This is a genomic window from Streptomyces sp. NPDC047841 (assembly GCF_040704085.1).
GTDB classification, from domain to species: Bacteria; Actinomycetota; Actinomycetes; order Streptomycetales; family Streptomycetaceae; genus Streptomyces; species Streptomyces argyrophylli.
Genome location: NZ_JBEYRP010000009.1, coordinates 113,994 through 227,802 on the forward strand (window position 1 = coordinate 113,994; position 113,809 = coordinate 227,802).

Below are 113,809 nucleotides of genomic sequence, written 5' to 3' on the forward strand. Positions count from 1 at the left end.
CCTGCTGGTGCCGAGGACGGCGTGGCCGCGGCTGAACCCGTCGAGCGCCGAGCAGCCCGTGCCCGGATCGCGCTTGTTGCACGGTGACCGCGCGTCCCGGTAGTACGAACACCGCACCCGCTGCAACAGGTTGCCGCCCATCGACGCCATGTGGCGCAGCTGTGCCGAGGCGCCCAGCTCCAGGGCCTGGCAGATCAGCGGGAAGCGCTCGCGCACCACGGGTGACGCGGCGACCTCGCTCATCCGGGCGAGGGCTCCGATGCGCAGGCCGCCCTCCGGGGTCGGCTCGATGCCGGTCAGCGGAAGGTGATTGATGTCCACGAGCCGCCGGGGATGGAGGACGTTCTGGCGGAGCAGATCGATCTCGGTGGTGCCGCCGGCGAGGAAGTCACTGGTGGGATCGGCGCTGACGGCGGCCACCGCGGTCGCGGGATCGGTGACCCGGGCGTAGGTGATCGGCTGCACGGCGGGGCTCCTAGGTTCCGTCGCGGGCGTCGGGGGTGTCGCGAGCGTCGCGGACGGCGCGGATCGCCGCGCGGATGTGCGGATACGCGGCGCACCGGCAGATGTTGCCGCTCATCCACTCCTTGATCTCGGCGTCGTCGCCGGCGTGGCCCTCCTTGAGCAGTGCCACGGCCGACATGATCTGGCCCGGCGTGCAGTAGCCGCACTGGAAGGCGTCCTCGGTGATGAACGCCTGCTGCATGGCGTGCAGTTCGTCGCCCTCCGCGAGCCCCTCGATCGTGGTGACCGCACGTCCCTCGCACGTCAGGGCGAGCGTCAGGCACGCCAGTACGCGGGTGCCGTCCACCCAGACGGTGCAGGCCCCGCAGGTTCCCTGGTCGCAGCCCTTCTTGGCGCCGGTGAGGGAAAGGTGCTCGCGCAGGGCGTCGAGAAGGCTGACGCGGGGCTCGATCTCCAGGGAACGCTCCACGCCGTTCACCGACAGGGTGACCCTGACCGGTCCCGGGCCCCGCTCCGCGAGCGTCTGCCCACGGTGGGTGAGGGATGGACCGTGTACGGACATCGGTCACCTCCAACAAGAGGGCGACTCCATTTTCATACCGCCTCAAAAGTGCCGCAACCGTACGGCAACGCGGGGAGGTGGAACCGGGTGGTAGAGCCACTACCCCTCTCGGCGCTTGCCCCTCCCTTCCGGCCGACGCACGGTTGAAAGGGCAATAAAGGGGCGAAACGGACAGGGTCGGTGATCTGACGGCCTCTCGCGTCCGTCCCGTCTGACAGAACATCAGAAACTCTGTAGAGGAGACTGGTTATGCGTTTTGCGAAGTGGCCTCTGGCTGCCGTTGCGGGTCTCGCCCTCGCGCTGGGCGGCGCCGCGGCGTCGGCCTCCGCCGCTCCGGCGGCAGCCCACCACACCGTGAGCGACCACGGTGACCACCGAGGCTACGGACGGGGTTACGACAACGTCCGGTACGACGTCGAGGACTACGGCTGGTACGGCGATCACGGCTACGGCGGTTATGACCACGGCGGCTATGGCCATGGGGATTACGGCTACGGCGGCTATGGCTACGGTCACGGTGGCTACGGCCACGGTGGTCACGGCGGTGGCGGTCACGGCCGGTAGGTCTTCCGTCGCCGAAGGGGGCCGGCGCCGTGCCGGTCCCCCTCGGCTCGCTCGTCGCGACAGGCCGGGGGAGGGACCCGGAGCCGTCGAAGGACCACGCCGTCAGTCACGGGAACCCGCACCCGTGGCCGTCCGTCCCAACCGCGCGGCGGCCTGCTCGGCGCGGCGCCCGGCCTCCCGGACCGCGCGGCCGGCCTGCCGTTCCCGGTCCCGCGCGTCCCGCTCCGCGGCCCGCGCCCGCTGCTGCTCCGCCTCGGCGTCCCGGAGCCGGTCCCGCAGCTCACGGACCCGCTGCTGCGCGTCGGCCAGCCGCGCGCCGGCCTCCTCCGCCGCCCGTGCGGCGGCGTCGGCCTCCTCCTCGTGGGCGCGCAGCTCCCGCTCGGCCTGACGGGCGTCGGCGACACGTCGGCGTTGCTCCTCGGCCTCACGTCGGCGTTGCTCCTCGGCCTCCCGCTCCTCGTCCAGCCCGGCCTTGACCTCTTCCCCGGCCTTGTCCTCTTTTTGAGCCTTGCCCGCTTCCCGGCCCCTGGTCTCGCGGGCCTCGCCCCCCGGCCGGCCCCCGCCGTCCCCGCGGCCCTCGCCCCGGGCGGGCTTCCCCGGTCCGGGCGCGGGCCGGCCGCCGAGCAGGGCCTCGTCCGCCGCCGGGAACCCGATCGCCGAGCCGAGCGGCTTCGCCAGCCGCCCCGCCGCCCATTCCCGCGCGGCGTCCGGGTCGGCGAGCGCGGCGTGCAGGGTCTCCTCGACCTCGCGCTGGACGCCCTCGCCCACCGGATGCCCGGCCTGCGCGGCCAGCTGCCGGGCCTGCCGTCCCAGCGCGCCGATCACCTCGTTCTGCCGACGGGCCAGTCTGCGCAGCTCTGCCCCGTTCAGCGTGCGGTGCGCGCGGCGCAGCTCCTCGCCGAGGCCGAGCAGCGGCTGGACCTCTTCCGGTTGCCGGCGCACCAGCAGATTGCTGACCCAGGCGGCCAGGCTCGGCCGTCGCAAGGCGCCGATCTCCTGGGCGAGGGCCTGGTCACCGGCCTTGCGGGCGTCCCGGGCGCGGCGGTCGCGGGCGGCCACGAACTCCTCCGGCCGCAGCCCGTACAGCTCGTCGGCGACGGCGTCCAGGTCCATGAGCGTCCCTCTCGACGGCCACCTCGATGACGGGCTCCGGGTTTCTCGCTCGGGCGGGTTCATGTGCCGCGCGGGCTCATCCCCCGCGCGGCGCGCACCGGGGGTGTGCGTGGCACGCACCGAGTCACCGGTTAGGGGGACCGTTCGGCTCGCCGCGCGGATCGCGCCCAGCCGGGGCACGATGATGCGGGAATGCCCTGAACCGGCCCTCGATCGGCCGAAATGGGTGTATGCGCTTGCAAATGCGCGGCGAGTGGTGCGGCGGGCGGAAGGGGGGCGCGGAAGTGGGCGGGGGGCGACGGCACTCGGCCAAAATTGCACCGTTCGTTTTATTGAATCCCTCGTGTTTATGAGGATAGGTTCGGGGCATGACCGCCTCCCCGACCCCGACCATCGCCGAGGAGCTCCGCGGTGCCGGCCTGCGCGTGACGGCAGCCCGCGTCGCGCTGCTGGAGACCGTCCGGGACGGCGACCACCTCGGCGTCGAGGCGATCGCCTCCGGGGTCCGCGATCGCGTAGGTCACATCTCCCTGCAAGCCGTCTACGAGGCCCTTCACGCGCTGACCGCGGCGGGTCTGGTACGCCGTATCGAGCCGGCCGGCCACCCGGCCCGGTACGAGGGACGCGTGGGCGACAACCACCACCACGTCGTGTGCCGGTCCTGCGGCGCCGTCGCCGACGTCGACTGCGCCGTCGGCGACGCGCCCTGCCTGACCGCCGCCGACGACCACGGCTTCGCCATCGACGAGGCCGAGGTCGTGTACTGGGGCCTGTGCCCCGGCTGTTCCACCGGCCGCCGTTCCTGAGCACCGAGTTCCGCACAGTTCGGAAGGATTGCCATGACTGAGAACCACGACGCGATCGTCACAGACGCGAAGTCGGAGGAGGGGAGCGGCGGTTGCCCCGTCGCGCACGACCGGGCCCTGTACCCGGCCCAGGGTGGTGGCAACCGCCAGTGGTGGCCGGAGCGGCTCAACCTGAAGATCCTGGCGAAGAACCCGGCGGTGGCCAACCCGCTCGGCGAGGACTTCGACTACGCCGAGGCCTTCAAGTCGCTCGACCTCGCGGCCGTGAAACGGGACATCGCCGAGGTGCTCACGACGTCGCAGGACTGGTGGCCCGCCGACTTCGGCAACTACGGCCCGCTGATGATCCGTATGGCCTGGCACAGCGCGGGGACCTACCGCATCAGTGACGGCCGCGGTGGCGCCGGGGCCGGCCAGCAGCGCTTCGCCCCGCTCAACAGCTGGCCGGACAACGGCAACCTCGACAAGGCCCGCCGTCTGCTGTGGCCGGTCAAGAAGAAGTACGGCCAGAGCATCTCCTGGGCCGACCTGCTGATCCTCACCGGCAACGTCGCCCTGGAGACCATGGGCTTCGAGACCTTCGGCTTCGCCGGCGGCCGCGCGGACGTCTGGGAGGCGGAGGAGGACGTCTACTGGGGTCCCGAGACCACCTGGCTGGACGACAGGCGCTACACCGGCGACCGCGAGCTGGAGAACCCGCTCGCCGCCGTGCAGATGGGCCTGATCTACGTCAACCCCGAGGGCCCGAACGGCAACCCGGACCCGATCGCCGCCGCCCGCGACATCCGTGAGACGTTCCGCCGCATGGCGATGAACGACGAGGAGACCGTCGCCCTGATCGCCGGCGGCCACACCTTCGGCAAGACCCACGGAGCCGGCCCCGCCGACAACGTCGGCCCCGACCCCGAGGCCGCCTCGCTGGAGGACCAGGGCCTGGGCTGGAAGAGCACCTACGGGACCGGCAAGGGCGGGGACGCCATCACCTCCGGCCTGGAGGTCACCTGGACCAGCACCCCGACCCAGTGGAGCAACGGGTTCTTCAAGAACCTGTTCGAGTTCGAGTACGAGCTGGAGCAGAGCCCGGCCGGCGCCAACCAGTGGGTCGCCAAGAACGCCCCCGAGATCATCCCGGACGCGCACGACCCGTCGAAGAAGCACCGCCCGCGGATGCTGACCACCGACCTCGCGCTGCGCTTCGACCCGGTCTACGAGCCGATCTCGCGCCGGTTCTACGAGAACCCGGAGGAGTTCGCGGACGCCTTCGCCCGCGCCTGGTTCAAGCTCACCCACCGCGACATGGGCCCGAAGTCGCTGTACCTCGGCCCGGAGGTCCCGCAGGAGACGCTGCTGTGGCAGGACCCGCTGCCGGAGCGCGAGGGCGAGCTGATCGACGACGCGGACATCGCCACCCTGAAGACCAAGCTGCTCGAATCCGGCCTGTCCGTGTCCCAGCTCGTCACCACCGCGTGGGCGTCCGCCTCGACGTTCCGCGCCAGCGACAAGCGCGGCGGCGCCAACGGCGCCCGCATCCGCCTCGCCCCGCAGCGCGGCTGGGAGGTCAACGACCCCGACCAGCTGGCCCAGGTGCTGCGCACCCTGGAGAACGTCCAGCAGGAGTTCAACGCCTCCTCCGGCGCCAAGAAGGTCTCCCTCGCCGACCTCATCGTCCTCGGCGGTGCCGCCGCCGTGGAGAAGGCCGCCAAGGAGGCCGGCCACGAGATCCGGGTGCCCTTCACGCCGGGCCGCGTCGACGCGACCGAGGAGCAGACCGACGTCGAGTCCTTCGAGGCGCTGGAGCCGGCCGCGGACGGCTTCCGCAACTACCTCGGCAAGGGCAACCGCCTGCCGGCCGAGTACCTGCTCCTCGACAAGGCGAACCTGCTGGACCTGAGCGCCCCGGAGATGACCGTCCTCGTCGGCGGCCTGCGCGTCCTCGGCGCCAACCACCAGCAGTCGCAGCTCGGCGTCCTCACCACGACGCCCGGCGTCCTCACCAACGACTTCTTCGTCAACCTGCTCGACATGGGTACGACGTGGAAGGCGACCTCCGAGGACCAGACCACCTTCGAGGGCCGCGACGCCGCCACCGGCGAGGTGAAGTGGGCCGGCAGCCGCGCCGACCTCGTCTTCGGTTCCAACTCCGAGCTGCGCGCGCTCGCCGAGGTCTACGCCAGCGACGACGCGAAGGAGAAGTTCGTCGAGGACTTCGTCGCCGCCTGGACCAAGGTCATGGACGCGGACCGCTTCGACCTCGTCTGACCGACCGGTTCCCACGCCCGACCCGATGAACTAGACGTCCGGGTCCGCCCTGCTGGGCGGACCCGGACGTCCCGCGTTCAGGCGGGACCGGGCGCGTCAGCGGCCCAGCACCGCCGCGCCCGCGCGCGCGTAGCGCTCGTCCAGGTCGCCCGACGGGGCGCCCGCGACGCCGATGCCCGCGACCGGGGCGCCCTTGGCGGTCACCGGCGTACCACCCGCGAGGAACAGCGTGCCCGGGATGTCCTTCAGCGTCGGCGCCTGGGCCAGCCGCCCGGCCAGCTCCGAGGTCGGCGCGTTCCAGGACACCGCGGTGAACGCCTTGCGCTCGGCGGACACGTACGACTGCGGGCCCGCCCCGTCCCCGCGCAGGGTGACCAGTGTGTTGCCGTTGCGGTCGACGACGGCCACGGACACGTGCCGGCCGTCCTTCTCGGCCGCCTCGACCGCGGCACGCGCCGCCTTCGTCGCGGCGTCCAGGGTGAGGTGCGTGCTCTGGGTCAGCTCGCCGTTCCGGGCCGCGACGGGAGCGGCGGCGGGCGTGGCGTCCGTGGAGTCTGCGGCGCTGGCGGCGACCGTGCCGGCGACACCGGCACCGACGACGGCCAGGGCGGCGCCGCCGACGAGGACGCGGGTACGCAGGGACGGCTTCTTGCGGCTGGGCATGCTGGGGAACCTTCCGGTAGAGGCGAGGCCGGGGGCGGGGTCGCTCCCGGAACCGATCCTCCGCCCGGTGCGGGCCGGCTTCCGTCGCCGGACCGGATGCCCCGGGTGTCATCCGATCGGATGACACCGAAGAGTCGGGGCGTGGGCACAATGGAGCGTGTTTGCCCAGTTCAGCGCGGAGAGGGAGGTGCCTGCGGTGGCCGTGCCCGAGCGCGACGACACCCGTGCACTCACCGTCGTCATGCACACGGCTTTCTTCGTGCTGCTGTCCGCGTCCGCCGCCCGCTACCTGGCCCGGCACACCGGCGGACCGCACACCCCCTGGGTGATCGCCCTGTCCGCGCTGCTGGCCGCGCTCTACGTCCTCGGGCCCGCCCTCGGCACCCGGCCGACCCCGCGCCGCCTCACCTGGCTCGGCCTGGTCGTCGCCGCCTGGGCGCTCCTCGTCGTCCTCGCCCCGAGCTTCGCCTGGTGCGCGGTCCCGCTCTTCTACACCGGTCTGCGCACCCTCCCGCCGCGCGCCGCGATCCCGCTCGTCGCGCTCCTCACCGCGCTGGCGGTGGCCACCCAGCTGCGGCTCGCCGGCTGGCCCGACCCGAACGTGCTGCTCGCACCGCCCGCGGTGGCCGCCGTGGCCACCACCGTGTTCGTCGTCATGCAGCGCCAGGCGGCCCGCCAGGAGGCCCTGATCGACGACCTGGTCCGCACCCGGCGCGAACTCGCCGCCACCGGGCGCCGCGAGGGCACCCTCGCCGAACGCGAACGGCTCGCCCGGGAGATCCACGACACCCTCGCCCAGGGCCTGTCCAGCCAGCGCATGCTGCTCCAGGCGGCCGACCGCCTCTGGGACACGGCGCCCGGCACCGCCCACGACCACGTCCGCACGGCCGCGGCCATCGCCGAGCGCAGTCTCGCCGAGGCCCGCCGCTTCGTCCACGACCTGACCCCGGCCGACCTGGCCGAGGGCGGCGGCCTGCTCCAGGCCCTGCGTGCCGTCGCCGAGCGGGAGACGACACCGGCGCTCACCGTCCGCGTCCACACCGAGGGCAGCCCGCCCGTCCCGCTGCCCGCCCCCGTGGAGTCGGCCCTGCTGCGCATCGCCCAGGGCGCCCTCGCCAACGTCCGCGAGCACGCGGCGGCCACCACCGCGACCCTCACCCTGACCTGCCTGGACGACCAGATCGTCCTCGACGTCACGGACGACGGCCGCGGCTTCGACCCGCGGGCCCCGCGCATCCCGCCCGCCACCGCGGCCGCCCCGGCCGGGGTACGCGGCCACGGCCTGCCCGCCATCCGTGCCCGCCTGCGCCAGCTGGGCGGCACCCTCACGATCGAGTCGGCGCCCGGCGAGGGCACCGCGCTGTCCGCGGCGATCCCGCTGGAGCCGAGATGACCCACACCCCCGGCACGACCGCACCGGCACCGGTGCGCATCCTCGTCTGCGACGACCACGCCGTCGTACGCGCCGGACTGCTGGCGCTGCTGCACAGCGCCCCGGACATCGAGGTCGTCGGCGAGGCCGGCAGCGGCGAGGAGGCGCTCGCCCTCGCCCGCAAGACCGCACCGGACGTCGTCCTCATGGACCTCCAACTGGGCGAGGGCATCGACGGCGTCGAGACCACCCGCCGGCTGCGCGCCGAGCCGTCCGCCCCGCACGTCCTGGTCCTCACCACGTACGACACCGACGCCGACGTGACCCGGGCCGTCGACGCGGGCGCCACCGGCTATCTGCTGAAGGCCGAGCGCGCCGAGGACCTGTTCACGGCGATCCACGCCGCCGCCCAGGGCCGCCCGGCCCTCTCGCCCCCGGTCGCCGACCGCGTCATGTCCCGCCTCCGCAACCCGCGCCCCACCCTCACACCCCGCGAACGGGACATCCTGACCCACCTCTCACGGGGCCTGTCCAACCACGCCATCGCCCGCGCCCTCTACATCAGCGAGGCCACGGTGAAGACCCACCTGCGGCGCGTCTACGACAAGCTCGGTGTGGACACGAGGGCGGGCGCGGTGGCGGTGGCGAAGGAACAACGACTGCTGCCCTGACCGGTGTCCCAGGACACCGGTCCGGACCACGCCCGCCGGCGGCGCGGGACCATGTCCGGTACGGCCCCCCCGGGGGCGCGACAGCCACGGCGGCGCCGACGCGCAACCGCCGCCTACTTCCGCAACGCCTCGAACGCCTCCCGCCCCGCCACGCCGATCGCGAGGTCGATGTCCGGAGCCAGCCCCGCCCGCCGCCCCGCCCGGGTCAGCGCGGCGATCGCCACCCGCTCCCCGGACTCCGCCTCGACGACCCCGATCTCGTGCCGGAGGTGCAGGAACGTGCCCGTCTTCCCGCTCCACCGCAGCGTGTCCGTCCGCAGCTCGCTCGCCAGCCGCTGCGTGAACACCTGGAGCCCCATCAGCCGCCGCAGCTCCGCCGTCGCCCCGGGACCGGCGATCCCGTCGCACCACACGCGCTCCAGCAGGCCGATGAGCGCGGCGGCCGAGCCCGCGTTGGCCTGCGCCGGATCCAGGGTCTCGATGGTGTGGCGGCCCGTCCCCTCGTCCCGGACGGCCAGCTCCAGCGCGAGGGAGAAGTCGTTGCCGGCGGCACCGGCGGCGCACTCGTACAGGTGGTTCATCCGGTGGCGCATCCGGATCCCGTCGCAGCCCCAGGCCCGCAGCCGCGCGTCGACGTCCGCCACCGGCACCAGGTCGAGCAGCGCGTCCGCGGCGGCGTTGTCGCTCACCGACAGCATGAGTGCGAGCAGGTCGCCGACGGCCACGGTGGCCGGGTACCGGAACGCGGCGAGCCCGGTGGGGCCGACGCTGCTGGTGCCGGGATCCACCGTGACCGGGTGCGCCGGGTCGAGGCCGCCCTTCTCGATCCGGTCCAGCACGACCAGAGCGAGCGGGACCTTCACCACCGACGCCAGGGGAGTCGACTCCTCGACGTCGAAGCCGAGCTGCTCGCCGGTGTCGAGGTGACGGGCGAGGAAGGAGCCACGGACGCCGAGCGCCGCCCACTGCGCGGCGATGGCCTCGGCGACATCGAGAAGGGCCCGGTCGTCGCCGACGTACGCCGGCGGGTGCGCAGGTGCCGTGCCGATCGGTGAGAAGCGTGGGGCGTTCATCGGCGCCCCGCCCGTGGTGCCGTCACCTGAACCGCACGGCACGACGCCTGCCGGGTCCGCCGGGGAGCGGTCGGTCGTGTCTCTTCCGGTGAGGAGCCTGCCCCGTGCACCGGCGAGCCGTCTGCTGTGTTCATGCGCGAGCTTCCCGCCCCGTCCATCCGCAAGCCCCCGCCCTGCTCGCGGGCGAGCCGCCAGTCGCTCATCCGCGAGCCGCCAGCCGCGCGCGAACGTCCTCGTCACCGGGTCCCGGTCCAGGCCCGGGCCCCCCGCGCCGGACAGGAGCCGCGCCCACGGCCGCCGCCAGCAGCGTGGCCAGCCAGTCCGGGACGGCCCCCGCGCGGTCGCGGACGGGGGCGGCGCTCACGTCGTAGCCCCGGTGCAGGGCGGGGTCGGCGAGGGGGCGCCAACGGGCCCCGTGCTGCCGTGCGAACGGCTCGGCGCACAGCAGCAGCGCGCTCCCGGCCAGTGTCTCGGCGAGCGCGGTGGCCCCCGGTCCGGCCGGCCGTATCCGGCTCTCGGGCAGTCCGGCGCGCGCGGCGGCGCGATACAACCGGTCGTCGAAGCACGGCACCTGGTCCTCCGCCAGGAGCAGCACGGGCGGCGGTGCCCCGGGTCCGGCGGCGCGGCCACGGCGCGGCCGCAGCTCTTCCAGATGGACCGTACGCCGTGCCGCCCCGCTCTCGCCGCCCTCCGGCACCGGCGCGGACGCCAGCCCCAACGGCACCCGGTACGCGGCGCCTTCCGGAGGGACCCGTACCAGCGCGTACCCGAGCGCACCGTCGGCCAGTCCGGAGACCCGCTCCAGGGGCGGCAGTTCCCGCATGCCGAGGGTGATCCCGTGCTCGGCGCCGGCGCGGAGGGCCCGGGCCAGCGCGGCGGGGGAGCAGTCCGCGGGGACACCGACGGCGCACACCCGGGACCGCCGGGCCGAGCGGGCGACCTGCCGCAGCCGCTGCGCCCGGTCCAGCACGTCACGGGCGTACGGCAGCAGCAGCACGCCCAGCTCGGTGGTCGCGATCTGCCGCCGGGACCGGTCGAAGAGCGAGCCACCGAAGTGGTCCTCCAGCGTCTTGATCCGACGGCTCAGCAGCGGCTGGGCTATCCCGAGCCGGTCGGCGGCCCGGGAGAAGCTCGACTCGTCGGCCGTCGCCACGTACGCCTCTAGGTGTGCCAGGAGATCCACCCCGCACTCATATCAATAAGGTATGGGACCTTCAAAGTTCTCTCTTGGACATGAGTGGCCTCCCGCTGTTTCGCTGTACCCGCCGACAACGGCCGGCGCGGACCGGTGCCGGAGCGGACGCCGCCGCGAGCCCGCTGACCGGCTGCGCCGGCCGAGCCGGCTGACCGGCCCCGATGACGGGCCCTGCCTGGAAGGACCTCACCCCATGACCGACCTCGACCGCCCCACCCGGCTGCCGCGCCGCCGCCTGATCCGGGCCGGCCTCGCGCTCCCCGGCGCCGCCATGGCCGCCACCTCGCTTCCCGCACCCGCAGCCTCCGCGAGTCCGGACGCCGGATCACGCACCGCGCAGGCCGAACTGGCCGAGCTGGAGCGGCGCTACGGCGCCCGGCTCGGCGTGTACGCGCGCAACGTGCGTACCGGGCGGACCCTGTCCCACCGGGCGGGGGAGCGGTTCGCGACGTGCTCGACGTTCAAGGCGTTCGCCGCGGCGGCGGTCCTGCGCGACCGGCCCGGACGCGCGCCGCTGGACCGGGTGGTGCACTACCCGCCGCACGACCTCCTGCCCAACTCCCCGCGCACGGAGGAGAACCTGGCGACCGGCATGACCGTGGCCGGCCTCTGCGCGGCGGCGATCCAGTACAGCGACAACGCGGCCGGCAACCTGCTGCTCCGGGAGCTGGGCGGTCCGGCCGGTCTCACCCGCTTCCACCGCTCGCTCGGCGACGAGGTGAGCCGGTTCGACCGGTGGGAGCCGGAGCTGAACACCGCGGTCCCCGGGGACCCGCGCGACACCTCGACCCCGGAGGCGATCGCCGCGATCCTGGAGCGCCTCACCCTGGGCCGGGCGCTGGTCCGCGCCGACCGCGAGCGGTTCGTCGGCTGGTTGAAGGGCAACACCACCAGTTCGGCACGGTTCCGCAAGGGGCTGCCGAAGGAGTGGGTCGTGGCGGACAAGACCGGTACCGGCGACTACGCGACCGCCAACGACATCGGCGTGGCCTGGACGACCCGGCGGACCCCCGTCGTGCTCGCGGTCCTGTCCGGCAGGAGCACACCGGACGCCGCCGTGGACGAGGCGCTGATCGCCGACGCGGCGGCCGTGGTGGCCCGCACGCTGGCCCCTGGCGAGTAACTATCGGCAGCAGCCCATGAGTTCAGTCATCTGAATATGAATCATGTACGCGACCGTTGACGCGTGCATGGCATTTCCCTACCGTCGGGAAGGTCCAAGGGAAAGCGCTTTCCGTCAGCGTTCACCCTACAGCCGGGCCAACCCGCAGGGAGACACACCGATGCACCAGAGACCAGCCCTCGCATGCGCCGGTCTGCTCGCCGGCGCGCTCGTCGCGCTGTCCGGCACCACGGCCGGGGCCGCCACGACCGTCCCCGGCTCCCCACTTCGACCGAGCGCGGGCACCCTCGTCGAAGCCGAGAGTTCCGCCGCGGTCTGCACCGGCACCATCGACTCCGACTGGACCGGCTACTCCGGCAGCGGGTTCTGCAACGGCACCAACGCCTCGGGCGCCTACGCCCAGTTCACCGTGAACGCCGCCAGTGCGGGCACCGCGACCCTGGGCATCCGCTTCGCCAACGGGACGACCGCCGCGCGGCCCGCCACCGTCGCGGTCAACGGCACGACGGCGGCCACCGCGTCGTTCGAGACCACCGGTGCCTGGTCCGCCTGGACGACCAAGACGCTCACCGTGCCGGTCAAGGCGGGCAGCAACACCGTCCGCCTCACCCCGACCACCGCCGGCGGCCTGCCCAACCTCGACTACGTCGAAGCCGACGTGACCACGGCCGCCACCGGCACCGTCCTGTACGTGTCACCGAGCGGCACCGACGGCGCGGCCGGCACGGAGTCCGCCCCCACCACCCTGACCTCGGCCATCGGCCGGATCACCCCGGGCGGCACCATCTACCTGCGCGGCGGGACGTACGACTACTCCTCCACGATCACCATCCCGGCGGGCAGCAACGGCACCTCAGGCGCCCGCACCACGCTGTCCGCCTACCCGGGCGAGAAGCCCGTGCTGAACTTCTCGGCGCAGAGCGAGAGTCCCGCCAACCGGGGCATCCAGCTCTTCGCCGACTACTGGCGGCTGTACGGCCTGACGGTCCAGCACGCCGGTGACAACGGGATCTACGTCGGCGGCAGCAACAACGTCGTGGAGCGGGTGGTGACCGCCTACAACCGCGACACCGGCCTCCAGCTCGGCCGCATCGCCTCCACCACCCCCAGCTCCCAGTGGCCGTCGAACAACCTGATCGTCAGCTCCGAGTCGCACGACAACGCCGACTCGGACGGCGAGGACGCCGACGGCTTCGCCGCGAAGCTCACCACGGGCACCGGGAACGTCTTCCGCTACGACGTCTCCCACCACAACATCGACGACGGCTGGGACCTGTACACCAAGACCGGGACCGGCGCCATCGGCCCGGTGACCATCGAGTACTCCCTGTCGTACGGCAACGGCACGCTCAGCGACGGCACCGTCAACTCCAACGGCGACCGCAACGGCTACAAGCTCGGCGGCGACGACATCGCGGTGAACCACGTCGTCCAGCACAGCATCGCGTACAAGAACGGGCACCACGGGTTCACCTACAACAGCAACCCCGGCAGCATGACGATCTCCCACAACGTCGGCATCGACAACGCCCAGCGCAACTTCTCGTTCGACGCGGGGACCTCGGTGTTCCGGACGGACACCTCCTGCCGCTTCGCCGGCGGCGGTTCCAACGACAAGACCGTCGGGAACGCGGACAGCTCCAACCAGTTCTGGACCGGCACCAACGGCTCCCGCTGCTCCTCGTACGCGGGCGCCCTCGGCTGGTCCTTCGCCTCCGACGGCCGCCTGGCCGTGACCTTCGGCGGCAGCGTCGTGACGCCGTAGCCACCGCTCCACGGCGAGGGAACGCGGGAGGCCGCCGCCGGCGGCCTCCCGCTTCCGGCGTCAGCAGGCGGAGCCGGCCGGCGCGGCGGTGCCGCTCAGCCGACCGGGCCGCCGGGTGACACCGGATGGACCTCCAGGCCGGACGCGGCCAGCAGGCCGGCGATCAGCTCCGGTGAACCGCCGACGTACGTGCTGACCAGATCCACGTCCCCGCCCACGATCCAGGCGCGGTCCTGCGGCCACCACAGGTCGGGAAGCTCGGCGAACTCGTCCAGCGTCACCGGGGAGACGGCGTCGGCCAGCCGTCCCGCCAGCAGGACCTCGTCCCGGCCCGGCGTCGCGAACGTACCGAACCGGCCCCAGTCCCAGCGGCCGTAGCCGCACCACAGCCCGAACCAGCACCGGTCCGGGGTGCCCGTGTGCCGGGCCAGGACGGGCAGCAGCGCCCGTGCGACGTCCGGCGGGGTCGGACCCTCCCCGGGATGCTCGTCCCACACACCGGGCAGACCGTCGCAGCGGTGGGCGTGGTCCTGCTCCGCCCCGATCACCTCGTGCCAGCGGGTGACCGGTGTGACGCGCGTGCCGTGGGCGGCGGCCACCGCCGACCAGCGCACCGGCCGCTCGTCCAGCCGGGCCGGGTGCAGGATCCGCGCGTAGGCGGCGAAGCCCGGCGCGGCGACGCCCGCCACCGTGCCGAGCGCGCCCGGTCCCGACCGGCTCAGCCAGTCGGCGGGGGAGAGGTCGTCGGCCCGCACCCGCAGCCGGCCGTACCACTGCGGAGCGGGGTCCTGGTCGACCAGGGGGTAGTCGTGCACCCCCACAGTGTGCCGTGCCGCCACCCGGGGCGGCCGGTCCGGGCGGGCCGGGACGCCGGTCCCGGCCCCCCAGTCCGCTCAGGACCCGGCCGGCTGCGCGTGGCTGCCGTAGGGGCGGGTGATGAGTTCCATGCCGTGTCCGGCCGGATCCATGAAGTACACGCCCCGGCCGCCGTGGTGGTGGTTGATCTCGCCCGGCTGCTTCCGCTGCGGGTCGGCGTAGTACGTGATCCCGGCCTGCCGGATGCGGGCGAAGGCCGCGTCGAACTCCTCGTCGGAGACGAGGAAGGCGTAGTGCTGCATGACGATCGACTCCGCCGGGACGGTGGCGAAGTCCAGGGTCACCCCGTTGCTCGTGGCGACCGGGACGAACGGGCCCCACGCGGGCCCGGTCTCCAGCCCGAGGACGTGGGCCAGGAACGCGGCGGACTCCCGGTTGTCCCGGGCGTGGACGATGGTGTGGTTCAACTCGACTGACATGAGTGGAATGCCTCCGAGGGCAATCTCACGGGCACCTCCATGCCTCACCCGGCCGGTGACCGACACGCGATGCCGTACGACGATCCTACCGAGTCGGTGCCGACGGGTCCCGGTGCGCCACCTGCCCCCCGGTCACCGTCAACACCACCGGCGCGTCGGTGAGTTCGTCGACGGACGCCCGCACGGGGTCCACGGACAGCGCGGTGAGGTCGGCGCGGCGGCCGGGCGCGATCCGGCCCGCGACATCCGCCTCGCCGGCGGCGGCCGCCGCATGGCTGGTGCAGCCCTCCAGCGCCTGCACCGCCGTCAGGCCCGGCCGGTGCGCCGCCGCGCCCTTGGGCCGGCGGGCCGTCGCCAGTACGGCCCGCACGTCGTAGTGCGCGATGGGCCAGTCCGAGCCGAGGGCGACCGTGGCCCCGGCCTCCCGCAGGTCCCGCAGCCGCCAGGCGCGGACGGCCCGGTCACCGCCCAGCCGGCGCGACCACTCGTCGGTGCCGTCGGCACGGGTGTAGCCGGTGTGCGGCGGCTGCAACGAGGCCGCGACCCCCAACTCCGCGAAGCGGGGCAGGAGTTCGTCGGGCGCCGTCTCGATGTGCTCGATCCGGTGTGCGCCGTGCCCGCTCGGGCCCAGGGAGGCCACGGTGTCCAGGACGTGCCGGACGGCGGCGTCCCCGATGGCGTGCGTGGCCGTGCGGACACCGGCGGCGTGCAGGGTGCGCACCGCCTCGGCGTACGCCCGCGGGTCCGGCCAGAACGCGTCGGTGCCCTGGCCGTGGCAGTCGGGGTGGTCCAGCCAGGCGGTGCCGCCCTCGACGGTGCCGTCCATGAAGAACTTCACCCCGCCGACCACCCAGTGCCGGCCGCCCCTGCCCTGCGCCTCGATCAGGTCCCGCAGGGCGTCCGCGTCCGCGCCCGGCATGCACCAGGGTGCGAACCGCAGCCGCACCGGCAGCACCGTCTCCCGCGCCACCGCCGCCACCAGGTCCAGGTCGCCGCCGTCCATCACGTGCGCGCCGGTCAGCCCGGTTGCGGCCATGGCGGACAGCAACTCCAGCAGCCGCGCCCGCCGTTCGGCGTACGAGGGCCGGGGGACGACGTCCGCCACCAGGTCCATCGCCGCGTGCTCCACCAGGTGCCCGGTGGGCCGGCCGGCCGCGTCGCACACCACCTGGGCGCGCTGGTCGAAGGCGCGCGGCCCGGTCACCCCGGCGGCGGCCAGCGCGGCCTCGTTGGCGAGGGCGGAGTGGCCGTCGTACAGGCGCAGGAAGGCCGGGGTGCCCCCCAGGACGTCCGCCACCAGTTCGCGGTGGACCGGGCGGCCCTCGAACGCGTTGTGGTCCAGGCCGTGGCCCACCACCCAGCCGTCCACCCGCTCGGCCCCGGCGAGCGCCGCGCGCAGTCCGGCCAGGTCCGTCACCCCCGACAGGTCGGTGCCGGCCGCCATGTCGAGCCCCCACACGGGGTGGCTGTGGGCGTCGACGAGGCCCGGCACGAGGTGCGCGCCGTGCAGGTCGACGACCTCCGTGCCGGGTCCGCGCCAGTCCCGCACGTCGTCCGCCGTCCCCACCGCGGTGATCACACCGTCGCGCAGGGCGACGGCCGTGGCGGCGGGGCGGGCCGGGTCGAGCGTGCGGACCTCGGCACCGGCGAGGATCAGATCGGCAGCGGGCATGCGTTGAACTCCCTTGTTCCAGAGGTTACTTGGTGGTTCCGGTACCGAACGTGGCGTAGACGTCCGGGCGGCTGCGGCGCAGCCACCACGCCAGCGGCAGGCCGAGGGCGAAGACGGCGGGCGCCACGGCGACGAGCAGCACGTTCACGGCCGGGGACGCGGCGGTGAACAGGTCGATGTGGCTCACCACCAGCGCGATCGCGGCCGTCAGCAGGACGGTCGCGAGGACCGGCGCCGCCACCGTGCGCACGGCGCCCTCCGAGTGGCCGACCCGCCGGAAATAGCAGGGCACGGCGATCGCGGCGAGCAGCTGGAGCAGCAACAGGCCGATCATCCCCGGAGTGTTCACCCACAGCAGCAGCTGCTGGTAGGGGTCGGCTCCGGCGGCCCAGAAGGCGAGGACGACCAGCGCGCCGAGCACGGTCTGGGCGACGCCGGCGAGGTACGGGGAGCGGTGCCGGGGGTGGACGCGGCCGAGCCGGCGGGGCAGCACGCCCTCCTCGGCCAGGGCGAGGGCGTAGCGGTTGATCGCGTTGTGGAAGGCGAGCAGCGACGCGATGACGCTGGTGACGATGAAGACGTGCATCAGATCCGCGGCCCAGCCGCCCACGTAGGTGGTGATCGCGGTGAAGAAGAGCCCCGCCGGGTCCTCGCCCGCCGCCTGCACGACCCGCTCGTCGCCGAACGCCTGGACGGCGATCCAGACGACGAACGCGTAGAACAGGCCGAGGAATCCGACGGCCGCGTACGTGGCGCGCGGGATCGTGCGCTCGGGGTCGCGGGCCTCGCGGCGGTAGATGACCGTCGACTCGAAGCCGGTGAACGCCGCGAAGGCGAAGGCGAGGACGGCCGCCGTGCCGGGCACGAACACGTGCGCCGGGGCCAGCGAGGCGAGGGACAGCCCGTGGGCGCCGCCCTTGAGCAGGACCCCGCCGGCGAGCAGGACGAGTATGCCGGTCTCGGCGACGAGCAGCACGCCCAGCACCTTGGCGCCGAAGTCGATCGAACGGAATCCGCCGTAGCCGATCAGCAGCAGGCCGGCCAGCGACACCGGCAGCCAGGGCACGTCGGAGCCGAACAGGGAGTGCACGGTGTCGCGGGTGGTGGTGGCGAGGAGGCCGTAGACGCCGATCTCCATGCCGTTGTAGCCGACCAGGGCCAGCAGGGCGGCGCCGATGCCGACCGGCCGGCCGAGGCCCCGGGTGATGAAGGCGTAGAAGGCGCCGCCGCCGGTGACATGGCGGCTCATGGTGGTGAAGCCGACGGCGAAGACGGCGAGGGTCAGCCCGGCCAGGAGGTAGCCGACGGGTGCGCCGATGCCGCCCAGCAGGATGGCGAGCGGGGCGACCCCGGCCATGACCGTCAGGGGCGCGGCGGCGGAGATGACGAAGAAGGCGATGTCGGCGGTGCCGAGGGAGCCGGACCGGAGGCCGGGCGCGTCGGGCGACGCGTCCTCCTCCGGGAGGTCGGCGGTGGTCACGGACATGCGGGGGTGCCCTTCTGGCGGCGGACGGGAGGGGTTCGGCGGTGGCGGGGCAGCCGGGTGCGCGGGCACCGGCGGGCGGGGCCGGGGTGGGCCGTCCGGGCCGGTGTGTCCCGGGAGCCCGGGGGAGGGCGGGCGCCCGGAGCGGGAGCCCTGGGGGGTGGCGGGCGCCCGGAGCCGTAAACCTAAAGGCTTTCGGTTTCGGCAATGTAACCTGCCGTTGGGCATCCGGGAAGACCTCGGCACGACATCAGGGGGATCGCTGACCATGGGACGGCCGCGCACACCGCTCCTCGACCGCGAGCGCATCACCACCACCGCGCTCCAGCTGATCGACGAGACGGGTGACTTCGGCGTCCCGGCCATCGCCCGCCGGCTCGGCGTGCAGACCGGGTCGGTGTACCACCACGTGGACGGCCGGGACGGCATCGTGGAACTGCTGCGCGAACGCGTCTGCGAGGCGATCGACCCGGCCACGCTGGAGCTGACCCCGTGGGACGCGGCCGTCGAGGCCTGGGCCCGCTCCTACCGGGCCGCGTTCGCCGCCCACCCCCGGGTGATCCCGCTGCTGATGACCTCGCCCGTCCGCGCGCCCCGGGTCCTGGCGCAGTACGAGCGCGCCGTGGGCGTGCTGCTCGCCGCCGGCTTCGAGCGGGCCGAGATCATGCCGCTGGTCATCGCCCTGGAGAACCTGGTGCTGGGCTCGGCCCTCGACCTGGCCGCCCCCGAGGCGATGTGGGAGCTGACGGACCGCGTGCCGACGCCCCGCCTCGCGGAGGCGCTCGCGGCGGTCGGCGACGGGCGCGCGGACCGCGCGTTCGAGGTGGGCCTGACGGCGTTCCTGAACCACGCGCGGGCGCTTCGCGCGGAGCGGGAGCGGTAGGAGCGGGCCGCGTTCCGGCGACGCCGGGGTGGAAGGCCTCGGCGCGGGTTTCCCAGTACCGGCAGTAACATGATCACCTGGTTCCGGGTGTACCAGTCAGTCAACTCGGCGCCGTCCCCGTGACGCGCCCTGCCCGGAGAAGTCCATGTCATCTGTCAACGACGCGTTGGACGACGCGCGCCTCACCTACGAGCAGCACATGCGGACCTGCCGCCAGTGCCACGCCGACGCCGCGCACTGCGCCGTGGCGAAACACCTCCTGCGGATGTACAACCTCGTCCGCAGGGACCGGCTGCGGGCCGGCGGCCCGGCCACGCCCCCGGCCTGACCGGCGCGGACCGCTTTTCGCCCGCTGCGGAGGGGGAACCCGCTGGTCTGTCCCGTCCCCGAGACACAGGAGGCCACTGTGACGGATCAGCAAGGCGACCGCCCGAACCCGGTCACCCAGCACGCCCGCCCCGACTTCCCCTCCCAGGACCAGCCGCATCCGGGCTGGACCGGCCCGATGGACCCGCCGCCCGACCACGGCGAGGAGTCCTACCGAGGCTCGGGCCGTCTCGACGGCCGCAAGGCCGTGATCACGGGAGGGGACTCCGGCATCGGCCGCGCGGTGGCGATCGCCTTCGCCCGCGAGGGCGCCGACGTGCTCTTCACGTATCTCGCCGACGAGGAGGAGGACGCCCGCGAGACGTCCCGGCTGGTGGAGGACGCCGGACGCAAGGCGGTCGCCGTGTCCTGCGACATCCGCGACGAGGACAACTGCCGGTCGCTGATCGACCGGGCGGTCTCCGAGTTCGGCCACATCGACGTCCTCGTGAACAACGCCGCCTACCAGATGTCCCAGCCCGAGGGCATCGAGGCGATCAGCACGGAGCAGTTCGACCGGGTGATGCGGACGAACCTCTACGGGATGTTCTGGCTGACCAAGTTCGCCCTGCCGCACATCCCGGCCGGCGGCTGCGTCATCAACTCCACGTCGGTCCAGGCGTACAAGCCCAGTCCGCACCTGCTGGACTACGCGATGACCAAGGGTGCGATCGTCACCTTCACCCAGGGCCTGGCCCAGATGCTCGCCGAACGCGGCATCCGCGTCAACGCCGTCGCGCCGGGACCCGTCTGGACCCCGCTCATCCCGTCGACCATGCCCGACACGTCGGAGTTCGGCAAGCAGAGCCCGCTCGGCCGCCCGGCCCAGCCCGCCGAACTGGCCCCCGCCTACGTGTACCTGGCCTCGCCGCAGGCCGGCTTCATCACCGCCGAAATCCTCAACGCGACCGGCGGCACACCGCTGCCCTGACCCGCGGAAGCGCGGCCGCGGGGCCCGTCCCGGCCCTCAGTACTCCCGCGTGCGGCGCACCTCGCCCGTGCCGAGGCGGATCACGGCCCGGGGCCGCATGGGACCGTCGTCGCGCCGGGAGAGCAGGACCACCTCCTCGACCGGCGCCGACAGCGTGCCGAGGCGCACGGCGCACTCGGCGGCCAGGCGATGCGGGTCCCGGGTACGGCCGAGGGACAGGTGCGGGGTGTAACGCTCACCGCGTCCCCCGCACAGCGGGAACCGCAGCCTCAGCTCCCGGTGCAGACGGGCCCAGGGCGCCGGGTCGACCGCGGCCGGGTCGAGCCACACCGTGGCGTAGTGCCGGTGCCGGAAGGAGCGCACCCCGGCCAGGCGCGCCTGGAACGCCGTGCTCCGTGCCGCTCCCGCGGAGAGCAGCGGTACCGCCCGCTCGAACTCCTCCTCCGGTACGAAGCCGAACAGCAGGTTCACGTGCGGCGGCCACCGGCGCACCTGCGGATCGTGCTCCCAGCGGATCTCCTGGATCGCCGGCCAGAGCTCCGGCGGCGGCAGCCACGCCACCGCGGCCCGCGGCGTCGGCGCCACCCTGAGCGCGTCCGCCGGCCCGGCCCCGCCGGAAGCCGCGTACCCGTTCACCCGGCCACCGTCCTGGACGGCGCGGTGCCGCGGTGACGCGGGCGTCCCAGGGCGAGGAGGGCCGCGTCGTCCTCGAGTCCCTCGCCGAAGCTGACGAGCAGGCGGATCAGGGCGTCGACCACGGTGCGCGGGTCCGCGGGGGCGAGCTCGGTGGCGAACGACTGCAGCGCGTCGTAGCCGTACAGGCCGGTCCTCTCTCCCGTGTGCGCCTCGGTCAGGCCGTCGGTGTACAGCAACAGCGTGTCTCCGTGGTGGAGGACGGTGCCGACCGTCGTGAAGGAGGCGTCGGGGAAGGCCCCGACCAGCAGCCCACCCGGCGTCGGCAGGTACTCGGCCCGGCCGTCCGCCCGCAGCAGCAGCGCGGGCGGGTGGCCCCCGGAGGCCAGGAGGACGCGGATGCCGTGCCCCTCCGCCTGAAGGGTGCCGAAGACGGCGGTGCAGTACCGGGGTTCCCCACCGCCGTAGCGTTCGAGCAGTGCGGAGTTCAGGGCGGACAGGACGGCTTCGGGAGCGAGCCCGTGCAGGGCGGCGGTGCGCAGGGTGTAGCGGACGAGGGAGGTCGCCGCCGCGGCCCTCGGGCCCTTTCCGCAGATGTCCCCGAGGAAGAACGCGAAGCGGTCGTCGCCGAGGGGGAACAGGTCGTAGAAGTCGCCACCCAGCTGTATCGGGGAGGCCGTGTGGTAGTAGGCGGCGGCCTGTAGGCCGGGCACCGCCGGGAGGCCGGCCGGGAGCAGGCTCTGCTGCAGTACGGCCAGTGCCTCGCGCAGCTGCTCGCGGTCGGCCTCCGCCTGGCGGCGGGCGTCCTCGGCCGCGCGGCGCGCGCGCAGCAGCTCGGTCTCGTAGGCACGCCGGTCGGTGGCGTCGAAGACGGTGGTGCGGATCAGCAGGGGACGGCCGTCGGCGCCCCGCTTCACGGCCGAGGTGATCAGTACCGGAAGGCGGGACCCGTCCGCGACCTTCATCTCCAGCGCGATGCCCCCCACGTGCCCCTGCATGCGCAGCAGCGGGGCGTAGTGGGTCTCGTGGTACAGCTTGCCGCCCACGGTCAGCAGGTCGGCGAACCGCCGGCGGTGGACGACCTCCTCCCGGGAGAGCCCCAGCCAGCCCAGCAGCGTCTTGTTGACCTTGACGATGGTGCCGTCCATGAGGGTGGACAGGTAACCGCACGGGGCGGACTCGTACAGCTCCTCCGTACTGTCCTCCAGCAGGGCGGTGAGGTCCGCCCCGGCCAGTGGCCACGCCTCCCCGGGAGGCGGAGGAGCCGGGCCGGAGCCGGACATCAGCCCAGCTCTTCCACGAAGGTGGTGATCGCCCGGGCGGTGGCCCGGGGAGCGCTCAGCTGCGGGCAGTGGCCCGTGGCGGCCAGCGTGATCAGGCGGCTGCCGGGAACGGCGGCGTGGACGTACGCCCCGACCTCCCGGGGCGCTATGACGTCCTGCTCGCATTCGAGGACGAGGGTGGGGACGGTCACCGTTCCCAGGTCCTGGCGGCTGTCGGACAGGAACGTGGTGCGGGCGAAGACGCGCGCGATGTCCGGGTCGGTGGCGCAGAAGCTGTTGGTCAGCTCCGCGCCCAGTTCCGGCCGGTCGGGGTTGCCCATGATGACCGGGGCCATGGCCGCGGACCAGCCGAGGTAATTGGCTTCCAGCGAGTCCAGCAGCTCGTGGATGTCGGCCGCGCTGAAGCCGCCGCGGTAGTCCTCCTCGTCGATGTAGGAGGGGGAGGGGCACACCATGACCAGGGAGCCGAGGCGGTCCGGTACCGCCGCGGCAGCCAGGACGCCGACCATGGCGCTGACCGAGTGGCCCACGAACACGGCGTCGCGCAGGTCCAGCTCCTCGCACACGTCGACCACGTCCTGGGCGTAGCCGTCCAGGGTCGTGTAGCGCTCCTCCTGCCAGGCGGCCAGCTCGGAGCGGCCGGAGCCGACGTAGTCGAACAGCACCAGGCGGAAGTGCCGCGCCAGGCCGGGTGTCACGAGGCGCCACAGGTTCTGGTCACAGCCGAAGCCGTGGGCGAGGACCACGGTCCGGCCGGACTCCTGCCCGATGACCCGGACGTTGTTCCTGCGGAGGATGCCCATGTCCCCATCCTCGCACGTCAGCGGCTTGGACGCGGTGCCCGCCGGGGGCGCGCCCCCGCCCTCGGACGCGGGCGCGGGGACGGGGGCAGCGCCGCCCCGCTGTGGCGGCGCTGTCGCCGGCGCGTTCAGACGGCCTTCTGCCGTTCGCGGAGCTCGTGCACGTTGCTCGCCGTGAGGGTGCCGTCCTGCTGTTCGTAGTGGGAGAGGGCGAGGCCCAGGCCGAAGAAGGTGGGTGCCCATTCGCCGACGAAGATGCCCCAGCGGTCGGCGCGGTCCACGCCGGTGCCGGGTTCCATCTTCAGCGAGCCTATCCACGCGGCGAGCGTGAGGCCGATGGAGGCCATGCCGGCCATGTAGGCGTGCTCGCTGCGGATGCCCATCTCGTGCATTTTCTTGATGATCATGGCGTGCTCCAGATCCGTGCGGATGGTGCGAAGGGTTGCGGTCGCTCCGACACCCACCCGATTGCCCGATTTGCCGGGAGCCATGTCCGTTTGATGGTGCTTTGTGGTGTTTCTTGATTGCTGTTTCAACATGCCGGCACGGAAGGGCCCGGAGCAGCTCAGTCCTTCACCGCTCCGCCCAGCCCGGAGACCAGCCGTCGCTGGACGAGGACGAAGAACACCAGGACCGGAACGGTCATCACTGTGGACGCCGCCATGACCCCGCCCCAGTCCGGCTCGTCGGGCTTGTAGAAGACCAGCAGGGCCATCGGCAGGGTCGACTGCGAGGTGTCGCTGATGATGAACGACTTGGCGAACAGGAAGTCGTTCCAGGCGGAGATGAAGGAGAACACGCTCGTGGCCACGAGGCCCGGCAGGACCAGTGGCAGGAGGATCCGCCACAGGAAGCGCGCGCGGCTCGCCCCGTCGAGGTACGCGGCCTCCTCCAGGGACTCCGGCACGGCCTTGACGAAGCCGCGCAGCATCCAGATCGCGAACGGCAGGGAGAAGGCGATGTGCGGCAGGATCAGGGAACCCAGTGTGTTCAGCTGGCCGAGGTCCCGCATGAGGAAGAACAGCGGGATGGTGAGCGCCTCCACCGGCACCATCTGGGCCACCAGGAACATGACGAGCAGAGTGGTCCGGAAGCGGAACCGGAACCGCGTCACGGCGGTCGCGGCGAGGAAGGCGATCAGCGCGGAGGCGATCACGACACTCACCGCGACGACGAGGCTGTTGACGAAGTACCGGCCGAATTCCTGCTGTTCGAACACGCGCCGGAAGGAGTCCAGCGAAGGCGAGGCCGTCCAGGGTCTCGGCTCGGTGGACTCGATCTCCCCGGCCGGCTTGAGCGCGCCGAGCAGCATCCAGTAGAGCGGGAAGGCGACGACGGCGGCGACCAGCAGCGCGGTCGCCTCGGCGGCGAGCCGCCGGGGCCGCCGTACCGCCCGACCGCGTACGACGCTCACAGTTCCTCCCCTTGGCGGCGCAGCAGCCGCAGGTACCCGAGTGTGATCGCGAGCAGGATCAGCAGCGTCACGACGCCGATCGCGGATCCGAGGCCGTACTGCGAGGAGGCGAAGGCCTTCTGGTAGGCGTAGACGTTCAGGACCAGGTTCTGCCCGGCGATGCCGCCGCCGCCCGTCATCACGTAGATCTGGGTGAAGACCTTGAAGTCCCAGATCACCGACTGGACGGTGACGATGGCCAGGATCGGTCTGAGGACCGGCGCCAGCACCGAGCGCCAGATCCGCCACTGGGAGGCGCCGTCCAGGGCGGCGGCCTCCAGGATCTCGGCCGGCACCGCGCGGATGCCGGCGTAGACGGTGACCATCACGAACGGGAAGGAGCACCAGACCACTTCGAGCAGGACCAGGAGGAAGGCGCTGTAACGGCCGTAGGTCCAGGAGAAGTCGCCGATGCCCAGCACACGGTCGACCGGGCCGAAGTCGGGGTCGAAGAGGAACAGCCAGACCGTCGAGCCGGTGATGGTCGGTGTGGCCCAGGCCCCCAGCGCGGCCAGCAGGAGGGCGAGCCGCGGGACCGCGCGGACCCGGGTGAGCAGGACGGCGAGCGCGCAGCCCACCGCCAGTGTGCAGACCACGCAGGCCGCCGCGAAGCCGACCGTCGCCAGCAGCACCTGCCGGAACTGGTCGTCGGCGAACAGTTCGGTGTAGTTGGCCAGGCCCCGGAAGCGGGTGGGCTGCCCGCCGCTGACCTGGGCCTGGGTGTACTCCAGGAACGAGATCAGGCCGAGCTGGTAGACGGGGTAGACCAGCAGGCCGCCCAGCACGAGCAGGGCGGGTGCCGCATAGAGCCAGGGCGTCCATCCGCCCGGGCGGCGCGGGGCCGGGTGCGACGAGCGGCTGCCACCGCGCGGGCGCGGCGCGCCGCGAACCGCCCGCCCCCGCCGGGGTTCCGCCAGTTCCGGCCCGGAAGGCGCCGTCAGCCGGCTCACCTGGCGGCTCCGAACGCGTCGTCCATCTTCTTCGCCGCGTCGGCGGAAGCCGCCGCGACGTCCTTCCTGCCGCTGACGATCTCCTGGAACATGGTCGGCAGCACCAGCGAGGAGTCGATCTGGGCCCAGGCGGGGGAGGCGGGCACGAACCTGGTGCCGGCGGCGAGGGTCCGGACGAACGGCTTCACGTACGGCTTCTCGGCCGCGGCCCGCCGCCGTACGTCCGTGAAGGTCGGCAGGAAGCCCATCGCGTCGAAGAGTTCCCCTTGCGTCTTCTTCGAGGCGAGCCGTTCCATCAGGTCCACGGCGAGCGTGCGGTGTGACGTGCTCCTCAGGACGCCGATGTTGTTGCCGCCCGCGAACGCCGGCGCGATCGAGCCGGGCTCCACCCCCGGCAGCGGCACCACGGCGTACTTCCCCTTGACCTTGCCGGCCTCCACGGCGGCGTGGCTGAAGTCGCCGCCGATCGCCATGGCCGCCTTCCCGGAGGCGAACGCGGTCACGGTGTCGTTGCCGCCCATGCCCGCGCACTTGGCGGCGGGACAGTTGTCGTCGCCGAAGAGGGAGGTGTACGCCTCGATGCCCTTCCGGGCGGCCGGGCTGTCGATGGCGGAGGCGTACGTGCCGCCCTGGTCCGTGGCCAGATCGCCGCCGTTGGCCCAGATGAACGGCATCGCGCCGTAGGTGTAGGCACCTCCGACGGCCAGGCCGTACAGGCCGGGTCTCGCGGCCCGGATCCGCTTCGCGGTGGAGATCAGCTCGGCCTGCGACCTCGGTGCGCGCAGGCCGAGTTCGCGCAGGACGTCGGTGCGGTAGTACAGCGCCCGGACGCCGACGAAGTACGGGGCCCCGTAGACCTTGCCGTCCACGGTGACCGACTGCCGGGCGGTCGGATCGGTGTCCTTGGCCTCGCTCCAGGCGTCGAACTCCCGGGTGACGTCGGCGAGTCCGCCGTCCCGTACATAGCCGGCGGTGTCGGTGTTGCCGTACTCGATCACGTCGGGCGCGGACTTCGGGTCGTTGAAGGCTGCCTTGACGCGCTGGGCGCGGGTCTCGACGGGGATGTACTCGACGGTGACGCCGGCGCCCCGGTGCGCCTTCTCGAAGCCGGCGACCACGGCGTCGACGACGCGCCGCTTGGGCTGGTTGTCGACCTCCTGGAAGAGCCAGACGCGCACGGTGCCGGTCTTCTCGTCCTTGTCGGAGGCGGAGGTGCCGGAGGTCTGGGGCGCGCAGGCGGCGACGAGGGCGGTGGCGAGCGCGGTGAGTCCAGCGAAACGGACGGACAGCTTCATGCAGTGCTCCTCCGATGCGGTGTTGCAACATGCGCAATGACGATTTCGCTGTGCACAACACATCGGAGGCTAGGGACTGCATGAACACGCCACAAGAGGGCGCCGCCACTCCATGGCCCGGGGACGCACCCCCGTGTGACGCCCTCTGGATCAGCGCACGGGCTGGATCAGCGCACAGGGAAGCCGAACGCGTACCCCTGCTGCTTCAGCCGGGGCAGCAGGGCGCGCAGGGCCGTCACCGTCTGGGAGCGGTCGCCGCCCGCGTCGTGGAAGAGGATCGTGGGACCGCCGGGCAGCTCCCGCTCGACGGTGGCGATGATCGCGTCGCTGCCCGGCCGCTCGAAGTCCTTGGAGTCGACGTTCCAGCCCAGCGGCCGCATCCCGTGCGAGGCCGCCAGCTTCCGGCTGTACGGGGTGAACGCGCCGCCCGGGGCCCGGTAGTACATCGGCCGTACCCCGCCCGAGGCTTTGGTGATCTGCCGCTCGGCGTCCACGATCTGCTGCGCCTGGTAGGCCTCGGACTTGGTGTCCATGGCGGTGTCGTGCGACACCGTGTGGTCGCACAGCCGGTGCCCGGCGGCCACCACCTGCCGTACCAGCTCCGGGTGCGCCTCGGCCTGGGTGCCGACCATGCAGAACGTCGCCTTCACGCCGTTGTCACGCAGCACTTGGAGCACCTGCGGGGTCCAGACCGGGTCCGGGCCGTCGTCGATGGTGATGTTCACCGCGTGCTCGCCCCGGTCGGAGGCGTGGGCGATGGTGACGGACACGGGCTGTGCCCCGGGCGCGGCACCCCGGGCGGAGGCGCGCGGTGCGGCCGGTCCGCCGCCGCTCTGGCCGGCCTGCGCCGTCCACACCGATGTGGCGGCGGCCACCGCCGTGACCCCGACCGCCGCCGCGATCACCCGGCCGTACCATCCCCGTCCACCATGCCGCGCCATGTCCGTCCGCCCCCTGCCGTGCCGATGCCTGTGCCGTGCCGGTGCGTTGCCGAGCAGAAGCTCCGCGCAGCGCAACCGGTGCACCTGGCAGGACGGCCGGGACCGGGCGAGGGATCCCTCTGTTACGGATCACGGACAGTTCCGGGGCGTGTCCGCGACAGTCACCCGTCGCCGGGACGCCGCGGACCCGGGTCGCCTCGGACGCCGAGGGCCGCATACGCCGCCCGGCGGGCGCTGGGCGCGCCCGCCGGGCGGGTTCCTTGGTGGCCGCTCGTCAGGAGCGGCCCTCACCAGTAGTGACGGCGGCCGGCGACCGCGTGCCCCATGGACCCCATGATCCACAGGACGGCTCCCACCACCAGCAGGATGACGCCGATGGTCCACAGGATCGAGATGCCGGTGATGAAACCGATGATGAGCAGGATGACGCCGAGGGCGATCATGACGTGCCTCCAGCCGATGACGGGGCTCCTGTACTCCGAGTGCCCCGGAAACGCCCGCCCTATCAGTACGCTCCGACTTTCAAGAAGTTCTGTCGACCGTGTTGACTCGGCGATGCGGCGGCCTCACATTACCTAGCGGTAGTACCCCGCGGTAACCCCGTAGCCACCCCCACCACCCGCATCGCGCGGTCGCCCCCGCACGCCCTCGGCTCGACCGGAGCCGGCCCGTCCCCGTGCCCCACCGCGCCACCCCACGCCCGAGGCACCGCCATCCCCACGGCACCGCCATGCCCGTCTGCCCTGTGTCCTGTCCCGAGAGGGGAGAGCACCGCATGTCCCTACCCACCCCGCGCCGAGCCCTCACCGCCGCCTGCGCGGCCGTCGGCGTACTGGTCCTCGGCCTCGGCGCGGCCCCCGCCCAGGCCACCGCGCCCCTGAACTACGCGGCCCTCGGCGACAGTTACAGCGCCGCCTCCGGTGTCCTCCCCGTCGACCTCACCAGCCCGCTCTGTCTGCGCTCCACGGCCAACTACCCCCACGTCATCGCCGCCCGGACCGCGGCCCGGCTGACGGACGTGACCTGCGGCGCCGCCCAGACCAAGGACTTCACCGAGGCCCAGTACCCCGGCGTCGCACCCCAGGCCGACGCGGTCACCGCCGACACCGACCTGGTGACCCTCACCATCGGCGGCAACGACAACGGCACCTTCATCAGCGCCATCACCGCCTGCGGCACCGCCGGCGTCCTCAGCGGCGGCAAGGGCAGTCCCTGCGCGGACCGGTACGGCACGTCCTTCGACGACGCCATCGACACCCGCACCTATCCCGCGCTGAAGTCCGCCCTGCGCAGCGTCCGGGCCAAGGCTCCCGGGGCCCGGGTGGCGGTGCTCGGCTACCCGTGGATCACGCCCGCCACCGCCGACCCGTCCTGCTTCGTCAGGCTGCCCGTCGCCACCGGCGACGTGCCCTACCTGCACGCCCTCCAGGCGCACCTCAACGCCGTGGTCCGGCGCGCCGCCGAGGAGACGGGCGCCACCTACGTGGACTTCTCCCAGGTCTCGGCCGGGCACGACGCCTGCCAGGCCGTCGGCACGCGCTGGATCGAGCCGCTGCTGTTCGGGCAGAACGTCGTGCCCGTCCACCCCAACGCCCTCGGTGAACGGCGCATGGCCGAACAGACCTTGAGCACCCTCGGCCTCGGCTGACGGGCGCCACCGTGCCGGGGCCGCCGGTCAGGCGTCGGCGAGCAGCGGGTCGTACGGCGTGGAGCGCTCCCGGCCCGACATGAAGGCGAGGAAGTCGCGCACGAAGGCGCCCCGCGCGTACGTGCCGTCCGCGCCGGCCATGTCCCGCCGGAACGCGGTGCGGAACAGCGTCCGGTACTCGTCCGCGTCGACGCGCTGGTCGCCGTCCTCGTCGGTGACGTCGAAGAGGACCTCGGCGACCCTGATCAGGGCGGGGCCGGCGAGCGACGGCACGGCCGCCGCGTACTCCCGGGCGCTGACGCGGCCGTCGCCGTCGGTGTCGAGAGCCGCCTGGAGCTCCCGCCACCAGCCGGCGAAGGCGTCGTAGAGCCGGGTCTCCTCCGGCTCGTCCAGGTCGAGGCGGCCGGCGAGTTCCCGGGCCATGGCGGCGAGGTCGGGCCAGTCCAGGTAGCCGTCCCCGGTCTGGTCCAGCACCGCCGCGAAGAACTCCTCCGCGCTCCGCCGGGCCGTGCTTCCCGCGTCGGGGTCCGGCTCCTGGGACGGCAGGGGTGAGATCAGCCGGACCAGGGCCCCGGCCCGCTTCATCCGGTCCCGCAGCGCGTTGATCGTGCGGGCCCGGGGGTCGTCGCTGTCGAGGGAGACGGAGAGCAGGTCGACGACGGCGTCGGCCCGGAGCAGGCCGTCGGGCAGGAACCGCGCGAGGCCGACGGCCAGGTAGGCGCTCTGCATCAGGGTCTGGGCGCCGGGCAGCTCGGGAAGCCCGGCCCGCCGCCGGAAGGGCTCCGGCAGGGACGCCACGGTGATCACACCGATGAGCGGACCGGCGAGCGCGCGGCCGGCCGCCCACAGCGTGGGCAGACCGTGCAGGAGCGGCGGCGCGGGCAGGTGGTCGAAGAGCCGGTAGAGGATGACGCGCATCGCCTCCGTGTTCTCCAGCCGCTCCTCGACCACCCGGTCGTAGTAGGTCCAGAACTCCTGCACGGTGGGCGGGAGATGGCGGGCGTCCCCGTCCAGCAGGGCGAGGTACGCCCGGAACTCGGCGTACAGCTGCTCGATCGCCCACTGCTCCAGGGGCTGGCCGCTCAGGCGGCACATCGTGACGCTGCTCTCGAAGAGCGTCGCCACCACCCAGGCCCGCACCTCGGGGTCCATCGCGTCGTACGGCCGGTCGTGCGCGTCGGTGCCGCTCAGCCGGGCGTGCAGCCGGTTGAGCCGGGCCGCCTCCCTGCGCCGTACCTCGTCGTCCGGCCCGAACATGCGCTGCAGGCTCACGAGCGTGTTGCGCAGCCGTCGCCACGGGTGCGTGACGAACGTGGAGTTGTCGATCAGGGCCCCGCCGATCTGCGGGTGCGCCGCCTCCAGCACGGTCCCCCGGATGATGGCCAGCGCCCAGCGCGGATCGTTGAAGAAGGCGTGGAACTGGCTGCCCTCGCCGAAGAGCCGGCCGACAGCGGCCTCGGTGCCGGTGTTCCTGGGCTCGTCGCTGCCCGTGTCCGTCACGGTCGTCGTTCTCCGTTCGTGTCGGGCGCCACGCCGCCGAAGCGGCGGTCGCGCTGCTGGTAGGCGCGCAGGCACTCCACGAAGTGCGCCGCGCGGAAGTCGGGCCAGAGCACCGGCGGGAACGTCCATTCCGCGTAGGCGACCTGCCAGAGCATGAAGTTGGAGATGCGCTGTTCCCCGGAGGTCCGGATGACGAGGTCCACGTCGGGGGTGTCGGGGAAGGGCAGATGAGCGGCGAAGCTCCGCTCGTCCACGGCGTCGGCCGGCACGCCGCTGCGGATCAGGGACCGTGCCGCCGCAACGATGTCCCGGCGCCCGCCGTGGTCGAAGGCGACGGTCAGCGTCATGCCCTTGTTCTCACCGGTCAGCGTCATCAGATCGGCGAAGTCCTGGGCCAGCGCCGGGGGGATGCGGGGATCCGCCACCCCGAGGAACCGGCAGCGGATCCCGCGCGCGTGCAGCAGCGCGGCGTGTTTGCGCACCACGCGGCGGACCAGCCGCATCAGGAAGTCGACCTCGGTGCTCGGGCGCTGCCAGTTCTCGGTGGAGAACGCGTACAGGCTCAGCCACTCGACGCCGGCCGTCCGGGCCGCCTCGATGACGTCGATCACCGTCGTCTCCGCCGCGCGGTGCCCCGACGTCCGCGGCAGTGAACGCCGCGCCGCCCAGCGGCCGTTGCCGTCCATCACACAGGCCACGTGCCGCGGCGTCCGCCGGGCCGAGCCGCTGCCCTCAACCGTCACGCCTGCCCCCCGCAGCGATGAGCGGACCCCCTCGTCCCGTCCAGGGTGTCAGTCCCGGGTTCCGGATACGGCGCATCGCCCGCCGTTCACCCTTGGTACAGATGTGCGAGGGGTGTGGGGCGCGTGCGGGGGCTCGCCCCCGGGCGCGCGCTGGTGCTGTCCCCCGCCCCGAATCGCCTGCCCGCCGGAGTGAGCGCGGCCCCGGCGGTGCCTAGCGTCTGGGGACATGGTGATCTCCTTACCGGGTTCCGCGTCCCGTCCCTCGCGTTCCGTGTCCCGCCGCCCGTCCGATGCCGCGTCGCGCCGCCGTCCACCGGCTTCCGCCTCCCGCCGTCCCCCGGGTTCCGCAGGGGGCCGGCGTACCGGCCTCGCCGCCCTGGCCACGGCCTGCCTGATGGCCGTCGCCACGGCCGTCGCCCCGGCCGCCGCCGCGCAGCCGTCCCGCCGGCCGCCCGGTGCCTGCGGCCCGCACCCGGCGCTGAGCCGGTCCGTGCACCGCCTCGTGGCGCACGACCGGATCCCCGGCGCCGCTGTCCTCGTCACCGGCGCCGGCCCGGACGCCCCCTGCGCGCGCTGGACGGCGGCCGACGGCGTGGCCGAGCTGCGCACCGGCCGCCCCATGAACACCACCGACCGGCTGCGCGTCGGCAGCGTCACCAAGACGTTCACCGCGACGGTCGTCCTGCAACTCGCCGCCGAGCGGCGGCTGTCCCTGGACGCCCCCGTCGAGCGCTACCTGCCGGGCCTGATCCGCGGCGGCGCGTACGACGGCCGCCGGATCACCGTGCGGCAGCTCCTCCAGCACACCAGCGGACTGCCCGACTACCTCGACGCTCCCGAGTGGCAGCACATCGAACGACTGCGGTACCGCCACTTCGAGCCGCGCCGGCTCGTCGCCCGCGCCCTGCGGCTGCCCCGCCCGGAGCACACCTGGCACTACGCGACCACCAACTACCTCGTCGCGGGACTGATCGTGCGCGAGGTCACCGGCCACAGCCCGGAGACGGAGATCAGCCGCCGGATCATCGCGCCCCTGAAACTGCGCGACACGTACTGGCCCGGTGACGAGACCCGCATCCGGGGACCGCACTCGCACAGCTACTTCACCGCCGACGGCGGCCGCCGGGCGGACGGCACCGCCTGGAACACGACCTTCGGCGGGGTCGGCGGGGCCCTGGTGTCCACGCCGGCCGACCTGACCCGGTTCGCCCGCGCGCTGCTCACCGGCCGGCTGCTGCCCGCACCGCAACGCGCGGAGATGCGGCGCACGGTGGCCGCCGACCCCGACCGGCTCTGGCCCGGCGCCCGCTACGGGCTCGGCCTGATCTCCTCACCGCTGTCCTGCGGCGGCACCTGGTGGGGGCACGCCGGGACCGTGCCCGGCGGCCACCGGGCGCTGGTCGCCACCGGCCCGGACGGCCGCGCGGTCGCCTTGGCCCTGAACGAGGTGCCCGCCACGCTCCAGGCCGAACAGGACTTCCTCGACGTCGTCGACAAGGCCCTCTGCGAGGACCCGTCCGCCGAAAGGACCCCCGCATGATCCACGCCACCTTCCCGCGCCGCCTCCTGACCCGGGGCCCGGCGGCCGTCGCCCTGGCGCTCGCGGGCGCACTGGCCCTGGGCACCGCGCCCGCGCCGGCCGCCCCGGCCCGCCCGGCCGCCGACCCCCTCGCCCGCTACCACCACCAGCACCTGCACTGGAAGAGCTGCCGGCTCGGCCCCGACGACACCACCGGCAAGGAACTCGAACAGGCCGGCGCCCGGTGCGCCGACGTCACCGTGCCGTTGGACTACGCCCGTCCCGACGGCCGTACGATCACCGTCGCGATATCCCGGATCCGGGGCACCGACACCGCCCACCGCGCCGGCGCGCTGCTGCTCAACAGCGGTGGCCCCGGCGGGCAGACGATCGGCGATCCGCCGTGGGTGCGCACGGCCATGAAGGACGTCGCCGAACGCTACGACGTGGTCGGTGTGGACCCCCGCTTCGTGGGCCGGAGCACCACCCTGGACTGCCACTGGCCCACCGGCAGCATGATCCGCGGCGCCGGCACCGGCCGCGCCGGCTTCGACCGCGTGGTCGGCCTCTCCGAAGACCTCGCCCGCCGCTGCCGCACCCATGCCGGTGACCTGCTGCCGTACGCCACCACCCGGAACACCGCGCGCGACATGGACGTGGTCCGGGTGGCGCTGGGCGAGCGCAGGATCTCCTACCTGGGCTACTCCTACGGCACGTACCTCGGCCAGGTCTACGCGACGATGTTCCCCCGGCGCACCGGCCGGGTCGTCCTGGACGGCGTGGCCGACCCCGCTCGCTACGGTCCGCGGCTGCTGCGGGGCACGGAGGAGGCGAACCGGCACGCCCTGCGCGACTGGGCCGACTGGACGGCCGCCCACCACGCGGCCTACGGGCTGGGGCGCACCGGGAGCGCCGTGCTCGCCACCGTGGAGGCGGTCCGGTCGGCCGCCGCCCGCACGCCTCTGCGCGTCGGCGGGTACCGGGTGGACGACCATGTCCTGCCCGTCCTCGTCTTCAACGGTCTCTCGCAGGACAACCCCACGGCGTACGGCGACTTCGCCCGGGGCGTGCGGGAGCTGCGACAGGCCGTCGAGGGCCGGCGGGTCGCCCCCTCGCCGTGGCTGGCCTCGGTGCTGGAGTTCGTGCTGACCGGGCACGAGTCCTCCTACGGCAGCGCGCAGACCGCCATCCTCTGCGGGGACGTGGCCGCGCCGCGTGACCCGGAGACCTACTGGCGCGATCTGCGGCGCGCCGGCAGCCGGGACAGGCTGTTCGCGCCCGTCACGTACGACATCAACGCGTGCGCGTTCTGGGACCCGCCGCGCGAACGCCCGACGACGGTCCGCGACGACCTGCCGGCCCTGCTCGTCAACGCCACCGGCGACCCGCGCACCGTCTACCCCATGGCCCAGGCGGTGCGCCGCGCTTGGCCCAGCTCCCGCCTGGTGACCCTGCGCGGAGCGGACCAGCACGCGGTCTACGGCGTCTACGGCAGCCGGTGCGTGGACGGCGCGGTCAACAGCTACCTCGCGACCGGCCACCTCCCGCCTCGCGACCTCACCTGCCCCGCCGGCTGACCACCGGGCCGTGCCGGCCCGCCCCCCCCGCCCGGGGCGCGGGCCGGCGCCGTCGGTTCCCGGGCTCCACCCTCCGCGCCAGTCATGATAGTTTCAAGTTCAACAAAATTGTCACCCGGAGGAGCCCAGGTTGACCAGTCCCGTCCCGGCCGGCGCCGACCGGCGGATCTACATCGACAAGCAGAGCCCCACGGCGTACCGCGCGCTGGTGCAGACGTCCGAGGCGGTGCGCGCGGTCGCCGCCGACGCGGGCCTGGACCGGGTGCTCGTGGAACTGGTCAACCTCCGCGTGTCCCAGCTCAACGGCTGCGCCTACTGCCTGCACCTGCACACCCGGGCGGCGCTGCGGGCCGGCGACACCCCGCAGCGCCTCGGCGTGCTCGCCGCCTGGCGCGACACCGACCTCTTCACGCCCGCCGAGCGAGCCGCCCTGGCCCTCGCCGAGGCGACCACGGCCGCGGCCGACACCGCCGCCCAGGACACCGCCTACGCGGCGGCGCGGGACGTCCTCACCGAGGACCAGATATCCGCGGTGATCTGGGTGGCCGTCACCATCAACGCCTTCAACCGGGTCTCCGTCATGAGCCGGCACCGGGTGCGGGCCGAGCAGTGAGACGACGCGGGCGTACCACCACGTAGACGTCCCCGCGGCCCCGGAGGGGCTGAGCCGGGCCTTCGGGCGACCGGGGGCCCCGCAGCCGCCTCACGTCGCGGGGTGCCGTTCCTGGGCGGGGACCGGCAGGATGACGATCCGCTGGGCGGCCCGGCTGAGGACCAGCACGCCCGCCGCGATCAGCAGGCCGCCGCACACCTCCGGCACGAGCCACCAGCCCGTCCGGATCCGCTCCCCGAACAGGAAGACGCCGAGGGACAGGCTCACCACCGCGTCGCCGATGGTCAGCGCGGGCTGGGCGGCGACCAGCGGGCCGGCCTGGAGCGCGTTCTCCAGCAGGATCACGGCGGCCGCCCCGGCCAGCGCGAAGCCGTAGGTCTGCCACGACCGCAGGAACTCCGCGAGACCGCGGTCGGCGAACGTGCCGGAGGCCGACTTCAGCAGGGCGGCGGTCAGGGCGTTGCCGGTCGCGGAGGCGGCCGCCAGCAGCGCGGCGCGCCGGGCCGGCGGACGGCCCCGGCCGGCCAGCAGGACGGCCGCGGTCATCGCGCCGACACACAGGCACAGGGCCGGGACCCAGCGGACGAGGCCGGCCTGGTCGGTGGCGCCGTGCGGGGCGGCGGCGACCAGCAGGAGGGCGAGCCCGGCCACGCAGCCGCCCACCCCCCACCAGCCCCAGGGCGGCAGCCGCCGGTGCATCAGCGGGGCGGCGACGAGCAGCGCGAAGGGCAGCTCCAGGATGAAGAGCGGCTGGACCAGCGCGAGCGGGCCGTTGACCAGAGCGAGGCTCTGGAACACCGCGGCGCAGACCACCCCGGCCATGCCGATCAGCCAGGCCGGCCGGCGCGCCAGCTCCGCGACCAGCCGGATCCCGCCGCCCCGGGAGACGGACGCCGCCTTGCGCTGGAAGGCGGTACCCACGGCGTTGCTCGCCGCTCCCGCGACGGCGAACGCCGCGGCCAGTTCGATCACGACCGCCTCCTGCCTGCGGGCCGGTCTCCCGGGGGAGTCACGGACCATCCCAGCCTACGGAACCGGGCGGCCCCGCGCGGACCGGCCGACGTCACCGCGCGCCAGGGCGCACCGGGACCTGCCGCTCGGCGCGCAGGGGCCTGCGGGCCGGTGCCCGGGCGGCGCCGGTGCCTGCCGGAGCCCTGCCGGCCGGCCCGCGGAGGGTCACGCGGCGGCCGGGTCCTTCGTGCGCAGGGCCGTGTCCGCCTGGCGCACGCGCCACTCCTCCACGGTGGCCTGCTGGCGCCGGGCCCGCTCCAGGAGGGTGTCGAGCCGGCCGGGGTCCAGGCGCTTGTCGGTCGTGGCGAGCCGGCGCAGGGTGAGCCACCCCGCGGCCTTGCCCTCGACCGCCAGCCGCATCGCCTCCAGCTCCAGGACAGTGCTGAGCGGAGAACGCCGTACCAGACGGCCGTTCAGCTTCAGGCGTCCCACCTTCTCGGCCGTCCAGCCCGCGCAGACCTTGGCGCGCCGCACCGGGACGTCCAGGTCCCGCATGATGTCCAGCAGTGCCGCGCGGTCCTCGCCGATCTCCGCGGCGACCGGCCCGAGGGCCCTGCCCAGCGCGGAACCCCGGGCCGACCGCACCAGGTGGCCCATCCGCTGAGTACCCGCCGTGGCACCGGCGAGGTGGTCGTTGAGGTAGATGCCGAGCAGCTTCATGTCGGCGCCGCCCGTGCTCCGGGGGCCGGTAGTGGCGGGACGGTTCATCGCGCGCCTCCTTCGTGTGTGCCGTGGGGTCGTGGGTGCGGTGGGTCCGGCGGGCCGGCCTCGGCACCCCGGCGGCGATCCGGCCGTACGGGGTGCGAGAGACCCAGGCGTACCTTGTGCACGCCGTCCGAGTAGTGCACGAGCGGCGCGGTCGTGGGCGGCGGCAGCCCCGCCGCCCGGGTGAGGGTCTCCTCGACGGTGCCGAGCCGGGCCTCGCGCACCGGCCAGGGCGCGTGCTCCACGGGTGTCTCCCAGAGCGCGCCGAGCCGCCGGGTGAAGGCCCGCCACCGCGAGGTCAGCCACACGTCCCGGGCGCCGGGCCGGACCGGCTCACCGGGGCGGACGGCCACCTCGTACGAGGGTCCGCCGCCCCGCCGGGCGCCCATGTAGACCACGGTGTCCCCGCGGCGCGTCACCTCCAGGCGGCCGACGTGGTACGGCACCCCGACCGCGCGGGCGGCCAGCATCACCGGGGAGGACACCTCGATGGACAGGAACCACAGCCCGTCCCGGCCGCTCCGGTCGCGCACATAGGTCCGCAGATTGGTCTCGGGGAACGAGGGCAGCGCGAGCGGGAGACCCGGCGGGCGCACGTCGGCCATGACGAACGGCGTGAGGCTCACCCACGCGGCACCGTCGTACGTGTCCGCCACCAGGCCGTCGGGCAGCAGCCGCTGGACCTCTTCCGGCGGGTACGCCCAGTGGACGAAGGTCTGGGTCAGCCAGCCGGCCCACAACGCGGGCAGGTACACGCGCTGCTCTGCTCCGTACGAAACCACGCGCACCGAATCCCCCGGGGGCCCGCGCCGAAACCCGGGGGAGCGGGCCGGCCTGCCCGGGGCGCCGGCTCAGGTGGCCCGGGTGCCGCCGCCGCGGCGGATCCGGCCGAGCAGGTCCCGGTGGTAGGCCGCGAGCTGCCCGGCGGGCACGGGGGCGGGGCTGCCGGTGAGCGTGTACCAGGTGTCGCCGCCGGAGTGCTGGATGACGACGCGCACGCTGTGACCGTCGGAACTCAGGATGGTGGCGACGGTGAGGTCACCGGTGATGACGCCGACCTCGTCGGTCATCGCGCCGCCCGGGCCGGCGGTGACCCGGTCGACGTAACGGGTGATGGCGGGAGGGTTCTTCATGGGCGCAGGTTCGCACCGGCCCGGACCCCGGGGACCGCACCGCGCGGGTGTCGCCGTCGTTCACACCCGGCTGGACGTCGCCGTGTCCGCCGACAGCCGCTGGGCGACGTAGATCGGGATCACCGACAGCAGGACGAGGACGGCGGCCACGACGTTCACCACCGGTGCCTGCTGCGGCCGGGTCATGTTGCCGAAGATCCAGATGGGCAGGGTCTCGATGCCCGGCCCCGCGGTGAACGTGGTGACCACGATCTCGTCGAAGGACAGGGCGAAGGCGAGCAGGCCGCCCGCCAGCAACGCGGAGCGCACCAGCGGGAAGGTGATGTCCACGAAGGCGCGGAAGCTGGTCGCGCCGAGGTCCATGGCCGCCTCCTCGTACGAGCCGGACGTACGGCGCAGCCGGGCCACCACGTTGTTGAAGACCACGACGATACAGAAGGTGGCGTGCCCGACGATCACGGTGAACAGCCCGAGCCCCACGCCGAGCGGCTCCAGCACCGTGCTGAAGGCCGAGTTGAGGGCGATGCCCGTGACGATGCCGGGCAGCGCGATCGGCAGGACCACGATGAAGGACACCGTGTCCCGGCCGAAGAAGCGGTGCCGGGCCACGGCGAACGCGATCAGCGTGCCGAGGACCAGCGCGACGGCCGTCGCCCCCAGCCCCGCCTTCACCGACACCCACAGGGCCTCGCGGGCACCGGAGTTGTGCGCGGCCACCGACCACCAGCGCACGGTGAGGCCCGGCGGCGGCCAGCTCGCGCTGCGGTCCGGGTTGAGGGAGTTGACCAGGACGAGCAGCAGCGGGACGTAGATCACCGCGAAGCCGAGCCCGGCGCCGATGCGCAGGGCGATGCGCGCGGTGCGGCTGAGGTGCATGGCGCTCTTCCTCTCCAGCTTCCGAGGGGTGTGCGGGCGGGCTACAGGCTGTTCAGGGCGCCGGTACGGCGGATCGCCAGCAGGTACAGGACGATGACGGCCACGGGCACGGTGCCGAGGGCGGCGGCCATGGGCAGGTTGAGTTCGATGTTGGAGTAGACGAGGTTGCCGATCAGCTGGGTCTTGCCGCCGACGATCTGCACGGTGATGTAGTCGCCGAGGCTGAGCGAGAAGGTGAACACCGAGCCGGCGGCGACCGAGGGCAGCACCATGGGCAGGACGACCGAGCGGAAGGTGCGCCCCGGCCGTGCCCCGAGGTCGGCGGAGGCGTCGAGCAGGCCGGCCGGGAGCTGTTCCAGCGCCGTGTGGACCGGCAGGATCATGTACGGCAGCCAGAGGTAGGTCAGGGTGAGGACGGTGGCGGGCAGGCCGTAGCCGGGGCCGCTCAGTCCGAACGGCGCGAGCATCCAGTCCGCGAGGCCGCCCTCGGAGAGGATCAGCCGCCAGGCGTACACCTTGACCAGGTAACTCGCCCACAGCGGGGTGAGGATGGCCACGACGAGCAGCGGACGCCACTTCGGCCGGGCCACGCGCGCGGTGTAGAAGGCGACCGGGAAGGCGATCACCGCGCACAGCGCGGTCACCGCGAGGGCCACCCCGACGCTGCGCAGGACGACCTGCCGGAAGACCGGTGTCGTCAGCAGCGCGTGGAAGTTGTCCGTCGACCAGACCTTCACCACCTGGGAGGTGAAGGAGTCCGTCGTCCAGAAGGCGGAGACGAACAGCACCGCGAGCGAGCCGAGGTAGAGGACGGCGAGCCACAGCAGCGGGGCGGTGAGCAGGAGGGCCAGCCGCAGCCGGGGTCTGCGGTGCAGGGTTCCGGCGAGCCGCCGGACGGTGCCCCGGCCGGCGGCGGCCGGCAGATCGGTCGTCACGGCTCAGCCCTTGATCTCGGTCCAGGCCTGCACCCACTTGGCGTACGGGACGCAACGGACGTCCGTGCGGCCGTCGAGGCACTGCTCGATGGGCGTGTTCCAGAAGGCGATCTTCTTCCAGTAGCCCTCGTCGGCGGCGTGGTAGACCGTGCAGAAGTTCTTGTCACTGGTCTCGGCGCACGCCTTGGAGTTGGCGGGGGCCTCGCCGAAGTACTCGGCGACCTGGGCGTTGACCTTGGGGGAGACGATCTAGTCCAGCCACTTGTAGGCGCAGTTGGGGTGCTTGGCCTTGGCGGAGACCATCCAGGTGTCCGACCAGCCCGTCGAACCCTCCTTCGGGACCAGCGCCTTGACCTTCGCGCCCTCGGAGGCGGCGAGGTTGGCGATGACCTGCCAGGTCGTGCCGACCACCGAGTCCCCGCTCTTGAAGGCGGAGACCTCCTTCAAGTAGTCGCCCCAGTACTCACCGACGTTCGCGTTCTGCTTCTTCAGCAGTGCCACGGCCGCGTCGAACTGCTTCTGGTCGAGCGCGTACGGGTCCTTGATCTTCAGCTCGGGCCTGGTGGCCTTGAGGTACAGGGCGGCGTCGGCGATGTAGATCGGCGAGTCGTAGGCGGTGACGTGCCCCTTGTACCGGGCGGCGTCGTCGAAGACGGCGGACCAGGAGGTGGGCGCCGGCCTCACCTTCGCGGTGTCGTACATCAGCAGGTTGGCTCCCCGGCCGTGCGGGATGCCGTACATCTTCCCCTTGACGGAGTTCCAGGCGCCGTTCTTCAACCCGCTGAAGACGTCCTTGTAGTGGGGGACCAGGTCGGTGTTGACGGGGGCCGCGTCACCGGAGGCGATCAGGCGCAGCGAGGCGTCGCCGGAGGCGGAGACGGCGTCGTACTCGCCGGTCTTCATCAGCTTGACCATCTCGTCCGAGCTGGCGGCGACCTTCGAGTGGACCTGGCACCCCGTCTGCTTCTCGAAGCCGGAGACCCAGTCCGCCTTGGGGTCGTTGGAGCCGTCCTCGACGTAGCCGGCCCACGCGACGAGGTTGACCTGGCCCTCCGTCCTGCCGAGCTTCGCGGGGGCCTTGAGGTCGGGCGGGTTGAGGCCGGTGGCGGAGGTGCCGCCGGAGCCGGAGGAGTCGCAGGCGGCGGCGAGCAGCAGCGCGGCGGCGCAGACGGCCGAGGCGCGCAGGGTACGGGTGAGACGCACGGCGTTCTCCAGGGGGAGGGGGACGGTGTCAGGAGGGGAGCCGGACGGCGTGCCGGCGGTGCCACTGGAGGCGGACCCGGGTGCCGCGGTAGGCGGCGACGTCCGCGGAGGAGGTATCCAGGTTCTGCTGGAGCGCGGTGAGCCGGCCGCCGCCGTCCAGGTCGACCAGGAAGCGGGTGGCGTCGCCGAGGTAGACGACCTCGGCGACGGTGCCGGTGGCCGTGGTGTGCCCGGGCTCGTCGGCCTCGGCGGCCTCCTTCAGGACGCGGATCTTCTCCGGACGGATGTTGTACGTGCCGGCGGAGCCGGTGATCCGGTGGGCCGCCTCGCCTTCGAGCAGGTTGGAGGTGCCGACGAAGGAGGCGACAAAGGGGGTCGCGGGGCGTTCGTAGATCTCCGCGGGGGTGCCGACCTGGGCGACGCGGCCCTGGTCGAAGACGGCGATCCGGTCGCTCATCGTCAGGGCCTCCTCCTGGTCGTGGGTGACGAAGACGAAGGTGATGCCCACCTCGCGCTGGATGGCCTTGAGTTCGACCTGCATCTGCTCGCGCAGCTTCAGGTCGAGCGCGCCGAGCGGCTCGTCCAGCAGCAGGACGCGGGGGCGGCCGACGAGGGCGCGGGCGAGCGCGACGCGCTGGCGCTGACCGCCGGAGAGCTGGGCGGGCCGGCGCTGGCCGTAGCCTTCGAGGCGGACCTCGGCCAGCGCCTTGCGGGCGCGGACCAGGCGTTCCGCCTTGGGTATCCGGCGGATCCGCAGCCCGTAGGCGACGTTCTGTTCGACCGTCATGTGCGGGAACAGCGCGTAGTCCTGGAAGACGGTGTGCACGTCCCGCTCGAACGGGGCGAGGCCGGTGACCTCCTGCCCGGCCAGTTCGATCCGCCCCTGGTCGGGGGTCTCGAACCCGGCGACGAGCCGCAGCACCGTCGTCTTCCCGGAGCCGGACGGGCCGAGCATCGAGAAGAACTCGCCGTCCCGTATCTCCAGGTCGACCCCGTCGACGGCGGTGGTCCCGCCGAACGACTTCCGCAGACCCTGGAGCCGGATCGCCATTCCCTCCATGCGGGAACCTTTCTGGCGCGCTGAACGTTGACCGTAAACATATGAAGTCATAGGTCATAGCTCAAGGTCCCCTTAAGGTAAAGCTTGAGTCAACGCACGAGGTGATGGCCGTGAGGCAGCACGAGACCGACGCAAGCGCCCGCAAGGCGGTCTTCAGCCCGGTGGACAGCCGGGCCCGTGTGGACGCCGTCGTCCGCCGCCTCGGCGACGCCATAGAGCTGGGTCTCCTCGCCGACGGCGAGCAGCTCCCCGGCGAGAGCGAACTGGCCGGTCAGCTCGGCGTCTCCACGGTCACCCTGCGCGAGGCGCTCATGGCGCTGCGGCAGCAGGGCCTGGTCACCACCCGCCGGGGCCGCGGCGGCGGCAGCTTCGTCTCCCTGCCCGAGGTCCCCGCCGACGACCGGCTCAGGGCACGGCTGCGCGGCTGGAGCACCGAGGAACTGCGCGACCTCGGCGACCACTGGGCCGCCCTGTCCGGCGCCGCCGCGCGGCTCGCCGCCCAGCGCACCGAACCCGCGGACCTCCGGCCCCTGCGCCGTACGGCCGAGGAGCTGGCGCACGCCGGGGACGCGGCGGCGCGCAGCCGGCTGTACGGCCGCTTCCACGTCGAGCTCGCCGCCGCCGCGCAGTCCGCCCGGCTCACCCGCGAACAGGTCGCCCTGCAGAGCGAGGTCGGTGCCCTGCTCTGCCTCGTCCTCGCCGACGACGCATGTCGTGAAGAAGTTGCGGACCGGCACCGCGCCGTCGTCCGCGCCGTGCAAGATGGGGCCCACGAAACGGCCGGCACGCTGGCCGAGCGGTGCGTCAGGGAGTCGACGGCGCGGCTCGTCGCCGTACGCCTCACCCTCTGACCGCGCCGCGTCCGGTTCTTCGTCCACTGGAGGACACATGGGCGTCAGCGCCGGGCTCGCCACCGCCGCGACGGACCAGGAGGCGTGGGTCGCCGCGCGGGTGTGCGGCGCGCTGGAGGCCGTCTTCGCGTCGGTCGCCGCCACCCGTGCCGACACCGCGGCCCTGCTGGCGCGGGTGGCCGCCGAGGGGCGCCGGCCCGCCAGCCGCGACCTCGCCGCGCTGCGCCCCGGTCTCCATCTGCGCCTGACCCGCGAGGAACTGGTCTCCGGCGCCGGCTTCGTCGCCGCCCCCGGTCTGCTGGCCGACGTACCGGCCTGGCTGGAGTGGTGACAGGCGGGCGCCGACGGAGCCGTACGCCCGCTCCTCCTCGATCTCGACCCCGGGCGGTCGGCCTACTCCGACTACACGCACTGGGACTGGTTCGCGCTGCCCCGGGACACCGGGCGCCGGGCCGTCGCCGGACCGTACGTGGACTACCTCTGCTCCGACGAGTACAGCCTCACCCTGTCGGAACCGGTGTGGAGCGAGGGGCGGTTCGCCGGGGTCGCCGCGGCCGACGTGTACCTGCGGCACTTCGAGGCGGCCGTGCTCCCGCTGCTGCGCGGCCTGTCCCGGCCGGCCCGCCTGGTGAACGCGCGCGGCCGGGTCGCCGCCTCCGCCGACCCCGCCCACCTGGCCGGCTCCCTCACCAAGGGCCCGGACTTCGGCGAACTCCTCACCGCCGGGCGGCCCGCCGGGTACGACGGTCTGCGGCTGGTGCCGTGCCCGGGCGTGCCGCTGGTGCTGGTCCTCGCCTGAGCGCTCTCCGGCCGGCTCCGCGCACGCGCGCGACCCCGGGCCGCCCGTGCCCGGGGTCCGTCGTGCGGTACGGGGAGCGTCAGGCCGCGAGGCGCTCTGCGAGCTGCTTGGCCTTGCTGGCCGCGGCCGCGAGGGCCTGGTCCCGGGAGGCCTCGTACAGCGGGATCAGCTCGGCCATCGCCGGGTTCTGCGGGGCCATGGTCAGCTCCGGGACGATGAAGTCCAGGTCCATGCCCAGGGCGTCGGCGAGGACGGCCGTGAGGTAGTTCTGGACGTACTCGTACCCCTCGCGCGGGGTGCCCGGCGCGTAGGAGCCGCCGCGGCTGGCGACGACGGTCACCGGGGTGCCCTTGGCGGACGGGGCCTCGCCCGCGGTGCGGCCGAACAGGATCACGTTGTCCACCCAGGCCTTCAGGGTCGACGGGATCGTGTAGTTGTACATCGGGGCGCCGATCAGCACCGCGTCGGCCTGCTCCAGCTCCTCGATCAGCCTGACGCGCTCCGCGAAGACGGCGGCCTGCTCGGGCGAGTGCGCGGACGGGGGGACGAAGCCGGCGACGTGCGCCTGCGCCGAGAGGTGCGGCACGGGTTCCGCGGCCAGGTCGCGGTAGACGACCGTGCCATCAGGGTGCTGCTCCTTCCAGTGCTTGCGGAAGGCCTCCGTCACGGCGCGGGAAGCCGACGCCTCGGTCGGGAACACGGACGAGTCGATGTGCAGCAGGGTGGGCACAGGGTTTTCTCCTGAAATGGGGCAGGACGGCCGCGCACCGAGGCGTCGGCTCACGTTTCGTTCAGAACTATGTTTAACACACTCACTTACTTTTCTTTAGCCCCCTACGGTGGGGTAGTAAGCTGGGGGCATGGCGGCAGAGCAGAACCACGACAGCGCGGCGTGCAAACGGGTGGACGACGGCATCACGCGTGTCTTCCAGTTGCTCGGGAAACGCTGGAGCGGCCCGATCGTGGCCGTCCTCGTCGAACAGCCCGCGTACTTCGCCGACCTGCGGCGGGCCATCCCCGGCATCAGCGAGCGCATGCTCTCCGACCGGCTCGCCGAACTCGGCGCGGCCGGCCTCGTCCTGCGCGAGGTGGACGAGGGCCCGCCGCTGCGCGTGTCCTACCGGCTGACCGAGTCCGGCGCAGCCCTGGAGCCCGCCCTGCGCAAACTGGCGGACTGGGCCAAGGCCTATCTGCCGGAGGCGTCGGGATGCACCGAGACGAACCTGGAACGTCCGGCCGAGGTCCGCAACTAGGAGCGGGCGCCTGGGGGCCGCGCCGGGCACCTGGCAGGGGCCGGACGCGCGTGTCCCCGCGTGACCGCCCGGTGAGCGGGCGGCCGGACCCGCGTCAGTCGACCGGCCAGGTGTGCACCGGCGCGTTGAGGTGCATGTAGTCGATGTACACCTGGGTCATCCGGCGCAGCACCTCGTGCCGGCCGGCGTGCGTCCTGCCGGCGAGGTGACGGAACATCTCCTTCTGCCACACCGCTCCGTTGCGTGCCGTGACACAGCGCTGCTCGATGACGCCGAGCAACGGCTCCCGCCACGCCGCGTCCATGCCCGAGTGCTCCAGCCCGCGGTGCGCGAGCGGCAGCAGCCGCCGCAGCACCAGCTCCGGCACCGGCACCTCACCCATCCCGGGCCAGTACAGCCGCGCGTCGATGCCGTGCCGGGCGGCTGCGTGCAGGTTGTCCCGGGCGGCCGAGAAGGACATGCGCGACCACACCGGACGGTCCTCCTCCACCAGGGCCCGGGTGAGGCCGTAGTAGAAGGCGCCGTTGGCGAGGGTGTCGGCCACGGTCGGGCCGGCGGGCAGCACCCGGTTCTCCACCCGGATGTGCGGCAGGTCGTTCGCGACGGCGTAGACCGGCCGGTTCCAGCGGTAGATCGTGCCGTTGTGCAGGGTCAGTTCGGGCAGTTCGGGGATGTCGCCGCGGTCCAGGGTCTCCGCCGGGTCCTGCTCGTCGCACAGCGGCAGGAGGGCCGGGAAGTAGCGCAGGTTCTCCTCGAACAGGTCGAAGACACTGTTGATCCACTGCTCCCCGAACCACACCCGGGGCCGTACCCCCTGCACCTTGATCTCTTCCGGACGGGTGTCGGTGGCCTGCTCGAACAGCGGGATACGCGTCTCGTGCCACAGCTCCTTGCCGAACAGGAACGGGGAGTTGGCCGCGAGCGCCACCTGCACCCCGGAGATCGCCTGCGCCGCGTTCCAGTAACCGGCGAAGTCCTCGGGGGACACCTGGAGATGGAACTGCGTGCTCGTGCACGCGGCCTCCGGGGTGATCGTGTCCGCGTAGGTGCGCAGCCGGTCGGCTCCGTCGATAGCGATGCGCAGGTCCTCGCCGCGTGCCGCGAAGACCTGGTCGTTGAGCAGGCGGTAGCGGGGGTTCTCGGACAGGGTGTCCTCGCCGATGTCCTCCTGCCGCAGCGTGGGCAGGATGCCGACCATGAGCAGGCGGGTGCCGACCGAGCGGGCCCGCTGGTCGGCGTGGTTCAGCGCGGCCCGGATCTCCGACTCCCAGGCGTCCGGTCCGCCCGCCGTCAGCCGCCGGGGCGGCACGTTGATCTCCAGGTTGAACCGGCCCAGCTCGGTGGACCAGGCCGGGTCGGAGATGGCCTCCAGCACATCGCTGTTCCGCATCGCCGGCTCGGCGTCGTCGTCGACCAGGTTCAGCTCGATCTCCAGGCCGACCTGCGGCCGCTCCGACTCGAACCGTGCCTCACGGAGCATCTGCGCGAAGGCGTCCAGGCACTCCTGCATCTTGATCCGGTACCGGCGGCGGTCCTCGCGGGTGAAGACGAGCGCCGGGACGTCACGCCCCATCGACCCTCCAGCGTCCCTCGTCGGACCTCTCCGTCCAGCGTGGCACCAGCGGCGGACGGCCACCATGCGGACGAGGGGCCGGGAGCGGGAGACCCAGTCCGGCCTCGGCAGGGAGTGCGGTGGATTCCGGCCCGGGGCGTGCGTACGGCGGGCGGGGTTCCGGCCCGCCCCCGTCGCGGCCGTACGCGCGAGCGGGTCGGGAAGCCGGGGCGCGGGTCGCGGCCGGCCCAGCCGAAGCGGCGGGCGCCCTCGCGCCCCGGGCGAGGTCACCGGAACGCCCCGCCCGGCCGGCAGCGGCCCCCCGCCGTGGTGAGGCCAGGGAGTCGGCCGCTGCCGTGCCGCCGGCCCACGCACCCGCGCACCGCGAGGACCGTGCGCGGGTCCGTCGGTCAGGCGGTCTTGCGGGCCACGCCGCCGTAGAAGCCGATCTCCGCCGAGTGGGGCGGCGGCGGGGTGTCCGGGCGCCAGAAGGGCACCTGGGCCAGGCCCGGTTCGACGAGGTCGAAGCCCTCGAAGAACCGCTCCACCTCCGCGCGGGTGCGCAGGTTCAGGGAGGCGGTCGCGTTGGAGTACACGGCCTGCGCGGCGCTGCGGTCGGCGAAGTCGCCGGTGGCGTGCGAGAGCACCAGGAAACTGCCCGCGGGCAACGCGTCGCGCAGGGTGGCGACGATCTCGGCGGGCCGGTCCTCGTCGGTGAGGAAGTGCAGGATGGCGACGAGGAGCAGGGCGACCGGCTGGTCGAAGTCGATGAGCTGGCGGACGTCGGGGTGGTCCAGGACGGACCGCGGTTCCCGCAGGTCGCCCAGGATGATGCGGGTCGTGCCGGACCGGCTGAGCAGGGCGTTGCCGTGCGCGGCCACGATCGGGTCGTTGTCCACGTAGGCCACGCGGACGTCCGGGGCCACCGACTGCGCGACCTCGTGCACGTTGGGCGAGGTGGGCAGCCCGGTGCCGATGTCCAGGATCTGGCGGACCCCGCTGCCGACGACGTACCGGACGGCGCGCTGCAGGAAGGCCCGGTTGGCCCGGACACCGATCCGTGCCTCGGGTGCGGCGGTGGCGAGTCGGTCGCCTGCCTCCTGGTCCACCTCGTAGTTGTCCTTGCCGCCCAGCAGGTAGTCGTAGATCCGCGCGGGGTGCGGTTTGCTGGTGTCGATGTCCACGGCCTCGAAGCCGTCCTGTGTCACGCTGAGCTCCTCTCGACGACCGTCACGGCCTCGGTCCGCGCACGGCCGGGCACAGCTTCCCACACCACCGCTCAACTTCCGTCACCGCGTCGGGAGTTCCCGCAGGTTGCCGACGTCTTGGGGCGAGAGGGCCGCCGGTGCCGCACCCGCGCCGCGCGCGCCGGTGCCGGGCCGCGCGGACGGCGCCTCACCCGGCCGGACCTTCCCGGGTGGCCCGCACGGGCCCGGCGCCGCAGGGTCGGAACAGGACCGGGATCCCGGCACGTCCGCCGAGGGCGGACCCCACGGACCGGCACGTCGCTGCCGCGCGGCGGTGGCGGGCCGGTCCGGCGGGCGCGGGGAACGGCGAATCCATGCGCTCGGGCCGTTCCCCGCCCCGCCGGACACCGCCCGCTCGCACCGCTCGCACCGCCCGCCCGAGCCACCCGGTCGCGCCCCCCGAGCCGTCCGGTCGCGCCGACCGGTCGATTCCGGTCGATCCGAACCGGCGTAGGCATCCGCACCAGCCCGTGCGTGGCGCACGCCCGCACATGTGCGCGTCCCGGCGGGCTTGCTTCGGGAAACCGATCGGTTTACCGTGAGGGAAACAGATCGGTTTCCAATTTTGGAGAGAGACATGACGTCGATCAAGAACTCTGTCGCGCTGGTCACCGGCGGCAGCCGCGGACTGGGCAAGGCGCTGGTGGAGGAGCTGTACGCCCGGGGAGCCGCAAAGGTGTACGCCACGGCCCGTGACCCGCGCAGCGTCACGCACCCCGACGCCGTGCCTCTCGCCCTGGAGGTCACCGATCCCGCGTCCGTCGCGGCAGCGGCGGCGCAGGCCGAGGACGTCACCGTCCTGGTCAACAACGCCGGCATCTCGGTCGGCGCGCACTCCTTCCTGGACGCCGCGCTGGAGGACGTGCGCCGGGAGTTCGAGACCAACTTCTACGGACCGCTGCTGGTCACCCGCGCCTTCGTGCCGGCCATCGAGCGCAACGGCGGCGGACACCTCCTCAACGTCCACTCCGTCCTGTCCTGGATCGGCGTCGCCGGCTCGTACAGCGCCACCAAGGCGGCCCTGTGGTCGCAGACCAACACGCTCCGCCTGGAGCTGAGGGACCGGGGCATCGGGGTCACCGGCCTGCACGTCGGCTACGTCGACACCGACATGGCCGCACACGTGGACGGCCCCAAGTCCGCCCCCCGGGACGTCGCCGCGCTCGCCCTCGACGGCGTGGAGGCCGGGGCGTACGAGGTGCTGGCGGACGACATCAGCCGGCAGGTCAAGGCGGGACTGTCCGCGGACCTGGCCGCGCTGTACCCCCAGCTGTCGGCCTAGACTAGGGCCTGTCTGACAATTCGCGTCTGCCGCGCGACGCCATGCACGCACTCTCGCCGCACCGGCCCCAGACCCAAGTACGTCCAGTACGAGGGCCTGAGGCCGGCGCCCCGAGAGCACGCACCTGACGCCGCGCGGCCGCCCTCCGGGCGACGACGCGAATTGTCAGACAGGCCCTCGCGCGGGACCGGCTAGCGCAGGCGGGCCATCAGGGCGTGTTCCACCAGGGTGATCAGCGCGCTCTTGGCGTCCGCGCGGTGGCGGGCGTCCGTGGTGATGATCGGGGTGTCCGGGCCGATCTGCAGGGCTTCCCGTACTTCGTCCGGGGTGTAGGGCTGCTGGCCGTCGAAGCCGTTGAGGGCGATGACGAAGGGCAGGCCCGAGTTCTCGAAGTAGTCGACCGCGGGGAAGCAGTCGGCGAGGCGGCGGGTGTCGACGAGGACGATCGCGCCGATGGCGCCGCGGACCAGGTCGTCCCACATGAACCAGAAGCGGTCCTGGCCGGGGGTGCCGAACAGGTACAGGATCAGGTCCTGGTCCAGGGTGATGCGGCCGAAGTCCATGGCGACGGTGGTCGTCGTCTTGTCCCCGGTGTGGGTGAGGTCGTCGATGCCGGCCGAAGCGGACGTCATGACGGCCTCTGTGCGCAGCGGGTTGATCTCCGAGACGGCGCCGACGAACGTGGTCTTGCCCACGCCGAAGCCGCCCGCCACCACGATCTTCGCGGAGGTGGTGGAGCGGGAAGGACCGCCGCTAGAGCTTGCGAAGTCCACTGAGCACCCTTTCGAGCAGTGTCACGTCAGGCTGGCCACCGGCGTTCTCGTCGCCGCCGGGCTGATGGATGGCGACCAGGCCCGCCTCCGCCAAGTCGGCGACGAGGATCCTGGCCACGCCGAGGGGGATCGTGAGAAGGGCCGAGATCTCGGCCACCGACTTGATCTCCCGGCAGAGATTGCAGATCCGCTGATGCTCGGGCAGTTGACCCTGCATCTGGTGCGGAGCGGCGGTGGTGTGCACCAGTGCCTCGATGGCGAGCTGGTAGCGCGGGCGGGTCCGGCCGCCGGTCATGGCGTACGGACGCACCAAGGGGTTGTTGGACGCCGAGGCCGGTGCCGGCTCGGGGCGGCGCTGCGGCTGGACCGGCTGGATGCGCGGCGCCGGAGGCTGGTCGTACGGCGACGGGCCCGGACCCTGGGGGGCGTACGGCTGCCGGTGGCGGGGAGCGGAGGGGAAGTTGTACGGGTTCGCCGAGCCGTCGCCCTGGCCCTGTGCGGGGCCGTACGACCAGTTGCCCGAAGACGAACCGCCTGGGGGTGTTGCCACTTTCTCCTCCTCCGACTGCGCCGGGCACCCATTCCTGGGGAACCGCGTCCCGAAACCTTACGGCCCCGGGACGCGAATACGCACCGTCCGATTATTAGTTGAGAAGGCTTCCCTGGAGTTCCGCACGGAGATCCGGGGTGAGGACCGTGCCCGCGCGGTCCACCAGAAGGGCCATCTCGTACCCGATGAGGCCGATGTCCGCCTCCGGGTGGGCCAGGACCGCGAGCGAGGAACCGTCGGAGATGGACATGATGAAGAGGAATCCCCGCTCCATCTCCACAACCGTCTGATTCACGCTGCCTCCCTCGAAGATCCGGGAGGCACCTGCCGTCAGAGACGTCAAACCGGAGGCGACGGCCGCGAGCTGGTCGGCGCGGTCGCGGGGGAAGCCTTCGGACATCGCCAGAAGGAGTCCGTCGGCGGAGACCACCACCGTGTGGGACACCCCCGGGGTGTTGTCCACGAAGTTGGTGATCAACCAGTTCAGGTTCTGTGCCGCCTGGCTCATCGGGCTCACACTAACGCTCCTGGTTGTAGGTGCTGTCAGGACCGAAGCCCTGGCCGTTCGTTTCACTGCCTGCGCTGCGTCCGCGCTGGACGCCCCGGCGCAGGTTGCTCAGCCTGCCCCGGACGTCCTCCGGGGCGCGGGAGACCTGTGGGCCTCCCTGGGGGGTGGTCTCGGCGGAACCCTCGACCAGATTGGCCTTGGGCACCCGCCGCGGCAGGCCCGAGGCGGTGACCCCGCCTGCCTTGGGCTTCCGGAGCTGTGCGGCCTGCTGCCACCGCTCGTCGTTCGCCGAACGCCAGCTGCTCTGGCCGCCCGTCCCCGGAGCGTTCCCCGGTGCGGGAGCCGGCGCCTCCTGCTGCACGCGGGCCGTGCCGTTCGCGGAGCCGGCGCCGTGGGAGTCGCTCGCGGAACCACCGCGGCGGGGCAGCCCGGCGTCGGTCAGCGCGTGCTCGGCGGGAGAGGCCGTTCCCGGACGGTCGAAGCCTACGCGGTTCCGCTCGCTCGCGTCAGCGGCCCCCGAGGATTCCGTTTCCGGAGCGTACTGGGCCGGATAGCCGTTCTGGTAGCCGTCCTGCTGGGGCCAGTCGTCCTGGTAGGACGTCGTCTGGGCAGGCTCCGCATACGGCGACGCGGGCTCCGGGTAACCGCCGCCTGCGGAGAAGCCGTCGTGCTGCGGCGCCTCGCCGTTCGGCGCGTAGTACCGCTCGTCGTAGGACTGCTGCTCGTACTGCTGCTCGTACGACGTGTGCTGCGGCTGCTCCTCGTACGCCTGCCGCGGCTGCTCCCCGTAGACCGGAGCCTCGTACGACTGCTGCTGCTGTTCCTGGTACGCCTGCTGCTGCCCGGTGAACGGGTCCGTGTACCCGGCGGGCGTCTCGGCGGTTTCCTGCCGCGGCTCGGCGGGCTGCTGGCCGTGGTTCTGGGCCTCCAGAGCGGCGCGGCGCTCCTCGCGCATCAGCGAGCGGCCCACGGGGTCCAGGTCGCGGATGTCGTCGGGGACCTGCGGGTACTGGCTGTCGTCGAAGCCCAGCTCGGCGGCGGTGCGCATCGGCTGCTGCTGGCCGAAGCTCTCACCCTGGAACTGCTGCTCCGGGATGATCTGCGAGACGGTGAACTCCTCGCGGTCCAGCGGGGCCTCGCCGCCACCGCCGTGCGTGATCGCGTCCGGCAGCATGACCAGGGACGTCGTGCCGGCCTGCTCGCCCGAGGGGCGCAGCTGGACCCGGATGCCGTGCCGGTCGGACAGCCGGCCGACCACGAACAGGCCCATGCGCTGCGAGATCGCGGCGTCCACGGTCGGCGGGTTGGCCAGCTTGTGGTTGATGTCCGCGAAGTCCTCGGCGGTCAGACCGATGCCCTTGTCGTGGATCTCGATCATCACGCGGCCGTCGGGGAGACGGGTCGCGGTGACGCGGACCTTGGTCTGCGGGGAGGAGAACGTGGTGGCGTTCTCCAGCAGCTCGGCCAGCAGGTGCACGAGGTCGGTGACCGCGCGGCCGTGGATCTCGGCCTCCGGCACGCCCGACAGCTCGATGCGCTCGTACTGCTCCACCTCGGAGGAGGCGGCGCGCAGCACGTCGACGAGGGGCACGGGCTGGTCCCAGCGGCGGCCGGGCTCCTCGCCCGCGAGGACCAGGAGGTTCTCGCCGTTGCGGCGCATACGGGTGGCCAGGTGGTCCAGCTTGAAGAGGTTCTCCAGCTGGTCCGGGTCGGCCTCGTTGTTCTCCAGGTCGGTGATGAGGGTCAGCTGGCCCTCGATCAGCGACTGGTTGCGGCGCGAGAGGTTGGTGAAGATCGCGTTGATGTTGCCCCGCAGCAGGGCCTGCTCGGAGGCGAGCCGGACCGCCTCGCGGTGGACCTGGTCGAAGGCGCGGGCGACCTCGCCGATCTCGTCCTTGGTGGTGATCGGGATCGGCGCGACCCGGGTGTCGACCCGGCCGGGGTCGGTGCGGGAGAGCTGGTCGACCAGCATCGGCAGCCGCTGCTCGGCGATGCCGAAGGCGGCGTTGCGCAGCTGGCGCATCGAGCGGCTCATCTGGCGCGCCACCGCACCGGCCAGGATGAAGGCCAGCAGCAGCGCGATCACGACGGCGGCACCGGTGATGAACGCCGAGGTCTTGGCGTCGTCGGCGATGGCCGAGGCCTCGTTCACCGCCTTGTCGGCCATGTCCGACTCGATCTGTCGGTAGGCCTTGTACTTCAGCGTGTTGACCGCCCACCAGTTGTCGGCGGTGATGCCGCCCGCCGCCAACTGGTCGCGGGTGGCGGTGCTGGTGTCCTTCATCGTGGCGACCGCGGTCACGAGCTGGGTCAGCTCGGAGGGCGGGGCGACGTACTGCGGGTTGCTCGCCTTGGCCTTCTGCACCATGGCGGCGGCGTCCGTCTTGATCTTCTGTTCCGCGTCGCTCAGCTTCTGCGCGTCGCCCTCGGTGCCACCGCCGAGGTACTCCTCCCGGGCGATGCGCTCCAGGTAGGCGTACGAGGACAGGGAGACCCGCTGGGTCGCGAGGTTCGGGGCGTCCGGGCCGGGCTTGACCAGCAGATGGGTGCCGATCGAACGCTCCAGCGACAGTGCCGCCTTGGTCAGCGAGATGGCGTAGACGGTACGGCCGTAGGAGGTGATGTTCCCGGTGCCCAGACCGAGTTCGTTGGCGAACTCCATCAGGGGGTGGCTGACCTCGACGTAGCCCTCTTCGGTCGTCACGCCGGTCGCCTTGGAGGTGTAGGCGAGCTGCCGCAGCTGCGCCAGCTTGGGCTCGGTCTCGCGGAACAGCTTCAGCCGGCGCTGCAGGCCGGACGTGGCGGGCATGCTCTTCGTCGCCTGGTCGAAGGCGTCGGCGGCCTGGTCCGTGGCCTTGCGGGCGTTGTCGACGACCGCCTTGCTCTGGGCGTCCTTCTTGTTCAGCAGCAGCGGTGCCGCGGTGACGTCGCGCTCGCTCTCCAGCGCGTCGGCGTAGGTGAGGGCGGCACGCACGAGAAGGGCAGTGTTCTCGGCGTCGCGGGCCTGCTGCCAGGTGTCGATCGAGCTCTTCACCTGGAAGCCGCCCATGACGAGACCGACGGCCACGGGTATGAGCAGGATGGCGTTCAGCCGGGTCGGCACCCGCCAGTTCCGGGGGGAGAGACGACCGCCGCTGGGCGCGGGAGCGGCCGCCGGTTCCGCAGCGGGAACGGGGGTGGGCGCCGCAGCGCGCGGCGGCGGGGTGAAGTTGCCCCGTGCCGACGGCTCGGGACCGTTCTTGCTTCGCCTCACTCGACCAACAACCTCTCGGCGGTCGGCACCTACGTCGTGCCGCAGTCTCTCAGAGCCCGGTTCGCCATCGACCACCAGTACGTACTCGGTACGTACTCAGTACGTCTTCGACCATTGGGCAGTTCAGGCATTCCAGCACGTGGACCAGTGCACTTCCAAACAGTGGGAACCCGGTGACGGAGCGGTTGTAAGCGACAGATAAAACGGTCATAAAGAGCGAGCCCCGCCAAAAGGCGGGGCGTTCGTACGCACAGCGGCACCACACGACCGCGTCGCGTGGTGATGCCGGGCGATTCCTCTGCCGAACTGTTATGAACACCGGAGCCGACCGTGTCAAAGGCCACAGTCGGCTCCGCACCCCCTACGACAACTGCCGTACGGACCGTTGTACTTGAGTGTTACTTCAGCCGTGCCATCAGGGCGTGTTCCACCAGGGTGATCAGCGCGCTCTTGGCGTCCGCGCGGTGGCGGGCGTCCGTGGTGATGATCGGGGTGTCCGGGCCGATCTGCAGGGCTTCCCGTACTTCGTCCGGGGTGTAGGGCTGCTGGCCGTCGAAGCCGTTGAGGGCGATGACGAAGGGCAGGCCCGAGTTCTCGAAGTAGTCGACCGCGGGGAAGCAGTCGGCGAGGCGGCGGGTGTCGACGAGGACGACGGCACCGATGGCGCCGCGGACCAGGTCGTCCCACATGAACCAGAAGCGGTCCTGGCCGGGGGTGCCGAACAGGTAGAGGATCAGGTCCTGGTCCAGGGTGATGCGGCCGAAGTCCATGGCGACGGTGGTCGTCGTCTTGTCCCCGGTGTGGGTGAGGTCGTCGATGCCGGCCGAAGCGGACGTCATGACGGCCTCTGTGCGCAGCGGGTTGATCTCCGAGACGGCGCCGACGAACGTGGTCTTGCCCACGCCGAAGCCGCCCGCCACCACGATCTTCGCGGAGGTGGTGGCCCGGCCCCCGTCAGAGCTTGCGAAGTCCACTGAGCACCCTTTCGAGCAGCGTCACGTCCGGTGCGCCGCCGTTGTTCTCGTCCCCACCCGGCTGGTGGATGGCGACCAGGCCGGCCTCGGCGAGGTCGGCCACCAGGATCCGGGCCACACCGAGCGGCATGGCCAGCAGCGCGGAGACCTCCGCGACCGACTTGACCTCGCGGCACAGGTGGCAGATGCGCTGGTGCTCCGGGAGCAGCCCCATGAGCGCTGCCGGGTCGGCCGTGGTGCTGATCAGCGCCTCGATGGCGAGCTGGTAGCGAGGCCTGGTCCGGCCGCCGGTCATGGCGTACGGCCTCACCAGCGGCTGGTCCCCCTCGTCCCCGTACGGCTCCGCGTACGGATCATGATGGGCGGTGGGCGGGGTCATGAATCCTCCGGGCGGGACAGCAAGTCGGTCAGTCAAGCCGTCTGACGGGGCCGGTGGGGGGATTGTGGCGGCCGGACGGTGTTTTCGTGAGGCGGGTGGTGCCGGGGGCGGTCAGTGAAGCAGACTTCCCTGGAGTTCGGCGCGCAGGTCCGGAGTGAGGACCGCCCCTGCGCGGTCGACGAGCAGTGCCATCTCGTAGCCGACGAGACCGATGTCCGCCTCGGGATGGGCCAGGACCGCGAGGGACGACCCGTCCGAGATGGACATCAGGAACAGGAACCCGCGTTCCATCTCGACGACCGTCTGTGCCACGGTGCCGCCCTCGAAGATCCGGGACGCCCCGGCCGTCAGCGACGTCAGACCGGACGCGACGGCCGCGAGCTGGTCGGCGCGGTCCCGAGGGAAGCCCTCGGACATCGCCAGCAGAAGGCCGTCGGCGGAGACCACCACGGTGTGGGACACCCCAGGGGTGTTGTCCACGAAGTTGGTGATCAACCAGTTCAGGTTCTGTGCCGCCTGGCTCATCGGACTCAACTAACGCTCCTGCTGGTGAGTGGGGCTCGGGAAGCTGCCGGTCTGGCCGCTGCCGGCCTGACGGCCCTGAGCGATGCCCCGACGGAGATTGGTCAGCCGTCCGCGCACGTCGTCAGGCGCGCGCGAGACCTGCGGACCGCTTTGGTGCTGTTGCTGCTGTGCCGTGCCCGGCACGAGGTTCGCCCGGGGGACGCGGCGCGGCAGGCCGGAGGTGGTGACCCCGCCGGCCGCGGGCTGACGGACGCGTTCGGCCTGCCGGACGAGTTCGTCGTTCGGCGAGGTACGCCAGGAGCCGTTGCCGTTGCCGTTGGCGCTGCCGTTGTTGCCGGCGGGCGCGGGACGCTGCGGAGCGGGCGCCTGCGGCTGCCGCTGCGCGGGCGCTTCCTCCTGCTGCTGACCGTGGAACCAGTTGGTCTCCAGCGTGTCGTACAGCGGGGTACGGCCGTCACCCGGGCCGCTGGCCGGCGGCAGGGCCCATCCGTCACCCGGCGCCTGGTCGGCGCCCCGGTTGCCGGGCTCCTGCTGGACCGGACGCTGCTGCGGGGCCGGCGGACGGGGGGCGCCGAAGTCGGCGCGGGCCGGCTGCGGGCGCTCGAACTGACCGGTGTGACCGGGGTTCTGGCGGCCGGGCAGAGCGTGCTGCCCGGTGGAGCCTGCGTCGTAGCCGGTGTCGTAGCCGGTGTCGTACCCCTGCGGAGACTGCTGGACCGGGAACTGACCCGTGTGCCGAGCGCCCTCGTCCTGCCGCCCGGGCGCCGGCGTGCCGAACACGTCGGAGCGGACGTACGAGCCGTTGCCCTGCTGGTCGCCGCCGTCGAAGCGGCCCTGCTGCCGGCCGTCGTCGGGGAGCCCGAACTGGCCGGTGTCCTGGGGGCTTTCGGGCCGCGGGAACTGGCCGGTCTGCTGGAGGTTCTCGGGCCGCGGGAACTGGCCGGTCTGCTGGAAGCTGTCGGGCCGCGCGAACTGGCCCGTGTTCTGGGCGCCTTCCGGACGCCCGTACTGGCCGCCCTGCTGGGCGGAGTCCGGGCGGGCGAACTGACCCGTGGGCGAGCCGCCGTTCAGCTCGGCGCGCGGGAACTCGCCGGTCGCGGCCGGTCCCTGGGCGTCGATCCGCGGCATCTCCGCGGTCGAGCCCGGCCCCTGCCGGTCGTCCACGCGCGGCATGTGCGCGGTCTGCGCCGGGTCCTGCTCGTCGTGGCCGCGCGGGGTGTCCAGCGAGGCACGCGACAGCGGGGACTGGGCGTCGCTCCAGTCCGGCGTACGGGACTGCGGGTCACCGCCGGGCAGTTCGGCCCGCGGGCCGCCGCGCGGCGGGAGCTGGGGCCGGCGGCCCTGGTCGGGGGCGCCGCCGGACCGCTTCCGGCCGCGGCCGCCGAAGACGTCCTGCTGGGGGCCGGCCGGGTTCGCGGCCTGGAGGCCCTGCGGGGCGCCCGGAGCCTGACCGCCGAAGCCGCCCGCTCCGGCACCGGCCGGCGCCGGCCGCCCGCCCTGGGGACCGCGGGCGCCGGGACGGCCGCCCTGGCCCGTGCCGGGCAGCGCGGCCCGGGAACCCTGGGCGGAGCCGGCCTGGCCACGCGGGCCGGGACCACCGAGCAGACCGCCACCGCCCTGGGCGCCGCCGTTGCCGGCGGTCTGCCGCCGGGCCGCGGCCGCACCGGCGGCGGCCTGCGCGGCGGCGGGACCACCGGTCGAGACGGGGGCGCCGGGCTTGCCCGGAGCGGGCTTCTTGCCGCCCTGGGCGACGTCCACGGGCAGCATGACCAGCGCGGTCGTGCCACCGGAGTCGGACGGACGCAGCTGGATGCGGATGCCGTGCCGCTGGGACAGCCGGCCGACCACGAACAGGCCCATGCGGCGGGAGACGGAGACGTCCACGGTGGGCGGCGAGGCGAGCCGCTCGTTGATCGCCGCGAGGTCCTCGGGGGAGAGGCCGATACCGGTGTCGTGGATCTCGATCAGGACGCGGCCGTCGGGCAGCGCGTGACCGGTGACCTTGACCTTGGTCTGCGGCGAGGAGAACGAGGTCGCGTTCTCCAGCAGCTCGGCGAGCAGGTGCACGAGGTCGTTGACGACCCGGCCGGCCACCTCGGTGGTGGGGACGGAGGCCAGCTCGATGCGCTCGTACTGCTCCACCTCGGACGCGGCGGCGCGGAGCACGTCGACCAGCGGGACCGGGCGGGTCCAGCGCCGGCCGGGCTCCTCACCCGCGAGGACGAGGAGGTTCTCACCGTTACGGCGCATACGCGTCGCGAGGTGGTCGAGCTTGAAGAGCGAGGACAGCTGGTCCGGGTCGGCCTCGCGGGACTCCAGTTCGGAGATGAGCGAGAGCTGGCGCTGGATCAGGCCCTGGGAGCGGCGCGAGAGGTTGGTGAACATCGCGTTGACGTTGCCCCGCAGCAGGGCCTGCTCGGCGGCGAGGCGGACCGCCTCGCGGTGCACGTCGTCGAAGGCCGCGGCCACCTGGCCGATCTCGTCCCGGGAGTGCACACCGACCGACTCGACGGAGGTGTCGACGTCCTGCGGGTCCGACTCCGACAGCTGCTTGACCAGCTCGGGCAGGCGGTCCTGGGCGACCTTGGTCGCGGTCTCCTGGAGCCGGCGCAGCGAGCGGATCATGGACCGGGCGACGACGAACGCGCCGACCAGCGAGACACCGAGCACGAGCAGGATCAGCGCACCGGAGATGATCGCGTCACGCTGGGTGGCGCTCTTGAGCTCGCGCGCCTTCTGCTCCATCTCCTCCAGGAGCGTGCGCTCGATCTTCTTCATCTGCTCGATCTTGGTCGAGCTGTCGTCCACCCAGTCCTTGTAGGACCGCGCCGGGAGCTGCTGGAGGCCGTCCGGGGACTCGAAGGAGCGCTTGGCGTAGGTGTCGGCGGACTCGATCGTCGGGTTGCCCTCGTCGATCGGCTTGAGCAGTTCCTCGGCGTTCTGGCTGGCGTAGATCTTCCGGAAGATCGCCAGCTCCGAGCCCTCGCTCTCGTAGGCCGACTGGCCGTAGAGGCGGTCGTTCTCGGTGAGGTCGCCCTTGGTGCTGGTGGTCGCCGGCAGCGCGGCGGCGATCATCGCGCGCTGCACGGAGGCGTACTCCTTGGCGGTGGAGAAGGCCGCCAGGGCGCGGGTGCGCGAGATCATCTCCGGGTTGCTGGACGCCTCGGCCATGTCCTGGGAGAGGCCGATCAGCTGGGTGATGAGCCGGTGGTAGGACTCGACGGTCTGGGTCGCGTTGTCCTTGGACGTGTAGGCCGACTTGCGGATCTTGGCGAGGTCGTCCAGCTGGTTGGCGAGGCCGACCAGCGCGTCGCGGACGCCCTGGAGATTGCCGTCCTTGCTGGCCGCGTCGATCTGCTCGGAGGAGTCGAGGAAGTTCTCCCGGGCCCGGTCGGTCTTCTGCTGGTAGGCCTTGATCTGGTAGTCGTTCGCCTTCAGGCCGCCGTGCGACAGGGGACCGGCGGACTGGTCGCGCTCCTCCTGGAGCGCGTGGGCCAGCTCGGTGGCCTGCTTGGTCATCTCCGTCAGCAGCTTCATGTTGTCGAGCTGCTGGATGTCCTCGACGGACTGGTCGATGCGCAGCGCGCCGAGCGAGGTGGCCGCGACCACCGGCAGCGCGAGCAGCGACACCAGGCGGGTGGAGATGCGCCAGTTGCGCAGGGCGAGCCGCGAACCGGTGCCGGTCGGGCCCTGCGCGGGCTTCACCGGCGGCGCCGGGTCGCCCGAGGGCGTCACGGTCGCGGAAGCCGCCGAGGCCGGCGCGCCCGGACGCCCGGCGCGCTCACCGCCGTCCGGGGCCTGGCCCTGGCCCGGGTTCTGGGCGTGCTGGGGCGAGGAGCTGACGGCCTTGGGGCCAGTCCCGCCGTGCGGCTCCGGCTCCGCCGAAGCGCTGCCATCCCTCTTGAAACGTCCCTGCACTAGCGTCGCAACCTCTGGACCAGGCGCCCCTCCGCGTGAACGGAGGGACACGGTGTCGGCGTTGTGGGAAGCGCCCTGAATACGCCCCCCGGGTGGTCTTGAGTGACCGGCGCTGGTTCCCCCCTGTCTCGCCGCCGCTCGGCGCTGTACGCGCCCCCTGCGCCGGTTCATCCCGCGGCGGTCCGTGGAATTCCAGCACAGTGCAGGATCTCCAACAAGGGCAGTGAGCCGAGCTGTGACCTCCGTGACGGCCCGTGAGTGCCGGGTTACCAGCAGTGGAACCGGATCTTGGGCATAACGGGCGTACCCATGCGAGACGCCGCGCGGCGCCCTCTGTCCCAGTCGCCATGATCAGGAGCGGAATGGTGGCTTCAGGGGGTCAATGTCCGTTTCTCCAGGGCGGGTTGCCGGTCGGAATTGACCGGTTTGCCCGCGACTTCGTGAGCAAACTCACACGCGACTCGTAGGGAGTTGGCGCCTTCGTCGGGGAATCGGATGTTTAGCCTGACGCTTTACAAGAGGGACGACTCTGCCAACCACCCGACCAGAGGGCACAGGACGACAACGGTGAAGACGACGATGATGTTCCACAAGATCGCCAACCCGCGGCGCACGACCCTGGCGCACCTGAAGGACACCGGCGAACTCCACACGCCCGAGCTGCCGGAGCACTCCGTCGACCTGCCCGCCCAGACCGCCAACCCCAGGCGCACCGTCCTGATGGAGGTCCCGGCCGGCGCGGGCGCCCCGGCCGGCGAGTGACCGACGGCTGTGCCGGGCGCGGCCGGAAGGACCACGGCGGTCCCTTCCGGCCGCGCCCGCTTGTACGGCCCGGCGCGCCGGCCGCGGCGGCCATGCCCCCGCCCGCCCCGGTGACCCGCTTCTGACCTGCGGCGATGCCCCCGGAAGCGAACAACTTCGCATAGCTCCGATAACCTGAGGCGTCAGTACGCCGGTTCTCAGATAGGGGCGCGAGCATCCCGTGCGCATCGCCAGGTTCTCCATCGACGGGAACGTAGCCTTCGGCGCGGTCGAGGGCGACAAGCAGGACGAACTCGTCCTCGACATCATCAAGGGCATCCCGTTCGCGGACTTCGAGCTGTCCGGGACGAAGGTGCCGCTGAGCAAGGTCAGGCTGCTCCCGCCGGTGCTCCCCAACAAGGTCGTGGCCTTCGGCCGCAACTACGCCGAGCACGCGCGCGAACTGGGCAACGACGTGCCCGAGGCGCCCTTCGCCTTCTTCAAGCCGTCCACCTCCGTGATCGGCCCCGGCGACGACATCCAGTACCCCTCGTTCTCGCGGGAACTGCACCACGAGGCCGAGCTGGCCGTCGTCATCGGCCGCCTGTGCCGCGAGGTCCCGCGCGAGCGCGTCAAGGACGTGATCTTCGGCTACACCTGCGCCAACGACGTCACCGCCCGCGACGTGCAGAAGCGCGAGAAGCAGTGGGCGCGGGCCAAGGGCTTCGACACCTCCTGCCCGCTCGGCCCCTGGGTGGAGACCGGCCTCACGGTCGACGCCGCCAACGACCTCACCGTCCAGCTCACGGTCAACGGCGAACAGCGCCAGCTCGGCCGCACGAGCGAGATGATCCACCCCATCGAGGACCTGATCGTCAACATCTCCGAGGCCATGACGCTGCTCCCCGGCGACGTGATCCTCACCGGCACCCCCGCGGGGGTCGGCCCCCTGAGCGTCGGCGACGAGGTCGCCGTCACCATCGAAGGCATCGGCACTCTCACCAACAAGGTTGTCAAGCGTGGCTAGCGCACCCGGCTCCGTACGCGTCCGTTTCTGCCCCTCGCCCACCGGTAACCCCCACGTGGGCCTGGTCCGCACCGCCCTGTTCAACTGGGCGTTCGCCCGGCACCACCAGGGCACCCTGGTCTTCCGCATCGAGGACACCGACGCGGCCCGCGACTCGGAGGAGTCGTACAACCAGCTGCTCGACGCGATGCGCTGGCTCGGCTTCGACTGGGACGAGGGCCCCGAGGTCGGCGGACCGCACGCGCCGTACCGCCAGTCGCAGCGCATGGACATCTACGCCGACGTCGCGCGCAAGCTGCTGGACGGCGGCCACGCCTACCACTGCTACTGCTCCCAGGAGGAGCTGGACACCCGCCGCGAGGCCGCCCGCGCCGCCGGCCGGCCCTCCGGCTACGACGGCCACTGCCGCGACCTGAGCGCCGAGCAGATCGAGGAGTACAAGGCCCAGGGCCGCACCCCGATCGTCCGCTTCCGGATGCCGGACGAGACGATCACCTTCACCGACCTGGTCCGCGGCGAGCTGACCTTCACCCCGGAGAACGTGCCCGACTACGGCATCGTCCGCGCGAACGGCGCCCCGCTGTACACGCTGGTCAACCCGGTCGACGACGCGCTGATGGAGATCACCCACGTCCTGCGCGGCGAGGACCTGCTCTCCTCCACCCCGCGCCAGATCGCGCTGTACAAGGCGCTGATCGAGCTGGGCATCGCGCAGCAGGTCCCGCGCTTCGGCCACCTGCCGTACGTCATGGGCGAGGGCAACAAGAAGCTCTCCAAGCGCGACCCGCAGTCGTCCCTCAACCTCTACCGCGAGCGCGGCTTCCTGCCCGAGGGCCTGCTCAACTACCTGTCCCTGCTGGGCTGGTCGCTCTCCGCGGACCAGGACATCTTCTCGATCGAGGAGATGGTCCGGGCCTTCGACGTCGCCGACGTGAACCCCAACCCGGCGCGCTTCGACCTGAAGAAGTGCGAGGCGATCAACGCCGACCACATCCGCATGCTGGACGTGAAGGAGTTCACCGAGCGCTGCCGCCCCTGGCTGAAGGCCCCGTTCGCGCCCTGGGCGCCGGAGGACTTCGACGAGGCCAAGTGGCAGGCGATCGCCCCGCACGCCCAGACCCGGCTGAAGGTGCTGTCCGAGATCACCGACAACGTCGACTTCCTGTTCCTGCCGGAGCCGGTCTTCGACGAGGCCTCGTGGACCAAGGCGATGAAGGAGGGCTCCGACGCCCTGCTGCGCACCGCCCGCGAGAAGCTTCAGGCGGCGGACTGGTCCTCGGCCGAGTCGCTCAAGGAGGCCGTCCTGGCCGCCGGCGAGGCGCACGGCCTCAAGCTCGGCAAGGCCCAGGCCCCGGTCCGGGTGGCCGTCACCGGCCGCACCGTCGGCCTGCCGCTCTTCGAGTCCCTGGAGATCCTGGGCAAGGAGAAGACCCTGGCCCGCGTCGACGCGGCGCTGGCCAGGCTGACGGCGTAGGCGCACGCGTACCCGGGGGCGGTGGCCGTACGGCTGCCGCCCCTTCGGCATGCCTGTCAGTGGGCCGCACTAGTGTTCCGGCTCACACGGCTCGCGCAGCGAGCGGGATCGAGGAGGGCGCCGTCATGCCGATGAGTCCGCGGGACTACACCTGGCTGTTCACCCCGGGCAGCACGTTCGCCTACGAGTCCGGGACCACGGGTGTGATCCACCTGGCCGACGGCGGCGAGCTGGACCTGCCCACCGGCCGGGTCGTCGCGAGCGACCCGTTCGTCTACCTCGGCAGCGGCGACGTCGAGCCCTTCACGGCCACCGTCGAGCCCGGCCGCTACCGCGTCGACGCGGCCGTCGCGACCCTCACCCGGCCCGGCGAGCCCCCGTCCGGGATACCCCACCTGCGCGTGGCCGCCGCCCGCCTCGTCATCCGCGACGAGCCGGCCGTCACCTGGGAACTGGCCCTGCTCCCCGGCCAGGACCCCGCCGGACTGGGGGACGACGAGTTCTACGGGTACGGCGTCGACGCCGGCACGGGCTGCTTCTACGACGCCTCGGCCGAGGAGGCGTTCCCGGGGACCCAGGAGGAGGAAGGGCCGCTGTGGGACGCGTTCGAGAACAGCGACTGGTCGGCGGGGCCGCACCTGGTCAGGTCCGCGGACGGCGGACACAGCCTGGCCGCGTTCACCTCCGGCTGGGGCGACGGCTGCTACCCCACCTGGACGGGCCGCTCGGCGTCGGGTGAGGTCACCTGCTTCGTGACGGACTTCTTCGTGGCCCCGGACCCGGCCTGTGAGCAGGTCTGACCGGGCCCGACGGGCAACGGTCCGGTTCCCCGGCGCCCCGGCGGGCGCGGCGGTACCGTCGGTCGTATGACGATCAGAGCCGTGGTCTGGGACGTGGACGACACCCTGTTCGACTACACGACCGCCGACCGGGAGGGCATGCGGGCCCACCTCGCGGTGGAGGGGCTGCTCGCCGGCCACAGCAGCGCCGAGGCCGCGCTGGCCCGGTGGCGGGAGATCACCGAGCAGCAGTGGGCGCGCTACGCCGCCGGCGAGACCACCTTCCAGGACCAGCGGCGCGACCGGGTCCGGGTCTTCCTGGGCAAGGACGTGACCGACGCGGAGGCCGACGACTGGTTCGGGCGGTACATCGGGCACTACGAGGCGGCCTGGAGCGTCTTCCCGGACGTCCTGCCCGCCCTGGAGGCCCTCGCGGCCAGCCACCGGCACGCGGTGCTGTCCAACTCCAGCGTGGCCGTCCAGGAGCACAAGCTGCGCAGGCTCGGCCTGCTCCACCGGTTCGAGTCCGTGCTGTGCGCCGCCGAGCTGGGCGTCTCCAAGCCGAAGCCGGGCGCCTTCCTGGCCTCCTGCGAGGCGCTGGGGCTGCCCCCGCACGAGGTGGCGTACGTCGGCGACCACCCCGAGATAGACGGGCGGGGTGCCGCCGAGGCCGGGCTGCTGTCGGTGTGGATCGACCGCGGGGCGGCCTACGCGCGAGCCGCCGGGGAGGTCGTGGCGCACCGGATCTCGACCCTCGCCGAACTCCCGGCGCTCGTCCGCTCGGATAGCCGTTTTGGAGCCCCGTCCACCTTCGGGTAATGTTCTTCCTGCGCCGAGGGGCGCGGGCCGCAAGGCCGGAGCCCCGCGGAGCAAGCTAGAACGAGAACCCCGTAGGGGCTTGAGTTCCAGTGGCCTATGGTGTAATTGGCAGCACGACTGATTCTGGTTCAGTTAGTCTTGGTTCGAGTCCAGGTAGGCCAGCTCGCAGAGCTTATCTGCAAAGCCCCCGTTGTGTAGCGGCCTAGCACGCTGCCCTCTCAAGGCAGTAGCGCCGGTTCGAATCCGGTCGGGGGTACTGATCTCGACCTCGTCGGGATCGCTAGGGCCCCCGTTGTGTAGCGGCCTAGCACGCCGCCCTCTCAAGGCGGTAGCGCCGGTTCGAATCCGGTCGGGGGTACTGACTGGTCTAAACCATCATTGGTCTATGGTGTAATTGGCAGCACGACTGATTCTGGTTCAGTTAGTCTTGGTTCGAGTCCAGGTAGACCAGCTCGGACCTGCGGAAACGCAGAGTCCACGCCCCCGTTGTGTAGCGGCCTAGCACGCCGCCCTCTCAAGGCGGTAGCGCCGGTTCGAATCCGGTCGGGGGTACGTACAGGGAAGGCCCTCCATGTCAGTGGGGGGCCTTCGCCGTGCCCGGCGCTACTCGAAGCCGTACCGCCGGGCCGACTCCTCCTCCTGGGCCAGCCGGCGCAGGGCCTGCAGGATCGGTTCGGTCAGCACCGCGCCGAGGACCGCCGTCTCCGCCTTCTCCGCCTCCGACGAACGGGTCTCCACGAAGTCCAGATCGAGCCTCGCCGTCCGGTGCATCAACTCGGCGTACGAGACGAGCAGTTCGCCGTCCCAGTCGTAGCCGAGCCGGCGGAACGCGGCGACCGCCACCACCAGGGAGCGGTACGCGGGGGAGATCGTCGTCAGCAGCCTCGCGTTCGACCAGCCCAGCCGGTCCAGCAACTCGTCCGCCTCCCGGCGCGCGGCCCGGACGTACGCGTCGTCCTCGTCGGGCTCCGGCACCTGCGGCAGCGCCCACAGGGCCGCGCCCAGCCGGATCGTGCGGCCCAGGGACTCGTCGTCGACGTGGCGCAGCACCTCCCGGACCGTGGCCACCGGGAGCCCGCCGACCTGGATCATCGCGCGGACCAGCCGCAGCCGGCGCAGGTGCGCCTCGTCGTAGTCGGCCGTCGTCGCGTTGACCCGGCGGCCCGGCGGCAACAGGCCCTCGCGCAGGTAGTACTTGATCGTCGCGGTGGCCACACCGCTGCGTCTGCTCAGTTCGGCGAGCCGCATGTCTTGCGCTCCTTGTGGGATACCGCCACTATCCAAGCAGTGCCCGTTGGATAGTGCCGCTCACCTATGAGGGGGCCGTCATGGTGTCCCGTACGACCGCCGACGCGAAGGGCGACGTCGTCGTCCTGCTGATCGGCATGCGCGTCAACCGCTTCCGGGCCGTCCACCTGTGGCTGCCGGTGATGCTCGCGATGCTGCGGATGCTGCGGGAACTGGAGAAGGACCCCGCGCGCGGACTGCTGGCCAAGGTGCTGCTGACGGCGTCACCGCGCACGTACTACGTCGTGCAGTACTGGGAGTCCAAGGACAAGCTGTACGCCTACGCGACCGCGCCGGACGCCTTCCACCACCAGGTCTGGGCCCGGATCAACCGCAAGGAGCGGGCCGGGAAGCTGCGCGGGCAGGTCGGGATCTGGCACGAGGCGTACGTCGTGCCGGAGGGGTCCTACGAGGCGGTCTACGGGGACATGCCGGCGTTCGGACTGGCCGCCGCGCACGGGCAGGTGCCGCTGGAGGAGCGGGGGCGGTACGCGAGGGACCGGTTCGCGTGCCGGTCGGGCGGTGATGTGCGCGCGTAGGCGCCGTGGGGGGAGTCCGCCCGGGGTGCGAAGGGGCCGCCGCGGCGTTGGGGCGGCCGCTTCCCGGCCCGAGCGGTTCCGCCGCTCTCAGCCCGAGCGGCGCAGGGCCTCCGAGAGGCGGCCCGCCGCGTCGATGACCGCCTGGGCGTGCATGCGGCCCGGGTGACGGGTCAGGCGCTCGATGGGGCCCGAGACGGAGACGGCGGCCACCACGCGGTTGGAGGGGCCGCGCACGGGCGCGGAGACGGACGCGACGCCCGGCTCGCGCTCGCCGATGGACTGGGCCCAGCCGCGCCGCCGTACGCCCGACAGGGCCGTCGCCGTGAAGCGGGCGCCCTGCAGGCCCCGGTGCAGGCGCTCCGGCTCCTCCCAGGCGAGCAGGATCTGCGCCGAGGAACCCGCCTTCATCGTGAGCGTGGAGCCGACCGGGACGGTGTCCCGCAGACCGGACAGGCGTTCCGCCGCGGCCACACAGATCCGCATGTCACCCTGGCGACGGTAGAGCTGCGCGCTCTCACCGGTGACATCACGGAGGTGGGTGAGCACGGGGCCCGCCGTCGCGAGCAGGCGGTCCTCGCCCGCGGCCGCCGCGAGCTCCGCGAGGCGCGGACCGAGGATGAACCGGCCCTGCATGTCGCGTGCCACCATGCGGTGGTGTTCCAGGGCCACGGCCAGGCGGTGGGCCGTGGGTCGTGCCAGTCCGGTCGCGCCGACCAGACCCGCGAGGGTGGCCGGACCGGACTCCAGAGCGCTCAGGACGAGGGCCGCCTTGTCCAGAACGCCGACGCCGCTACTGTTGTCCATGCAACGATACTCACGTCTCACTCTGTGAAACGCAAGTTCAATTTTCCGTGGAACGCGCCACCCTTGAATCACACAGCGGCCCGCAGACGAACGGGCCTGGCGGTGGACGCCCGGAATCACGACGTTCAGGGGCCCCGAGACGGGCAGGCCACCGCTGCTGAAGATCTCTAGTTGGGTCGGTGGACGCTTGCCGGCCGGAGGGAAAGCGATGGGTAGGACACTCGCGGAGAAGGTCTGGGACGACCATGTCGTCCGGCGCGCCGAGGGCGAGCCCGACCTCCTCTACATCGATCTGCACCTGCTGCACGAGGTGACCAGCCCGCAGGCCTTCGACGGGCTCCGCAAGAACGGCCGCCGGGTGCGCCGCCTCGACCTCACCATCGCGACCGAGGACCACAACACCCCGACCCTCGACATCGACAAGCCCATCGCGGACCCCGTCTCGCGGGCCCAGCTGGAGACCCTGCGCAAGAACTGCGCCGAGTTCGGGGTGCGGCTGCACCCGCTGGGCGACGTCGAGCAGGGCGTCGTCCACGTCGTCGGCCCGCAGCTGGGCCTGACCCAGCCCGGCACCACCGTGGTCTGCGGTGACTCGCACACCTCCACGCACGGCGCGTTCGGCGCGCTGGCGTTCGGCATCGGCACCTCGCAGGTCGAGCACGTGCTGGCCACCCAGACGCTGCCCCTGGCCCGCCCGAAGACCATGGCGATCACGGTCGACGGCGAGCTGCCCGAGGGCGTCACCGCCAAGGACCTGATCCTGGCGATCATCGCGAAGATCGGCACCGGCGGCGGTCAGGGCTACATCCTGGAGTATCGCGGCTCCGCCATCGAGAAGCTCTCGATGGAGGCCCGGATGACCATCTGCAACATGTCGATCGAGGCCGGCGCCCGCGCGGGCATGATCGCCCCCGACGAGACCACCTTCGCCTACCTCAAGGGCCGTCCGCACGCCCCCGAGGGCGCCGACTGGGACGCGGCGGTCGCGTACTGGAAGACGCTGCGCACGGACGAGGACGCCGTCTTCGACGCCGAGGTCGTCATCGACGCCGCCGAGCTGTCGCCGTTCGTGACCTGGGGCACCAACCCCGGCCAGGGCGCACCGCTTTCGGCGCACGTCCCCGACCCCGCTTCGTACGAAGACGCCTCGGAGCGCCTGGCCGCCGAAAAGGCCCTGGAGTACATGGGGTTGGAGGCGGGGCAGCCGCTGCGGTCCATCACCGTGGACACCGTCTTCGTAGGCTCGTGCACCAACGGCCGCATCGAGGACCTGCGCGCCGCCGCCGACCTGCTGCGGGGCCGCAAAGTCGCCGACGGCGTACGGATGCTGGTCGTGCCCGGCTCGGCGCGGGTGGGTCTGCAGGCCGTCTCCGAGGGCCTGGACGTGGTCTTCAAGGAGGCCGGCGCCGAATGGCGGCACGCGGGCTGCTCGATGTGCCTGGGCATGAACCCCGACCAGCTGGCCCCCGGCGAGCGCTCCGCCTCCACCTCCAACCGCAACTTCGAGGGCCGGCAGGGCAAGGGCGGCCGTACCCACCTGGTGTCACCGCAGGTCGCGGCGGCCACCGCCGTCCTGGGCCACCTGGCCTCCCCGGCCGACCTGACCGACGTCCCCGCTGGAGTCTGAGAATCATGGAAGCCTTCACCACCCACACCGGCCGGGCCGTCCCGCTGCGCCGCAGCAACGTCGACACCGACCAGATCATCCCTGCTCACTGGCTCAAGAAGGTCACCCGGGACGGTTTCGAGGACGGGCTGTTCGAGGCCTGGCGCAAGGACCCCGAGTTCGTCCTCAACCGCCCCGAGCGGCAGGGCGCCACCGTCCTGGTCGCCGGCCCCGACTTCGGCACCGGCTCCTCCCGCGAGCACGCCGTCTGGGCGCTGCAGAACTACGGCTTCAAGGCCGTGATCTCCTCCCGCTTCGCCGACATCTTCCGTGGCAACTCGCTGAAGAACGGCCTGCTCACCGTCGTCCTGGACCAGAAGACCGTCGACGCCCTGTGGGAGATCGTCGAAGCGGACCCCACGGCTGAGGTCACTGTGGACCTTGAGGCGCGTGAGGTGCGCGCGGCGGGCATCACCGCCCCCTTCGAGCTGGACGAGAACTCCCGCTGGCGGCTGCTCAACGGCCTGGACGACATCTCCCTCACCCTCCGCAACGAGGACGAGATCGCCGCCTACGAGGCCGGACGGCCCGCCTACAAGCCGCGGACGCTCCAGGCCTGATCCGGAGCCGGCCGGCCCCCGCGAAGGTCAGGTTTCGGCCACTCCAACACCCCCTCTGTACCCCCGATCGCCACGATTGGGGGTACAGCCATGTCTGCACCCGAACGGCCCTGCGACTCCGCCCCGGTCCGCTCAACTTCCCACGTTACGCGGGCTGTTGTCCGGGTAGGTGAGTGCTGTGTTCGTGTCTTCCGCAAGTGCCTGGAAGGCCATTTGAGGCGGTAGTTGCACCCTGCGCAGGCGACAACTCGCCCCAGATGGCACAATCTGTGCATGGAACACGACGGCCAACTCCAGCTCTACACGGCGGTCGCGAACCAGCTCAAGGAAGCGCACGCAAGGGTGCGCGCACTGCAAGTCCCGGAGGGCGTACGGATGGCGCTGACCCGGAAGCTGCTGGTCATTACGGCCGCGGCCAAGCACGATCTCGCCGACGCGGCAAGGCGGCTCGATCGGTTCACGGCGGATCTCGACGCGGGCCGGGTCCCCGAAGAGGACCGCTGAACCGTCCGGGACAGCCGAGTCCGTTGCGGCACAAGGGTGATAAGCCCGTTTCGTGTTTGATTTGCGGTATATATCTGCCTAACGTGCGAAAAAGCTTGAACACTTTCGTTCTGGCGATGTCTCCGAAGGGGAAGACGTGAACAAGGCGCAGCTCGTAGAAGCGATTGCCGACAAGTTGGGCGGCCGCCAGCAGGCCGCAGACGCTGTCGATCATGTTCTGGACGCCATCGTCCGCGCGGTCGTCGCGGGCGAGCGGGTCTCCGTCACCGGCTTCGGGTCCTTCGAGAAGGTGGACCGCCCCGCCCGCTACGCGCGCAACCCTCAGACGGGCGAGCGGGTTCGGGTCAAGAAGACCTCGGTGCCGCGCTTCCGCGCCGGTCAGGGCTTCAAGGACCTGGTGAGCGGTTCGAAGAAGCTCCCCCGCGGGGGCGAGGTTGCGGTCAAGAAGGCGCCGAAGGGCAGCCTGTCCGGCCCGCCGCCCACCATCGCGAAGGCCGTCGGCAAGAAGGCCGCCGCCAAGAAGACGGCGGGTGCGGCGAAGAAGACCGCGGGCACCGCGGCGAAGAAGACGGCGGCGAAGAAGACCACCGCCGCCGCGAAGAAGACCACGGCGAAGAAGGCTCCCGCCAAGAAGACCACGGCGACCGCCAAGACCGCCGCGACGAAGACCGCCGCCAAGAAGACGACGGCCCAGAAGGCTCCGGCGAAGAAGGTCACCGCCAAGAAGGCCCCGGCGAAGAAGTCGACGGCCCGCAAGACCACCGCCAAGAAGACCACCGCCCGCAAGGCGACGTCGTAAGGCCGCCAGGGCATTCACGCGCCGGGCCGGGCTCCCCAGGGAGCCCGGCCCGCGGTGTGTGTAAGGACGGTCAGAGGGTTTGAAGGGTTACGAGGGTGATCCGCAGGGCGCCGCCCTCGGACTCCGTCTCGATCCGCACCCGCTGTCCCGGCCGCAGCAGCCGCAGTCCGCCCCGGTCGAACGCCGCCGCGTCGAAGGGCACCGGGGTGCCGTCGTCGAGGAGCACCTGGCCGCTGCGGGTCTCCGGGTCGTAGGTGTAGGCGGTCGCTTGCATGGCCGCCAGCGTAGTGCCTGCGCCGGCTCGCCGTCGGGGGTGCGCGTCGTACGCCGGCCGCCGGCCGTCACGGGCCGCTCGCGCCCACGCGGCGGAGCCGCACGTCGGTACGGCCCCGTGCCCTCTCGGCGCTTTCGATAGGGCCCGTGCCCTTTCGGGCGCTTCAGGGGCCCGGGATGAGGAGTCCCGCCGACGCCGCCGCCGTATGCGGGCCCACGCCCAGTGTCAGCGCCGCCCGCAGGTCCGCGGCCGTGTCGACGTCCTGGCGGACCGAATCCACCTCCGCGAGCCCGAGTTCCACCGCCCCGGAGGCCCGGTGGCGGGCACGGGAATCGAGGCCGAACGCCGGCCGCAATTCACGATCACCGGCCGCCGCCAGCAAAGTCGTGCCCAGTGCCGCCGCGTCCGCGAGAAAGGCGCGCGGGAATTGCGAGGCCGCCGCCAGAACCCGGGACAGTTCCGCCGGACGCAGGGCCGGCAGATCGGCGTTCAGGGCCGCCACCGCGGCGCCGGGACGGACCGCGCGCACGACGGCCGCGCCGTGCGCCAGCGCCGCGTTCAGGCCGCTGCCGGGGGTGTCGGGCACGATGCGCGCGCCCAGCGCGGCCAGCTCCCGGCCGGCCAGTTCGTCGTCCGTGACGACCGCCACATCCGACACCGCCGGACATGCCACCGCCGCCGCCACCGTGTCCTGCGCGAACGCCAGGGCCAGGCCCGGCCGCACCCCGTCGTCGGCGGTGTCCGCGAGCCTGCTCTTGGCCCGCGCCAGGGGCTTCAGGGGGATGACCAAGGTCCACTGCACCGGCGTACCGTCCCTCTCTAGTCGCGCTCATTGTCCCCCGCGCCCTCCGGCGCCGCGGGAGGCGGGGCGTACGGTGTTCTCGACAGACCGGCGGCCCGGGGCCACACTTGTGCGGCCCCCGCCGGGGTTGCAGCCCTAGAGGAAGGTGTCCTTGTGTCCCGCCGCAGAATCGGCTTCTGGTACCGCTTCGCCGCGGTGATCTGCAAACCGCCGCTGGTGGTTCTGATCAAGCGGGACTGGCGAGGAATGGAGCACATTCCGGCCGAGGGCGGATTTATCACCGCGGTGAACCACAATTCCCACGTGGACCCCTTCGCGTACGCGCACTATCAGTACAACACCGGACGGGTCCCGCGATTCCTGGCGAAGAGCGGGCTTTTCAAGAAGGGATTCGTGGGCGCCGCCATGCGCGGCACCGGGCAGATCCCCGTCTACCGCGAGTCCACGGACGCGCTCAGCGCCTTCCGGGCCGCGATCGACGCCGTGGAGCGCGGCGAGTGCGTCGCGTTCTACCCCGAGGGCACCCTCACCCGCGACCCGAACGGCTGGCCCATGACCGGCAAGACCGGCGCCGCCCGGGTCGCCCTGCAGACCAAGTGCCCGGTCATCCCGGTCGCGCAGTGGGGCGCCAACGAACTGCTGCCGCCGTACGCCAAGAAGCCGAACCTCTTCCCGCGCAAGACGCACCACGTGCTCGCGGGACCCCCCGTGGACCTCTCCCGTTTCTACGACCAGGAGATGACCCCCGAGGTGCTGAAGGAGGCCACCGAGGTCATCATGGCGGCCATCACCCGCCAGCTGGAGGAGATCCGCGGCGAGAAGGCGCCCGAGACGCCCTACGACCCGCGCCGCGAGCGGATCGAGCAGCGCCGTCGCACCCGGGCGCAGGCGGAGGGCCGGCAAGTGGAAGGGCAGAGCAAGTGAGCGCACCGGTACGGGTGGCGGTCTTCAGCGCCGGCTCGTGGGGCACCGCCTTCGGCATGGTGCTCGCCGACGCCGGCTGTGAGGTCACCCTGTGGGCCCGCCGGGCGGAGGTCGCCGAGGCGATCAACACCACCCGGATCAACCCCGACTACCTGCCGGGCGTCGAACTCCCCGAGAACCTCCGGGCCACCACCGACCCGGCGGAGGCCGCCGCCGGCGCCGACTTCACGGTCCTGTCCATCCCCTCCCAGACCCTGCGCGCGAATCTCGCCGAGTGGGCCCCGCTGCTCGCTCCGGACACCGTCCTCGTCTCCCTGATGAAGGGCGTCGAACTCGGCTCCACCATGCGGATGAGCGAGGTCGTCGAGGACGTCGCCAAGGTCGGCGCGGACCGGATCGCGGTCGTCACGGGACCCAACCTGGCCCGCGAGATCGCCGCCCGCATGCCCGCCCTGGCGGTCGTGGCCTGCACCGACGAGCGGGTCGCCCAGCGACTCCAGGCCGCCTGCCACACGCCGTACTTCCGGCCGTACACGAACACCGACGTGGTCGGCTGCGAACTCGCCGGCGCGGTGAAGAACGTCATCGGGCTCGCGGTGGGCATCGCCGACGGCATGGGGCTCGGCGACAACGCCAAGGGCTCGCTCATCACGCGCGGCCTCGCCGAGACCACCCGGCTCGGCCTCGCGATGGGCGCCGACCCGCTGACCTTCTCGGGACTCGCGGGCCTGGGCGACCTGGTGGCCACCTGCTCCTCGCCGCTGTCCCGCAACCACACCTTCGGCACCAACCTCGGCAAGGGCATGACGCTGGAGGAGACCATCGCGGTCACCAAGCAGACCGCCGAGGGCGTCAAGTCCTGCGAGTCCGTGCTGGATCTGGCCCGCCGGCACGGTGTCGACATGCCCATCACCGAGACGGTCGTCAGCATCGTGCACGAGGGCAAGTCGCCGGTCGTCGCGCTGAAGGAACTGATGGCCCGCAGCGCCAAGCCCGAGCGCCACTGAGCCCGGGTCGCCCCCGGGTCTCGAAGACGCCGGGCCCGCGCATGCGCCGGCACCGGCCGGGAGCTGCCGGGGCCTGGCGGTGCGGGGGCCGGGAGGAGCCGAGTCGGGCGGTGTGGGGGCCTGGAGACGTTGGGCCCTGAGCAGGCGCCGGCGCCGGGAGGTGCCGGAGCCGGAAGGCGTTGCCCCGGGAGGTGGTGTGCCCGGGGGCGTTGGGCCTGGGGAGGCGTGGAGGCCGGCCCGACGTCGGGCCTGGGAGACGCCGACACCGGGAGGCGCGGAGGCCGGAAGACGTTGCCTGGTGAGGCGGTCAGCCCGGCGGGTGTCCGCGCCGGGAGGTGCCGGAGCCGGAAGGCATTGCCCTGGGAGGCGGTGAGCCCGGGAGGCATTGGGCCGGGGGAGGTGCCAACGCCGGGAGATGCCGGGCCCGGGAGGCGTCGAGGCCGAAGACGTTGCCTGGGAGCGGTCAGCGCGGGAGGCGTTGGACCCCGGGGACGTGCCAGCGCCGGGATGCGTCGAGACCGGGAGATGCCGGGACGGGATGCGTCGAGACCGGGAGATGCCAGTGACGCGAGGCGTGGAGGCCCGAAGACGTTGCCTGGGGAGGCGGTGAGGGCCAGAGGCGTTGGCACCCGGGAAAGCGCGGGGGCCCTAGGGCGTTGTCCGAGGGCGGTGAGTCCGGGAGACGTTGCGCCCCGGGGGACGCGCCAGCGCCGGAAGCGGCCGGGGTCCGGAGGCGTCGGGGGAGGGGAGACGCCGAGCCCGTAGACGCCAGCGCCTTGAGGATGCGTCGGCGCCGGGAGGTGCCGGGGCATGGGCCGGGCCGGGCCGGCAGACCTTGCCCGGGGGAGTCCGGGGACGTTGGCCCGCGGGCGCGTCCCCGTGTCGGGTTCGGGGAGGTGTCGGGCCGTTCGCGAGGGGTTGGGTACGACACTGAGCGACCGTCCGTGCGACGCTGAGCGACGGCCCGGGAGCGCGCGCTGACTTGGGCGCTACCTACAGGTACCCTCAACGCGATATGAGCACCGAGAACCTTCCCCAGAGCCCTGAGCAGCCGTCGCGCAAGCCGCGCGTGGCCGTCGTGTTCGGCGGGCGCAGTTCCGAACACGGGATCTCCGTGGTCACCGCCGGCGCCGTCCTCAAGGCCATCGACCGGACGAAGTACGACGTCCTGCCGATCGGCATCACCACGGACGGCCGCTGGGCGCTGACGGCCGACGAGCCGGAGCGGATGGCCATCACCGACCGCCGCACCCCCAGCGTGGCCGAGCTGGCGGAATCGCACGAGGGCGGCGTGGTGCTCCCCGTCGACCCGTCGAACCGCGAGGTCGTCTACAGCGAGCCCGGCTCCGTGCCCAAGGCGCTCGGCGAGGTAGACGTGGTCTTCCCGGTGCTCCACGGCCCCTACGGCGAGGACGGCACGCTCCAGGGCCTGCTGGAGCTGTCCGGAGTGCCGTACGTCGGCTCCGGCGTGCTCGCCTCGGCCGTCGGCCAGGACAAGGAGTACATGAAGCGGATCTTCACCTCCTACGGGCTCAAGGTCGGCCCGTACCTGGTGATCCGCCCCCGCGAGTGGGCCCAGGACGAGTCCGCCGCCCGCAAGCGGATCGTCGACTTCGCCGGCGAGCACGGCTGGCCGCTGTTCGTGAAGCCCGCGCGCGCGGGCTCGTCCATCGGCATCACCAAGGTCGACGACCTGTCCGGCCTGGACGAGGCGATCGCCGAGGCGCAGTCCCACGACCCGAAGATCCTGGTCGAGGCGGCCGTACGCGGCCGTGAGATCGAGTGCGGCGTCCTGGAGTTCGAGGACGGCCCGCGCGCCTCCGCCCCGGCCGAGATCCCGCCGCCGGACGCGCACGCGTACTACGACTTCGAGGCCAAGTACATCGACTCCACGCCCGGCATCGTCCCGGCCCCGCTCACCGGGGAGCAGACCGCCGAGGTGCGCGCGCTCGCCGTCGAGGCGTTCGAGGCGGCCTCCTGCGAGGGCCTGGTCCGCGCGGACTTCTTCCTCACCGAGGACGGCGAGTTCGTGATCAACGAGATCAACACCATGCCCGGCTTCACGCCGATCTCGATGTACCCGCAGATGTGGCAGGCGAGCGGGATCAGCTACCCCGAGCTGGTGGACCGCCTGGTGCAGGCGGCGCTGCGCCGCTCGACGGGGCTGCGCTGACCCCCTCGGCCCTCAGCCGCGCATGGAGGCGATCCCCTTCGGGATCGCCTTCTTCACGGCCGGCGCCAGGTCCGTCATCACCTGGGCGCTGTCGTCCGGCCCGGACAGCTTCTTCGGCAGGGTCACCTGCACATACGCCCGGCGGTTGGACGTGGTGAACCGCCAGGTGCCGTCGCCCTGCTTCTCCATCAGCCACTCGACGCCGTTCACCCCGCCGGCGATCGCGTTCGGGTCCTCGCCCAGGGCCACCTTGGCATCGACCATCTTCGGCGGCCGGACGATGCCGCAGCGCAGTATGATCGCCGGGCTTCCCCAGCCCGCCGTGTAGGCGGACCGGGGCTCGGGGTCGGCGCGCGGCTGCCCGTCCACCTTCCGCGGCAGGACCTTGTCCAGGTCCCGGCAGAGCGGGGCGGTCCGCGCGTCAGGGGTGGGAACCGCCACGGTGCCGCTGTCGTCCGCCGTGGAACAGCCCGCGACCGCGACGAGCAGGGCCGGCGCGAGCAGGGCGAGGGGCCGGTGACGGAAGATGTTCACCGGCCAAGCGTAGACGGGGGCTACAGATGCACCACCGGACAGGTCAGGGTGCGCGTGATGCCGTCCACTTGCTGGACCTTCGCGACCACCATCCGGCCGAGCTCGTCGACCGTCTCGGCCTGGGCCCGCACGATGACGTCGTACGGCCCGGTCACGTCCTCGGCCTGGAGCACTCCGGGAATCTTGCTGATCGTCTCGGCGACGGTCGACGCCTTGCCGACCTCCGTCTGGATCAGGATGTACGCCTGTACCACGGAACCTCCAGGGCGGCCACGAGGATCATGTGGGGAAAAGGAACGCCACGGTATCGCGTCGCCGCTCCCCGAGGGGAGACCTGCGGGAACCGGGCTTGCGCGCCAGGGTGCAGGCACGACGGAAGTTGACGGTCACCTCGACCGTATCGGGGACACTGGTGACGCGCGACCGGGCGTGGCAAGGCACAGAAGGGGCTTGAGGCAATGAAGGGCACAGTGGGTGAGCTAGGTGAGTTCGGGCTCATCCGGGAGCTGACCTCCCGTCTCACCACCACCCCGGCGGTCCGGGTCGGCCCCGGCGACGACGCCGCGGTGGTCGCCGCGCCCGACCGACGGGTGGTGGCGAGCACCGACATCCTGCTGGAGGGCCGGCACTTCCGCCGCGACTGGTCCACGGCCTACGACGTCGGCCGCAAGGCCGCCGCGCAGAACCTCGCGGACATCGCCGCCATGGGCGCCGTGCCGACCGCGCTCCTGCTCGGCCTGGTCGTCCCCGCGGAACTGCCGGTCACCTGGCCGACCGAGCTGATGGACGGCCTGCGCGACGAGTGCCAGGTCGCCGGCGCCTCCGTGGTCGGCGGGGACGTCGTACGCGGCGACACGATCATGGTGTCGATCACCGCGCTCGGCGATCTGCGCAACCACGAACCCGTCACGCGCGCGGGTGCCCAGCCCGGCGACCTCGTGGCCGTCACCGGCTGGCTGGGCTGGTCGGCGGCCGGGTACGCGGTGCTCGTCCGCGGTTTCCGCTCGCCCCGCGCCTTCGTCGAGGCCCACCGGCGCCCCGAGCCGCCGTACCATGCGGGCCCGGCCGCCGCCGCGCTCGGCGCCACCGCGATGTGCGACGTCAGCGACGGCCTGATCGCCGACCTCGGGCACATCGCCGAGGCCAGCAAGGTCCGCATCGACATCCGCTCCGGCGCGATCGACATCCCGACGCAGATGAACGACATCGGGCAGGCCGTCGGCGTCGACCCGCTCCAGTGGGTGCTGACCGGGGGAGAGGACCACGCGATCGTGGCGACCTTCCCGCCGGACGCCAAGCTCCCGGCCCGCTGGAAGGTCATCGGCGAGGTCCTCAACCCCTCCGCGCTGCCCCAGGTGACCGTCGACGGGGCGCCCTGGACCAGCAAGGGCGGCTGGGACCACTTCGCGGACATCGAGTCGTGATCCCCCGGGTGCTCACGGTGGCCGGCTCGGACTCCGGCGGCGGCGCCGGCATCCAGGCCGACCTGAAGACGATGCTCGCGCTCGGCGTGCACGGCATGAGCGTGCTCACCGCGGTGACCGCGCAGAACTCGGTGGGGGTTCAGGGCGCCTGGGAGCTGCCCGTGGAGGCGGTCCGGGCCCAGTACCGCAGCGTCGTGGACGACATCGGCGTCCAGGCCGTGAAGACCGGCATGCTGGCCTCCGCCGAACTGGTCGAGGCGGTCGCCGAGTTGATCTCCGGCACGGACGCACCGGCCGTGGTCGACCCGGTCGGCGTCTCCAAGCACGGCGACCCGCTGCTGGCCGCCTCCGCCCTGGACTCCGTACGGACGAGGCTGCTGCCGGTGGCGACCGTGGCCACCCCGAACCTGGACGAGGTGGCCCAACTGACCGGCGTCCGCGTCGCGTCGGAGGACGATCTGCGACGGGCCGCCGCGGCCGTGCTGGAGTTCGGGCCGCGCTGGGTGCTGATCAAGGGCGGACACCTGGCGGGCGACGCCGTGGACCTGCTCACCGACGGCTCCGAGGTCCACCTGCTGCGGGCACCCCGCCACGACAACCGGCACACCCACGGCACCGGCTGCACCCTCGCCTCCGCCATCGCCTGCGGCCTGGCCAGGGGCCGGTCCGTACCGGAGGCGGTCGCGGCGGCCAAGGAGTACGTCACCGGGGCCATCGCCGCCGGGTTCGCGCTCGGCGCGGGGATCGGGCCCGTGGACCACGGGTGGGCGCTGCGGCGGGACGCCCGCTGAGGGCTCCGGCGGGGTAGGCCGGCGGCTCGACGGCGGTCGCGGCCTTCTCCGTCAGCCGCCTGAAGAAGCCGGCCGGCGGCCGAGCAGCCGGTACATCCGGTGCCGGTTGCGGATGCGCCGCTCGGTGGCCGGGGCGAAGAACGGCCCCGCGTTGCCGGAGACGTTCTGGCAGCCCCTGGCGAAGTCCCGGACGCGGTGCCAGGGCGGGCGAGGAGCGCCGCCGCCCGCGGATGACCGCCGGCGGTGAGTGCCCGTACGGCCCGGCCCTCGGCGGCCAGGCGCGCGAGGCGGTGCACGTCGACCAAGTCCGGGTCGACGGCGAGGGCGTAGCCGGGAGATCTGGGACTGGAGCGCGCCCAGGGCCCCGGGGGTACGGCAAAAAGCCGGCCCACCCGGAGGTGGACCGGCTCAGTGCAGCGAACCAGACAGTGGCCGCGCGCGGATGGGGGTTCCCCCGCTCGAACGAGTCGAGAGTGGGGGAGGTTGCGTCAGCGCGAGACCTTGCCGGCCTTGATGCACGAGGTGCAAGCGTTCACGCGCTTCGGCGTCCCGCCCACCACGGTACGCACACGCTGGATGTTCGGGTTCCAGCGGCGGGACGTACGGCGGTGCGAGTGCGAGATGTTGTTGCCGAAGCCCGGCCCCTTGCCGCAGACGTCGCAGTTGGCAGCCACGGGTCACTCCAAAGACTTCAGATGCACTTACGGTTGATCCCGGCATGCCGGGATCGAGATCCTATAGAACCTGAATCTTGAGTGGCGCTGCCAGGGGAATGGCCCGATCGGATCGGGCAACCGGAGCAGCATACAACGGCTGCGTCCGTACAACGAAACTACCATGGCAGCGCGGGCTCCCGGCCCGGCCCTCTTCCGGAGGGAACCGGTCCGGGGTCTACGCTGCGTCCCACGTCGAGCCAGCTCAAGGAGGCGCAGGTGACGCAGGTGCCGCAGACGTTCCTCGATGCTCTCGCGGTGCGCACCTGGTGCGGTCTGGCGCTGCGGGCCCTGGGCAGGGCCCGGGAGGAGATCGACGCGATCAACGTCTATCCGGTGGCGGACGGCGACACCGGGACCAACCTGTACCTGACCGTGGAGTCGGCGGCGACGGCCGTCGAGGCGGTGTTCGCCGGGTACGAGACCGGCTCGGGGGAGCCCGCGCTGGCGGACGCCGTCCGGGCCATGGCGCACGGCGCGCTGATCGGGGCCCGGGGCAACTCGGGGACGATCCTCGCGCAGCTGCTGCGCGGGATGGCGCAGGTGCTCGCGGACGACGGTGACGCCTCTCACATCGACGGCCGGGGACTGCGGCTGGCCCTGCGCAGGGCCGCCGACTCCGCCCGGCAGGCCGTGGCCCGCCCCGTCGAGGGCACGGTGCTCACGGTCGCCTCGGCCGCCGCCGACGCCGCCGAGGGAGCCGACGGCGACTGCCGGACGGTCGCGCGGGCCGCCTACGAGGGAGCGCGGACGGCCCTCGCGGCGACCCCGGCCCAGCTGGCCGTGCTGGAGCGGGCCGGTGTGGTCGACGCGGGCGGCCGGGGGCTGGTGGCGGTGCTGGGGGCGCTGGTCGAGGCGTTCACGGGGGAGGCGGTACGGGAGCCGGTGCGCGAGCTTCCGGTGCGTGACGTCCCGGCCCGCGAGCTTCCGGCCCGCGAGTCCCTGCTGCGGGAGATCCCGCAGCCCCAGGGAACCGTGCCGGTACCTGTGCCCGTACCCGTGTCCGTACCCGCGTCCGCTCCCGACGGCGACGCACCCGCGCACGCGCGCGTGACGGCCCCCGAGCGGTGCGCCGACGCCGCCGCACCCGGCGGACCGGCCTTCGAGGTGATCTATCTCCTGGAGGCCGACGACGCGGCCGTGGCGCGCTTGCGCGCGCGGCTCGACGCACTCGGGGACTCCCTGGTCGTGGTCGGCGGCGACGGGCTGTGGAACGTCCATGTGCACGTCGACGACGCCGGTGCCGCCGTGGAGGCCGGCGTGGAGGCCGGGCGGCCGTACCGGATCCGGATCACCCACTTCGGGCTCGGCGACGTGCGCACCGGCCGCGAGCGCCCGCCGCGCGAGCGGGCCCAGCGGGCGGTCGTCGCCGTCGTACCCGGCGAGGGGCTGGCCGCGCTGTACGCCGAGTCGGGCGCGACGACCGTCCTCGCCCGCCCCGGCGAGCCGCCCGCCAGCGGAGAGCTGGTGCAGGCGGTACGGCGGGCCCACGCGCGGGAGGTCGTGCTGCTGCCCAACGATGCCGACCTGCGCCACACGGCCGCCGCCGCGGCCGAACAGGCCCGCACCGAGGGCATCCGCGTGGCCCTCATCCCGACCCGCTCGGCGGTCCAGGGCATCGCCGCGCTCGCGGTGCACGAGCCTGGGCGCCGGTTCGACGAGGACGTCGTCCAGATGACCTCGGCGGCGGGCGCCACCCGGTACGCCGAGGTCGTCGTCGCCGAGCGCCAGTCCTGGACGACGGCAGGCGTCTGCCAGGCCGGGGACGTGCTCGGCCTGATCGACGGCGACGTCGCGGTGATCGGCACGGACGTCACCGCCACCGCCCGCACCGTCCTCGACCGCATGCTCCAGGCCGGCGGGGAACTGGTCACGCTCGTCGTCGGCGACGAGGCGCCGGAGAACGCCGCCGCACGACTGGAGGCACGCGTACGGGAGTCCTACCTGGCCGTGGACACGGTGGTGTACCGGGGCGGCCGGCAGGGGGCCCTGCTGCTGATCGGCGTGGAGTGACGGCGGGAACGGCTCAGTCCCCGGCTCAGCCCCGTTCGGCGTCCTCCCCTTCCAGCTCACGTGCCGCCTCCAGCTCACGTGCCGCCTCCAGCTCACGTGCCGCCTCCAGCAACTCGGCCGCCTCCTCCCGCCGGGCCCGGGCCGTGTCGTCCCCGTCGGCCGCGCCCTCGTAGACCGCGAGCACTTCCCGCGCGCGTGCCGCCGCCCGCGCCGGACGGCCGAGGCCCGCCTCCAGCCGGCCCGCGGCCAGTTCCGCGCCGGTACGGTCGTGCAGTCCGGCCGCGCCGAGCGTCGCGAACACCGCCACGGCCCGGGTCATCTGCTCCAGCGCCGCCTCGAACGCGTCCCCAGCCGCGGGTCCCCCGGCCTCCCCGGCCTCCTGGGCTTCCTCGGCTGCCGAACGGGCCAGCAGCTCCGCGAACTGCCGGTGCGTGCCGCCCAGTTCGGTGGCCAGCTCCGCCCGGTCCGCCGCCTCCTCGGCCGCCGCCAGCGCGGTCTCGCACTCCCGTACCGCTTGGCCCATCAGCGCGCGGGCGTCCGCGGGCCCCGGCCCGCCGTCGAGGGCGAGCCAGGCGCGGGCGCGCAGCGAACGGACCAGGAACGGGGTGTTGCCGAGCGCGCGCCACAGGTCACCCGCGCGCGCGTACGCGCGGTCGGCCTCCGCCGCCAGCCCGGCGTTGCCCAGTGACTCGGCGGCGAGGTGGGCGAGCGTGGCGTGGTCCTGCTGCTCGGGCCAGTGCCGGGCGAGGTCGGCGGCCTTGAGCCGCTCTTCGGCGGCGGCCCGGTGCTCGCCCAGCTCGCCCAGGCAGTCCCCGAGCCACCAGCGGGCCTGGACGACCGTCCCGTCGCCGTGGGTGTCGGCGCTGAGGTCGGCCAGGGCGGACTCCAGCACCTCGGCGGCCTCCGCGTACCGGCCCCGGCGCAGCAGGAAACCGCCGAGCTGCTGCCGCGCCCAGGCCCCCAGGGTGCCGCTCTCACCGGCCTCGTCGGCCCAGTGCGCGGCTTCCAGCGCGTGCTCGGCCGCCTCACCGGGAGCGTCCCGGCCACCGAGCACCTCGGCGAGCTGAAGGTGCAACTGGGCCCGGCCGACCGGCTCCACGTACGGCGCCCCGTGCTCCAGGGCCGCCCGCAGCGCCCGCTCGGCCCCGGCCGGGTCACCGGTCTGGTGGGCCAGGGCGGCGACCTGCACCTGGTACTCCACCGCGAACCAGGCGAGCCCGGCGGCCACGTACGCGTCGGCGGCCCGCCGGAACGACTCCGCCGCCCGCCCGGCGTCGCCGGAAACCCCGGCCAGCTCACCGAGCATGGCCCACGCCTCCGCGCCCCGCGCCGCCAGCCGCACGTCGTCGCCACCACGCCCGTCGACGAGCGCCAGCACCTCCCGCACGGCGACCTCGGCCTCCGCGATGCCGTCTCCCCGGGGCTCGTCCCCTGCCTTCCCGGCCTCCTGCCCGGCCTCCCCGGAACCCGCCCCCGCGGACTCCTCGAACCCCTGATCCCCGCTGACCCCGGCGCCCGCGCCCGCCGCCTCGTGCACCCGGCGCATCAGTACCCGGGCCCGGCTCATCGCCACCGACGCCGTCTGGCGTACTCCGGTGGCCTCGTCGGCGTACAGGGCGAGCACCTCGTCGTACAGGGACGTGACCGTGGTAAGCGCCGCGTCCAGCTCGCCCGTCAGGGCGCGGATGTGGGCCCCGCGCGCGCGGGCCGCCAGGGCCTCGCCGGGGTCGCCCGCCTCCGCGTACAGGGCCGCGGCTCGCTCGAACAGCCCGATCCCCTCCGGCCCCCGGGCCATCGCCTCGTGGTCGGCGATCTCCGCGCGGTCGCGTGCCGTGAGGGCGGCGCCGTCCCGCGCGGCCCGTGCGACCGCCGCCCATGCCTCCAGGGCCTGCGGCCGCAGGGTGGCCGACAGGCGCCGCGCCTCGGCGAGCAGGGCGGGCAGGTCCCGTTCGGCGGGGGCCGCCGGCGCCGAGGGGGCGACCGCGGGCGAAGGCGCCGGCGCGGTACGCACCGTACGCACGCCCAGCGGGAGGCGGTCCGCCAGCGGGCGCTGGGCCATCCGCGCGCGGACGCGGTCGCCGACGGCGGACGTGCCGTTGCGCCGGTCGAACCGCTCGGCGAGCTCCGTCGCCTCCGCGCGCGCGTGCGTGGCGAGCTCCCGCGCGGTCCAGGTCCGCCCGGCCGGCCCCGGCACCCGCTGCCCGCCGTGCCCCAGCTCGGTCAGCCGGTCCATCAGCAGCGTCACCACGGCCAGGAAGTCCAGCCGGCTGCGCGGCTGCCCGGTGTCCGTGAAGTACGCCGGCCGCTCCGCCAGCAGCTCCAGACCGCGCGCCTCGTTCCCGGTCAGCGCGCAGAACTCCACGTGGTCGGCGTACGCGCCCCGCATGCTCTCCATGGACCGCACCAGCCGGAAGCCCCGCAGGTGGTGCGCGCGGGCCTCCTCGACGCGCCCCAGCCGCAGCAGCGGGGCCAGCGAGGAGGCGAGCACACTGTGCGGCTCGTGGGCGCACGCGAACTCGCCCTCCAGCACCGGCCGCCACAGTTCGAGCGCCTCTGCGTCGCGCCCGCACCGCACCTGCCAGACGCCCTGCCCGTGCAGCTCGCAGGCGTGACAGTCGGCCATCCGGTCCCGGTCGGCGGCCAGCCACGCCGCGTACGCCCGCTCCGCGCGCGCGAGGTCCCCGATGTGCGCGGCCACGCTGAACTCGGCGCTGCGCACGGCCCGTTCGGAGTGCCCGGCGAGCCGGTAGCGGTGCTCCATCTCGCCGAGCCACTTCTCCACCGACGCGAGCGGGATGTGCGGCTGGTCCAGCATGCCCGCCGACATCCACTTGAAGACCCAGTACAGCGAGTGCGTCTCGTACGCGTCGAAGTCCTCGGGCCGCTCGTCCCACATGCGCAGCAGCCGCGCGAACGGGACGAACATCTTGTCCTTCTCGGAGCTGTAGTTGTAGACTTTCAGCTGGTGCCCGAGCGCCTCGATCACGGCGAGCGGGACGTCCAGCTTCTCGGCCTCGGCGAGCAGCTGCTCCGCGCGCGCGTTGCGGGCCGGGCCCTCCGGCTGCTCGGAGTTCTCCGCCAGTGCCCGGCGCAGCGCGTCGAAGTCGGTGATACCGCTCATCGTCCGTCCCCCTCCCCGTGGGTCGCCCATTCGAGCAGCCCGATGAACGCCCGGTTGAGCAGTGCCGAGTCGGCCGGCCTGAGCGGGCGCTGCGCCATCAGCAGGGCCTGCCCGTACAGCGACTCGGTCGCGGTGCCGATCAGCTCCGGGTCGCCGAGCGAACCGATCCGCCGGACCAGCGGGTTGAGGTGGTTGAGCACCAGACGCGCGCGCGGGGCGCTGCCGCGCAGCGAGCCCAGGATGCCCGCCCACAGGTCGTCGGCCTGCTCCTCGGCCGCCGCGCGGGCCTGCTCGTGCCGGGCGGCCCGGTCGTCCAGGTGCAGCGCGGGCACGGTCAGCGGGTGGAAGGCCCGCAGGACGACGTCACAGCCCAGCGGGTCGAGCCGGTCCCGCGCGGCGGCCAGGAACCCGGACAGCGCCAGCTCCTCGGCCGGGTCCACCGCGTCCAGGTGCGCGGTCACGGTGTCCGCGTCCAGCTCGGCGACCACCGTCCCCGGCCGCACCCGCGGCAGCGCCTCGACCAGCTCGCTGTCGTACGTGTAACCGCCGTTGACCACGCCGACGCCCTGGGCGGCCGCGATCGGCGCGACCTGCCGGTACTCCTCGACCGTCCGCGTGAAGTGCACCACCGGGTGCCGCCGTGCGAACTCCTCCAGAGAGAGCTGCCCGTCGGTCGTCTCGAACGGCAGCCACGGCAGCATCGTGCGCAGCATGCCGGCGTCGTGCCGGGCGAGGGACTTCACGCCCAGGTGGTGCACGGCGAGGAAGGCCGCGAGGCGCTCGGGATCGCCGGCGGCGAGCCCGGTCAGCCAGGACCGGATCCGCGTCCCGAGCGCGTCGCGCACGGCGGCCAGCGTCTCGTCCTCGTACAGCGACTCGCGCGAGGCGGTCGGCCGCAGGCTGTCGGTGTCCAGGACGCAGCGCACGAAGAACGCCCAGTCCGGCAGCAGCTGTTCGGCCCGTTCGGTGAGCAGCATGCCCTTCAGGTGCACGCGGTGGGTCGCCCGCTGGGCCGGGCTGACCGCCGACGGCAGCACGTACGCCACCCCGCGGACCCCGGCCACCGGCACGTCCAGGTCGATGGAGTCCAGCGGCGTGAACCCGAACAGCTCACGGCAGTGCCGGGCCAGCGCCACCCGGCGGCCGGCCGGACCGGGATGGACGCGGTCCCAGGGCGCGGGCAGCTCGGTGACGGGCTCGTCGCCCACCCGGACGTCGTACGGCAGCAGGGAGCCGAAGTCCCGGGCCAGGTCGCGGACCCGCTCCGGGGCCAGCCACTCGGCCGCACCGGCCCGCGCGGTCAGGTACACGGTCGTGCCCGGCTCGGGCCGCTCGGCGTCGGGCAGCGTGCGCACGGTGTACGAGCCGTCGTCCCGGGCGGTCCACTCCACCGGCGGGGCCCCGGGCGTCCGGGCGCTGCGGCTGACCACCCGGATCCGCTCGGCGACCACGAAACAGGCCAGCAGCCCGATGCCGAACTGCCCGAGGAAGTCCGACCGGGCCTCCTCCAGGCCCTCGGCCCGCTTGGAGCTGCGCCCGATGGTCGCCAGCAGGCCGTGCACGTCCGGTTCGGTGAGCCCGACACCGGTGTCCTCCACCCGCAGCCCGCCGTCCGCCGCGTACAGCCGGATCCGCGTCGGGGCGTCCGGGTCGGCGGCCCGGCGGGCGGTGACGGCGTCCACGGCGTTCTGCAGCAGCTCGCGCAGGTAGACCTTGGGGCTGGAGTAGAGGTGATGGGAGAGCAGGTCCACCAGACCACGCAGGTCGACCTGGAAGCTGTGAGGTGGATGGGGCGACTGGGAGGGCTGGGATGCCTGAGAGGTCTGGGAGTCCATCGTCACTGCGCCGGAGGGGGCGTGCGTGCGGCGCGGGGTCGGGCGGTCCCGGCGGGGCGGTGACCGCGAAGGATGGCCGGAGCGCGCCATCCTAGAGCCGGATCAGCCCGCCTGACCAGGAGTTTCCCTGATGTTTACGGCATCCGGCCGCCCATCCGCGAGGCAGGGTGTACGGCATTGTCAGTGGCGTGGTGTGCAATGGATCCCGTGCCCGCACTGCAAGAACCGCTCAAGAAGGTGCTCGGCCCCGCCACCGCGAAGGTGATGGCCGAGCACCTCGGCCTGCACACCGTCGGCGACCTGCTCCACCACTATCCGCGCAGATACGAGGAGCGCGGCCAGCTCACGCACCTCGCCGACCTCCCCATGGACGAGCACGTCACGGTGGTCGCCCAGGTCGCCGACGCCCGCCTGCACACCTTCGCCTCGGCCAAGGCCCCCCGCGGCAAGGGCCAGCGCCTCGAGGTCACCATCACCGACGGCAGCGGCCGGCTCCAGCTCGTCTTCTTCGGCAACGGCGTGCACAAGCCCCACAAGGAGCTGCTGCCGGGCACCCGCGCGATGTTCGCCGGCAAGGTCTCCCTCTTCAACCGCCGCCTCCAACTGGCCCACCCCGCCTACGAACTGCTGCGAGGCGACAGCGAGGAGGCTGTCGAGACCTGGGCGGGCGCCCTGATCCCCCTCTACCCGGCCACCGCCAAACTGGAGTCCTGGAAGATCGGCAAAGCCGTGCAGACGGTCTTGCCGAGCGCGCAGGAAGCCCTCGACCCGCTGCCCGGCACCCTGCGCGAGGGCCGCGGCCTGCTCCCGCTCCCCGAGGCCCTGCTCAAGATCCACCGCCCGCACACCAAGGCCGACGTCGCCGACGCCCGCGCCCGCCTGAAGTGGGACGAGGCCTTCGTCCTCCAGGTCGCCCTGGCCCGCCGCCGGCACGCCGAGACCCAGCTCCCCGCCGTCCCCCGCGTCCCCGGCCCCAACGGCATCCTCGCGGCCTTCGACGACCGCCTCCCCTTCACCCTCACCGAGGGCCAGCGCAAGGTCACCCAGGAGATCTTCGCCGACCTCGCCACCGCCCACCCGATGCACCGCCTGCTCCAGGGCGAGGTCGGATCCGGGAAGACGCTGGTCGCCCTGCGCGCCATGCTCGCCGTGGTCGACGCCGGGGGGCAGGCGGCCATGCTCGCGCCCACCGAGGTCCTCGCCCAGCAGCACCACCGCTCGGTCACCGAGATGATGGGCGAACTCGCCGAGGGAGGCATGCTGGGCGGCGCCGAGCACGCCACCAAGGTCGTCCTGCTCACCGGCTCCATGGGCACGGCCGCCCGCCGCCAGGCCCTGCTGGACCTGGCCACCGGCGAGGCCGGGATCGTCATCGGCACCCACGCCCTGATCGAGGACAAGGTCCAGTTCCACGACCTCGGCCTGGTCGTGGTGGACGAACAGCACCGCTTCGGCGTGGAACAGCGCGACGCGCTGCGCGGCAAGGCGCACTCCCAGGGGGAGAGGCGGTCCCCGCACCTCCTCGTCATGACCGCCACCCCCATCCCGCGCACGGTCGCCATGACGGTCTTCGGCGACCTGGAGACCTCGGTCCTCGACCAGCTCCCGGCCGGCCGCTCCCCGATCGCCAGCCATGTCGTCCCGGCAGCCGACAAGCCCCACTTCCTGGCCCGTGCCTGGGAACGGGTCCGCGAGGAGGTCGCGAGCGGCCACCAGGCGTACGTGGTCTGCCCGCGGATCGGGGACGAGGAGGACGACCCCGGGAAGTCCGGCAAGAAGAAGCCCCCGCAGGACGAGGCGGACAAACGCCCCCCGCTGGCCGTGCTCGACGTCGCCGACCAGCTCGCCCGCGGCCCCCTGACGGGCCTGAAGGTGGAGGTGCTGCACGGCCGGATGCACCCCGACGACAAGGACGCCGTGATGCGCCGCTTCGCCGCGGGGGAGACGGACGTCCTGGTCGCCACCACCGTCATCGAGGTCGGCGTCAACGTCCCCAACGCCACGGCCATGGTCATCATGGACGCCGACCGCTTCGGCGTCTCCCAGCTCCACCAGCTGCGCGGCCGGGTCGGCCGTGGCTCCGCCCCCGGCCTGTGCCTCCTCGTCACCGAGATGCCCGAGGCCAGCCCGGCCCGCCAGCGCCTGGGCGCCGTCGCCTCCACCCTCGACGGCTTCGAACTCTCCCGCATCGACCTCGAACAGCGCCGCGAGGGCGACGTCCTCGGCCAGGCCCAGTCCGGCGCCCGCTCCAGCCTGCGGGTCCTGGCGGTCATCGAGGACGAGGAGGTCATCGCCGAGGCGAGGCAGGAGGCGGCGGCGGTGGTCGCGGCCGACCCGGAGCTACAGCACCTGCCCGGCCTGCGCACCGCGCTGGACGCCCTCCTGGACGAGGAGAGGGAGCAGTACCTGGAGAAGGGCTGAGGTGCGGCGTCCCCGCCGCCTGCCAGACTGAATCCGTAATCACACCCCGAACAAGGACCGAAGATGACTCGCGTGATCGCCGGCCGGGCAGGCGGACGGCGCCTCTCCGTACCGCCCGGCACCGGAACCCGGCCGACCTCCGACCGCGCACGCGAGGGCCTCTTCTCCACCTGGCAGTCCCTCCTCGGCGGCCCCCTGGACGGCGAACGGGTCCTGGACCTCTACGCCGGCTCGGGGGCCGTGGGCCTGGAGGCCCTGTCCCGCGGCGCGCGTCACGTCCTGCTGGTCGAGGCGGACGCCCGGGCCGCGCGGACCGTCCGGGAGAACGTGAGGAACCTGGGCCTGCCCGGCGCCGAGGTCAGAACGGGCAAAGCGGAACAGGTCGTGAGGCAAGCCGCACCGGAAGAGCCCTACGACCTCGTCTTCCTCGACCCCCCGTACGCCGTCACGGACGACGATCTTCGGGAGATCCTGCTCACACTCCGCTCGGAACGCTGGCTCGCCGAAGAAGCCCTCGTCACCGTGGAGCGCAGCACCAGAGGCGGCGCATTCCACTGGCCGGACGGCTTCGAGCCCCTTCGGTCCCGGCGCTACGGCGAGGGAACGTTTTGGTACGGTCGCGCCGCCTCTACGTGCGAAGACGCACGATGACCGGACCGGAGAGCGAGGGATCACAAGTGCGCCGCGCCGTCTGTCCCGGGTCGTTCGACCCGATCACCAACGGACATCTCGACATCATCGCCCGAGCCTCTCGTCTCTACGACGAGGTCTACGTCGCGGTGATGATCAACAAGTCCAAGAAGGGCCTGTTCGGGATCGAGGAGCGGATCGAGCTGATCCGCCAGGTCACCGCCGAGTACGCCAACGTCCGGGTGGAGGCGTTCCACGGCCTCCTCGTCGACTTCTGCAAGCAGCGCGACATCCCCGCCATCGTCAAGGGCCTGCGGGCCGTCAGCGACTTCGACTACGAACTGCAGATGGCGCAGATGAACAACGGCCTGACCGGCGTGGAGACGCTGTTCGTGCCCACCAACCCCACCTACAGCTTCCTCTCCTCCTCCCTCGTCAAGGAGGTCGCGGCCTGGGGCGGCGACGTCTCCCACCTGGTGCCGGCCGAGGTCCTGGAGGCGCTGAACAAGCGCCTCGCCAAGGGATGATGGGGCTACAGTCGTCCCGTCCGTCTCCAACCCGGCTGTAGAGAGTGGCGAGCACAGGTGGACGTGCAGAAGAAGCTCGACGAGATCGTCTCCTCGGTCTCCGGTGCCCGGTCCATGCCCATGTCGGCGTCGTGCGTGATCAACCGCGCCGAGCTGCTCGCGATGCTCGAAGAGGTGCGCCAGGCGCTGCCCGGCTCCCTGGCCCAGGCCCAGGAGCTGATCGGCGACCGTGAGCAGATGGTCGAGCAGGCACGGCTGGAGGCCGAGCGGATCATCGAGAACGCGCACGCCGAGCGCGGATCGCTGATCTCCGACACCGAGATCGCCCGCCGTTCCCAGGCCGAGGCCGACCGGATCCTCGCCGAGGCCCGCCAGGAGGCCGAGGAGATCCGCGCCGAGGCCGACGACTACGTCGACTCCAAGCTCGCCAACTTCGAGGTCGTGCTCACCAAGACCCTCGGCTCCGTCGGACGGGGCCGGGAGAAGCTCCTCGGCACCGGCCCGGGCCTGGACGAGAACGGTTACGAGGACGAGGACGCCCCCGAGCGCAGCCAGGACCCGGAGACCCTGCGCCACAACGCCGACGCCTACGTGGACGCCAAGCTCGGCGCCTTCGAGGCGGTCCTCGCCAAGACCCTGGAGGCCGTCGGCCGGGGCCGGCAGAAGCTGCACGGGCGGATCGCCACGGACGACCTCGGCGCCCTCGCCGACGACACCACGACCTTCCAGCACTCCAGCGACGCCGACTACCTCGCCGACCTCGCGGCCCTCGCGGACAGCGACCGCGCGGCACAGCGGCAGCCCGGGCCGCCCCAGCCGTCGTACGAGCCGCAGCCGGCCTACGGCTACGAGCAGCAGCCGGACCCGTACGCGGGCTTCCCGCAGCAGCCGGAGTACGCCCCGCAGCAGGACCCGTACGGCTACCAGCAGGCCGATCCGTACTCCGCCGCCCCCGGATACGCTCCGGCGGGAGGTGCCCCCTTCCAGGGCTACGACGCCCAGCAGACCGGCTACGACCCCCAGCAGGCCCCGCACCCGCACGAGGGCCGGCAGCAGGCGCCCCACCAGGACCAGCAGGGGTACGCCCTCGACGAGACCAGCCTCTTCGACACGAGCATGATCAGTGCGGAGCAGCTCAGGGCGTACGAGCAGGGCCGGGGCCTGTAGCCAGGGGCGGATTGGGCGCTGAGCGAAAGGTCCAGTATCCTGGCTGTTCGGTCGCGCGTATGTCCGCGATCACCGCTGCCCGGAACACCGACGGGCGGCGTCCCTTCGAGTTCGAAGACTGAAAGCAGGAATGGCTCCCAACGCCCGCCTCGACCACCGCAACCCCCTCGTGTTCGACACGCACGAGCTGGGTCGGCGTCCTGGCGCGTTGCAGCGCCTGACCCGCGAGATCGACGCTCCCCGGGATCTCGGCATCCAGGGAGTCATCGGAGTGCCGGAAGGCGCCCCGGTGGAACTCGACCTCCGTCTCGAGTCGGTCATGGAAGGTGTGCTTGTCACAGGCACCGCCCGTGCAACGGCCCGAGGGGAGTGCGTAAGGTGTCTTGAGCCGGTCGAGCTGGAGCTCGAAGCGGACTTCCAGGAACTGTTCTCGTACCCTGACGCCGACGACCGGGGCCGTGTGATCGCGGAACCGGGCGACGACGCCGAGGACGACGAGGACAGGTTCTTCCTCGAGGACGGCCTGTTCGACCTCGAACCCGTGCTGCGCGATGCGGTGGTGCTCGCACTGCCGATGCAGCCGGTGTGCCAGGACGACTGCCCGGGCCTGTGTTCCGAGTGTGGAGCACGGCTCGCGGACGACCCGGACCACCATCATGACGCCGTCGACATCCGTTGGGCGGCTTTGCAGGGACTCGCCGGTTCGATGACGGACGGCGAGAAGGACGAGATGAGCGGCGCCGAAGCGGGCGTCGACGAGAAGCAGGAGAAGTAGCCGTGGCTGTTCCGAAGCGGAAGATGTCGCGCAGCAACACGCGCCACCGCCGGTCGCAGTGGAAGGCTGCGGTCCCCACCCTGGTTGCGTGCGAGCGCTGCCACGAGCCCAAGCAGCAGCACATCGCGTGCCCGTCTTGCGGCACCTACAACAAGCGCCAGGTCCTCGAAGTCTGAGCGGGCTGGTGAGAGGCACTGTGTCCACACCGAAGAAATCCTCTGCGGACAACCAGGCCTCGTCCCACACGCTTCTGGAAGGGCGGCTCGGCTACCAGGTCGAGTCCGCCCTTCTGGTGCGAGCGCTGACCCACCGTTCCTACGCGTACGAGAACGGCGGTCTGCCGACGAACGAGCGCCTGGAGTTCCTCGGGGACTCCGTGCTGGGCCTCGTCGTCACGGACACGCTGTACCGCACCCACCCCGACCTGCCCGAAGGCCAGCTGGCCAAGCTGCGGGCCGCGGTGGTCAACTCGCGTGCGTTGGCGGAGGTCGGCCGCGGCCTCGACCTGGGCGCCTTCATCCGGCTCGGCCGGGGTGAAGAGGGCACGGGCGGCAGGGACAAGGCATCCATTCTCGCCGACACCCTTGAAGCGGTGATCGGCGCGGTCTATCTCGACCAGGGCCTCGACGCGGCCTCCGAACTGGTGCACCGCCTGTTCGACCCGCTGATCGAGAAGTCCTCCAACCTCGGTGCCGGCCTGGACTGGAAGACGTCCCTCCAGGAGCTCACCGCGATCGAGGGGCTCGGCGTGCCCGAGTACCTGGTCACGGAGACCGGCCCCGACCACGAGAAGACCTTCACTGCTGCCGCCCGCGTCGGGGGCGTCTCGTACGGCACCGGCACCGGCCGCAGCAAGAAGGAGGCGGAGCAGCAGGCCGCCGAGTCCGCCTGGCGGTCCATCCGGGCCGCCGCGGACGAGCGGGCCAAGGTGGCCAAGGAGCCCATCAAGGAGACGGCCGACGAGGCCGTCAAGGGCAGCCGGGCCGCCAAGGACGGCGACGCGTCGTCCGCCACCGCCTGACCGGAACGCAAAACGGCACCACCCGAGCGCCCGCCCCGCCTCCCGCGGGCCGGGCGCTCGGCCGTTCACGGGGGTTCTGGGGTTCGTCCTTCCCGGCTGCAGGGCGATCCGGAACCGGGCGTTCGGACCGTCCACGGCTGCCGGGCCATTCGCGGGCGCCCGCCGTCCGCGGGTGCTGCCGGCAGAGGGGGCCGGCCCGGTGGGCCGGCCGAGCGCCGGGATACCCTGCCCTCAGCTCTGCTCAGCTCTTCCGCAGTCGCCCGAAGGAGTGCCGTGCCCGAGTTGCCCGAGGTCGAAGTCGTCCGCCGGGGCCTGGAGCGCTGGGTCGCCCACCGGACCGTCGCCGAGACCGAGGTGCTGCACCCGCGAGCCGTACGCCGGCATGCCGCCGGGCCCGACGACTTCGCGCACCGGCTCAAGGGCCACCACATCGGCACGCCCCGGCGGCGCGGCAAGTACCTGTGGCTGCCGCTGGAGGAGACGAACCAGTCCGTCCTCGCCCACCTGGGCATGAGCGGCCAGCTGCTGGTCCAGCCGCACGACGCGGCCGACGAGAAGCACCTGCGCATCCGCGTGCGGTTCGCCGACTCCCTCGGCACCGAACTCCGCTTCGTCGACCAGCGCACCTTCGGCGGGCTGTCGTTGCACGACAACACCTCCGACGGCCTGCCCGACGTCATCGCGCACATCGCCCGCGACCCGCTGGACCCGCTCTTCGACGACGAGGCCTTCCACCAGGCGCTGCGCCGCAAGCGGACCACCATCAAGCGGGCCCTGCTGGACCAGTCGCTGATCAGCGGCGTCGGCAACATCTACGCGGACGAGGCGCTGTGGCGCGCCCGCATCCACTACGAACGCCCCACGGCGAACTTCACCCGCCCGGTCACGGCGGAACTCCTCGGGCACATCCGCGACGTGATGAACGCTGCCCTCGCCGTCGGCGGCACCAGCTTCGACAGCCTGTACGTCAACGTCAACGGCGAGTCCGGCTACTTCGACCGCTCCCTGGACGCCTACGGCCGCGAGGACGAGCCCTGCCGCCGCTGCGGCACCCCCATGCGCCGGCGCCCCTGGATGAACCGGTCCAGTTACTTCTGCCCCAAGTGTCAGAGGGCGCCGCGCGTCTCGTCGTAACGCGCGCGGGACGCGAGGACGTCGTCCATCGCGCCCTCCACACAGTGGATGAGCGCCAGCAGCCGCTCGGCGACCTGCCGTCCCAGGGCCGTCAGCTCGTAGTCCACGCGCGGCGGGTTCGTCGGCTGGGCCTCGCGGTGCACCAGGCCGTCGCGTTCCAGCGCGTGCAGCGTCTGGGACAGCATCTTCTCGCTCACCCCGTCCACACGCCGGCGCAGTTCGTTGAAGCGCAACGACCCCTCGTACAGCGCGCCGAGCGTCAGCCCGCCCCAGCGGCCGGTGACGTGCTCCAGCGTGCCCCGTGACGGGCACGCCTTGGCGAAGACGTTGTACGCGAGGTCCTCGTGGTCCTGTGTGGTGGCGGTCATACAGGCAAGCGTACGCCGACGCAGCGCTCTCCACCAGGTTGCACTAACTCATGGTTAGCGCTCCGCGCCGCCGCCGCCCGGAGTGACAACGACCAGGGCTCCGAGGGCGCTGCTCAGTATCCGAAGTCCTGCGTCCACCAAGGTCCGCCCGGGCCGAAGTGAACGCCGACACCGAGGGTCTTGAAGCCGCAGTTCAGGATGTTGGCGCGGTCGCCGGGGCTGTTCATCCAGGCCGCCACCACGGCCGCCGCACCGGCCTGGCCGCGGGCTATGTTCTCGCCGCCGAGACCGGTGACGCCGGCCGCCGCCGCCCGGTCCCACGGCGTCCTGCCGTCCGGGTCGGTGTGGTCGAAGTAGCCGCGCGCCACCATGTCGTCACTGAACACCTCGGCCAGCTCCGTCAGCGAGGAGTTCGCCGCCAGCGGACCGCAGCCGACCTTCGCCCGCTGGTCGTTGACGAGCTTCAGCACCTGCGCCTCGGCCACGGCCTCCCGCGACACCGTCACCGGTGCGGAGGTCCGGGTCGGGGTCTTGGTGGCCGAAGGGGACGGGGCGGCCTTCGGCGTGGACGGCTTGGCCGGGGCGGATGGCTTGGCCGACGCCGACGGCTTGGCCGATGCGGACGGCACGGGCGGCTTGGACGGCGCGGGCGTCTTGGACGGCGCGGGCGGCTTGGCCGGTGCGGGCGGCTTGACCGGTGAGGAGGGCGTGCTCCTTGGCGCCGTCCTGGTCGGAGTCGGCTTCCCGGTCGCTGTCTTGGAGGGCGTTGCTGTCTTGGAGGGGGTTGCCGTCTTGGAGGGGGTTGCCGTCTTGGAGGGCGTCACCGTCTTCGACGGGCTCCCCGTCCTGGAGGGGGTTGCCCTCTTCGACGGGGTTGCCCTCTCCGAGGGCGTCCCCGTCGTCCGCGGGCTCGCCGTCTTCGCCGGGGCGGCGGTCTTCGAGGGGGCCGCAGTCCTGGAAGGAGCCTTCGGCTTCGAGGGGGCCGCAGGCTTCAAGGGAGCCTTCGGCTTCGAGGGGGCCGCAGTCCTCAAGGGAGCCTTCGGCTTCGCGGCAGGCGGGGACGCCGGACGCGAGGCGGAGGGGGAGCGCGTGGGGGAGGAGTGCGTGGAGGAGGCGCGCGGAGCGGACGACGACGGTGACGGCGATGGGCTCGTGGAGCCGCCGCCGTTCCCGCTGCCGGACGGGCCCGCGGACGCCCCGGCCCTGCCCGACGTGCCGCCCTGCTCGCCGGCCGTGTTGCTGGGAGCGGCAGCGGTCCGTACCCGGTCCCCGCCGGAGGTGTGCGTACCGCCGCCGAGCTGGTACTGCTCCAGGCCTGGTACGGAACCCGTGGCCACCGCGATCGCGCCGAGGCCGACGGCCAGGGACGCACCGAGCAGACCCGCGCGCACCGGCCGCCCGAGCCCGTTCCGCCGCCGGGGCTCACCGGACGGCCCGCCGGACGGGGTGGAACCGCCGCCCGCCGAGCCACCGCCGCCGGATCCGGAGCCCTGCCCCGGCGCGCCCGGCGCCGCCCCGTCGTCCGTCGCGAACAGGTATTCCCGGGCCTTCGCCGTGGCGTCGGCGTAGGCCTCCGGGTCCAGATGAGGCGCGATGCCCGTGGGCACCCGCCGTTCCCCCGCGGACGAGTGCTCGGGGCCGTCGCTCCCGGATCCCGGGTGCTGCGTGTGGTCGGCCCCCGTGGCGCGGCCCGTGGCGGCGCGGCCGGCGTCGGAGCGTCGGTGGCGTCCCATGTCCTTGCCCTCTTCCTCGTGCCTGCGGTCGACCGGCGCCTGCGCGGCTCGTGAGTCCCCGAGCGACTCGCGGCGAGCGACTTCCTCTGGCCAACCGAACTCACTTGATCGAGTGAGTTTCATACGAAATGCATCGAGTTCGGACGGTACCCCATGCCGCTCGGGGACGGTGTGTCCCGGCCGACACCGGCCGGTTAGGTTGCACCCATGAACGAGGATGTGCGACTGATCGCCTGGGTGCGCGGACACGTGCAGGGCGTGGGATTCCGCTGGTTCACGCGCGCCAAGGCGCTGGAGATCGGCGGGCTGAGTGGTTTTGCTCTCAATCTGGCCGACGGCCGGGTGCAGGTGGTCGCGGAGGGGCCGCGGCAGGGCTGCGAGGGGCTCCTGGACTGGCTCCAGGGCAGCGACACGCCCGGGCGTGTGGACGGTGTCACCGAGATCTGGGACACACCGCGGGGCGGTTACGACGGCTTCGCCATCCGCTGATCCGGAGGGCTCGGCCCCGCGCGCGGGAGCGTGGCAAGCTGCCGGGGGCACATGCGGAAGACGGAAACGCCCTGGTGGTTGCCAAGACGGGCGCGGCGTGGCAGGCTCCGCACGTACTGCTGGTCGCCACGCCCTGAGGGTCCGGAGGAGTCGCAGCGCCGCCGCTTCACCGGCCGCGCGCCCCGGTTCGCCCGCCAATACAGGGCGTGATCGTGTTGACCGTCAAACTTTTTGGTGAGACGCTGAAAGCCCCGCGCACCTTAGCTGTTTGGCATGGAGCAACACCAGAGCAACACCCGGATGTGCCAAGCACCACGGGTGCGAATCCCTCACGACCCACACCGCATCGGTCGGTCACTCATTGTGGAGGACCATCCATCATGGCAAAGGCGCTTCTCGGTTACGTCGGCGGCTCCGACCCTCGACTCCTCGCCGAGATGCGACGGCTGCAGCAGCGAGTCCAGGACCTGGAGTCCGAGCTCGGACGGATCCAGGCGGAGAACGAAGCGCTGACGGCTGCCGCCTCTCAGGACAGGATCATGGAGAGCATCGACGCACACCAGGCGGAGCCTGCGCTCACCTGATCGCTGCATCGCTCCACGAGAGCAGTCGCAACGATCGGGCTGCCCGTATCAACCGCTCAGTTGATCGGACGGCTGAGATCCAGCCGTCAGAGTTGCAAGGGACGCTTCGGCGTCCCTTCTTTCTTCCCCCGCCTTCCCCCAACGGCAGTTGGCCGCATCCTTTCAGGCTCTTCAACATCTGGTGTGCCCTGCATGGTCACGAGTGAAACCGCGCGGTCACGAGGGTTCATGGAGTGAGATGGCGGCGGCGGGTAGAGTCCAGCGGCGTGCACCTCAAGGCCCTGACCCTCCGCGGGTTCAAGTCGTTCGCCTCGGCGACCACACTCCGGTTCGAACCGGGCATCACGTGTGTCGTCGGACCGAACGGCTCGGGCAAGTCCAATGTCGTGGACGCGCTCAGCTGGGTCATGGGCGAACAGGGCGCCAAGTCGCTGCGCGGCGGCAAGATGGAGGACGTCATCTTCGCCGGCACCACCGGCCGCCCGCCGCTGGGCCGCGCCGAGGTGTCCCTGACCATCGACAACTCCGACGGCGCGCTGCCCATCGAGTACGCCGAGGTCACCATCACGCGGATCATGTTCCGCAACGGCGGCAGCGAGTACCAGATCAACGGCGACACCTGCCGCCTCCTCGACATCCAGGAACTCCTCTCCGACTCCGGCATCGGCCGCGAGATGCACGTCATCGTCGGCCAGGGCCAGCTCGACTCCGTCCTGCACGCCGACCCCATGGGCCGCCGCGCCTTCATCGAGGAGGCGGCCGGAGTCCTCAAGCACCGCAAGCGCAAGGAGAAGGCGCTTCGCAAGCTGGACGCGATGCAGGCCAACCTCGCGCGCGTGCAGGACCTGACGGACGAGCTGCGGCGCCAGCTCAAGCCGCTGGGCCGGCAGGCCGCCGTCGCCCGCAGGGCCGCCGTCATCCAGGCCGACCTGCGCGACGCCCGCCTGCGGCTCCTCGCCGACGACCTCGTCCGCCTGCGCGAAGCGCTCCAGGCCGAGATCGCCGACGAGGCCGCGCTGAAGGAGCGCAAGGAGTCCGCCGAGCAGGAGCTGAAGAAGGCCCTCCACCGCGAGGCCCTGCTGGAGGACGAGGTACGGCGGCTCACCCCGCGCCTCCAGCGCGCCCAGCAGACCTGGTACGAGCTGTCCCAGCTGGCCGAACGCGTGCGCGGCACGATCTCGCTGGCCGACGCCCGGGTCAAGAGCGCCACCTCCGCGCCCCCGGACGAGCGGCGCGGCCGGGACCCGGAGGACCTGGAGCGCGAGGCCGCCCGCGTCCGTGAGCAGGAGGCCGAGCTGGAGGCCGCCCTGGAAGCGGCCCAGCACGCGCTGGACGACACGGTCGCCCACCGCGCCGAACTGGAGCGCGAGCTGGCGGTCGAGGAACGCCGGCTGAAGGACGTCGCCCGCGCCATCGCGGACCGCCGCGAAGGGCTGGCCCGCCTGTCCGGGCAGGTCAACGCGGCCCGCTCGCGCGCCGCGTCCGCCCAGGCCGAGATCGACCGGCTGGCCACGGCCCGCGACGAGGCGCAGGAACGCGCCGTCCGCGCCCAGGAGGAGTACGAGGCCCTCCAGGCCGAGGTCGACGGCCTGGACGCCGGCGACGCCGACCTGGCCGAACAGCACGAGACGGCCAGACGGCGGCTGGCAGAGGCCGACGCCGCCCTGGCCGCGGCCCGCGAGGCACTGACCGCCGCCGAGCGCAGCCGCGCCGCGACCCAGGCCCGCCACGAGGCGCTGGCGCTGGGCCTGCGCCGGAAGGACGGCACCGGCATACTGCTCGGCGCCCGGGACCGCCTCACCGGACTCCTCGGCCCCGCGGCGGAGCTGCTGACGATCACGCCGGGTTACGAGATCCCGCTGGCGGCGGCCCTGGGCACGGCGGCGGACGCCCTCGCCGTGACGACCCCCGCGGCGGCGACCGAGGCCATCAACCTCCTGCGCAAACAGGACGGCGGCCGAGCGACCTTCCTCCTCTCGGGAGCCCCGGAGCAGGCGCAGGCCAGGGACGCGGGGAACGGCGCGAGCGACCACGACGGTCCCGCACCCGGTCAGCGGCCCACCGCCCCCTTCGCCGCCGACCTCGTCCGCGGACCCGCCGAGCTGATGCCCGCCGTCCGCCGCCTCCTGGCCGGCATCGTCGTGGTCGACACCCTGGACGACGCCGAGGCCCTGGTCCACGCACACCCGGAGCTGACGGCCGTCACCGCCGAGGGCGACCTCCTCGGCGCCCACTTCGCACACGGCGGTTCGGCGGGCGCGCCCAGCCTGCTGGAGGTGCAGGCGTCCGTCGACGAGGCCGCGGCCGAGCTGGCCGAGTTGGAGGTCCGCTGCCGGGAGCTGGCCGAGGCGCAGCGAGCCGCGGCCGGGCACCGCGAGCGGGCCGCCGCCCTCGTGGAAGTGCTCGCGGAGCGCCGCCGCGCCGCAGACCGCGAGAAGTCGGCCGTGGCCCAGCAGCTCGGCCGGCTCGCCGGACAGGCGCGTGGCGCCGCCGGGGAGGCCGAGCGGTCGGCCGCTGCGGCGGCCCGTGCGCAGGAGGCGCTGGAGAAGGCCGTACAGGAGGCCGAGGAACTGGCCGAGCGGCTGGCCGTGGCCGAGGAGATGCCGGTGGAGGAGGAGCCGGACACCTCGGTGCGCGACCGGCTCGCCGCCGACGGGGCCAACGCGCGGCAGACCGAGATGGAGGCCCGCCTCCAGGTCCGTACGCACGAGGAGCGGGTCAAGGGGCTCGTCGGACGCGCCGACTCGCTCGACCGCGCGGCCCGTGCCGAACGCGAGGCCCGCGCGCGTGCCGAGCAGCGCCGGGCGCGGCTGCGGCACGAGGCGGCGGTCGCGGAAGCCGTCGCCTCGGGGGCCCGGCAGCTGCTCGCGCACGTCGAGGTGTCCCTCGCCTGGGCGGAGCAGGAGCGGTCCGCCGCCGAGGCCGCCAAGGCCCGGGGCGAGCAGGAGCTGGCCGCTGCCCGTACGGCGGGCCGTGAACTGAAGGCCGAACTCGACAAGTTGACGGATTCAGTTCACCGGGGCGAGGTACTCGGTGCGGAGAAGCGGCTGCGCATCGAGCAGCTGGAGACCAAGGCGCTGGAGGAGCTGGGTGTCGAGCCGGAGGGTCTGGTGGCGGAGTACGGGCCGCGCCAGCTCGTGCCGCCCTCGCCCCCCGCCGACGGCGAGCAGCTGCCCGAGGACCCGGAGCACCCGCGCAACCAGCCGCGCCCCTTCGTGCGGGCCGAGCAGGAGAAGCGGCTCAGGGCGGCCGAGCGGGCGTACCAGCAGCTGGGCAAGGTCAACCCGCTGGCGCTGGAGGAGTTCGCGGCGCTGGAGGAGCGGCACAAGTTCCTCAGCGAGCAGCTGGAGGACCTGAAGAAGACCCGCGCCGACCTGCTCCAGGTGGTGAAGGAGGTCGACGAGCGCGTCGAGCAGGTCTTCACCGAGGCCTACCGGGACACCGCCCGGGAGTTCGAGGGGGTCTTCAGCCGCCTCTTCCCCGGTGGCGAGGGCCGGCTGGTCCTGACGGACCCCGACAACATGCTCACCACGGGCGTGGACGTCGAGGCGCGCCCGCCGGGCAAGAAGGTCAAGCGGCTCTCCCTGCTGTCGGGCGGCGAGCGCTCGCTGACGGCCGTCGCACTGCTGGTGTCGATCTTCAAGGCCCGGCCGAGCCCCTTCTACGTCATGGACGAGGTCGAGGCCGCGCTGGACGACACCAACCTCCAGCGGCTGATCCGGATCATGCAGGAGTTGCAGGAGACCTCGCAGCTGATCGTGATCACGCACCAGAAGCGCACGATGGAGGTAGCCGACGCGCTTTACGGCGTCTCCATGCAGGGCGACGGTGTCTCGAAGGTCATCTCCCAGCGCCTCCGGTAGGCACTTCGCTCAAGATCAGCTGACTCTGCGTTCAAGAAATGAACACAGAGCGCGGTGGCATATCTAAAAACTCACAGCTGTTGAACTATTGACTTCGAAACTTGAAGGCATAGTCTCTGCAACGTTGCTTTTACCTTCAGGTCCCACCTGTAAGGGCTCGCCCCCACCCGCGGCAGCGCTGCCGTGGCCCGAGGAGTTACACGTGACCAGCACAGCGCAGGCACCTCAGTCAGGAGCCGGGACGGCTCACCCCGATCATCTCGGGCACGTCATCTTCATCGCGGCGGCTGCCGCCATGGGCGGTTTCCTCTTCGGTTACGACAGCTCCGTCATCAACGGCGCCGTCGAGGCCATCCGCGACCGTTACGACGTCGGGTCCGCCGCCCTCGCCCAGGTCATCGCGATCGCCCTGATCGGCTGTGCCATCGGCGCCGCCACCGCCGGCCGCATCGCCGACCGCATCGGCCGTATCCGCTGTATGCAGATCGCCGCCGTCCTCTTCACCATCAGCGCCGTCGGCTCCGCGCTGCCCTTCGCGCTGTGGGACCTCGCCTTCTGGCGCGTCGTCGGCGGCTTCGCCATCGGCATGGCCTCCGTCATCGGCCCGGCCTACATCGCCGAGGTCGCCCCGCCCGCCTACCGCGGCCGGCTCGGCTCCTTCCAGCAGGCCGCGATCGTCGTCGGCATCGCCATCTCGCAGCTGGTCAACTGGGGCCTGCTCAATGCCGCCGGCGGCAACCAGCGCGGCAAGCTGATGGGCCTGGAGGCCTGGCAGGTCATGCTCGGCGTGATGGTCGTCCCGGCCGTCCTCTACGGCCTGCTGTCCCTCGCGATCCCCGAGTCCCCGCGCTTCCTGCTCTCCGTCGGCAAGCGTGAGCGCGCCAAGGAGATCCTCGCCGAGGTCGAGGGCAAGGACGTCGACCTGAACGCCCGCGTCGCCGAGATCGAGCACGCGATGAAGAGCGAGCACAAGTCCACGTTCAAGGACCTGCTCGGCGGCGGTTTCTTCTTCAAGCCGATCGTCTGGATCGGTATCGGCCTGTCGGTCTTCCAGCAGTTCGTCGGCATCAACGTCGCGTTCTACTACTCCTCGACGCTGTGGCAGTCGGTCGGCGTCGACCCGACGGACTCGTTCTTCTACTCCTTCACGACGTCGATCATCAACATCATCGGCACCGTGATCGCGATGATCTTCGTGGACCGCGTCGGCCGCAAGCCGCTCGCCCTCATCGGCTCGGTCGGCATGGTCGTCGGCCTCGCGCTGGAGGCCTGGGCGTTCAGCCACCACCTGGTCGACGGCAAGCTGCCGGCCACCCAGGGCTGGATCGCCCTGATCGCCGCCCACGTGTTCGTCCTGTTCTTCGCCCTCTCCTGGGGCGTGGTTGTCTGGGTCTTCCTCGGCGAGATGTTCCCGAACAGGATCCGTGCCGCCGCCCTGGGCGTGGCCGCCGCCGCGCAGTGGATCGCCAACTGGGCCATCACCGCGAGCTTCCCGTCGCTGGCCGACTGGAACCTCTCCGGCACCTACGTGATCTACACCGTCTTCGCCGCGCTCTCCATCCCGTTCGTCCTGAAGTTCGTCAAGGAGACGAAGGGCAAGTCCCTGGAGGAGATGGGCTGAGCCTCGTAGCGAGGCGCCCCGAACTCGGGGAGAAGGGCCAAGTCCCCGCTGCCCCTCTCCTCGAACCGTCCGCCGCCCCCGGCCCGGCCACTGCCCGGACCGGGGGCGGCGGTGTGCCGTACGGCCGGACGGCCCGGCTCAGTCCGCCGGCGCCGGCAGGACCCGCCGGCGCGCGCAGCCCCGCCACCGTCGTGGCCGCCGACCTCACCGCCGAGCGGACCCCGCCCGACTGCCGGGAAGCGTACGTGCGCGCCTTGTGATGGCCCGGCCTTCGGGGGTCAGGCGCAGGATGCGCGAGCGCCGGTCGGCGGGATCGGGGCTGCGGTCGATCCGCGCGCCTCGTGCAGGAAGTGCCCGCCGTACTCGGCCCACGCCCGGTACGGGTCCTCGGCGAGGTGCAGCAGCGGGGTCTCGGCCGCCGGCATCATGGTCCAGCCCCCGGTGCCGTACTCGGTGAGCCTCCCCTTGTAGTACGTCTCCAGCTCCGGCAGGTGCGCGCTCGGGAAGAACGGCCGCCCGCCGGGCGGCACTCCTGCGGCCGGTACCCGATCCCGGCCACGGTCACCAGCCGGCCGCCGTTGAGCAAGTCCAGTACGGCGATCTCCTCGGGCGGCCGCAGCGGGTCGTGCAGCGGGCCGATGACCGCCGGTACCGTCACCGCGATCCGGCGGGTCGTCCCGACACCGCGCCTGCGAAGGCGAGGGGCGAGGGCTGGACGACCGTGACGGGCAGCGGAAGGTCCCCCTCCGGTGCGCTGCGGTGGAGGGGGACCTTGGCTGACGGTGTGTCAGGTATTCAGGACCGGGGAGGCGGGGGAGCGGCCGGCTGCGTTTCCGGGCGAGTGCCGCCCCGCACGAGGACGGTCTGTCCCGGGGCGGCGGAGGCCCCTCCGGGCGGGGGAGCGCCGCGTCCGGCCGGGGCGCCTCACACGCCGGCGGTCTCCCGCTCCGGGGCCGGCTCGGCCGTCCCGGCCGGACGGGCCACCGCCGGCTTCGGCAGCACCAGGTACAGCCCGCCGGAGATCACGATCGTCGCGACCCAGCCGAGGCCGTACTCGCCGATCACGTTGTTCGTCGCGAGCGGGCCGGTGAACCAGTCCGAGGTGGTGAACATCAGGCCCGACACCAGGCCGACCGCCCAGGCGGCCACGGCCGCGGGGGAGAAGCCGCCCCGGTACCAGTAGGCGCTGGTGCGGGTGGTGTCGGCCATGGCCCGGCCGTCGTACTCCGTGCGGCGGAACATGTCCGCGCCGAACACGCCGACCCAGGCCGAGAAGGCGACCGCCAGCAGCGACAGGAAGGCGATGAACGAGCCCATGAAGCTCGTGGCCACCAGCATCAGCACCCCGCCGAAGACCAGCGAGATCACGGCGTTGACGGAGACCGCCCAGTGCCGCGGCACCTTGAAGCCCAGGGTCTGCGCGGTGAAGCCCGCCGAGTACATCGACATCGAGTTGATCAGCAGCATGCCGATCAGCGCGATGCACAGGTACGGCACGGCGATCCAGGTCGGCAGGATCTCACCGAGGAAGGACACCGGGTCGCTCGCCGAGGCCAGGTCCGGCGTGGCGACGGCCATCACCGCGCCCATCAGGACCATGGGCAGCACGACGACACCGGCGCCGCCCACCGCCGTACCCACGATCGCCCGGGACGAGGCCGTGCGCGGCAGGTAGCGGGTGAAGTCCGGGGCGGACGGGATCCAGCTGACCCCGCCCGCGGCGATCATGCCGACACCGGTGATCACCGCCGCCGTGGAACCGGCCCTGTGGTCCATCACCTTCGACCAGTCGGTGTTCGCCACCAGATAGGCCAGGACCAGCACCGAGAAGACGCCGAAGAGGTAGGTCGCGTACTTGTTGCACCGCTGCACGGCGTTGATGCCGAGCCCGGAGATCGCGAAGGTCGCGACGACGAACACCAGCAGCGTCACGATGTCCAGCACGCTGTTCGCCCTGATGCCGAACAGGATGTCCAGAATGGTGAGCATCGCGTAGGCGCCGGTCACCGCGTTGATCGTCTCCCAGCCCCAGCGCGCGACCCAGATCAGCGAACCGGGCAGCAGGTTGCCGCGCTGCCCGAAGACCGCCCGCGACAGCGCCATGCCGGGCGCGCCGCCCCGCTTGCCCGCGATGCCGATCAGGCCCACGAGGCCGTACGACACGACCGGCGCCGCCACCGCGACGACCAGCGCCTGCCAGATGTCCAGGTGGTACGCGACGACCAGGCTCGCGCCCATCGTCAGCAGCAGCACGCTGATGTTCGCACCGACCCAGGTGGGGAACAGTTCCCGGGTCTTCGCCGTGCGCTCGTGGTCGGGGACCTGTTCGATACCGCGCGTTTCGAGAGCGCCTTCGGTCTCGACGGTTTTCGTCATGAAAGAGGGGCCAGACGTGGGGGGACAGGGACGAGGGGACTCTACGCGCGTCAACAGCGCACCCACCATCGTACTTTGCTCCCACTCCTAGCGATACGTGGCGTTTGTCTCTCGGAGGAAGCCACAAACGGCGTCCGCGAAGACCCCATGGCCGATACTGGACGCGTTATGGAAACCGTCATCCTTGCTGTAGTCATCGCCGTGGTCGTGCTCGGCGCGCTCGGCGGGCTGATCGTGGGCAGCCGGCGCCGGAAGCCGCTGCCCCCGCCGCCCCCCCAAGCGCCCGACATCACCGCGCCCCCGGCCGAGCCGCACGTCGGCGACGAGGCCGAGACGCCGCGCGACGAACCGCGCCGGACGATCGAGGAGGTGGATCTTCCCGGCGGCCCCGCACCGGTCGTCGTCGAGGAGCCTCCCGTGGTCGAGGCTCCCGGGATCGAGATCCCGGAGCCCACGGCAGGCCGGCTGGTCCGCCTGCGCACCCGCCTGTCCCGCTCGCAGAACGCCCTCGGCAAGGGCCTTCTCACGCTGCTCTCCCGCGAGCACCTGGACGAGGACACCTGGGAGGAGATCGAGGACACGCTGCTCACCGCCGACGTCGGCGTGCTGCCCACCCAGGAACTGGTCGAGCGCCTGCGCGAACGCGTCCGGGTGCTCGGCACCCGCACCCCCGAGGAGCTGCGGATCCTGCTCCGCGAGGAGCTGCTGAACCTGATCGGCACCGACGTCGACCGCACGGTCAGGACCGAGCCCGAGGACCGCAAGCCGGGCATCGTGATGGTCGTCGGCGTCAACGGCACCGGCAAGACCACCACCACGGGCAAGCTCGCCCGCGTGCTCGTCGCCGACGGCCGCAGTGTGGTGCTCGGCGCCGCCGACACCTTCCGCGCCGCCGCCGCCGACCAGCTCCAGACCTGGGGCGAGCGCGTCGGCGCCTACACCGTGCGCGGCCCCGAGGCCGGCGACCCCGCCTCCGTCGCCTTCGACGCGGTCAAGGAGGGCAAGGAGATGGGGGTCGACGTCGTCCTCATCGACACCGCCGGCCGCCTGCACACCAAGACCGGCCTCATGGACGAGCTGGGCAAGGTCAAGCGCGTGGTCGAGAAGCACGCGCCGCTGGACGAGGTGCTGCTCGTCCTGGACGCCACCACCGGCCAGAACGGCCTGGTCCAGGCCCGTGTGTTCGCCGAGGTCGTGGACATCACCGGCATCGTGCTGACCAAGCTGGACGGTACGGCCAAGGGCGGCATCGTCGTCGCGGTCCAGCGCGAGCTGGGCGTGCCGGTCAAGCTGGTCGGGCTCGGCGAGGGCGCGGACGACCTCGCGCCGTTCGAGCCGGAGGCGTTCGTGGACGCGCTCATCGGAGAGTGAACCACCCGCGCGCGGACACCGACCGGTGGCCGCGCGGCCACCAGGAAGCTCCCGCCCCGAGGTGCAGTCGGGGACGGGAGCTTCGTCCTGGCGGGGCCCAGGGCCTGTCTGACAATTCGCGTCGTCGCCCGGAGGGCGGCCGCGCGGCGTCAGGTGCGTGCTCTCGGGGCGCCGGCCCCAGGCCCTCGTACTGGACGTACTTGGGTCTGGGGCCGGTGCGGCGAGTGGGGGCACCTCCCACGCCGTTGAGGCAGTGGGGGAGCGTGCATGGCGTCGCGCGGCAGACGCGAATTGTCAGACAGGCCCTACGCCCTGGCCCGCGACCGGTGGGCCACGTACGCCAGCGTGCCGAGCAGGAGCCGGGCCGCCGGGGGCCGCGTCGCCGAGTCCAGTGCGGGAGGGCGCAGCCAGCGCACCGGGCCCAGGCCGCCCCGGTCGGAGGGCGGCGCGGTGATGTGCGTGCCGGGGCCGAGGCCGCGCAGGTCCAGCGCGCCCGGGTCGTCCCAGCCCATGCGGTAGAGCAGCCGGGGGAGGTCGGCGGCGGCGCCGGGCGCGACGAAGAAGTGGGCGCGGCCGTCGGGGGTCGCGGTCACCGGGCCGAGCGGGAGACCCATCCGTTCCAGGCGGACCAGGGCGCGGCGGCCGGCCGGCTCCGAGACCTCGATGACGTCGAAGGCCCGGCCCACCGGCAGCATCACCGAGGCGCCCGGGAACTCCGACCAGGCCTTGCCCACCTCGTCCAGCGTGGCCCCGGCCGGGACGGGCGGGGCGAAGCCCAGCGGATGCGCGCCCGGCGCCGGGCAGTCCCGCCGCCCGCACGAGCAGACGCCGCCCGCGGCCCGCGTCCCCGGCACGACGTCCCAGCCCCACAGCCCGGTGAACTCGGCGACGGCGGTGCACTCCGCGGACCGGCCGCGCCGGCGCGTGCCGGAGCGGATCTCGCGGATGCCGCCGATCGTGAAGCCCATGCCCCCTCCAACGGGTCCAGCGCGCCGGTGGTTACGCCACGGAGCGAGACGGAAGCGGAACGTAACGCTACGGCTCCGCCTCCCCGCGGCGACGCGGCGCTAAGGCGGCGCCTTGGAGTACGGAGGGTGGCGCACCGGAGGGAAACGCGCCCCTGGGTGCATCACTCCGCCCACTTCCGGCCGTCCTGTGTCAAGTGAATCGCGCCCCGGCCACCGTGAGTTCATTCGAAGGGGTGGCGAATGGTGGCGTTTCAGGGATCCCCGTGGTTGGACGGGTGATCGTAGGATTACTGTGAGTGCACGAGTCCCCGGGGCACATGCACTCGCGGGTATGCCGGAGGCAAGTCGCCAAACCGTTCGAAGGGTGAGAACCGGCGGACGCGAGGCCGTATTTACCGGCATTCTGATAGGGCTTGGCGCATCGGGCGGCAAGTGGTCTCAGGGATGGGGGCGTGCCAGTGGGCGGCAACGGCGGAAGCGGGACACACGCTGACAAGCGCCCCAACGAGCTGCTCGGTTCGTGGTTCGTGCGCAGCGGCTGGTCCAAGGGCGAGCTGGCCCGCCAAGTGAACCGCCGGGCACGCCAGTTGGGCGCCCACCACATCTCCACCGACACCTCCCGGGTGCGCCGCTGGCTGGACGGCGAGAACCCGCGCGAACCGATCCCGCGCATCCTCTCGGAGCTGTTCTCCGAGCGCTTCGGGTGTGTCGTCTCCATCGAGGATCTCGGCCTGCGCGCCGCCCGTCAGCCGCCCGCCGCCTCCGGGGTCGACCTGCCCTGGACGGGCCCGCAGACGGTCTCCCTGCTCGGCGAGTTCTCCCGCAGCGACCTGATGCTCGCCCGGCGCGGCTTCCTCGGGACCTCGCTCGCGCTGTCCGCCGGTCCCTCCCTCATCGAGCCCATGCAGCGCTGGCTGGTGCCCGCCCCGTCCTCCCCGGCCCCGCCCGAGCCGCAGACCGCCCTCGACGCGCGCAGGCCGGGCCGGCTGTCCCGGCCGGAGCTGGAGCTGCTGGAGTCCACCACGCGCATGTTCCGCCAGTGGGACGCCCAGTGCGGCGGCGGCCTGCGCCGCAAGGCGGTCGTCGGCCAGCTGCACGAGGTCACCGACCTGCTCCAGGAGCCCCAGCCCGAGGCCACCACCCGCACGCTGTTCAAGGTCGCCGCCGAACTGGCCGAGCTGGCCGGCTGGATGTCGTACGACGTCGGCCTCCAGCCCACCGCCCAGAAGTACTTCGTGCTCGCCCTGCACGCGGCCAAGGAAGCCGGGGACAAGCCGCTCGGCTCGTACATCCTCTCCAGCATGAGCCGCCAGATGATCCACCTCGGCCGGCCGGAGGACGCCCTGGAGCTGATCCACCTCGCCCAGTACGGCAGCCGCGACTGCGCGAGCCCGCGCACCCAGTCGATGCTGTATGCGATGGAGGCCCGCGCCTACGCCAACATGGGCCAGCCCGGCAAGACCAAGCGTGCCGTCCGCATGGCCGAGGACACCTTCGCCGAGGTCGACGAGTGGGACGAGCCGGACCCCGACTGGATCCGCTTCTTCTCCGAGGCCGAGCTCCACGGGGAGAACTCGCACTCCTACCGCGACCTCGCCTACGTGGCCGGGCGCAGCCCCACCTACGCCTCCCTGGCCGAGCCGCTGATGCGGCGGGCGGTGGAGCTGTTCGCCGACGACTCCGAGCACCAGCGGTCGTACGCGCTCAACCTCATCGGCATGGCCACCGTGCACCTGCTCCAGCGCGAGCCCGAGGAGAGCACGGCCTACGCCACGCGTGCCATGGAGATCGCCAAGAAGGTCCGCTCCGAGCGTGTGAACACCCGTATCCGAAAGACGGTCGACACGGCCGTCCGTGACTACGGCGACCTCGCCGCCGTCATCGACCTCAGTGACCAGCTCGCCGTCGACCTCCCGGAGAACGCCGAAGCCGTCTGACCACCGCAGCACCCCGGACCCCGGCCGCGGCCGGTCCTCCCGAACCACCCGACTCGGCTCCCCCATGCCAGGTCATCGGAAGGCCCGCCGCGGCCGGCTTGTGTCCGCCAACGGGTCCCGCGCGGAAGGTCGCGCCACGATAACGATCGCGCGGCCCCGGCACCCCGCACTTCATCGACGCGTAACACACAGGGCGCCTTCGTCACCCCGGCGAAACAACGAGGGGCTTCCACCGAAACCGCGCTGCGTCAGTCTCGTGGCGCATAACCGGCCCACCCCTCACCCGACCGGACCGCTCAGGCACCGCCCGCACGGGGCCGTACCAACCGACGAGGAGACGCCGATGGCACCAGCCATCATGCTTGCGGCGGACGCACCCAGACTGTCGTCCGCGAACACAGGCTTCATGCTGATCTGTTCCGCCCTGGTGATGCTGATGACCCCGGGACTGGCCTTCTTCTATGGAGGCATGGTCCGCGTCAAGAGCACCCTGAACATGCTGATGATGAGCTTCATCAGCCTCGGGATCGTCACCATCCTGTGGGTCCTCTACGGCTTCTCCCTCGCCTTCGGCACGGGCAACAGCCTGCTCGGCTGGAACGCCGACTGGATCGGCCTCAGCAACGTCGGCCTGACACAGCTCTGGGACGGCTACACCATCCCGATCTTCGTGTTCATGGTCTTCCAGCTGATGTTCGCGATCATCACCCCGGCCCTGATCAGCGGCGCCCTCGCCGACCGGGTCAAGTTCTCCGCCTGGGCGCTGTTCGTCGCTCTGTGGGCCACGATCGTCTACGTCCCGGTCGCCCACTGGGTCTGGGGCGCCGACGGCTGGGCCTACAAGCTCGGAGTGATCGACTTCGCGGGCGGTACGGCGGTCCACATCAACGCCGGTGCGGCGGCGCTCGGTGTCATCCTCGTCATCGGCAAGCGCGTCGGCTTCAAGCGCGACCCCATGCGCCCGCACAGCCTCCCGCTGGTCATGCTCGGCGCCGGTCTGCTGTGGTTCGGCTGGTTCGGCTTCAACGCCGGCTCCTGGCTCGGCAACGACGACGGCGTCGGCGCGCTGATGTTCGTCAACACGCAGGTCGCGACGGCCGCCGCCATGCTGGCCTGGCTCGCCTACGAGAAGATCCGGCACGGCGCCTTCACCACGCTCGGCGCCGCCTCCGGCGCGGTCGCCGGTCTCGTCGCCATCACCCCGTCCGGCGGCGCGGTCTCCCCGCTCGGCGCGATCGCCGTCGGCGCCATCGCCGGTGTCGCCTGCGCCGCGGCCGTCGGCCTGAAGTTCAAGTGGGGCTACGACGACTCCCTGGACGTGGTCGGCGTCCACATGGTCGGCGGCATCATCGGCTCCCTGCTCATCGGCTTCTTCGCCACCGGCAAGGGCCAGTCCACCGCCACGGGCGTCTTCTACGGCGACCACACCTTCACCCAGCTCTGGAAGCAGTGCGCCGGTGTCTTCGCGGTCCTCGCCTACTCCCTGATCGTCTCCGCCGTCCTCGCCTTCCTCCTCGACAGGACCCTCGGCCTGCGCGTCACCGAGGACGAGGAGGTCTCCGGCATCGACCAGGCCGAGCACGCCGAGACCGCATACGACTTCAGCGGCGCCGGCGGCGGCGTCGCCGGGTCCCTCGCCGCCCCGGCCCCGGCCGCCGCGCAGAACAGGAAGGTGGACGCATGAAGCTCATCACCGCCGTCGTGAAGCCGCACCGGCTCGACGAGATCAAGGAAGCCCTCCAGGCCTTCGGCGTCCACGGACTCACGGTCACCGAGGCCAGCGGCTACGGCAGGCAGCGCGGCCACACCGAGGTCTACCGCGGCGCCGAGTACACCGTCGACCTCGTGCCCAAGATCCGCGTCGAGGTGCTGGCCGAGGACGACGACGCCGAGCAGCTGATCGAGGTCATCGTCAAGGCGGCCCGCACCGGCAAGATCGGGGACGGCAAGGTCTGGTCGCTGCCCGTGGAGACCGCCGTACGGGTCCGCACGGGCGAACGCGGGCCGGACGCGCTCTGACAGAGCACAATCCAGGTCAGGGGAAGGCCGCGGGAAACGGAACAGGAGTCGCTGGGTGACCGGTACGGATGTGCGCGAAGAGACGGAAGACCCGGGACCCGGCGGCTACGCGGCGGCCCGGCTGCGCCTCCTCACGGAGGGGGCGCGGTCCGGGCCGCCGCGCCGTGCCGCCCTCTCCGGCCTGACCGACGACTGGCTCGCCGGACTGTTCGGCGCGGCGGCGGGCGCGGCACACGGCGTCTCGCTCGTCGCCGTCGGCGGCTACGGCCGCGGGGAACTGTCCCCGCGCAGCGACCTCGACCTCGTCCTGCTCCACGACGGCACCGACCCCGGCGCGGTCGCCGCCCTCGCCGACCGGATCTGGTACCCCGTCTGGGACCTCGGCCTCGCCCTCGACCACTCCGTGCGCACCCCCGCCGAGGCCCGCAAGACGGCCGGCGAGGACCTCAAGGTCCACCTCGGCCTGCTGGACGCCCGCCACCTCGCCGGCGACGCCGGGCTCACCGCCGGCCTGCGCACCGCCGTCCTCACCGACTGGCGCAACCAGGCCCCCAAACGGCTCCCCGAACTCAAGGAACTGTGCGCCGAACGCGCCGCGCGCCAGGGCGAGCTCCAGTACCTGCTGGAACCCGACCTCAAGGAGGCCCGCGGCGGCCTCCGCGACGCCACCGCACTGCGCGCCGTCGCCGCCTCCTGGCTCGCCGACGCCCCCCGCGAGGGCCTGGCCGACGCCCGCCGCCGGCTCCTCGACGTCCGGGACGCCCTCCACCTGGCCACCGGCCGCGCCACCGACCGGCTCGCCCTCCAGGAACAGGACCAGGTGGCCGCCGAGCTGGGGCTGCTCGACGCCGACACCCTGTTGCGGCAGGTCTACGAAGCGGCGCGGGTGATCGCGTACGCCAGTGACGTGACCTGGCGCGAAGTGGGGCGCGTGCTGCGTTCGCGCGCCGTCCGTCCCCGCCTGCGCGCCATCCTGGGCGGCGGCAAGCCGGTCACCGAACGGTCGCCGCTGGCCGAAGGCGTGGTGGAACAGGACGGCGAGGTGGTGCTCGCCCGCGCCGCACGCCCCGAGCGCGACCCCGTGCTCCCGCTGCGCGCCGCGGCCGCCGCCGCTCAGGCCGGTCTCCCGCTCTCCCTGCACGCCGTACGGCGCATGGCCGCCACCGCGCGCCCCCTGCCCACGCCCTGGCCCGCCGAGGCCCGCGAGCAGCTGGTCACCCTGCTCGGCTCCGGCCGCCCGACGATCGAGGTCTGGGAGGCGCTGGAGGCCGAGGGCCTGGTCACGCGTCTGCTGCCCGACTGGGAGCGGGTGCGCTGCCGGCCGCAGCGCAACGCCGTGCACGTGTGGACGGTGGACCGCCACCTGATCGAGACGGCGGTCCGCGCCTCCGAGTTCACCCGCCGCGTCAGCCGCCCCGACCTGCTGCTGGTGGCCGCCCTGCTGCACGACATCGGCAAGGGCTGGCCCGGCGACCACTCGGTGGCCGGCGAGATCATCGCCCGGGACGTCGCCGCGCGGATCGGCTTCGACCGCGCGGACGTGGCCGTGCTGTCCCTGCTGGTGCGCCACCACCTGCTGCTCATCGAGACCGCCACCCGCCGCGACCTGGACGACCCCGCCACCGTGCGCTCGGTCGCGGAGGCCGTCGGCGGCCAGGGCACCCTGGAGCTGCTGCACGCCCTCACCGAGGCGGACGCCCTCGCGACCGGCCCGGCCGCCTGGTCCTCCTGGCGCGGCTCCCTCGTCGCCGACCTCGTCCGGCGCGTCCGCGCCGTCCTCGCCGGGGACGCCCCCGACGAGCCCGAGCCGGCCGCGCCCACCGCCGAGCAGGAACGCCTCGCCATCGAGGCCTACCGCACCGGCGGCCCCGTCCTCGCCCTGCGCGCCCAGACCGAACCGGTCACCGCCGAGGACCCGGCGGGCGACCCGGAACCCCTGGGCGTGGAGCTGCTCATCGCCGTGCCCGACCAGCCCGGTGTCCTCCCCGCGGTCGCCGGCGTCCTCGCCGTGCACCGCCTCACCGTGCGCACGGCGGAGCTGCGCGCGCTGCGCCTGCCGGACGACGTCGACGACGCGACCGTCCTCCTCCTCAACTGGCGGGTCGCCGCCGAGTACGGCTCCCTGCCCCAGGCGGCCCGGCTGCGCACCGACCTGGTCCGCGCCCTGGACGGCACCCTCGACATCGCCGGCC

General features: G+C 72.6%; 103 protein-coding genes, 5 tRNA genes and 3 pseudogenes (2 of these 111 only partly in view). 57 read left to right on the forward strand and 54 right to left on the reverse strand.

Features of this window, described 5'->3' with window-relative positions:
* A protein-coding gene (locus AB0947_RS16415; RefSeq protein ID WP_366751018.1) for a xanthine dehydrogenase family protein subunit M crosses the window boundary here: on the reverse strand, positions 1-465 show its beginning. Its footprint begins 537 nt before the window's first position; 465 of the gene's 1,002 nt are visible here — the first part of the coding sequence; its start codon is at positions 463-465; its stop codon lies beyond the left edge, outside the window.
* 10 nt (positions 466-475) lie between these two features.
* Entirely contained in the window at positions 476-1,027 is a 552-nt protein-coding gene (locus AB0947_RS16420) for a (2Fe-2S)-binding protein (protein ID WP_366751019.1), read from the reverse strand.
* A 249-nt stretch (positions 1,028-1,276) separates the two neighbouring features.
* Here AB0947_RS16420 and AB0947_RS16425 point away from each other — a divergent pair, with 249 nt between their 5' ends.
* On the forward strand, positions 1,277-1,591 hold the full coding sequence (locus AB0947_RS16425) for a hypothetical protein (protein ID WP_366751020.1): 315 nt from the start codon (positions 1,277-1,279) through the stop codon (positions 1,589-1,591).
* Between the two features lie 102 nt (positions 1,592-1,693).
* Here AB0947_RS16425 and AB0947_RS16430 read toward each other — a convergent pair whose 3' ends face one another.
* The gene (locus AB0947_RS16430; RefSeq protein ID WP_366751021.1) at positions 1,694-2,704 is read right to left on the reverse strand and encodes a hypothetical protein; all 1,011 of its coding nucleotides are present in this window, start codon (positions 2,702-2,704) and stop codon (positions 1,694-1,696) included.
* 368 nt (positions 2,705-3,072) lie between these two features.
* On the opposite strand from AB0947_RS16430, the gene AB0947_RS16435 reads away from it, so the two are divergent.
* Both AB0947_RS16435 and katG read left to right on the forward strand, forming a co-directional pair.
* Complete coding sequence (locus AB0947_RS16435) at positions 3,073-3,510, forward strand: Fur family transcriptional regulator (protein WP_366751022.1); 438 nt, start codon at positions 3,073-3,075, stop codon at positions 3,508-3,510.
* Positions 3,511-3,543: 33 nt separating this feature from the next.
* Positions 3,544-5,769, forward strand: coding sequence for a catalase/peroxidase HPI (katG, locus tag AB0947_RS16440; protein ID WP_366751023.1), 2,226 nt, complete (start codon positions 3,544-3,546; stop codon positions 5,767-5,769).
* A gap of 96 nt (positions 5,770-5,865) precedes the next feature.
* Here the strand turns inward: katG and AB0947_RS16445 are convergent, their stop codons facing one another.
* Positions 5,866-6,432: a heme-binding protein gene (locus tag AB0947_RS16445; RefSeq protein ID WP_366751024.1), complete on the reverse strand. Its 567-nt coding sequence runs from the start codon at positions 6,430-6,432 to the stop codon at positions 5,866-5,868.
* Between the two features lie 241 nt (positions 6,433-6,673).
* Here AB0947_RS16445 and AB0947_RS16450 point away from each other — a divergent pair, with 241 nt between their 5' ends.
* Together AB0947_RS16450 and AB0947_RS16455 are read left to right on the forward strand one after the other, a co-directional pair.
* Positions 6,674-7,825: a sensor histidine kinase gene (locus AB0947_RS16450; protein WP_366751209.1), complete on the forward strand. Its 1,152-nt coding sequence runs from the start codon at positions 6,674-6,676 to the stop codon at positions 7,823-7,825.
* Positions 7,822-8,475, forward strand: coding sequence for a response regulator transcription factor (locus AB0947_RS16455; protein WP_366751025.1), 654 nt, complete (start codon positions 7,822-7,824; stop codon positions 8,473-8,475). Before AB0947_RS16450 ends, AB0947_RS16455 begins: the two co-directional genes overlap by 4 nt.
* Before the next feature lie 113 nt (positions 8,476-8,588).
* On the opposite strand, the gene AB0947_RS16460 is transcribed toward AB0947_RS16455, so the two are convergent.
* Together AB0947_RS16460 and AB0947_RS16465 are read right to left on the reverse strand one after the other, a co-directional pair.
* On the reverse strand, positions 8,589-9,548 hold the full coding sequence (locus AB0947_RS16460) for a serine hydrolase (RefSeq protein WP_366751026.1): 960 nt from the start codon (positions 9,546-9,548) through the stop codon (positions 8,589-8,591).
* A 199-nt stretch (positions 9,549-9,747) separates the two neighbouring features.
* Entirely contained in the window at positions 9,748-10,731 is a 984-nt protein-coding gene (locus tag AB0947_RS16465) for a LysR family transcriptional regulator (protein WP_366751027.1), read from the reverse strand.
* 205 nt (positions 10,732-10,936) lie between these two features.
* Here AB0947_RS16465 and bla point away from each other — a divergent pair, with 205 nt between their 5' ends.
* Positions 10,937-11,866: a class A beta-lactamase gene (gene bla / locus AB0947_RS16470; protein ID WP_366751028.1), complete on the forward strand. Its 930-nt coding sequence runs from the start codon at positions 10,937-10,939 to the stop codon at positions 11,864-11,866.
* Between the two features lie 160 nt (positions 11,867-12,026).
* On the forward strand, positions 12,027-13,631 hold the full coding sequence (locus AB0947_RS16475; RefSeq protein ID WP_366751029.1) for a carbohydrate-binding protein: 1,605 nt from the start codon (positions 12,027-12,029) through the stop codon (positions 13,629-13,631).
* Positions 13,632-13,726: 95 nt separating this feature from the next.
* Here AB0947_RS16475 and AB0947_RS16480 read toward each other — a convergent pair whose 3' ends face one another.
* The 4 genes from AB0947_RS16480 to AB0947_RS16495 all read right to left on the reverse strand — a co-directional run bounded on the left by AB0947_RS16480 (position 13,727) and on the right by AB0947_RS16495 (position 18,084).
* On the reverse strand, positions 13,727-14,446 hold the full coding sequence (locus tag AB0947_RS16480; protein WP_366751030.1) for a hypothetical protein: 720 nt from the start codon (positions 14,444-14,446) through the stop codon (positions 13,727-13,729).
* A gap of 78 nt (positions 14,447-14,524) precedes the next feature.
* Positions 14,525-14,926 carry a VOC family protein gene (locus tag AB0947_RS16485; protein WP_366751031.1) on the reverse strand — a complete coding sequence of 134 codons (402 nt, stop codon included), beginning with the start codon at positions 14,924-14,926 and terminating at the stop codon, positions 14,525-14,527.
* An 85-nt stretch (positions 14,927-15,011) separates the two neighbouring features.
* The gene (locus AB0947_RS16490) at positions 15,012-16,598 is read right to left on the reverse strand and encodes an amidohydrolase family protein (protein WP_366751032.1); all 1,587 of its coding nucleotides are present in this window, start codon (positions 16,596-16,598) and stop codon (positions 15,012-15,014) included.
* Positions 16,599-16,623: 25 nt separating this feature from the next.
* A complete protein-coding gene (locus AB0947_RS16495) occupies positions 16,624-18,084 on the reverse strand; it encodes an APC family permease (protein ID WP_366751033.1) in 1,461 nt (486 codons plus the stop codon).
* A 265-nt stretch (positions 18,085-18,349) separates the two neighbouring features.
* On the opposite strand from AB0947_RS16495, the gene AB0947_RS16500 reads away from it, so the two are divergent.
* The 3 genes from AB0947_RS16500 to AB0947_RS16510 all read left to right on the forward strand — a co-directional run bounded on the left by AB0947_RS16500 (position 18,350) and on the right by AB0947_RS16510 (position 20,261).
* Positions 18,350-18,964 carry a TetR/AcrR family transcriptional regulator C-terminal domain-containing protein gene (locus AB0947_RS16500; protein WP_366751034.1) on the forward strand — a complete coding sequence of 205 codons (615 nt, stop codon included), beginning with the start codon at positions 18,350-18,352 and terminating at the stop codon, positions 18,962-18,964.
* A gap of 145 nt (positions 18,965-19,109) precedes the next feature.
* Complete coding sequence (locus AB0947_RS16505; protein ID WP_366751035.1) at positions 19,110-19,292, forward strand: hypothetical protein; 183 nt, start codon at positions 19,110-19,112, stop codon at positions 19,290-19,292.
* 78 nt (positions 19,293-19,370) lie between these two features.
* Positions 19,371-20,261: an SDR family oxidoreductase gene (locus AB0947_RS16510; protein WP_366751036.1), complete on the forward strand. Its 891-nt coding sequence runs from the start codon at positions 19,371-19,373 to the stop codon at positions 20,259-20,261.
* Between the two features lie 36 nt (positions 20,262-20,297).
* On the opposite strand, the gene AB0947_RS16515 is transcribed toward AB0947_RS16510, so the two are convergent.
* The 9 genes from AB0947_RS16515 to AB0947_RS16555 all read right to left on the reverse strand — a co-directional run bounded on the left by AB0947_RS16515 (position 20,298) and on the right by AB0947_RS16555 (position 28,059).
* Complete coding sequence (locus AB0947_RS16515; protein WP_366751037.1) at positions 20,298-20,897, reverse strand: 2'-5' RNA ligase family protein; 600 nt, start codon at positions 20,895-20,897, stop codon at positions 20,298-20,300.
* Complete coding sequence (locus AB0947_RS16520; RefSeq protein WP_366751210.1) at positions 20,894-22,180, reverse strand: SpoIIE family protein phosphatase; 1,287 nt, start codon at positions 22,178-22,180, stop codon at positions 20,894-20,896. Before AB0947_RS16520 ends, AB0947_RS16515 begins: the two co-directional genes overlap by 4 nt.
* A complete protein-coding gene (locus AB0947_RS16525; protein ID WP_366751038.1) occupies positions 22,177-22,980 on the reverse strand; it encodes an alpha/beta hydrolase in 804 nt (267 codons plus the stop codon). Before AB0947_RS16525 ends, AB0947_RS16520 begins: the two co-directional genes overlap by 4 nt.
* Before the next feature lie 125 nt (positions 22,981-23,105).
* The gene (locus AB0947_RS16530) at positions 23,106-23,384 is read right to left on the reverse strand and encodes a hypothetical protein (protein ID WP_366751039.1); all 279 of its coding nucleotides are present in this window, start codon (positions 23,382-23,384) and stop codon (positions 23,106-23,108) included.
* Positions 23,385-23,542: 158 nt separating this feature from the next.
* Entirely contained in the window at positions 23,543-24,391 is an 849-nt protein-coding gene (locus tag AB0947_RS16535; RefSeq protein WP_366751040.1) for a carbohydrate ABC transporter permease, read from the reverse strand.
* Positions 24,388-25,371, reverse strand: a complete 984-nt coding sequence (locus AB0947_RS16540) for a sugar ABC transporter permease (RefSeq protein ID WP_366751211.1) — start codon at positions 25,369-25,371, stop codon at positions 24,388-24,390. Before AB0947_RS16540 ends, AB0947_RS16535 begins: the two co-directional genes overlap by 4 nt.
* 5 nt (positions 25,372-25,376) lie before the next feature.
* A complete protein-coding gene (locus tag AB0947_RS16545) occupies positions 25,377-26,675 on the reverse strand; it encodes an extracellular solute-binding protein (RefSeq protein ID WP_366751041.1) in 1,299 nt (432 codons plus the stop codon).
* A 167-nt stretch (positions 26,676-26,842) separates the two neighbouring features.
* Positions 26,843-27,616 (reverse strand): polysaccharide deacetylase family protein, encoded by a 774-nt coding sequence (locus AB0947_RS16550; RefSeq protein WP_366751042.1) that lies wholly within the window; start codon positions 27,614-27,616, stop codon positions 26,843-26,845.
* A gap of 287 nt (positions 27,617-27,903) precedes the next feature.
* The gene (locus tag AB0947_RS16555; RefSeq protein ID WP_366751043.1) at positions 27,904-28,059 is read right to left on the reverse strand and encodes a DUF6131 family protein; all 156 of its coding nucleotides are present in this window, start codon (positions 28,057-28,059) and stop codon (positions 27,904-27,906) included.
* Positions 28,060-28,391: 332 nt separating this feature from the next.
* Between AB0947_RS16555 and AB0947_RS16560 the strand changes: the two genes are divergently transcribed.
* Positions 28,392-29,264 carry an SGNH/GDSL hydrolase family protein gene (locus tag AB0947_RS16560; RefSeq protein WP_366751044.1) on the forward strand — a complete coding sequence of 291 codons (873 nt, stop codon included), beginning with the start codon at positions 28,392-28,394 and terminating at the stop codon, positions 29,262-29,264.
* Positions 29,265-29,291: 27 nt separating this feature from the next.
* Here the strand turns inward: AB0947_RS16560 and AB0947_RS16565 are convergent, their stop codons facing one another.
* Both AB0947_RS16565 and uppS read right to left on the reverse strand, forming a co-directional pair.
* Positions 29,292-30,764: an oxygenase MpaB family protein gene (locus AB0947_RS16565; RefSeq protein WP_366751045.1), complete on the reverse strand. Its 1,473-nt coding sequence runs from the start codon at positions 30,762-30,764 to the stop codon at positions 29,292-29,294.
* Positions 30,761-31,507 carry a polyprenyl diphosphate synthase gene (uppS, locus tag AB0947_RS16570; RefSeq protein ID WP_366751046.1) on the reverse strand — a complete coding sequence of 249 codons (747 nt, stop codon included), beginning with the start codon at positions 31,505-31,507 and terminating at the stop codon, positions 30,761-30,763. Before uppS ends, AB0947_RS16565 begins: the two co-directional genes overlap by 4 nt.
* Positions 31,508-31,901: 394 nt before the next feature.
* On the opposite strand from uppS, the gene AB0947_RS16575 reads away from it, so the two are divergent.
* The 3 genes from AB0947_RS16575 (at position 31,902) to AB0947_RS16585 (ending at position 35,216) form a co-directional block, all read left to right on the forward strand.
* A complete protein-coding gene (locus AB0947_RS16575; protein WP_366751047.1) occupies positions 31,902-33,047 on the forward strand; it encodes a serine hydrolase domain-containing protein in 1,146 nt (381 codons plus the stop codon).
* A complete protein-coding gene (locus AB0947_RS16580; protein ID WP_366751048.1) occupies positions 33,044-34,603 on the forward strand; it encodes an alpha/beta hydrolase in 1,560 nt (519 codons plus the stop codon). The genes AB0947_RS16575 and AB0947_RS16580 overlap by 4 nt, the downstream gene beginning before the upstream one ends.
* Before the next feature lie 130 nt (positions 34,604-34,733).
* Positions 34,734-35,216: a carboxymuconolactone decarboxylase family protein gene (locus tag AB0947_RS16585; RefSeq protein WP_366751049.1), complete on the forward strand. Its 483-nt coding sequence runs from the start codon at positions 34,734-34,736 to the stop codon at positions 35,214-35,216.
* 90 nt (positions 35,217-35,306) lie between these two features.
* Here AB0947_RS16585 and AB0947_RS16590 read toward each other — a convergent pair whose 3' ends face one another.
* The 8 genes and pseudogenes from AB0947_RS16590 to AB0947_RS16625 form a co-directional block, all read right to left on the reverse strand.
* The gene (locus tag AB0947_RS16590; protein ID WP_366751050.1) at positions 35,307-36,188 is read right to left on the reverse strand and encodes a DMT family transporter; all 882 of its coding nucleotides are present in this window, start codon (positions 36,186-36,188) and stop codon (positions 35,307-35,309) included.
* 204 nt (positions 36,189-36,392) lie between these two features.
* Positions 36,393-36,935 carry a hypothetical protein gene (locus tag AB0947_RS16595; RefSeq protein WP_366751051.1) on the reverse strand — a complete coding sequence of 181 codons (543 nt, stop codon included), beginning with the start codon at positions 36,933-36,935 and terminating at the stop codon, positions 36,393-36,395.
* Positions 36,932-37,687 (reverse strand): DUF2071 domain-containing protein, encoded by a 756-nt coding sequence (locus AB0947_RS16600; protein WP_366751212.1) that lies wholly within the window; start codon positions 37,685-37,687, stop codon positions 36,932-36,934. The genes AB0947_RS16595 and AB0947_RS16600 overlap by 4 nt, the downstream gene beginning before the upstream one ends.
* 96 nt (positions 37,688-37,783) lie before the next feature.
* Positions 37,784-38,065, reverse strand: a complete 282-nt coding sequence (locus AB0947_RS16605; protein WP_366751052.1) for a hypothetical protein — start codon at positions 38,063-38,065, stop codon at positions 37,784-37,786.
* A gap of 60 nt (positions 38,066-38,125) precedes the next feature.
* Positions 38,126-38,941, reverse strand: a complete 816-nt coding sequence (locus AB0947_RS16610; protein WP_366751053.1) for an ABC transporter permease — start codon at positions 38,939-38,941, stop codon at positions 38,126-38,128.
* A gap of 41 nt (positions 38,942-38,982) precedes the next feature.
* On the reverse strand, positions 38,983-39,876 hold the full coding sequence (locus AB0947_RS16615; RefSeq protein WP_366751054.1) for an ABC transporter permease: 894 nt from the start codon (positions 39,874-39,876) through the stop codon (positions 38,983-38,985).
* Between the two features lie 3 nt (positions 39,877-39,879).
* Positions 39,880-41,079 (reverse strand): annotated as a pseudogene (locus AB0947_RS16620) (ABC transporter substrate-binding protein).
* Between the two features lie 28 nt (positions 41,080-41,107).
* Positions 41,108-42,139, reverse strand: coding sequence for an ABC transporter ATP-binding protein (locus tag AB0947_RS16625; RefSeq protein WP_366751055.1), 1,032 nt, complete (start codon positions 42,137-42,139; stop codon positions 41,108-41,110).
* A gap of 104 nt (positions 42,140-42,243) precedes the next feature.
* On the opposite strand from AB0947_RS16625, the gene AB0947_RS16630 reads away from it, so the two are divergent.
* Complete coding sequence (locus tag AB0947_RS16630) at positions 42,244-42,990, forward strand: GntR family transcriptional regulator (RefSeq protein WP_366751056.1); 747 nt, start codon at positions 42,244-42,246, stop codon at positions 42,988-42,990.
* Positions 42,991-43,027: 37 nt separating this feature from the next.
* Positions 43,028-43,789: pseudogene (locus AB0947_RS16635) on the forward strand (cache domain-containing protein).
* 79 nt (positions 43,790-43,868) lie between these two features.
* Here AB0947_RS16635 and AB0947_RS16640 read toward each other — a convergent pair.
* On the reverse strand, positions 43,869-44,519 hold the full coding sequence (locus AB0947_RS16640) for an NAD(P)H-dependent oxidoreductase (protein WP_366751057.1): 651 nt from the start codon (positions 44,517-44,519) through the stop codon (positions 43,869-43,871).
* 130 nt (positions 44,520-44,649) lie between these two features.
* Here AB0947_RS16640 and AB0947_RS16645 point away from each other — a divergent pair, with 130 nt between their 5' ends.
* Positions 44,650-45,042, forward strand: coding sequence for a helix-turn-helix domain-containing protein (locus AB0947_RS16645; protein WP_366751058.1), 393 nt, complete (start codon positions 44,650-44,652; stop codon positions 45,040-45,042).
* Between the two features lie 94 nt (positions 45,043-45,136).
* Here AB0947_RS16645 and AB0947_RS16650 read toward each other — a convergent pair whose 3' ends face one another.
* Entirely contained in the window at positions 45,137-46,615 is a 1,479-nt protein-coding gene (locus AB0947_RS16650) for a glutamate--cysteine ligase (protein ID WP_366751059.1), read from the reverse strand.
* Between the two features lie 389 nt (positions 46,616-47,004).
* Positions 47,005-47,802: an SAM-dependent methyltransferase gene (locus AB0947_RS16655; protein ID WP_366751060.1), complete on the reverse strand. Its 798-nt coding sequence runs from the start codon at positions 47,800-47,802 to the stop codon at positions 47,005-47,007.
* A 616-nt stretch (positions 47,803-48,418) separates the two neighbouring features.
* Here AB0947_RS16655 and AB0947_RS16660 point away from each other — a divergent pair.
* Positions 48,419-49,123, forward strand: a complete 705-nt coding sequence (locus AB0947_RS16660; protein ID WP_366751061.1) for an SDR family oxidoreductase — start codon at positions 48,419-48,421, stop codon at positions 49,121-49,123.
* A gap of 191 nt (positions 49,124-49,314) precedes the next feature.
* On the opposite strand, the gene AB0947_RS16665 is transcribed toward AB0947_RS16660, so the two are convergent.
* From AB0947_RS16665 to AB0947_RS16700, 8 genes are all read right to left on the reverse strand, one after another.
* On the reverse strand, positions 49,315-49,896 hold the full coding sequence (locus AB0947_RS16665) for an ATP/GTP-binding protein (RefSeq protein WP_014675207.1): 582 nt from the start codon (positions 49,894-49,896) through the stop codon (positions 49,315-49,317).
* A complete protein-coding gene (locus AB0947_RS16670) occupies positions 49,877-50,446 on the reverse strand; it encodes a DUF742 domain-containing protein (RefSeq protein ID WP_366751062.1) in 570 nt (189 codons plus the stop codon). Before AB0947_RS16670 ends, AB0947_RS16665 begins: the two co-directional genes overlap by 20 nt.
* A 94-nt stretch (positions 50,447-50,540) precedes the next feature.
* Positions 50,541-50,954 carry a roadblock/LC7 domain-containing protein gene (locus AB0947_RS16675; protein WP_004983065.1) on the reverse strand — a complete coding sequence of 138 codons (414 nt, stop codon included), beginning with the start codon at positions 50,952-50,954 and terminating at the stop codon, positions 50,541-50,543.
* Between the two features lie 10 nt (positions 50,955-50,964).
* Positions 50,965-54,207: a nitrate- and nitrite sensing domain-containing protein gene (locus AB0947_RS16680; RefSeq protein ID WP_366751063.1), complete on the reverse strand. Its 3,243-nt coding sequence runs from the start codon at positions 54,205-54,207 to the stop codon at positions 50,965-50,967.
* Between the two features lie 398 nt (positions 54,208-54,605).
* Complete coding sequence (locus AB0947_RS16685) at positions 54,606-55,181, reverse strand: ATP/GTP-binding protein (protein ID WP_014675211.1); 576 nt, start codon at positions 55,179-55,181, stop codon at positions 54,606-54,608.
* Complete coding sequence (locus tag AB0947_RS16690; RefSeq protein WP_009190816.1) at positions 55,162-55,560, reverse strand: DUF742 domain-containing protein; 399 nt, start codon at positions 55,558-55,560, stop codon at positions 55,162-55,164. The genes AB0947_RS16685 and AB0947_RS16690 overlap by 20 nt, the downstream gene beginning before the upstream one ends.
* Before the next feature lie 111 nt (positions 55,561-55,671).
* Entirely contained in the window at positions 55,672-56,085 is a 414-nt protein-coding gene (locus AB0947_RS16695) for a roadblock/LC7 domain-containing protein (protein WP_014675212.1), read from the reverse strand.
* Between the two features lie 9 nt (positions 56,086-56,094).
* A complete protein-coding gene (locus tag AB0947_RS16700; RefSeq protein ID WP_366751064.1) occupies positions 56,095-60,003 on the reverse strand; it encodes a nitrate- and nitrite sensing domain-containing protein in 3,909 nt (1,302 codons plus the stop codon).
* Between the two features lie 567 nt (positions 60,004-60,570).
* Here AB0947_RS16700 and AB0947_RS16705 point away from each other — a divergent pair.
* The 10 genes from AB0947_RS16705 to AB0947_RS16750 all read left to right on the forward strand — a co-directional run bounded on the left by AB0947_RS16705 (position 60,571) and on the right by AB0947_RS16750 (position 65,395).
* A complete protein-coding gene (locus tag AB0947_RS16705) occupies positions 60,571-60,765 on the forward strand; it encodes a hypothetical protein (protein WP_366751065.1) in 195 nt (64 codons plus the stop codon).
* Between the two features lie 220 nt (positions 60,766-60,985).
* Complete coding sequence (locus AB0947_RS16710; protein ID WP_366751066.1) at positions 60,986-61,771, forward strand: fumarylacetoacetate hydrolase family protein; 786 nt, start codon at positions 60,986-60,988, stop codon at positions 61,769-61,771.
* The gene (gltX, locus tag AB0947_RS16715; protein WP_366751067.1) at positions 61,764-63,245 is read left to right on the forward strand and encodes a glutamate--tRNA ligase; all 1,482 of its coding nucleotides are present in this window, start codon (positions 61,764-61,766) and stop codon (positions 63,243-63,245) included. The genes AB0947_RS16710 and gltX overlap by 8 nt, the downstream gene beginning before the upstream one ends.
* 125 nt (positions 63,246-63,370) lie before the next feature.
* Entirely contained in the window at positions 63,371-64,045 is a 675-nt protein-coding gene (locus AB0947_RS16720; protein ID WP_366751068.1) for a DUF4241 domain-containing protein, read from the forward strand.
* Positions 64,046-64,111: 66 nt separating this feature from the next.
* Positions 64,112-64,843, forward strand: coding sequence for an HAD family hydrolase (locus tag AB0947_RS16725; protein ID WP_366751069.1), 732 nt, complete (start codon positions 64,112-64,114; stop codon positions 64,841-64,843).
* A gap of 90 nt (positions 64,844-64,933) precedes the next feature.
* Positions 64,934-65,005, forward strand: a tRNA-Gln gene (locus AB0947_RS16730).
* Positions 65,006-65,026: 21 nt separating this feature from the next.
* A tRNA-Glu gene (locus AB0947_RS16735) sits at positions 65,027-65,099 on the forward strand.
* Positions 65,100-65,128: 29 nt separating this feature from the next.
* Positions 65,129-65,201 (forward strand) — tRNA-Glu (locus tag AB0947_RS16740).
* 21 nt (positions 65,202-65,222) lie between these two features.
* Positions 65,223-65,294: transfer RNA gene (locus AB0947_RS16745), tRNA-Gln, on the forward strand.
* Positions 65,295-65,322: 28 nt separating this feature from the next.
* Positions 65,323-65,395 (forward strand) — tRNA-Glu (locus tag AB0947_RS16750).
* A 51-nt stretch (positions 65,396-65,446) separates the two neighbouring features.
* On the opposite strand, the gene AB0947_RS16755 is transcribed toward AB0947_RS16750, so the two are convergent.
* Positions 65,447-66,091, reverse strand: a complete 645-nt coding sequence (locus AB0947_RS16755) for a MerR family transcriptional regulator (protein ID WP_366751070.1) — start codon at positions 66,089-66,091, stop codon at positions 65,447-65,449.
* 80 nt (positions 66,092-66,171) lie between these two features.
* Between AB0947_RS16755 and AB0947_RS16760 the strand changes: the two genes are divergently transcribed.
* Entirely contained in the window at positions 66,172-66,669 is a 498-nt protein-coding gene (locus tag AB0947_RS16760; protein ID WP_366751071.1) for a DUF4188 domain-containing protein, read from the forward strand.
* Positions 66,670-66,756: 87 nt separating this feature from the next.
* On the opposite strand, the gene ndgR is transcribed toward AB0947_RS16760, so the two are convergent.
* Complete coding sequence (gene ndgR / locus AB0947_RS16765; protein ID WP_014675221.1) at positions 66,757-67,473, reverse strand: IclR family transcriptional regulator NdgR; 717 nt, start codon at positions 67,471-67,473, stop codon at positions 66,757-66,759.
* A 208-nt stretch (positions 67,474-67,681) separates the two neighbouring features.
* Here ndgR and leuC point away from each other — a divergent pair, with 208 nt between their 5' ends.
* From leuC to AB0947_RS16785, 4 genes are all read left to right on the forward strand, one after another.
* Positions 67,682-69,100, forward strand: coding sequence for a 3-isopropylmalate dehydratase large subunit (gene leuC, locus AB0947_RS16770; RefSeq protein ID WP_366751072.1), 1,419 nt, complete (start codon positions 67,682-67,684; stop codon positions 69,098-69,100).
* Positions 69,101-69,105: 5 nt separating this feature from the next.
* A complete protein-coding gene (gene leuD, locus AB0947_RS16775; protein WP_366751073.1) occupies positions 69,106-69,699 on the forward strand; it encodes a 3-isopropylmalate dehydratase small subunit in 594 nt (197 codons plus the stop codon).
* Positions 69,700-69,972: 273 nt separating this feature from the next.
* Entirely contained in the window at positions 69,973-70,203 is a 231-nt protein-coding gene (locus tag AB0947_RS16780) for a hypothetical protein (RefSeq protein WP_171152489.1), read from the forward strand.
* A 136-nt stretch (positions 70,204-70,339) separates the two neighbouring features.
* Positions 70,340-71,002, forward strand: coding sequence for an HU family DNA-binding protein (locus AB0947_RS16785; RefSeq protein ID WP_366751074.1), 663 nt, complete (start codon positions 70,340-70,342; stop codon positions 71,000-71,002).
* Positions 71,003-71,072: 70 nt separating this feature from the next.
* On the opposite strand, the gene AB0947_RS16790 is transcribed toward AB0947_RS16785, so the two are convergent.
* Together AB0947_RS16790 and cofC are read right to left on the reverse strand one after the other, a co-directional pair.
* A complete protein-coding gene (locus AB0947_RS16790) occupies positions 71,073-71,276 on the reverse strand; it encodes a hypothetical protein (protein WP_014675226.1) in 204 nt (67 codons plus the stop codon).
* Between the two features lie 163 nt (positions 71,277-71,439).
* On the reverse strand, positions 71,440-72,078 hold the full coding sequence (gene cofC, locus AB0947_RS16795; RefSeq protein WP_366751075.1) for a 2-phospho-L-lactate guanylyltransferase: 639 nt from the start codon (positions 72,076-72,078) through the stop codon (positions 71,440-71,442).
* Positions 72,079-72,231: 153 nt separating this feature from the next.
* On the opposite strand from cofC, the gene AB0947_RS16800 reads away from it, so the two are divergent.
* The 3 genes from AB0947_RS16800 (at position 72,232) to AB0947_RS16810 (ending at position 76,182) form a co-directional block, all read left to right on the forward strand.
* Positions 72,232-73,002: a lysophospholipid acyltransferase family protein gene (locus AB0947_RS16800; protein WP_366751076.1), complete on the forward strand. Its 771-nt coding sequence runs from the start codon at positions 72,232-72,234 to the stop codon at positions 73,000-73,002.
* Positions 72,999-74,009, forward strand: coding sequence for an NAD(P)H-dependent glycerol-3-phosphate dehydrogenase (locus tag AB0947_RS16805; RefSeq protein ID WP_366751077.1), 1,011 nt, complete (start codon positions 72,999-73,001; stop codon positions 74,007-74,009). The genes AB0947_RS16800 and AB0947_RS16805 overlap by 4 nt, the downstream gene beginning before the upstream one ends.
* Before the next feature lie 1,015 nt (positions 74,010-75,024).
* Positions 75,025-76,182 (forward strand): D-alanine--D-alanine ligase family protein, encoded by a 1,158-nt coding sequence (locus AB0947_RS16810; RefSeq protein WP_366751078.1) that lies wholly within the window; start codon positions 75,025-75,027, stop codon positions 76,180-76,182.
* Between the two features lie 12 nt (positions 76,183-76,194).
* On the opposite strand, the gene AB0947_RS16815 is transcribed toward AB0947_RS16810, so the two are convergent.
* Together AB0947_RS16815 and AB0947_RS16820 are read right to left on the reverse strand one after the other, a co-directional pair.
* Positions 76,195-76,716: a DUF3515 domain-containing protein gene (locus AB0947_RS16815; protein ID WP_366751079.1), complete on the reverse strand. Its 522-nt coding sequence runs from the start codon at positions 76,714-76,716 to the stop codon at positions 76,195-76,197.
* Between the two features lie 20 nt (positions 76,717-76,736).
* Positions 76,737-76,970, reverse strand: coding sequence for an Lrp/AsnC ligand binding domain-containing protein (locus AB0947_RS16820; RefSeq protein ID WP_030649166.1), 234 nt, complete (start codon positions 76,968-76,970; stop codon positions 76,737-76,739).
* 204 nt (positions 76,971-77,174) lie between these two features.
* On the opposite strand from AB0947_RS16820, the gene AB0947_RS16825 reads away from it, so the two are divergent.
* Both AB0947_RS16825 and thiD read left to right on the forward strand, forming a co-directional pair.
* Positions 77,175-78,140 (forward strand): thiamine-phosphate kinase, encoded by a 966-nt coding sequence (locus tag AB0947_RS16825; RefSeq protein WP_366751080.1) that lies wholly within the window; start codon positions 77,175-77,177, stop codon positions 78,138-78,140.
* Positions 78,137-78,931, forward strand: a complete 795-nt coding sequence (thiD, locus tag AB0947_RS16830) for a bifunctional hydroxymethylpyrimidine kinase/phosphomethylpyrimidine kinase (protein ID WP_366751081.1) — start codon at positions 78,137-78,139, stop codon at positions 78,929-78,931. The genes AB0947_RS16825 and thiD overlap by 4 nt, the downstream gene beginning before the upstream one ends.
* A gap of 488 nt (positions 78,932-79,419) precedes the next feature.
* Here the strand turns inward: thiD and rpmB are convergent, their stop codons facing one another.
* Positions 79,420-79,605: a 50S ribosomal protein L28 gene (gene rpmB, locus AB0947_RS16835; protein ID WP_003993230.1), complete on the reverse strand. Its 186-nt coding sequence runs from the start codon at positions 79,603-79,605 to the stop codon at positions 79,420-79,422.
* Between the two features lie 258 nt (positions 79,606-79,863).
* Between rpmB and AB0947_RS16840 the strand changes: the two genes are divergently transcribed.
* Complete coding sequence (locus tag AB0947_RS16840) at positions 79,864-81,657, forward strand: DAK2 domain-containing protein (RefSeq protein WP_366751082.1); 1,794 nt, start codon at positions 79,864-79,866, stop codon at positions 81,655-81,657.
* A gap of 25 nt (positions 81,658-81,682) precedes the next feature.
* On the opposite strand, the gene AB0947_RS16845 is transcribed toward AB0947_RS16840, so the two are convergent.
* Both AB0947_RS16845 and AB0947_RS16850 read right to left on the reverse strand, forming a co-directional pair.
* A complete protein-coding gene (locus AB0947_RS16845) occupies positions 81,683-84,778 on the reverse strand; it encodes a tetratricopeptide repeat protein (RefSeq protein WP_366751083.1) in 3,096 nt (1,031 codons plus the stop codon).
* Positions 84,775-86,613, reverse strand: a complete 1,839-nt coding sequence (locus AB0947_RS16850; protein WP_366751084.1) for an HSP90 family protein — start codon at positions 86,611-86,613, stop codon at positions 84,775-84,777. Before AB0947_RS16850 ends, AB0947_RS16845 begins: the two co-directional genes overlap by 4 nt.
* A gap of 198 nt (positions 86,614-86,811) precedes the next feature.
* On the opposite strand from AB0947_RS16850, the gene recG reads away from it, so the two are divergent.
* The 8 genes from recG (at position 86,812) to mutM (ending at position 94,288) form a co-directional block, all read left to right on the forward strand.
* Positions 86,812-89,034: an ATP-dependent DNA helicase RecG gene (gene recG / locus AB0947_RS16855; RefSeq protein WP_366751085.1), complete on the forward strand. Its 2,223-nt coding sequence runs from the start codon at positions 86,812-86,814 to the stop codon at positions 89,032-89,034.
* A gap of 63 nt (positions 89,035-89,097) precedes the next feature.
* A complete protein-coding gene (rsmD, locus tag AB0947_RS16860; RefSeq protein ID WP_366751086.1) occupies positions 89,098-89,685 on the forward strand; it encodes a 16S rRNA (guanine(966)-N(2))-methyltransferase RsmD in 588 nt (195 codons plus the stop codon).
* 26 nt (positions 89,686-89,711) lie between these two features.
* Positions 89,712-90,191: a pantetheine-phosphate adenylyltransferase gene (gene coaD / locus AB0947_RS16865; RefSeq protein WP_366751087.1), complete on the forward strand. Its 480-nt coding sequence runs from the start codon at positions 89,712-89,714 to the stop codon at positions 90,189-90,191.
* A gap of 57 nt (positions 90,192-90,248) precedes the next feature.
* Positions 90,249-91,358: a cell division initiation protein gene (locus tag AB0947_RS16870; RefSeq protein ID WP_366751088.1), complete on the forward strand. Its 1,110-nt coding sequence runs from the start codon at positions 90,249-90,251 to the stop codon at positions 91,356-91,358.
* Positions 91,359-91,488: 130 nt separating this feature from the next.
* Positions 91,489-92,133, forward strand: a complete 645-nt coding sequence (locus AB0947_RS16875; protein WP_366751089.1) for a DUF177 domain-containing protein — start codon at positions 91,489-91,491, stop codon at positions 92,131-92,133.
* Between the two features lie 2 nt (positions 92,134-92,135).
* Positions 92,136-92,309, forward strand: coding sequence for a 50S ribosomal protein L32 (rpmF, locus tag AB0947_RS16880; RefSeq protein WP_003951102.1), 174 nt, complete (start codon positions 92,136-92,138; stop codon positions 92,307-92,309).
* Positions 92,310-92,329: 20 nt separating this feature from the next.
* Complete coding sequence (rnc, locus tag AB0947_RS16885; RefSeq protein WP_366751090.1) at positions 92,330-93,154, forward strand: ribonuclease III; 825 nt, start codon at positions 92,330-92,332, stop codon at positions 93,152-93,154.
* A 273-nt stretch (positions 93,155-93,427) separates the two neighbouring features.
* Complete coding sequence (mutM, locus tag AB0947_RS16890) at positions 93,428-94,288, forward strand: bifunctional DNA-formamidopyrimidine glycosylase/DNA-(apurinic or apyrimidinic site) lyase (protein ID WP_366751091.1); 861 nt, start codon at positions 93,428-93,430, stop codon at positions 94,286-94,288.
* Here mutM and AB0947_RS16895 read toward each other — a convergent pair.
* Positions 94,261-94,656 carry a helix-turn-helix domain-containing protein gene (locus tag AB0947_RS16895; protein ID WP_366751092.1) on the reverse strand — a complete coding sequence of 132 codons (396 nt, stop codon included), beginning with the start codon at positions 94,654-94,656 and terminating at the stop codon, positions 94,261-94,263. The genes mutM and AB0947_RS16895 overlap by 28 nt on opposite strands.
* Before the next feature lie 113 nt (positions 94,657-94,769).
* Positions 94,770-95,162 (reverse strand): CAP domain-containing protein, encoded by a 393-nt coding sequence (locus tag AB0947_RS16900; RefSeq protein WP_366751093.1) that lies wholly within the window; start codon positions 95,160-95,162, stop codon positions 94,770-94,772.
* An 85-nt stretch (positions 95,163-95,247) separates the two neighbouring features.
* On the opposite strand from AB0947_RS16900, the gene AB0947_RS16905 reads away from it, so the two are divergent.
* The 5 genes from AB0947_RS16905 (at position 95,248) to AB0947_RS16925 (ending at position 102,946) form a co-directional block, all read left to right on the forward strand.
* Complete coding sequence (locus tag AB0947_RS16905) at positions 95,248-96,225, forward strand: hypothetical protein (protein WP_366751094.1); 978 nt, start codon at positions 95,248-95,250, stop codon at positions 96,223-96,225.
* Between the two features lie 371 nt (positions 96,226-96,596).
* The gene (locus tag AB0947_RS16910; protein WP_366751095.1) at positions 96,597-96,878 is read left to right on the forward strand and encodes an acylphosphatase; all 282 of its coding nucleotides are present in this window, start codon (positions 96,597-96,599) and stop codon (positions 96,876-96,878) included.
* 380 nt (positions 96,879-97,258) lie between these two features.
* Entirely contained in the window at positions 97,259-97,462 is a 204-nt protein-coding gene (locus AB0947_RS16915) for a hypothetical protein (RefSeq protein ID WP_030346494.1), read from the forward strand.
* Positions 97,463-97,728: 266 nt separating this feature from the next.
* Positions 97,729-101,325: a chromosome segregation protein SMC gene (gene smc, locus AB0947_RS16920; protein ID WP_366751096.1), complete on the forward strand. Its 3,597-nt coding sequence runs from the start codon at positions 97,729-97,731 to the stop codon at positions 101,323-101,325.
* A gap of 202 nt (positions 101,326-101,527) precedes the next feature.
* Positions 101,528-102,946 carry a sugar porter family MFS transporter gene (locus AB0947_RS16925; protein ID WP_366751097.1) on the forward strand — a complete coding sequence of 473 codons (1,419 nt, stop codon included), beginning with the start codon at positions 101,528-101,530 and terminating at the stop codon, positions 102,944-102,946.
* A 169-nt stretch (positions 102,947-103,115) separates the two neighbouring features.
* On the opposite strand, the pseudogene AB0947_RS16930 reads toward AB0947_RS16925, so the two are convergent.
* Positions 103,116-103,657, reverse strand: a pseudogene (locus AB0947_RS16930) (LLM class flavin-dependent oxidoreductase); the annotation flags it as partial.
* 213 nt (positions 103,658-103,870) lie between these two features.
* Positions 103,871-105,322: a cytosine permease gene (locus AB0947_RS16935; protein WP_366751098.1), complete on the reverse strand. Its 1,452-nt coding sequence runs from the start codon at positions 105,320-105,322 to the stop codon at positions 103,871-103,873.
* 168 nt (positions 105,323-105,490) lie between these two features.
* Here AB0947_RS16935 and ftsY point away from each other — a divergent pair, with 168 nt between their 5' ends.
* Entirely contained in the window at positions 105,491-106,693 is a 1,203-nt protein-coding gene (gene ftsY, locus AB0947_RS16940; RefSeq protein WP_366751099.1) for a signal recognition particle-docking protein FtsY, read from the forward strand.
* A gap of 305 nt (positions 106,694-106,998) precedes the next feature.
* On the opposite strand, the gene AB0947_RS16945 is transcribed toward ftsY, so the two are convergent.
* A complete protein-coding gene (locus AB0947_RS16945; RefSeq protein ID WP_366751100.1) occupies positions 106,999-107,661 on the reverse strand; it encodes a bifunctional DNA primase/polymerase in 663 nt (220 codons plus the stop codon).
* A gap of 458 nt (positions 107,662-108,119) precedes the next feature.
* On the opposite strand from AB0947_RS16945, the gene AB0947_RS16950 reads away from it, so the two are divergent.
* The 4 genes from AB0947_RS16950 to AB0947_RS16965 form a co-directional block, all read left to right on the forward strand.
* Positions 108,120-109,598 carry a hypothetical protein gene (locus tag AB0947_RS16950; protein ID WP_366751213.1) on the forward strand — a complete coding sequence of 493 codons (1,479 nt, stop codon included), beginning with the start codon at positions 108,120-108,122 and terminating at the stop codon, positions 109,596-109,598.
* Positions 109,599-109,941: 343 nt separating this feature from the next.
* On the forward strand, positions 109,942-111,282 hold the full coding sequence (locus AB0947_RS16955; protein ID WP_366751101.1) for an ammonium transporter: 1,341 nt from the start codon (positions 109,942-109,944) through the stop codon (positions 111,280-111,282).
* Positions 111,279-111,617, forward strand: coding sequence for a P-II family nitrogen regulator (locus AB0947_RS16960; RefSeq protein ID WP_171152440.1), 339 nt, complete (start codon positions 111,279-111,281; stop codon positions 111,615-111,617). The genes AB0947_RS16955 and AB0947_RS16960 overlap by 4 nt, the downstream gene beginning before the upstream one ends.
* A gap of 55 nt (positions 111,618-111,672) precedes the next feature.
* Positions 111,673-113,809, forward strand: partial view of a [protein-PII] uridylyltransferase gene (locus AB0947_RS16965; RefSeq protein WP_366751102.1) — the 5' portion only. The gene runs 314 nt beyond the window's last position; the window shows 2,137 of its 2,451 coding nt (coding positions 1-2,137); it begins with the start codon at positions 111,673-111,675; its stop codon lies off the right edge, out of view.

Bases quoted from the DNA above. Each gene is read 5' to 3' on its own strand.
- AB0947_RS16420 (WP_366751019.1), bottom strand. From the start codon at position 1,027: ATGTCCGTACACGGTCCATCCCTCACCCACCGTGGGCAGACGCTCGCG.
- AB0947_RS16425 (WP_366751020.1), top strand. From the start codon at position 1,277: ATGCGTTTTGCGAAGTGGCCTCTGGCTGCCGTTGCGGGTCTCGCCCTC.
- AB0947_RS16430 (WP_366751021.1), bottom strand. From the start codon at position 2,704: ATGGACCTGGACGCCGTCGCCGACGAGCTGTACGGGCTGCGGCCGGAG.
- AB0947_RS16435 (WP_366751022.1), top strand. From the start codon at position 3,073: ATGACCGCCTCCCCGACCCCGACCATCGCCGAGGAGCTCCGCGGTGCC.
- katG (WP_366751023.1), top strand. From the start codon at position 3,544: ATGACTGAGAACCACGACGCGATCGTCACAGACGCGAAGTCGGAGGAG.
- AB0947_RS16445 (WP_366751024.1), bottom strand. From the start codon at position 6,432: ATGCCCAGCCGCAAGAAGCCGTCCCTGCGTACCCGCGTCCTCGTCGGC.
- AB0947_RS16450 (WP_366751209.1), top strand. From the start codon at position 6,674: ATGCACACGGCTTTCTTCGTGCTGCTGTCCGCGTCCGCCGCCCGCTAC.
- AB0947_RS16455 (WP_366751025.1), top strand. From the start codon at position 7,822: ATGACCCACACCCCCGGCACGACCGCACCGGCACCGGTGCGCATCCTC.
- AB0947_RS16460 (WP_366751026.1), bottom strand. From the start codon at position 9,548: ATGAACGCCCCACGCTTCTCACCGATCGGCACGGCACCTGCGCACCCG.
- bla (WP_366751028.1), top strand. From the start codon at position 10,937: ATGACCGACCTCGACCGCCCCACCCGGCTGCCGCGCCGCCGCCTGATC.
- AB0947_RS16475 (WP_366751029.1), top strand. From the start codon at position 12,027: ATGCACCAGAGACCAGCCCTCGCATGCGCCGGTCTGCTCGCCGGCGCG.
- AB0947_RS16485 (WP_366751031.1), bottom strand. From the start codon at position 14,926: ATGTCAGTCGAGTTGAACCACACCATCGTCCACGCCCGGGACAACCGG.
- AB0947_RS16490 (WP_366751032.1), bottom strand. From the start codon at position 16,598: ATGCCCGCTGCCGATCTGATCCTCGCCGGTGCCGAGGTCCGCACGCTC.
- AB0947_RS16495 (WP_366751033.1), bottom strand. From the start codon at position 18,084: ATGTCCGTGACCACCGCCGACCTCCCGGAGGAGGACGCGTCGCCCGAC.
- AB0947_RS16500 (WP_366751034.1), top strand. From the start codon at position 18,350: ATGGGACGGCCGCGCACACCGCTCCTCGACCGCGAGCGCATCACCACC.
- AB0947_RS16505 (WP_366751035.1), top strand. From the start codon at position 19,110: ATGTCATCTGTCAACGACGCGTTGGACGACGCGCGCCTCACCTACGAG.
- AB0947_RS16525 (WP_366751038.1), bottom strand. From the start codon at position 22,980: ATGGGCATCCTCCGCAGGAACAACGTCCGGGTCATCGGGCAGGAGTCC.
- AB0947_RS16530 (WP_366751039.1), bottom strand. From the start codon at position 23,384: ATGATCATCAAGAAAATGCACGAGATGGGCATCCGCAGCGAGCACGCC.
- AB0947_RS16545 (WP_366751041.1), bottom strand. From the start codon at position 26,675: ATGAAGCTGTCCGTCCGTTTCGCTGGACTCACCGCGCTCGCCACCGCC.
- AB0947_RS16550 (WP_366751042.1), bottom strand. From the start codon at position 27,616: ATGGCGCGGCATGGTGGACGGGGATGGTACGGCCGGGTGATCGCGGCG.
- AB0947_RS16555 (WP_366751043.1), bottom strand. From the start codon at position 28,059: ATGATCGCCCTCGGCGTCATCCTGCTCATCATCGGTTTCATCACCGGC.
- AB0947_RS16560 (WP_366751044.1), top strand. From the start codon at position 28,392: ATGTCCCTACCCACCCCGCGCCGAGCCCTCACCGCCGCCTGCGCGGCC.
- AB0947_RS16575 (WP_366751047.1), top strand. From the start codon at position 31,902: ATGGCCGTCGCCACGGCCGTCGCCCCGGCCGCCGCCGCGCAGCCGTCC.
- AB0947_RS16580 (WP_366751048.1), top strand. From the start codon at position 33,044: ATGATCCACGCCACCTTCCCGCGCCGCCTCCTGACCCGGGGCCCGGCG.
- AB0947_RS16595 (WP_366751051.1), bottom strand. From the start codon at position 36,935: ATGAACCGTCCCGCCACTACCGGCCCCCGGAGCACGGGCGGCGCCGAC.
- AB0947_RS16605 (WP_366751052.1), bottom strand. From the start codon at position 38,065: ATGAAGAACCCTCCCGCCATCACCCGTTACGTCGACCGGGTCACCGCC.
- AB0947_RS16610 (WP_366751053.1), bottom strand. From the start codon at position 38,941: ATGCACCTCAGCCGCACCGCGCGCATCGCCCTGCGCATCGGCGCCGGG.
- AB0947_RS16625 (WP_366751055.1), bottom strand. From the start codon at position 42,139: ATGGAGGGAATGGCGATCCGGCTCCAGGGTCTGCGGAAGTCGTTCGGC.
- AB0947_RS16630 (WP_366751056.1), top strand. From the start codon at position 42,244: ATGGCCGTGAGGCAGCACGAGACCGACGCAAGCGCCCGCAAGGCGGTC.
- AB0947_RS16645 (WP_366751058.1), top strand. From the start codon at position 44,650: ATGGCGGCAGAGCAGAACCACGACAGCGCGGCGTGCAAACGGGTGGAC.
- AB0947_RS16650 (WP_366751059.1), bottom strand. From the start codon at position 46,615: ATGGGGCGTGACGTCCCGGCGCTCGTCTTCACCCGCGAGGACCGCCGC.
- AB0947_RS16660 (WP_366751061.1), top strand. From the start codon at position 48,419: ATGACGTCGATCAAGAACTCTGTCGCGCTGGTCACCGGCGGCAGCCGC.
- AB0947_RS16675 (WP_004983065.1), bottom strand. From the start codon at position 50,954: ATGAGCCAGGCGGCACAGAACCTGAACTGGTTGATCACCAACTTCGTG.
- AB0947_RS16690 (WP_009190816.1), bottom strand. From the start codon at position 55,560: ATGACCCCGCCCACCGCCCATCATGATCCGTACGCGGAGCCGTACGGG.
- AB0947_RS16695 (WP_014675212.1), bottom strand. From the start codon at position 56,085: ATGAGCCAGGCGGCACAGAACCTGAACTGGTTGATCACCAACTTCGTG.
- AB0947_RS16720 (WP_366751068.1), top strand. From the start codon at position 63,371: ATGCCGATGAGTCCGCGGGACTACACCTGGCTGTTCACCCCGGGCAGC.
- AB0947_RS16725 (WP_366751069.1), top strand. From the start codon at position 64,112: ATGACGATCAGAGCCGTGGTCTGGGACGTGGACGACACCCTGTTCGAC.
- AB0947_RS16755 (WP_366751070.1), bottom strand. From the start codon at position 66,091: ATGCGGCTCGCCGAACTGAGCAGACGCAGCGGTGTGGCCACCGCGACG.
- AB0947_RS16760 (WP_366751071.1), top strand. From the start codon at position 66,172: ATGGTGTCCCGTACGACCGCCGACGCGAAGGGCGACGTCGTCGTCCTG.
- ndgR (WP_014675221.1), bottom strand. From the start codon at position 67,473: ATGGACAACAGTAGCGGCGTCGGCGTTCTGGACAAGGCGGCCCTCGTC.
- leuC (WP_366751072.1), top strand. From the start codon at position 67,682: ATGGGTAGGACACTCGCGGAGAAGGTCTGGGACGACCATGTCGTCCGG.
- leuD (WP_366751073.1), top strand. From the start codon at position 69,106: ATGGAAGCCTTCACCACCCACACCGGCCGGGCCGTCCCGCTGCGCCGC.
- AB0947_RS16780 (WP_171152489.1), top strand. From the start codon at position 69,973: ATGGAACACGACGGCCAACTCCAGCTCTACACGGCGGTCGCGAACCAG.
- AB0947_RS16790 (WP_014675226.1), bottom strand. From the start codon at position 71,276: ATGCAAGCGACCGCCTACACCTACGACCCGGAGACCCGCAGCGGCCAG.
- AB0947_RS16810 (WP_366751078.1), top strand. From the start codon at position 75,025: ATGAGCACCGAGAACCTTCCCCAGAGCCCTGAGCAGCCGTCGCGCAAG.
- AB0947_RS16825 (WP_366751080.1), top strand. From the start codon at position 77,175: ATGAAGGGCACAGTGGGTGAGCTAGGTGAGTTCGGGCTCATCCGGGAG.
- AB0947_RS16845 (WP_366751083.1), bottom strand. From the start codon at position 84,778: ATGAGCGGTATCACCGACTTCGACGCGCTGCGCCGGGCACTGGCGGAG.
- AB0947_RS16850 (WP_366751084.1), bottom strand. From the start codon at position 86,613: ATGGACTCCCAGACCTCTCAGGCATCCCAGCCCTCCCAGTCGCCCCAT.
- recG (WP_366751085.1), top strand. From the start codon at position 86,812: ATGGATCCCGTGCCCGCACTGCAAGAACCGCTCAAGAAGGTGCTCGGC.
- rsmD (WP_366751086.1), top strand. From the start codon at position 89,098: ATGACTCGCGTGATCGCCGGCCGGGCAGGCGGACGGCGCCTCTCCGTA.
- AB0947_RS16875 (WP_366751089.1), top strand. From the start codon at position 91,489: ATGGCTCCCAACGCCCGCCTCGACCACCGCAACCCCCTCGTGTTCGAC.
- AB0947_RS16895 (WP_366751092.1), bottom strand. From the start codon at position 94,656: ATGACCGCCACCACACAGGACCACGAGGACCTCGCGTACAACGTCTTC.
- AB0947_RS16910 (WP_366751095.1), top strand. From the start codon at position 96,597: ATGAACGAGGATGTGCGACTGATCGCCTGGGTGCGCGGACACGTGCAG.
- AB0947_RS16915 (WP_030346494.1), top strand. From the start codon at position 97,259: ATGGCAAAGGCGCTTCTCGGTTACGTCGGCGGCTCCGACCCTCGACTC.
- AB0947_RS16935 (WP_366751098.1), bottom strand. From the start codon at position 105,322: ATGACGAAAACCGTCGAGACCGAAGGCGCTCTCGAAACGCGCGGTATC.
- ftsY (WP_366751099.1), top strand. From the start codon at position 105,491: ATGGAAACCGTCATCCTTGCTGTAGTCATCGCCGTGGTCGTGCTCGGC.
- AB0947_RS16945 (WP_366751100.1), bottom strand. From the start codon at position 107,661: ATGGGCTTCACGATCGGCGGCATCCGCGAGATCCGCTCCGGCACGCGC.
- AB0947_RS16955 (WP_366751101.1), top strand. From the start codon at position 109,942: ATGGCACCAGCCATCATGCTTGCGGCGGACGCACCCAGACTGTCGTCC.
- AB0947_RS16960 (WP_171152440.1), top strand. From the start codon at position 111,279: ATGAAGCTCATCACCGCCGTCGTGAAGCCGCACCGGCTCGACGAGATC.